General features: G+C 36.2%; 110 protein-coding genes, 1 tRNA gene, 2 pseudogenes, 1 CRISPR repeat array and 1 riboswitch (1 of these 115 running past the window's edge). Of the genes and pseudogenes, 67 read left to right on the top strand and 46 right to left on the bottom strand.

The genetic code is table 11. The features are described from left to right. From C237_RS14620 to C237_RS0109645, 17 genes and pseudogenes are all read left to right on the top strand, one after another. A pseudogene (locus C237_RS14620) lies at positions 1 to 135 on the top strand (IS1595 family transposase); the annotation flags it as partial. Between the two features lie 213 nt (positions 136 to 348). Next, complete coding sequence (locus C237_RS0109570) at positions 349 to 888, top strand: IS1096 element passenger TnpR family protein (RefSeq protein ID WP_018676270.1); 540 nt, start codon at positions 349 to 351, stop codon at positions 886 to 888. 76 nt (positions 889 to 964) lie between these two features. Beyond that, complete coding sequence (locus tag C237_RS0109575) at positions 965 to 1690, top strand: YqjF family protein (protein WP_018676271.1); 726 nt, start codon at positions 965 to 967, stop codon at positions 1688 to 1690. Positions 1691 to 1784: 94 nt separating this feature from the next. Further along, entirely contained in the window at positions 1785 to 3860 is a 2076-nt protein-coding gene (locus C237_RS0109580) for a M13 family metallopeptidase (protein WP_018676272.1), read from the top strand. A gap of 58 nt (positions 3861 to 3918) precedes the next feature. Beyond that, positions 3919 to 4815, top strand: a complete 897-nt coding sequence (locus C237_RS0109585; RefSeq protein WP_018676273.1) for an ABC transporter ATP-binding protein — start codon at positions 3919 to 3921, stop codon at positions 4813 to 4815. A 6-nt stretch (positions 4816 to 4821) separates the two neighbouring features. Then, on the top strand, positions 4822 to 7053 hold the full coding sequence (locus C237_RS0109590) for an ABC transporter permease (RefSeq protein ID WP_026315612.1): 2232 nt from the start codon (positions 4822 to 4824) through the stop codon (positions 7051 to 7053). A gap of 84 nt (positions 7054 to 7137) precedes the next feature. Further along, entirely contained in the window at positions 7138 to 8388 is a 1251-nt protein-coding gene (locus tag C237_RS0109595; protein ID WP_018676275.1) for a dicarboxylate/amino acid:cation symporter, read from the top strand. Positions 8389 to 8455: 67 nt separating this feature from the next. Beyond that, positions 8456 to 9559, top strand: coding sequence for an Mrp/NBP35 family ATP-binding protein (locus tag C237_RS0109600; RefSeq protein ID WP_018676276.1), 1104 nt, complete (start codon positions 8456 to 8458; stop codon positions 9557 to 9559). 17 nt (positions 9560 to 9576) lie between these two features. Next, the gene (locus tag C237_RS0109605) at positions 9577 to 9825 is read left to right on the top strand and encodes a NifU family protein (protein WP_018676277.1); all 249 of its coding nucleotides are present in this window, start codon (positions 9577 to 9579) and stop codon (positions 9823 to 9825) included. A 311-nt stretch (positions 9826 to 10136) separates the two neighbouring features. Further along, positions 10137 to 10437: direct repeats of the CRISPR family, unit length 32 nt; unit sequence GTTGTAATTGAACCAATTGTGTAATTGAAACA. Positions 10438 to 10662: 225 nt separating this feature from the next. Then, entirely contained in the window at positions 10663 to 13833 is a 3171-nt protein-coding gene (locus tag C237_RS0109610; protein WP_018676278.1) for a SusC/RagA family TonB-linked outer membrane protein, read from the top strand. 16 nt (positions 13834 to 13849) lie between these two features. Then, complete coding sequence (locus C237_RS0109615) at positions 13850 to 15328, top strand: RagB/SusD family nutrient uptake outer membrane protein (RefSeq protein ID WP_026315614.1); 1479 nt, start codon at positions 13850 to 13852, stop codon at positions 15326 to 15328. 9 nt (positions 15329 to 15337) lie between these two features. Then, complete coding sequence (locus C237_RS0109620) at positions 15338 to 16249, top strand: putative zinc-binding metallopeptidase (RefSeq protein WP_033398935.1); 912 nt, start codon at positions 15338 to 15340, stop codon at positions 16247 to 16249. Between the two features lie 30 nt (positions 16250 to 16279). Further along, on the top strand, positions 16280 to 17191 hold the full coding sequence (locus C237_RS0109625) for a DUF4302 domain-containing protein (RefSeq protein ID WP_018676281.1): 912 nt from the start codon (positions 16280 to 16282) through the stop codon (positions 17189 to 17191). A gap of 11 nt (positions 17192 to 17202) precedes the next feature. After that, the gene (locus C237_RS0109630; RefSeq protein ID WP_026315615.1) at positions 17203 to 17811 is read left to right on the top strand and encodes a hypothetical protein; all 609 of its coding nucleotides are present in this window, start codon (positions 17203 to 17205) and stop codon (positions 17809 to 17811) included. 22 nt (positions 17812 to 17833) lie between these two features. Further along, the gene (locus C237_RS0109635; RefSeq protein WP_018676283.1) at positions 17834 to 18997 is read left to right on the top strand and encodes a DUF4856 domain-containing protein; all 1164 of its coding nucleotides are present in this window, start codon (positions 17834 to 17836) and stop codon (positions 18995 to 18997) included. 22 nt (positions 18998 to 19019) lie between these two features. Then, a complete protein-coding gene (locus tag C237_RS0109640) occupies positions 19020 to 19784 on the top strand; it encodes a T9SS type A sorting domain-containing protein (RefSeq protein ID WP_018676284.1) in 765 nt (254 codons plus the stop codon). Positions 19785 to 19966: 182 nt separating this feature from the next. After that, positions 19967 to 21082 (top strand): leucine-rich repeat domain-containing protein, encoded by a 1116-nt coding sequence (locus C237_RS0109645; RefSeq protein ID WP_018676285.1) that lies wholly within the window; start codon positions 19967 to 19969, stop codon positions 21080 to 21082. An 83-nt stretch (positions 21083 to 21165) separates the two neighbouring features. Here the strand turns inward: C237_RS0109645 and purH are convergent, their stop codons facing one another. From purH to C237_RS0109670, 5 genes are all read right to left on the bottom strand, one after another. Then, complete coding sequence (gene purH, locus C237_RS0109650; protein WP_026315616.1) at positions 21166 to 22680, bottom strand: bifunctional phosphoribosylaminoimidazolecarboxamide formyltransferase/IMP cyclohydrolase; 1515 nt, start codon at positions 22678 to 22680, stop codon at positions 21166 to 21168. Then, positions 22681 to 23259 (bottom strand): phosphoribosylglycinamide formyltransferase, encoded by a 579-nt coding sequence (gene purN / locus C237_RS0109655; RefSeq protein ID WP_018676287.1) that lies wholly within the window; start codon positions 23257 to 23259, stop codon positions 22681 to 22683. Positions 23260 to 23315: 56 nt separating this feature from the next. After that, complete coding sequence (purM, locus tag C237_RS0109660; RefSeq protein ID WP_018676288.1) at positions 23316 to 24308, bottom strand: phosphoribosylformylglycinamidine cyclo-ligase; 993 nt, start codon at positions 24306 to 24308, stop codon at positions 23316 to 23318. A gap of 77 nt (positions 24309 to 24385) precedes the next feature. Next, positions 24386 to 25582: a C1 family peptidase gene (locus C237_RS0109665; protein WP_018676289.1), complete on the bottom strand. Its 1197-nt coding sequence runs from the start codon at positions 25580 to 25582 to the stop codon at positions 24386 to 24388. A 30-nt stretch (positions 25583 to 25612) separates the two neighbouring features. Further along, positions 25613 to 26464 (bottom strand): diacylglycerol/lipid kinase family protein, encoded by an 852-nt coding sequence (locus C237_RS0109670; RefSeq protein ID WP_018676290.1) that lies wholly within the window; start codon positions 26462 to 26464, stop codon positions 25613 to 25615. Between the two features lie 398 nt (positions 26465 to 26862). On the opposite strand from C237_RS0109670, the gene C237_RS0109675 reads away from it, so the two are divergent. The 6 genes from C237_RS0109675 to C237_RS0109700 all read left to right on the top strand — a co-directional run bounded on the left by C237_RS0109675 (position 26863) and on the right by C237_RS0109700 (position 31781). Then, on the top strand, positions 26863 to 28059 hold the full coding sequence (locus tag C237_RS0109675; protein ID WP_018676291.1) for a pyridoxal phosphate-dependent aminotransferase: 1197 nt from the start codon (positions 26863 to 26865) through the stop codon (positions 28057 to 28059). Positions 28060 to 28170: 111 nt separating this feature from the next. Continuing rightward, positions 28171 to 28803, top strand: coding sequence for a peroxiredoxin (locus C237_RS0109680; protein ID WP_018676292.1), 633 nt, complete (start codon positions 28171 to 28173; stop codon positions 28801 to 28803). A gap of 76 nt (positions 28804 to 28879) precedes the next feature. Then, positions 28880 to 29188, top strand: coding sequence for a thioredoxin family protein (locus tag C237_RS0109685; protein WP_018676293.1), 309 nt, complete (start codon positions 28880 to 28882; stop codon positions 29186 to 29188). An 18-nt stretch (positions 29189 to 29206) separates the two neighbouring features. Then, positions 29207 to 29455 carry a DUF6952 family protein gene (locus C237_RS0109690; RefSeq protein WP_018676294.1) on the top strand — a complete coding sequence of 83 codons (249 nt, stop codon included), beginning with the start codon at positions 29207 to 29209 and terminating at the stop codon, positions 29453 to 29455. A 146-nt stretch (positions 29456 to 29601) separates the two neighbouring features. Further along, the gene (gene lpdA, locus C237_RS0109695) at positions 29602 to 30987 is read left to right on the top strand and encodes a dihydrolipoyl dehydrogenase (protein WP_018676295.1); all 1386 of its coding nucleotides are present in this window, start codon (positions 29602 to 29604) and stop codon (positions 30985 to 30987) included. 101 nt (positions 30988 to 31088) lie between these two features. Next, on the top strand, positions 31089 to 31781 hold the full coding sequence (locus C237_RS0109700; RefSeq protein ID WP_018676296.1) for a ZIP family metal transporter: 693 nt from the start codon (positions 31089 to 31091) through the stop codon (positions 31779 to 31781). Between the two features lie 43 nt (positions 31782 to 31824). On the opposite strand, the gene C237_RS0109705 is transcribed toward C237_RS0109700, so the two are convergent. The 4 genes from C237_RS0109705 to C237_RS0109720 form a co-directional block, all read right to left on the bottom strand. Further along, positions 31825 to 34080 (bottom strand): TonB-dependent receptor family protein, encoded by a 2256-nt coding sequence (locus tag C237_RS0109705; protein ID WP_018676297.1) that lies wholly within the window; start codon positions 34078 to 34080, stop codon positions 31825 to 31827. Then, a complete protein-coding gene (locus C237_RS0109710) occupies positions 34013 to 35386 on the bottom strand; it encodes an HTTM domain-containing protein (RefSeq protein WP_026315619.1) in 1374 nt (457 codons plus the stop codon). The genes C237_RS0109705 and C237_RS0109710 overlap by 68 nt, the downstream gene beginning before the upstream one ends. Continuing rightward, a complete protein-coding gene (locus C237_RS0109715; protein ID WP_018676299.1) occupies positions 35376 to 36539 on the bottom strand; it encodes an imelysin family protein in 1164 nt (387 codons plus the stop codon). Before C237_RS0109715 ends, C237_RS0109710 begins: the two co-directional genes overlap by 11 nt. 73 nt (positions 36540 to 36612) lie before the next feature. After that, entirely contained in the window at positions 36613 to 37779 is a 1167-nt protein-coding gene (locus tag C237_RS0109720) for a DUF4856 domain-containing protein (protein WP_018676300.1), read from the bottom strand. Between the two features lie 232 nt (positions 37780 to 38011). Between C237_RS0109720 and C237_RS0109725 the strand changes: the two genes are divergently transcribed. The 6 genes from C237_RS0109725 to C237_RS0109750 all read left to right on the top strand — a co-directional run bounded on the left by C237_RS0109725 (position 38012) and on the right by C237_RS0109750 (position 42699). Then, positions 38012 to 38227, top strand: coding sequence for a hypothetical protein (locus tag C237_RS0109725; RefSeq protein WP_018676301.1), 216 nt, complete (start codon positions 38012 to 38014; stop codon positions 38225 to 38227). Positions 38228 to 38242: 15 nt separating this feature from the next. Continuing rightward, positions 38243 to 38659 carry a c-type cytochrome gene (locus tag C237_RS0109730; RefSeq protein ID WP_026315620.1) on the top strand — a complete coding sequence of 139 codons (417 nt, stop codon included), beginning with the start codon at positions 38243 to 38245 and terminating at the stop codon, positions 38657 to 38659. A gap of 121 nt (positions 38660 to 38780) precedes the next feature. Further along, complete coding sequence (gene lysS, locus C237_RS0109735) at positions 38781 to 40478, top strand: lysine--tRNA ligase (RefSeq protein ID WP_018676303.1); 1698 nt, start codon at positions 38781 to 38783, stop codon at positions 40476 to 40478. A 124-nt stretch (positions 40479 to 40602) separates the two neighbouring features. Continuing rightward, positions 40603 to 41694: a hypothetical protein gene (locus tag C237_RS0109740; RefSeq protein ID WP_026315621.1), complete on the top strand. Its 1092-nt coding sequence runs from the start codon at positions 40603 to 40605 to the stop codon at positions 41692 to 41694. Next, positions 41691 to 42257: a Crp/Fnr family transcriptional regulator gene (locus tag C237_RS0109745; protein ID WP_018676305.1), complete on the top strand. Its 567-nt coding sequence runs from the start codon at positions 41691 to 41693 to the stop codon at positions 42255 to 42257. Before C237_RS0109740 ends, C237_RS0109745 begins: the two co-directional genes overlap by 4 nt. 67 nt (positions 42258 to 42324) lie before the next feature. Further along, positions 42325 to 42699 (top strand): DUF4345 domain-containing protein, encoded by a 375-nt coding sequence (locus C237_RS0109750; RefSeq protein ID WP_018676306.1) that lies wholly within the window; start codon positions 42325 to 42327, stop codon positions 42697 to 42699. A gap of 18 nt (positions 42700 to 42717) precedes the next feature. On the opposite strand, the gene C237_RS0109755 is transcribed toward C237_RS0109750, so the two are convergent. The 3 genes from C237_RS0109755 to C237_RS0109765 are packed head-to-tail and all read right to left on the bottom strand — an operon-like array spanning position 42718 to position 44989. Then, positions 42718 to 43107, bottom strand: coding sequence for a hypothetical protein (locus C237_RS0109755; protein ID WP_026315623.1), 390 nt, complete (start codon positions 43105 to 43107; stop codon positions 42718 to 42720). 10 nt (positions 43108 to 43117) lie between these two features. After that, positions 43118 to 44092, bottom strand: coding sequence for a glycosyltransferase family 2 protein (locus C237_RS0109760; protein WP_018676308.1), 975 nt, complete (start codon positions 44090 to 44092; stop codon positions 43118 to 43120). A gap of 6 nt (positions 44093 to 44098) precedes the next feature. Beyond that, entirely contained in the window at positions 44099 to 44989 is an 891-nt protein-coding gene (locus tag C237_RS0109765; protein WP_026315624.1) for a lysophospholipid acyltransferase family protein, read from the bottom strand. A gap of 132 nt (positions 44990 to 45121) precedes the next feature. Here C237_RS0109765 and C237_RS0109770 point away from each other — a divergent pair, with 132 nt between their 5' ends. Continuing rightward, complete coding sequence (locus tag C237_RS0109770; RefSeq protein ID WP_018676310.1) at positions 45122 to 45676, top strand: thioredoxin family protein; 555 nt, start codon at positions 45122 to 45124, stop codon at positions 45674 to 45676. On the opposite strand, the gene C237_RS0109775 is transcribed toward C237_RS0109770, so the two are convergent. Continuing rightward, positions 45673 to 46581: a CorA family divalent cation transporter gene (locus C237_RS0109775; RefSeq protein ID WP_018676311.1), complete on the bottom strand. Its 909-nt coding sequence runs from the start codon at positions 46579 to 46581 to the stop codon at positions 45673 to 45675. The genes C237_RS0109770 and C237_RS0109775 overlap by 4 nt on opposite strands. Before the next feature lie 114 nt (positions 46582 to 46695). On the opposite strand from C237_RS0109775, the gene C237_RS0109780 reads away from it, so the two are divergent. The 8 genes from C237_RS0109780 to C237_RS0109815 all read left to right on the top strand — a co-directional run bounded on the left by C237_RS0109780 (position 46696) and on the right by C237_RS0109815 (position 52561). Further along, positions 46696 to 46923 (top strand): putative signal transducing protein, encoded by a 228-nt coding sequence (locus C237_RS0109780; RefSeq protein WP_018676312.1) that lies wholly within the window; start codon positions 46696 to 46698, stop codon positions 46921 to 46923. Positions 46924 to 46991: 68 nt separating this feature from the next. Then, a tRNA-Ala gene (locus C237_RS0109785) sits at positions 46992 to 47065 on the top strand. A 133-nt stretch (positions 47066 to 47198) separates the two neighbouring features. After that, positions 47199 to 47738, top strand: coding sequence for a C40 family peptidase (locus tag C237_RS0109790; RefSeq protein WP_018676313.1), 540 nt, complete (start codon positions 47199 to 47201; stop codon positions 47736 to 47738). 35 nt (positions 47739 to 47773) lie between these two features. After that, a complete protein-coding gene (locus C237_RS0109795) occupies positions 47774 to 48586 on the top strand; it encodes a 2,3,4,5-tetrahydropyridine-2,6-dicarboxylate N-succinyltransferase (RefSeq protein ID WP_018676314.1) in 813 nt (270 codons plus the stop codon). Positions 48587 to 48596: 10 nt separating this feature from the next. Next, on the top strand, positions 48597 to 49760 hold the full coding sequence (locus C237_RS0109800; protein ID WP_026315625.1) for a glycosyltransferase family 87 protein: 1164 nt from the start codon (positions 48597 to 48599) through the stop codon (positions 49758 to 49760). Between the two features lie 4 nt (positions 49761 to 49764). Continuing rightward, the gene (locus C237_RS0109805) at positions 49765 to 50694 is read left to right on the top strand and encodes a glycosyltransferase family 2 protein (protein WP_018676316.1); all 930 of its coding nucleotides are present in this window, start codon (positions 49765 to 49767) and stop codon (positions 50692 to 50694) included. A gap of 2 nt (positions 50695 to 50696) precedes the next feature. Next, positions 50697 to 51473: a polysaccharide deacetylase family protein gene (locus tag C237_RS0109810; protein ID WP_018676317.1), complete on the top strand. Its 777-nt coding sequence runs from the start codon at positions 50697 to 50699 to the stop codon at positions 51471 to 51473. Next, positions 51470 to 52561, top strand: a complete 1092-nt coding sequence (locus C237_RS0109815) for a glycosyltransferase family 4 protein (RefSeq protein ID WP_018676318.1) — start codon at positions 51470 to 51472, stop codon at positions 52559 to 52561. Before C237_RS0109810 ends, C237_RS0109815 begins: the two co-directional genes overlap by 4 nt. Positions 52562 to 52565: 4 nt before the next feature. Here the strand turns inward: C237_RS0109815 and C237_RS0109820 are convergent, their stop codons facing one another. The 8 genes from C237_RS0109820 to C237_RS0109855 form a co-directional block, all read right to left on the bottom strand. Continuing rightward, positions 52566 to 53108, bottom strand: a complete 543-nt coding sequence (locus C237_RS0109820) for a hypothetical protein (RefSeq protein ID WP_018676319.1) — start codon at positions 53106 to 53108, stop codon at positions 52566 to 52568. 83 nt (positions 53109 to 53191) lie between these two features. Further along, entirely contained in the window at positions 53192 to 54670 is a 1479-nt protein-coding gene (purF, locus tag C237_RS0109825) for an amidophosphoribosyltransferase (protein ID WP_018676320.1), read from the bottom strand. A 23-nt stretch (positions 54671 to 54693) separates the two neighbouring features. Next, positions 54694 to 55413, bottom strand: coding sequence for a phosphoribosylaminoimidazolesuccinocarboxamide synthase (purC, locus tag C237_RS0109830; RefSeq protein WP_018676321.1), 720 nt, complete (start codon positions 55411 to 55413; stop codon positions 54694 to 54696). 136 nt (positions 55414 to 55549) lie between these two features. Continuing rightward, on the bottom strand, positions 55550 to 59236 hold the full coding sequence (locus C237_RS0109835; RefSeq protein ID WP_018676322.1) for a phosphoribosylformylglycinamidine synthase: 3687 nt from the start codon (positions 59234 to 59236) through the stop codon (positions 55550 to 55552). Positions 59237 to 59456: 220 nt separating this feature from the next. Beyond that, positions 59457 to 60884: an adenylosuccinate lyase gene (gene purB / locus C237_RS0109840; RefSeq protein ID WP_018676323.1), complete on the bottom strand. Its 1428-nt coding sequence runs from the start codon at positions 60882 to 60884 to the stop codon at positions 59457 to 59459. Between the two features lie 141 nt (positions 60885 to 61025). After that, positions 61026 to 63029: a S9 family peptidase gene (locus tag C237_RS0109845; protein ID WP_018676324.1), complete on the bottom strand. Its 2004-nt coding sequence runs from the start codon at positions 63027 to 63029 to the stop codon at positions 61026 to 61028. A 67-nt stretch (positions 63030 to 63096) separates the two neighbouring features. Further along, positions 63097 to 63876: a zinc ribbon domain-containing protein gene (locus C237_RS0109850; protein WP_018676325.1), complete on the bottom strand. Its 780-nt coding sequence runs from the start codon at positions 63874 to 63876 to the stop codon at positions 63097 to 63099. Between the two features lie 3 nt (positions 63877 to 63879). Further along, the gene (locus C237_RS0109855) at positions 63880 to 64977 is read right to left on the bottom strand and encodes a Nif3-like dinuclear metal center hexameric protein (RefSeq protein WP_018676326.1); all 1098 of its coding nucleotides are present in this window, start codon (positions 64975 to 64977) and stop codon (positions 63880 to 63882) included. 153 nt (positions 64978 to 65130) lie between these two features. Between C237_RS0109855 and C237_RS0109860 the strand changes: the two are divergent. The 3 genes and pseudogenes from C237_RS0109860 to C237_RS0109870 form a co-directional block, all read left to right on the top strand. After that, positions 65131 to 65321 (top strand): annotated as a pseudogene (locus C237_RS0109860) (ion transporter); the annotation flags it as partial. A gap of 21 nt (positions 65322 to 65342) precedes the next feature. Then, positions 65343 to 66692, top strand: coding sequence for a DNA repair protein RadA (radA, locus tag C237_RS0109865; RefSeq protein ID WP_018676327.1), 1350 nt, complete (start codon positions 65343 to 65345; stop codon positions 66690 to 66692). Between the two features lie 65 nt (positions 66693 to 66757). Further along, positions 66758 to 67096 carry a zinc ribbon domain-containing protein YjdM gene (locus tag C237_RS0109870; protein WP_018676328.1) on the top strand — a complete coding sequence of 113 codons (339 nt, stop codon included), beginning with the start codon at positions 66758 to 66760 and terminating at the stop codon, positions 67094 to 67096. Here C237_RS0109870 and C237_RS0109875 read toward each other — a convergent pair. The 6 genes from C237_RS0109875 to alaS all read right to left on the bottom strand — a co-directional run bounded on the left by C237_RS0109875 (position 67093) and on the right by alaS (position 73105). Continuing rightward, positions 67093 to 68028, bottom strand: coding sequence for an ABC transporter ATP-binding protein (locus tag C237_RS0109875; RefSeq protein WP_018676329.1), 936 nt, complete (start codon positions 68026 to 68028; stop codon positions 67093 to 67095). The genes C237_RS0109870 and C237_RS0109875 overlap by 4 nt on opposite strands. A gap of 84 nt (positions 68029 to 68112) precedes the next feature. Continuing rightward, on the bottom strand, positions 68113 to 68508 hold the full coding sequence (locus C237_RS0109880) for a hypothetical protein (protein ID WP_018676330.1): 396 nt from the start codon (positions 68506 to 68508) through the stop codon (positions 68113 to 68115). Further along, positions 68492 to 69247 (bottom strand): methyltransferase domain-containing protein, encoded by a 756-nt coding sequence (locus C237_RS0109885; RefSeq protein ID WP_018676331.1) that lies wholly within the window; start codon positions 69245 to 69247, stop codon positions 68492 to 68494. Before C237_RS0109885 ends, C237_RS0109880 begins: the two co-directional genes overlap by 17 nt. Then, positions 69238 to 69969 carry a DUF2071 domain-containing protein gene (locus C237_RS0109890; protein ID WP_018676332.1) on the bottom strand — a complete coding sequence of 244 codons (732 nt, stop codon included), beginning with the start codon at positions 69967 to 69969 and terminating at the stop codon, positions 69238 to 69240. The genes C237_RS0109885 and C237_RS0109890 overlap by 10 nt, the downstream gene beginning before the upstream one ends. Beyond that, complete coding sequence (locus tag C237_RS0109895) at positions 69966 to 70358, bottom strand: DoxX-like family protein (protein WP_018676333.1); 393 nt, start codon at positions 70356 to 70358, stop codon at positions 69966 to 69968. Before C237_RS0109895 ends, C237_RS0109890 begins: the two co-directional genes overlap by 4 nt. 143 nt (positions 70359 to 70501) lie before the next feature. Further along, positions 70502 to 73105 carry an alanine--tRNA ligase gene (gene alaS / locus C237_RS0109900; protein WP_018676334.1) on the bottom strand — a complete coding sequence of 868 codons (2604 nt, stop codon included), beginning with the start codon at positions 73103 to 73105 and terminating at the stop codon, positions 70502 to 70504. A 114-nt stretch (positions 73106 to 73219) separates the two neighbouring features. Here alaS and C237_RS0109905 point away from each other — a divergent pair, with 114 nt between their 5' ends. Together C237_RS0109905 and C237_RS0109910 are read left to right on the top strand one after the other, a co-directional pair. Continuing rightward, positions 73220 to 73828 carry an NAD(P)H-dependent oxidoreductase gene (locus tag C237_RS0109905; protein WP_018676335.1) on the top strand — a complete coding sequence of 203 codons (609 nt, stop codon included), beginning with the start codon at positions 73220 to 73222 and terminating at the stop codon, positions 73826 to 73828. 1 nt (position 73829) lies between these two features. Beyond that, positions 73830 to 75659 carry a monovalent cation:proton antiporter-2 (CPA2) family protein gene (locus tag C237_RS0109910; protein WP_018676336.1) on the top strand — a complete coding sequence of 610 codons (1830 nt, stop codon included), beginning with the start codon at positions 73830 to 73832 and terminating at the stop codon, positions 75657 to 75659. Between the two features lie 6 nt (positions 75660 to 75665). On the opposite strand, the gene C237_RS0109915 is transcribed toward C237_RS0109910, so the two are convergent. From C237_RS0109915 to C237_RS0109935, 4 genes are all read right to left on the bottom strand, one after another. Next, positions 75666 to 76106, bottom strand: a complete 441-nt coding sequence (locus C237_RS0109915) for an RrF2 family transcriptional regulator (RefSeq protein WP_018676337.1) — start codon at positions 76104 to 76106, stop codon at positions 75666 to 75668. 7 nt (positions 76107 to 76113) lie between these two features. Further along, complete coding sequence (locus C237_RS0109920) at positions 76114 to 76491, bottom strand: hypothetical protein (RefSeq protein WP_018676338.1); 378 nt, start codon at positions 76489 to 76491, stop codon at positions 76114 to 76116. 61 nt (positions 76492 to 76552) lie between these two features. Continuing rightward, positions 76553 to 77023, bottom strand: a complete 471-nt coding sequence (locus tag C237_RS0109925) for a winged helix-turn-helix transcriptional regulator (protein WP_018676339.1) — start codon at positions 77021 to 77023, stop codon at positions 76553 to 76555. A gap of 131 nt (positions 77024 to 77154) precedes the next feature. Further along, complete coding sequence (locus C237_RS0109935; protein ID WP_083917676.1) at positions 77155 to 81765, bottom strand: translocation/assembly module TamB domain-containing protein; 4611 nt, start codon at positions 81763 to 81765, stop codon at positions 77155 to 77157. Positions 81766 to 81769: 4 nt separating this feature from the next. On the opposite strand from C237_RS0109935, the gene tsaD reads away from it, so the two are divergent. Both tsaD and C237_RS0109945 read left to right on the top strand, forming a co-directional pair. Continuing rightward, positions 81770 to 82810 (top strand): tRNA (adenosine(37)-N6)-threonylcarbamoyltransferase complex transferase subunit TsaD, encoded by a 1041-nt coding sequence (tsaD, locus tag C237_RS0109940; RefSeq protein ID WP_018676342.1) that lies wholly within the window; start codon positions 81770 to 81772, stop codon positions 82808 to 82810. Between the two features lie 4 nt (positions 82811 to 82814). After that, a complete protein-coding gene (locus tag C237_RS0109945) occupies positions 82815 to 83507 on the top strand; it encodes an RsmE family RNA methyltransferase (RefSeq protein WP_018676343.1) in 693 nt (230 codons plus the stop codon). Between the two features lie 90 nt (positions 83508 to 83597). Here C237_RS0109945 and C237_RS0109950 read toward each other — a convergent pair whose 3' ends face one another. The 4 genes from C237_RS0109950 to C237_RS0109965 form a co-directional block, all read right to left on the bottom strand. Beyond that, a complete protein-coding gene (locus C237_RS0109950) occupies positions 83598 to 84272 on the bottom strand; it encodes a TrmH family RNA methyltransferase (protein WP_026315628.1) in 675 nt (224 codons plus the stop codon). 5 nt (positions 84273 to 84277) lie between these two features. Continuing rightward, positions 84278 to 85105, bottom strand: coding sequence for an aminotransferase class IV (locus tag C237_RS0109955; protein ID WP_018676345.1), 828 nt, complete (start codon positions 85103 to 85105; stop codon positions 84278 to 84280). A gap of 82 nt (positions 85106 to 85187) precedes the next feature. After that, positions 85188 to 85574: an START-like domain-containing protein gene (locus C237_RS0109960; protein WP_018676346.1), complete on the bottom strand. Its 387-nt coding sequence runs from the start codon at positions 85572 to 85574 to the stop codon at positions 85188 to 85190. Positions 85575 to 85667: 93 nt separating this feature from the next. Further along, positions 85668 to 86552 (bottom strand): glycoside hydrolase family 25 protein, encoded by an 885-nt coding sequence (locus tag C237_RS0109965; protein WP_018676347.1) that lies wholly within the window; start codon positions 86550 to 86552, stop codon positions 85668 to 85670. A 43-nt stretch (positions 86553 to 86595) separates the two neighbouring features. On the opposite strand from C237_RS0109965, the gene C237_RS0109970 reads away from it, so the two are divergent. The 19 genes from C237_RS0109970 (at position 86596) to C237_RS0110060 (ending at position 104332) form a co-directional block, all read left to right on the top strand. Further along, entirely contained in the window at positions 86596 to 87075 is a 480-nt protein-coding gene (locus C237_RS0109970; protein ID WP_026315630.1) for a BON domain-containing protein, read from the top strand. Positions 87076 to 87091: 16 nt separating this feature from the next. After that, on the top strand, positions 87092 to 87511 hold the full coding sequence (locus C237_RS0109975) for an SH3 domain-containing protein (RefSeq protein ID WP_018676349.1): 420 nt from the start codon (positions 87092 to 87094) through the stop codon (positions 87509 to 87511). Positions 87512 to 87657: 146 nt separating this feature from the next. Then, positions 87658 to 88929, top strand: coding sequence for an aminotransferase class I/II-fold pyridoxal phosphate-dependent enzyme (locus tag C237_RS0109980; RefSeq protein WP_018676350.1), 1272 nt, complete (start codon positions 87658 to 87660; stop codon positions 88927 to 88929). A gap of 81 nt (positions 88930 to 89010) precedes the next feature. After that, positions 89011 to 89400, top strand: coding sequence for a hypothetical protein (locus C237_RS0109985; RefSeq protein ID WP_018676351.1), 390 nt, complete (start codon positions 89011 to 89013; stop codon positions 89398 to 89400). A gap of 72 nt (positions 89401 to 89472) precedes the next feature. After that, positions 89473 to 90531, top strand: a complete 1059-nt coding sequence (gene atpB / locus C237_RS0109990; RefSeq protein WP_018676352.1) for a F0F1 ATP synthase subunit A — start codon at positions 89473 to 89475, stop codon at positions 90529 to 90531. A 38-nt stretch (positions 90532 to 90569) separates the two neighbouring features. Further along, positions 90570 to 90779, top strand: coding sequence for an ATP synthase F0 subunit C (gene atpE / locus C237_RS0109995; protein WP_004919949.1), 210 nt, complete (start codon positions 90570 to 90572; stop codon positions 90777 to 90779). 103 nt (positions 90780 to 90882) lie between these two features. Further along, entirely contained in the window at positions 90883 to 91377 is a 495-nt protein-coding gene (locus C237_RS0110000) for a F0F1 ATP synthase subunit B (protein WP_018676353.1), read from the top strand. 2 nt (positions 91378 to 91379) lie between these two features. Beyond that, positions 91380 to 91919, top strand: coding sequence for an ATP synthase F1 subunit delta (gene atpH, locus C237_RS0110005; protein ID WP_018676354.1), 540 nt, complete (start codon positions 91380 to 91382; stop codon positions 91917 to 91919). Positions 91920 to 91935: 16 nt separating this feature from the next. After that, positions 91936 to 93513, top strand: coding sequence for a F0F1 ATP synthase subunit alpha (atpA, locus tag C237_RS0110010; RefSeq protein WP_018676355.1), 1578 nt, complete (start codon positions 91936 to 91938; stop codon positions 93511 to 93513). Between the two features lie 68 nt (positions 93514 to 93581). Then, a complete protein-coding gene (atpG, locus tag C237_RS0110015) occupies positions 93582 to 94454 on the top strand; it encodes an ATP synthase F1 subunit gamma (protein ID WP_018676356.1) in 873 nt (290 codons plus the stop codon). 125 nt (positions 94455 to 94579) lie between these two features. Further along, positions 94580 to 95932 (top strand): hemolysin family protein, encoded by a 1353-nt coding sequence (locus tag C237_RS0110020; RefSeq protein WP_018676357.1) that lies wholly within the window; start codon positions 94580 to 94582, stop codon positions 95930 to 95932. A gap of 11 nt (positions 95933 to 95943) precedes the next feature. Beyond that, complete coding sequence (locus C237_RS0110025) at positions 95944 to 96237, top strand: ATP-dependent Clp protease adaptor ClpS (RefSeq protein ID WP_018676358.1); 294 nt, start codon at positions 95944 to 95946, stop codon at positions 96235 to 96237. Positions 96238 to 96256: 19 nt separating this feature from the next. Beyond that, the gene (locus tag C237_RS0110030) at positions 96257 to 97291 is read left to right on the top strand and encodes an SRPBCC family protein (protein ID WP_018676359.1); all 1035 of its coding nucleotides are present in this window, start codon (positions 96257 to 96259) and stop codon (positions 97289 to 97291) included. A gap of 118 nt (positions 97292 to 97409) precedes the next feature. After that, the gene (locus C237_RS0110035) at positions 97410 to 100166 is read left to right on the top strand and encodes a 2-oxoglutarate dehydrogenase E1 component (protein ID WP_018676360.1); all 2757 of its coding nucleotides are present in this window, start codon (positions 97410 to 97412) and stop codon (positions 100164 to 100166) included. Positions 100167 to 100219: 53 nt separating this feature from the next. Beyond that, positions 100220 to 101452 (top strand): 2-oxoglutarate dehydrogenase complex dihydrolipoyllysine-residue succinyltransferase, encoded by a 1233-nt coding sequence (gene odhB / locus C237_RS0110040; RefSeq protein ID WP_026315632.1) that lies wholly within the window; start codon positions 100220 to 100222, stop codon positions 101450 to 101452. 94 nt (positions 101453 to 101546) lie between these two features. Then, positions 101547 to 101638: riboswitch (TPP riboswitch) on the top strand. Positions 101639 to 101680: 42 nt separating this feature from the next. Beyond that, positions 101681 to 102406: a class I SAM-dependent methyltransferase gene (locus tag C237_RS0110045; protein WP_018676362.1), complete on the top strand. Its 726-nt coding sequence runs from the start codon at positions 101681 to 101683 to the stop codon at positions 102404 to 102406. After that, positions 102406 to 103461, top strand: a complete 1056-nt coding sequence (locus tag C237_RS0110050; protein ID WP_018676363.1) for an AIR synthase-related protein — start codon at positions 102406 to 102408, stop codon at positions 103459 to 103461. The genes C237_RS0110045 and C237_RS0110050 overlap by 1 nt, the downstream gene beginning before the upstream one ends. Further along, positions 103458 to 104045: a thiamine phosphate synthase gene (locus C237_RS14015; protein ID WP_018676364.1), complete on the top strand. Its 588-nt coding sequence runs from the start codon at positions 103458 to 103460 to the stop codon at positions 104043 to 104045. The genes C237_RS0110050 and C237_RS14015 overlap by 4 nt, the downstream gene beginning before the upstream one ends. After that, a complete protein-coding gene (locus C237_RS0110060) occupies positions 104045 to 104332 on the top strand; it encodes a Trm112 family protein (protein ID WP_018676365.1) in 288 nt (95 codons plus the stop codon). Before C237_RS14015 ends, C237_RS0110060 begins: the two co-directional genes overlap by 1 nt. A gap of 3 nt (positions 104333 to 104335) precedes the next feature. On the opposite strand, the gene C237_RS13320 is transcribed toward C237_RS0110060, so the two are convergent. Both C237_RS13320 and C237_RS15115 read right to left on the bottom strand, forming a co-directional pair. Next, a complete protein-coding gene (locus C237_RS13320; RefSeq protein ID WP_245539723.1) occupies positions 104336 to 105283 on the bottom strand; it encodes an aldo/keto reductase in 948 nt (315 codons plus the stop codon). An 11-nt stretch (positions 105284 to 105294) separates the two neighbouring features. Then, positions 105295 to 105429: a hypothetical protein gene (locus C237_RS15115; RefSeq protein ID WP_018676367.1), complete on the bottom strand. Its 135-nt coding sequence runs from the start codon at positions 105427 to 105429 to the stop codon at positions 105295 to 105297. Between the two features lie 113 nt (positions 105430 to 105542). Between C237_RS15115 and C237_RS0110075 the strand changes: the two genes are divergently transcribed. Then, positions 105543 to 106226, top strand: a complete 684-nt coding sequence (locus tag C237_RS0110075; RefSeq protein WP_018676368.1) for a hypothetical protein — start codon at positions 105543 to 105545, stop codon at positions 106224 to 106226. 63 nt (positions 106227 to 106289) lie between these two features. Here the strand turns inward: C237_RS0110075 and C237_RS0110080 are convergent, their stop codons facing one another. The 7 genes from C237_RS0110080 to C237_RS0110110 form a co-directional block, all read right to left on the bottom strand. Then, positions 106290 to 107057, bottom strand: a complete 768-nt coding sequence (locus C237_RS0110080) for an ABC transporter permease subunit (RefSeq protein WP_018676369.1) — start codon at positions 107055 to 107057, stop codon at positions 106290 to 106292. After that, positions 107050 to 107763 (bottom strand): ABC transporter ATP-binding protein, encoded by a 714-nt coding sequence (locus C237_RS0110085; protein WP_018676370.1) that lies wholly within the window; start codon positions 107761 to 107763, stop codon positions 107050 to 107052. Before C237_RS0110085 ends, C237_RS0110080 begins: the two co-directional genes overlap by 8 nt. A gap of 12 nt (positions 107764 to 107775) precedes the next feature. Then, positions 107776 to 109020, bottom strand: coding sequence for a nitrous oxide reductase family maturation protein NosD (locus C237_RS0110090; RefSeq protein ID WP_018676371.1), 1245 nt, complete (start codon positions 109018 to 109020; stop codon positions 107776 to 107778). 44 nt (positions 109021 to 109064) lie between these two features. Beyond that, positions 109065 to 109481, bottom strand: coding sequence for a nitrous oxide reductase accessory protein NosL (locus tag C237_RS0110095; RefSeq protein WP_018676372.1), 417 nt, complete (start codon positions 109479 to 109481; stop codon positions 109065 to 109067). A 4-nt stretch (positions 109482 to 109485) separates the two neighbouring features. Next, positions 109486 to 110058 carry a hypothetical protein gene (locus C237_RS0110100; RefSeq protein ID WP_018676373.1) on the bottom strand — a complete coding sequence of 191 codons (573 nt, stop codon included), beginning with the start codon at positions 110056 to 110058 and terminating at the stop codon, positions 109486 to 109488. A gap of 73 nt (positions 110059 to 110131) precedes the next feature. Beyond that, positions 110132 to 112138, bottom strand: a complete 2007-nt coding sequence (gene nosZ, locus C237_RS0110105; RefSeq protein ID WP_018676374.1) for a Sec-dependent nitrous-oxide reductase — start codon at positions 112136 to 112138, stop codon at positions 110132 to 110134. 8 nt (positions 112139 to 112146) lie between these two features. Next, positions 112147 to 112647 carry a c-type cytochrome gene (locus tag C237_RS0110110; RefSeq protein ID WP_018676375.1) on the bottom strand — a complete coding sequence of 167 codons (501 nt, stop codon included), beginning with the start codon at positions 112645 to 112647 and terminating at the stop codon, positions 112147 to 112149. A gap of 134 nt (positions 112648 to 112781) precedes the next feature. Here C237_RS0110110 and C237_RS0110115 point away from each other — a divergent pair, with 134 nt between their 5' ends. Beyond that, positions 112782 to 113171 (top strand): c-type cytochrome, encoded by a 390-nt coding sequence (locus C237_RS0110115; protein WP_018676376.1) that lies wholly within the window; start codon positions 112782 to 112784, stop codon positions 113169 to 113171. Between the two features lie 10 nt (positions 113172 to 113181). Further along, positions 113182 to 113556, top strand: a complete 375-nt coding sequence (locus C237_RS0110120) for a hypothetical protein (RefSeq protein WP_018676377.1) — start codon at positions 113182 to 113184, stop codon at positions 113554 to 113556. On the opposite strand, the gene C237_RS0110125 is transcribed toward C237_RS0110120, so the two are convergent. Together C237_RS0110125 and C237_RS13705 are read right to left on the bottom strand one after the other, a co-directional pair. Next, positions 113557 to 114783, bottom strand: a complete 1227-nt coding sequence (locus C237_RS0110125) for a hypothetical protein (RefSeq protein WP_018676378.1) — start codon at positions 114781 to 114783, stop codon at positions 113557 to 113559. It abuts the gene before it with no gap. Positions 114784 to 114795: 12 nt separating this feature from the next. Continuing rightward, a protein-coding gene (locus C237_RS13705; RefSeq protein WP_018676379.1) for a Crp/Fnr family transcriptional regulator crosses the window boundary here: on the bottom strand, positions 114796 to 115343 show its 3' portion. It continues 46 nt past the right edge of the window; the window shows 548 of its 594 coding nt (coding positions 47–594); the start codon falls outside the window, past its right edge; it ends in the stop codon at positions 114796 to 114798.

The raw sequence follows: 115343 nt of genomic DNA on the forward strand, positions 1-115343 counted from the left end.
TTAGGTAATTACCACAAAATCAAAGGCAAATATCTTCAATTATACTTAAATGAATTTGTATACAAGCTAAATAGGCGATATTTTGGAGAACGATTATTCGATAGGGTGATTATAGCTGCTATAACAGGAAATTAGGTATAAAAACGGATATTCAATAAAGAATTTAAGGAACGCTAATCTCGAAAGAGAATTTATTTCTACTTAAACTAAACTATAATCAATCTAAACTATGCAAATTGAATCGGGACGAAATAAAAAAAAGCAAAAAAAATTTCCTTGCTATATCATTTATTATATCTTTGCCGAAAAATTTCTTGAAAACAATAAAATTAAGCAGAATTAAGGATTATGGTTTGTAAAATTAGGGTGATTTTAGACACGAAGGACAATGTTTTTAGAGACATAGAAATTAGGGGAAAGCAGACGCTTTGGAACTTACACAATGGCATTAAAAGTGCGTTCAGTTTGCAAGGGGACGAGCTATCATCGTTTTACTTTTCAGATGACGATTGGTCGGAGCTCAACGCTGTGCCTCTAGAAGATATGTCGGATGATGGCGATGGCGAAACCATGTCGGATGTTTATATTACAGAGGCATTTCCAGAAAAGGGAAGCAAAATGCTTTTCAAATATGGATTGATTGACCTTTGGGAATTTTATTGTGAATTATTAGAGGTGGTAAAAGAAAAACCTGCGGTGAATTATCCTATTACGATGTTCCGCTATGGCAATGTTCCACTAAAAGTACCAAGCAAAACAACATATAAACCTTCTAAGTCCATCATGTCAGAAGATTTTGAAGACGATTTTAATGATTTTGAAGACGACTTCGATGCAGATGAAGATTTTAATGATGGCTTTGAGGAAGGATATTATGATGAGATTTAAGTTCTAAATTCAAAAAAATACAAAGAGATTGTGCAATGGCATTGTCTCTTTTTTTATTTTTGTAAAAACTAACCGCATGACTACTAAGCAACTATTACATCAAGTGCAGCACCGTCCTTGGGCGTTGCCTAATCGCCATTGGCAATTTTATCAGGAATGGAATGATGCGTTGTTTTTACATTTTAAAGTAGACAAGGCACAACTTAGAACCTTAGTTCCAGAGTACCTACCTTTAGACCTTTACGATGGTGAGGCTTATATTTCTTTGGTGGCGTTTAAAATGGAGCGAATTCATCCTCGTGGGTTGCCATCTTTTGCTCCAATTTCTAATTTTTATGAAATTAATATCAGAACTTATGTGGAGGTGGATGGTAAGAAAGGGGTCTATTTTATTAATATAGAAGCAGAAAAATGGCTGTCGGCTTTAGTGGCTAAGACCCTTTCAGGATTGCCTTATGAATATTCTAAAATGTCTCGAAATACCAGAACTTATAAAAATGATAATACGGCTAAAGATTTTCAGATAGAGGTAGAAGCCAAGGTTGGAAAATTAGTTTCTAATAAGACGCTACTAGACCTATGGCTTACCGAAAGATACTGTTTGTATTTGGATAAGAAAGATGGCTTGTACCGCTTTGATATTCACCATTTAGAATGGACATTGTACGAGGTAGAGACGCATATCAACCAATTGAATTATCACTTTAAACCATTAAACCTATCAGAGCAAAATTTGGTCGCTCAGCATTATTCTTCTGGGGTACAAGTGGTTTCTTGGCGAGGGAAACGCTTAAATATTTGAAAAACTTTAGAGGATTTTCCATAAAAATTACTAACTTTGTAGGGTATCAACCTTTTGATACTGAGAAATTAGACAATAATTAAACTATATTTGAATGAAAAAAATAACCATCAGCCTATTGTCCCTTTCTGGATTATTGGCTTTTCAATCGTGTTCTGTACAACAGAAATCAGCTCATACTACGGAGCAACACCAAAACCACGCTGGGCATAACCACGCAGAGCATGGCATTAGCCTAGAACTAATGGATACTAATGTACGCCCACAAGATGATTTTTATAATTATGTAAACGGCGGTTGGATGAAAACAGCCGTAATTCCAGCAGACAAAGCTTCATGGGGAAGTTTTAATGAACTTCGTGAAAAGACCGATGAAGCTTCTCTATCTATCCTTAATAATATCTTAAAAGAAAACTATGGCGAAGGATCAGAGGGAAGAAAAATCCAAAAAATCTACGCGTCTTATATGGATATGGATAAGAGAAATGCAGACGGCATTAACCCAATTAAAGGCGATTTAGCAAAAATTGATGCCATCCAAAATCTTAATGATTTGCAAAACTATTTTGTAGAGCGTGTAAAGCATGGTGGCGGTAATCCATTATACGGTTGGGGTGCTGGTGCTGACCTTAAGAATTCTAAAATGAACGCTGTTTATTTAGGTGGACCTAGTTTGGGATTGGGTAAGGATTATTATCAAAAAGATAATCCAGAAAATACAAAGACTATTGCGGAATATCAAAAATATGTAGAAACACTTTTAGGTATTTTAGGCTATAATAACCCTAATGCGACGGCGAAGAATATTGTAGATTTAGAAAAATCGTTTGCTAAAAAACTATTGACGCTAGAGCAGAGCAGAGATGCTAATAATTTCTACAACCCAAAAACTATGGCGGAACTAAAAGATTTAGTAAAAAATGTTCGCTTGGTTAATTACCTTCATGAGGTTGGGGTAGATACGGATAAGGTGATTGTAGGGGAATTGAAATATTACGAAAACTTCGACCAATTCGTTAATGAAAAGAATTTACCTTTAATTAAAGACTATTTAAAATTAAGACTCTTATCTAGTAGTGCCAGCAGTTTAGACAAAAGACTGGACGACATTAAATTCAATTTTTATAGCAAATATCTACAAGGTCAGAAGGAGCAACGCGCTATGAACAAAAGAGCCTTGAGCTTAATTAATGGTGTAGTGGGTGAAGCCTTTGGTAAGTTGTATGTTAAAAAATATTTCCCTGCTGAAGCAAAAGCAGAAATGGAAACTCTAATTGATTACCTTAAAAAATCTTACCATAAACACATCAGTAATCTAGATTGGATGTCTGATGAAACTAAGGTAAAAGCTTTAGATAAATTGAATAAATTTACGGTAAAAGTAGCTTATCCAGACAAGTGGGAAGATTATTCAGCTCTTAAAATTGATGGTAATTCTCTATACGAAAACTTGAAAAAAGTAGACGAGTGGGAATATCAAAAATCACTAAGAGAAGAGGTAAACAAGCCTGTAGATAAAACCAAATGGGGTATGACGCCACAAACGGTAAACGCTTATTATAGCGCATCTAACAACGAAATCGTGTTCCCAGCAGCGATATTGCAGCCGCCATTCTTTAACTTTAAAGCAGACCCAGCAGTTAATTTCGGGGGTATTGGAGCGGTAATTGGTCACGAAATTTCTCACGGATTTGATGATGGTGGTTCTCGTTTTGATGGCGATGGAAACCTTAACAACTGGTGGACAGAGCAAGACCGTAAAAACTTTGATGTAAAAGTAAAACAATTGGCAGACCAATACAGCAAATACGAACCTGTAAAAGGAAGTTTTGTCAATGGTGTATTTACAAGTGGTGAAAATATTGCCGATCTTGGTGGAGTAGCCATTGCGTACGATGCGTTGCAAATGTACCTTAAAGATAAAGGGAACCCAGGGGACATCAGTGGTTATAACCAAAACCAAAGATTCTTTATGAGTTGGGCTACGGTTTGGAGAACTAAATCTACGGATAAATATATGATTAACCAAGTGAAAACCGACCCGCATTCGCCAGGATACTTCCGTAGTTTTGGTCCACTAGTTAATGTGGATGCTTGGTACGAAGCATTTGATGTAAAGCCAAAAGATAAACTTTATAAAGACTCTGATAAGAGGGTAAGAATTTGGTAATTACAATTTAATTAAAAATAAGGAATATTTATTCCTTATTTTTTTTATATTTACAGTTATGAATATCATTGAACTCAATCATCTTTCCTTTGCGTTTTCTAAAGGAAAGTCTATACTTAAAAATATCAATCTGAATGTTCCAAAAGGCTCTATCTATGGCTTTTTAGGGGCTAATGGAGCAGGAAAATCTACCACGATGAAACTCATGATGGGGACACTTAATGGCTATGATGGAAATATATCATTATTCAATCAGGACATTAAGAGTTTCTATCCTCAGGGCTATACGCGTATTGGTTCACTTATTGACTATCCAGCATTTTATGAGCATCTTTCGGGATTTGATAATTTGAAAGTGGTAGCGTTGATTAGAGAATTGTCTTTGGAAAATATCGACCGTGTTTTGGAAATGGTGGAATTATCAGACGCTAAACACATTAAACTCAAGAAATACTCTTTAGGAATGAAACAGCGGTTGGCTATTGCTTTAGCCTTAGTGAGCCAACCTGAATTGTTGGTGCTTGATGAGCCTGTAAATGGGCTAGACCCACAAGGGATGATTAAAATAAGACAATTGCTGATAAAACTCAATCAAGAATTAGGGATTACGATTTTTATTTCGAGCCATTTACTTCAAGAAATTGATAAGATGGTGACGCATTTGGGTATTATCTCTAATGGTGAAATGAAATTTGAAGGCAGTCGCGAAGATTTGAAACAATTGTTTACACATAAAAAAGTGAGTTTTAAACTTCATCAGCCTCAGAATTTTATAGCAAAAATTCCAACGATTTATCGTCCTAGTATTACGGCTGAGCAGGAAATAATGGTAGAGGTAGAAGAGGACAAAGCCATAGCGGAACTCAATAAAATTTTAGTAAACCACGGCGCTGAGGTCTTTGAAATTAATGCCAAAGGAGGACTGGAAGAGTGGTTTGTAGACATTACAAAATAATAAAAAATGAAACATCAAATATCGGATTTGTTAAAGGCGATAAAAGCTGAACGACTAAAAATGAAAGGTTTGGGCTTGGTTTGGCTGGGCGTTATTATTGGGCTGTTTATACCATTGGCAAGTTTTATCTTTATGCTATTTAAAGAAAGTTTAAGAAACTATGATGGGCTGCCAACATCGGCTGTGGAGCGTTATATTCTCAATTCCTATCAAGGGTATGGTACTTTTTTCTTATTGCTCTACTTAATTATTGCAACGACTAGAATATGCCAAACCGACCATAAGAATAAATCTTGGATGCTACTAGAAACCCAACCGATTAGCAAATTAGCGCTTTACTTGGGCAAGTTGGTTAATCTCATGTGGTTGTCATTAGTCAGTGTTTTAACCTTTTTCATTAGTGCTATAGTGTTGGCTTATGTTTCTAATCTATTGTTTCCTAATGAATTGCTAAGTAATCATCTAGATATGGGTTGGGTAGTAAATTCTTTTTTAAGATTGTATGTGATGACTTTTGGGGTAATAGCATTTCAACTGATGCTATCTATGATGATTTCTGGGTTTGTATGGCCTTTTATTATTGGGCTTGTTGGGATGATTTCCAATGTGTTTATGGGTGTTTTTGGTGTTCTATTTGGCAAAAGCAATGTCAATTATTTCGTCTATAATAATGTGGCAACGGCTTTGGGTATTAAAGACCCCGATACTCTCAATCATTATTTTAATTATACCGAATACTTGTCTTTATTATGGTGGGGCTTATTTACTTTGATAGGCTATTTGTGGTATCAACATAGAAGTTGGAAACAAGGTTTTATCGAAGGAACCAAAACCAAACTGAGAACGGTAGCCATAGTGTTAGTGGGTGTAGGCTTATATTGGGTGATTACACAACCTAGGCAGCCACAGCGATTGCAAGATAAAACCATGGTTTATGGGCAACTAGAGTCTAGCACCTTAGCAAAGGACATCACGATAAGGGATAAAGAATTAGGGCGAGAAATAGCCAAAGTTTCTGTGGATAAAGTGGGGCGATTTCAGTGGGAAACCTCACAGCCAATTCCATTCGGAGCCTATGTGTTGAACTTTGATAAAAAGAGTATTCCCATCACAATTTCTACTGGGGATAAGATTGAATTACATATTCAGTATGATGACAAAAATATAAAAGTGAATGAAAAAGGCACTCGCAAAGCTGATAATGAAATGCTGTCTAAGGGAGCTAACGATTTTTCTTATTTCTATGATGTTTTTTATGAGGATAAAAAAACAGAAATTAAGCCTGATGAATTTTACGAAGAAGCTCAGAAGGAGTGGACTCAGCAATGGCAGCAATTGGAAGATTATACCACCAATGAAAATATTCCTTTGTCTGATGATGCTAAGCAATACCTTAAACAACTGTATGCCGCACGAATGCTGAATACCATTCACGATTTTCAAACAATGAGAAATTTAACGGGGCTTAAATCCGAGCCACCCAAAGCATTCTATCAAGCACTTCAAAATGCTATGGTAAAACCAATGGAACGCTTGGCTACTAGTGAAATTTATCAAGACTATTTACTCAATGAAATACTTAAGCATACACCTGTAACTAAAGACACGAATTTAGATAGCCTTAAATTAGTACAACTTTCTACGATGGCACCTAGCCTTCAAAAAGACCGACTATTGACCCGCCAGTTGATTAATAGTATGAAACTAGAGTATAAAGAAGAGATGCGTAACCAATTGTTTAGTCGTTTTAGTGGTCAATTTAAAAATGCAGATTATAGAAACTATGTAGCGAATGAGTTGCACAATATCAATAGCCAACAAAGAGGAAAGCCTTTTCCAAAGCTGAAACTTGAAACAGTAGACGGTAAATTGGTGGATTTATCAATCTATAAGGATAAATATGTGGTGATAGATTTTTGGGCAACTTGGTGTGCCCCTTGCAGAACGCTACGCCCAACTTACGAATACAAAGCGAAAAAGAATAGAAGGAGTGATGTGGTATTTATTTCCATTAGTGTAGATGATAACGCCAATAAATGGAAAATGGATATTAAAGGACATCCGTCCGATATACCACAATACCGATTGCTAAATAAAGAAGCACTTTCAACCTTAGATTTTAGCTATATTCCAAGATTGATGTTGCTAAGTCCAGGTTTAAAAATTTACAATGCCAAAATGCCTACTCCTGACGAAACCAATTTTGATGATGTTCTCTACGATTTGGAACAACGGTAGCGACTTTTAATCTCGTGTAAATATGGGTTTTTGTTTTTAGTAACAAAAGGTTATATTTGCATTTTAACATTTTAAATTATTCTAATGAAAGGACAAAATAAACTGTTTATCGCCATCATTATAGGTCTAGTGCTAGGTATCGGAATTGGTGGTTTAGTACATTTTCAATATCCAGACTATGCCGAAGATTTTGCTAAAAATATCAAACTTTTAGGAACTATTTTCATTCGTTTGGTTCAGATGATTATTGCGCCATTGGTGTTTACCACACTAGTAGTAGGAATTGCAAAGATGAGCGATATTAAAATGATTGGTAGAGTAGGAACGAAAGCGATGATGTGGTTTATTACTGCTTCTTTGGTGTCATTATTTATCGGATTGGTATTTGTAAATTGGTTAGAGCCAGGGAAAGTAACGCAATTGCCCGTACAAGATGCTTCGGCAGCGGCAGAAATCGTTAATAATAGTAAAGGCTTTTCATTAGAGGATTTTGTAAAACATATTATACCCAAAAGTATATTCGAGGCTTTTTCAACCAATGAAGTATTACAAATTGTAGTATTTTCTATTATGTTTGGGGTTGCACTCTCTCAGTTGGGTGAGTCTTATTCCAAACCTGTGATTAAAGGTTTAGATATTTGTGCTCATGCCATTCTAAAAATGGTAGGTTATATTATGTGGATGGCGCCATTAGGTGTATTGGGAGCTATTGCCGCAGTAGTAGCGACCAACGGATTTGATATTTTTGTAGTTTATGCCTTGTATTTAAGAGATTTCTTCTTTGCTTTAGCAGTACTATGGTTGGTATTATGTATTGTAGGTTACTTTATTCTAGGCAACCGATTGTTTGATTTACTTAAAAGAATTAAAGAACCATTACTTATTGCATTCTCTACCACCAGTTCAGAAGCGGTATTCCCTAAATTAGTAGAAGAATTAGAAAAATTCGGAGCAAATAGCAGAATTGTGTCTTTTATCTTACCATTGGGCTATTCATTTAACTTAGATGGGAGTATGATGTATATGACTTTTGCCTCTATATTTATTGCACAGATTTATGGCGTGGATATGACTTTGGGGCAGCAGATTACCATGCTTCTAGTCCTGATGCTAACTTCTAAAGGTATTGCTGGAGTACCCAGAGCCAGTTTGGTAATTATTGTAGCCACTTGTTCTATGTTTGGAATTCCGCCAGAAGGTATCGCCTTAATTTTACCGATAGACCATTTCTGCGATATGGGAAGAAGTATGACGAATGTTTTAGGAAATGCCCTCGCTACTTCAGCGGTATCAAAATGGGAAGGACAGTTAACAGAACCTACGGATATTGTTTAGTGCTTAATAAAGATTATGTATAAAAAAATATGTAATTTTGTAGCCTAAACCAAAAGAGGTATATACCATGTTAAAAAAAGATAGAGTTTTAGAATTTCTAAAAGAAGTAGAGGTAGACGATTTAGTGAACAATGTTCAAATTATGGGGAATGATGTCTATATAGATATGACGGCACATTCACCAGCGATGCACGAAAAGAAAAAACTAGAAGCCGCGATGAAGCAGGCATTTGCATCGGAATTTGGAGAAGAAGTTGTTTTAAAATTAAAAATTGTATCCCCAGAACCTTCGGAAGTTCAGCTCAATCAGATAAAAGGAAAAGAAATCCCTGGGATTAAAAATATTATTGCCATAGCTTCAGGAAAAGGAGGTGTGGGTAAATCTACCGTAGCAGCCAATTTGGCGGTTACTTTGTCTCAAATGGGTTTTAAAGTCGGTTTGCTAGATGCCGATATCTATGGGCCATCAGTCCCGACTATGTTTGATACCGAAGGAGCAAAACCTATTTCTGTAGAGGAAAATGGAAGACATTTGATGAAACCCATAGAAAATTATGGGGTTAAAATGCTTTCTATTGGCTATTTCTCTGGTGCTAACCAAGCGGTAGTTTGGCGTGGGCCTATGGCAGCCAAAGCGTTAAACCAAATGATAAGAGATGCTGCTTGGGGAGAATTAGACTTTTTATTGGTAGACTTGCCACCAGGAACGGGAGATATCCATTTATCGATTATTCAGGAAGTGCCAGTTACGGGAGCGGTTATTGTAAGTACACCACAGCATATCGCACTGGCAGATGTTAAAAAAGGCATCGCGATGTTCCAGATGGAAAGTATTAATATTCCAGTATTAGGACTGATAGAAAATATGTCATACTTTACCCCAGAAGAATTGCCAGATCATAAATATTATATTTTCGGTAAGCAAGGGGCACAGTATTTAGCAGACGACTTAGGAATTGCTATTTTAGGCGAAATTCCATTAATCCAAAGTATAAGAGAGGCCGGGGATGTAGGTAGACCTGCGGCACTACAAGAGGGAACGAAAATTGCAGAGATTTATACCAAAACAACACAAAATATGATAGAACGCTTGGTGGAAAGAAATAAAAATTTACCACCTACCGAAGCCGTTAGAATTACCACTATGGCAGGGTGTTCTTCCAAAAAGTAATTTATACGACAAAAGATATGGAAAATCATAACAATGAAAATTTAAAAGAAAGAGTAGAAGGGGCTCTAGAAAGTATTAGACCTTTTCTTCTTAAAGACGGTGGAGATATAGAGCTTCTTAGGATAGAAGACTCTGTAGTCTATGTAAAATTATTGGGTAACTGTTCAGCTTGTCCAGTAAGTTTTTCTACCATGAAACTGGGCGTTGAAACTACAATTAAAGAAAGAGTTCCAGAAATAACACAAGTGGAAAGTGTGGAAGAGTAAAATCTCGACATCAGCCCACTACGGACTTACAAACTATTCCCGTCTATTGCTGATAATATAGACGGGAATTTTTAATTTTGAGGAGTTTCTAGAGTAGAGTTTTATCGTCGAACGCCTCCAAAGTAATCTATTTTTTGGCAGATTAAGTAATATTTTTTTTATAATTAACTCAAAATAAGTTAGTTACTATGTCGTCGATTCTAGGGAGTAATTCTATTATTGATGGTCGACGATAATTTTAACAAAAAATGTGTATATTTGTATAGTCGTTATAATTGAAAATCAAAGGATTGAATTTTTTATTTTAACGGGTTGTAATTGAACCAATTGTGTAATTGAAACATTTTTTGGGCTAATTCTAAAGTCTTAACGGCGTTTGTTGTAATTGAACCAATTGTGTAATTGAAACAAATTTTAGACAAGCAAAAAATTTAAAAAAATTTAAGTTGTAATTGAACCAATTGTGTAATTGAAACATGGATTGTATTTTGAGGGAGGTGCGTTAAGTGCCTGTTGTAATTGAACCAATTGTGTAATTGAAACTTAGATAAGGGGTAATTTTCCTCAAAAAAATCCCACTGTTGTAATTGAACCAATTGTGGAATTGAACTATCATTCAATGTTCTGTTTATCGAAACACTTCCTTATTGTAATTGAACCAGATGGAATAAAAAATCCTCAATATTTAGTGTTATTGAAAATTTTAGCCTTCATTCTAAAGTGTTGATTTATTCAGAATTTAAACTAACCCGCAGATTTTTAAACTGATAAAAATCATTATATTTATTTGGAATTATTTTATATAACTAAGTTATCTTTGCAGAAAACCAAATTATATTGAAAGCAAAGTTGACTCATTACGGAAAGGTACTTCCAATATCTGTACTATTATTTTTAAGTCAAAATGTTGAGGCTCAAAAGGATAGTGTTAAAAGTAAAGAGATAGAGGAAGTTGTGCTTACAGGTTATACTAAAGTAAAAAATAGAGTGTTTACTGGAGCAGCAACTCAAGTAAAACTTAAAGATATCCAGTTAGATGGTGTGCCAGATGTTTCTAGGATGCTAGAAGGGCGTGTGGCAGGGCTTAATATCCAAAATGTAACGGGAACTTTTGGGGCTGCACCAAGAATTAATATCCGTGGCGGGGCTTCCATTACAGGTAATGTACAACCATTGTGGGTAGTAGATGGTGCGGTATACGAAGATATTGTAAGCCTAACACTAGACCAGTTGGTATCTGGAGATGCAGTAACCTTAATCAGTTCGGCAATTGCGGGAATTAACCCATCGGATATTCAAGATATTCAAGTGCTTAAAGATGCTTCCGCCACATCTATGTATGGGGCAAGAGCTTTAAATGGTGTGATTGTCATCAGTACAAAATCTGGTCGACGCAATGCGCCTAATAAAGTGTCTTACACCTACGAACAAACTTATAGAGGCATCCCATCTTATAGCGATTACGATTTGCTGAACTCTCAGGAAACCATGTCGATTTATAGAGAAATGGAGAAAAAAGGTTATTTCTCTATGGCGAATGCCTATCATGGTAGAAGGGCAGGGGTATATTATAAAATGTACGATGCCATCAATACTTATAATCCAAATACGGGCAAATATGCTTTAGAAAATACAGAAGACGCTCGATTAAACTATTTAAGACAATACGAATACGCCAATACCGATTGGTTTAAACATTTATTCAGTATTACCCCAACACAAAACCACACGGTAAGTTTCTCTGGTGGTGGGAAGAATACAGCAAATTATGCTTCGTTAGGCTTTTTTAATGATGCGGGATGGTCGGTTACGGATCAAGTGAGACGATTTACAGCCAATCTTAAAAACACCTTTTATTTAAATGATAAATTCAAAGTAGAGCTATCGGCACAAGGAAATATAAGAAAGCAAAAAGCGCCAGGAACTTTTTCGCAAAGACAAAATACGGTGATTGGAACTTTTGAAAGAGATTTTGATATCAATCCATTTTCTTATGCTTTAAATACCAGTAGAACTTTAAGAGCTAAAGACAGCCAAGGGAATTTAGAGTTTTATAGAAATAATTGGGCGCCATTTAATATTTTAAATGAATACCAAAACAATTATATGGATGTAGATGTTTTGGATTTAAAAGTACAAGCTGATTTAGAATATAAATTAACACCAAGCCTTACAGGAAATGTTTTAGCGGTTGCTAGAAAGGCACAGACGCAGTCTAAACATTATGTAAAAGAAAATTCTAATACGATACTCGCGTTTAGATCAAATGACAATGCGATGGTTGCTGCGGAAAATATTTACCTTTTTAAAGATCCAGACCATCCTTTGGCCTACCCTCAATCAGTGTTGCCCAATGGTGGGATTTTTAATCAAACAGATACAGGATTAGAAAGTTATTTGGTTAGAGCGTCATTGGATTACAACAAGCGTTGGGGAGATCACGATTTAAAATGGTTTGGCTTTGGTGAGTTGAGGTATGCCGATAGAACGGTAACGCCATTTCAAGGTTATGGAATACAGTACGATAGAGGAAACCAGATTTATACTTCGCCACTTATTTTTCAGAAGTTAATCAACGATAATTTGGATTATTTTGGATTAATGATGAGAAAAGACCGCGGAGTGGCTTTCTCTACTAATGTTACTTATGCTTACAAAAATAAATATGTACTGAATGCTGTGGGAAGTTACGAAGGCTCTAATATTGCAGGGCGTGGGGCTAAAACCAGATGGCTGCCAACTTGGAATGTCGGAGCAAAATGGAATATCCATAAAGAAAATTTTCTGAGTAATTCGTTATGGTTAAGCACTCTAGCATTGCGTTCGAGTTATGGACTTACGGCAAAGATGAATGAAAATGCCATCAATTCATTAGCGGTATTCAAAAGTGCTATTACCGACCGCTACCATATTAAAGATAGAGAGAATGCATTAAATATACTTCACCTCGAAAATAGAGATTTAACTTGGGAAAAGATGTACGAGTTGAATATTGGTTTAGATTTAGGATTGTTCCGAAATAGGGTCAATACCACAGTAGATGTCTATTCCAGAAAATCTTTTGATTTAATAGATTTGGTAAGGACTTCGGGGATTGGCGGGCAGTATTATAAATATGCCAACTTTGGCGATATGGAAACGAAAGGGATTGAATGGACGCTTAATACCACTAATGTTAATACCGATAATTTTAAATGGAAAACCAATCTAAGTCTAAGTTATTACCAACAAAAAATTACCCGATTGCTTAACAATCCTAATACCTTTGATTTGGTAGCAGGAAAAGGGCGAGGCAATGTGGTAGGCTATGCGAGAGGTTCGATTTTTTCATTTGACTTTACAGGGTTAGATGGTCAAGGCTTACCTACTTTTAATTTTGGAGATTATCCATTCCAAGGGACTAATGCGTACAGCAATATTGCTGGGGCAGACTTTGCAGATACCAATTATTCATTGTCTTATCTAAAGTATAATGGGGCTGTGGAGCCTAACTTTACGGGTGGTTTTTCCAATAGTCTCCAATATAAAAATTTTGATTTCTCTTTCTTTATAACTTTTCAAGCAGGAAACAAAATCAGGCTACAGCCGACTTATGACCCGTCTTATGGTGATTTGAATGTCTTTTCAAAATATTATTTTGATAGATGGATTAACCCAGGTGACGAACTTAAAACTAATGTTCCAGTGATCCCGTCTAAAGATTTAATCAATTTAGTAGGAAAAGAAAATATAGAACGCGCTTATAATACTTACAATTACTCTCAACTAAGAATTGCCGATGGTAGTTTTGTAAGGATGAAAAATATTTCTGTGGGCTATAAAGTTCCAGAGCAATATAGCAAAAGATGGGGTATGTCTACATTATCATTCAGAGCTCAGGTGACTAATCCATTTTTAATTTATTCGGATAAAAATTTGAGAGGTCAAGACCCAGAATTTTATCGTGCTGGAGGGGTAGCAACGCCTATTACAAAACAATATTCATTAAGTCTAAATGTAGGCTTCTAATTAAAGCGAATCTAATATGAAACAATTAATATATTTATTTTTAGGATTAAGTCTTTTATCGTGTAACCGATATTTGGACGAGACGCCGGACTCTAAGTTGGATATTGAAATAGATTCGGAAGATAAAATTGCAGAATTGCTTACAGCGGCTTATCCTAGAGCGAGTTATTTCCCGTTTTTGGAAGCGATGTCTGATAATACGGAGCGTGTAGACAATGGTATCCATACCCGTTTGAACGATGCTATGTACCATTGGCAAGATTTTGAACAAGAGGATTTAGATACACCACTTAACTATTGGAATGATGCTTACAGAGGTATCGCACAAGCCAATCACGCATTGGAATACCTTAAAAAATTTCCTAATAAAACCAAAAGAGTTAAAGCCCTGTATGGCGAGGCACTTTTGCTAAGAGCCTACTTGCACTTTATGCTGGTTAATATTTGGGCAGAAGCGTATAGTCCCAATTCTGATGCTAAAGGCATTCCTTATGTAACCAAACCCGAGAGAAATGCAATTCCAGAATATAAACGACTAAGCGTTCAGGAGGTTTATGACCATATTGAAGAAGATTTGTTGCTTGGTATAGCAGCTTTGGACGACCAATATTATAAGGTGCCGAAATACCATTTTACCAAAAAATCTGCCTATGCTTTTGCAGCGAGATTCTACCTCTATAAAGGCGACTGGGAAAAAGTTTTGGTATATTCTAATTATGTTTTAGAAGACAATCCGAGGGTGCTCATCAGAGATTGGGCGAATAAATATGAGAAGCTCAATACCACGCCAGATTTAATTCCGCAAGTCTATTCTTCCGTAGATGAGCCTGCCAATTTGCTTATTACCACCACACAATCTCGGTGGAAACGAGATTTAGCCCGACTAAAATATGCCATGGGCGAAGGGCTTAAAAAAGACCTTTTTGCCAGCTTTGCACCTAAATATTCTGCCTCGTTTTGGTATTGGAATCTAACCCAAGGCAGCACTACAGGCAACCGCTTTATCAATAAATTTACGGAACTCCAAAACTTCCAAGAAACGGGCAGCAACCCTCGGGAGGTTTATGTTCCTAATATTTTATTCACAACAGATGAAGTATTGCTTAACCGTGCTGAAGCCTACACGATGCTCAAAAGATATGATAAAGCCGCGAATGATATTCTGATTTTTATGAGTCTTAAATCGCAGAAAACATTCATCAAAGATGAGTTACTGGTGGCCTTTCAAAATGGGCATGAGAACTATACACCGTTCTATCCGCTGACCTTTTACCAAGGTTCGTTGGTCAATACCATTGCTGAACTCAGAAGGCGAGAGTTTGTCCACGAAGGGCTCCGCTGGTTTGACATCAAACGCTTCTATCTCACCGTGAATAGAAATCAAGCTGGAGATGCCTATGACCTCAACAAAATCCTGAGAAAAGAAGATGAAAGAAAACTTTTACAAATTCCTCTACAAGCTCAAAAACTGGGCATAGAGCCTAACCCAAGATAAAACCTCATTATGAAATATACCCTATTATCCATTTTTGTTTTTTCATTATTGTTGTGTGCGTGTAACTCTCGCGAGGAACTTAGCACAGAGTCCGTCCTCATCAGTGAGATTAAGCATACCGATAGCTTAGACCAATGGCTCTACCAGACATATACTAAGCCTTATAATATTGAGGTAAAATACCGCTGGGATGCCAATGCCACAGGGCTCACACAGACCACCACGCCACCTACACGCGAGCAAGTGAAACCTGTTATGCAAGCCGTTAACCAACTTTGGATTGAGGTTTATGAAAAGTTAGTAGGAAAGGATTTTTTAAAACGCTATGCTCCAAAGGAAATCTATCTTTATGGTGGGAAAAACTTAGATACAGAAGGTTATGAGCAAATTAAAAGCACCCACGCACCCTTGCAAATGCCTTTATTTAAAATCAATGATTTCAAAGAATCAGATTCGGCTTCTGTAGCCCAAGTGATGAGAATGGTACACCATCACTTTGCCAAAGCGCTTATTCAACAAAAGCCTTTCGATAAGGAGGCATTTTCTCAACTCAATTTCTACGCTTATAAAGATAATTGGGGTAAACTTTCGCCTAACGATCTCTACCATCTTACCACCCGCGCTTCGGATTTTGGATACTATAGCCTCTTGGCAGCCAGAGGCGGTGTGGAAGAAGATTTTGCAGAAACTGTAAGCACGATGCTTTGCAATACCAAGCAAGATGTAGACTATATGATTTACGACTACGCAGGCTATATAGATCCTTATAACCCTGATGACAAAGAGCGTGCCCAAAAAGCAGTAAAAACCTTAACGAGCAAAAGGGAATTTGTCATTAAATATTTTAAAGATAATTTTGATATCAACTTTAATCGTTTACAATTTGAAAGTAATGCCCAAATCAAAACTTATCTAAAATAGCGACTATAGCTTTATTAAAACTTTGGAACAATGAAAATTTATATTTATTATATTATCGGTGCTTTTTTATTACTACAATCTTGTAGGGATAAAGAAAAAAATATCTACACAGAAACGCCTTTTCGAAGGGCTCAAAATAGAATTCTAGAATTAAGAAACGAGTTGGTAAATGCTGAAGACGGCTGGCTGATGACTTACTTTCCAGATGTAGATACACTAAAGTTTTCTGACCCGACTAAAAATATCAAAACTTGGGATAATGCAATTTATTTTCTAAGTCGTGAATTTGGAAAAGGGGGGTATCAATTTTATATGAAGTTTAATGATAAAGGGAAGGTAGAAATGCTTTCCGATTCGGATTATAATAATTCTAATGTCATTAAAACAAGTGATTTTGAAGTAAAACAAAGCACTTATACCCAATTGAGTTTTACCACGCAAAACTATATTCATCAACTATTAAAAAGTGATTTTCTGTTTTGGAAAAAAGATGAAGACGGAAGATTGATTTTTAGAACCAATAATTATGTAGAGGAGGGGAGAGAGTATATTGTATTAACAAAAGTACATTTGGAAAATCATAAGCCAGAAGAATTGATGTACGAAACTTATCGCCAAAAATTTACTTTTGAAAGACTATATAATCCGCAATTAACCATCAAAGATAGCGAAGACGGCATACAATTTAAAAGTAATTTGCAAACTAGAAAACTAAGTACAGAAGAGCGATATACTGTATTTGTTAAAAACTGGCAACCCAACTTATACAATAGTTCTTACTATTCGGGCTTAGGTTCGGGCTATATGCCTACGGAAAAGGGATTGCTTTTTTACCCAGGAATTAAGCTAAAAGATGGAGTTGTCTTTAGAGAATTTATAAAAGTAGGAAATGTGTACAAAGCCAGTGCAGGAGGTTATGCCGCAGAAATTACACCCAATTAAAAAATAAAAATATGAAAAATATATGGATATTATCCTTATTTGTAGGATTAATGTTTGCAGGATGCAATGAGAGAAGTGAAGATTTGCCAGATGAGGATTACAACGCTTTATTTCCTAATAAAGGAAAGATTGATAAACCAGATATTGATTATACCAATATGACGCCTATGGTTTGTGACCCTAAGGAAAATGAAATGAATTTCCAGTATCCAGGGGTTGATGTTAAAAAAAATGTAAGAAACTATACCGTAACGCTGAAGTATCAATTTACAGAAACTAAGGCTAATAATATGGGAGGCGATAGTCGTTCGCAGTTTGATTTGAAATATGTAACTAAAGATAAAACCTTAGTAGTGTTAAGAAGTTATAGTGAAGATGGAAAACCTGCGGATATTGAAAACGGAAAAGAATACGAGATGAAGTTTAAAGTAAAATCGGGGTATCCACTTTATCTATCTGTATATGGAGCAGGCTACGACTTATTTAAAATGAAGGCGACCATCCAAGCAAAATCTGATGATGGCATTGTGGTATCACCAGTGATTAAATATGAAACTTCTTTCTATGCTGATGGATTTACAGAAATGACGCCTTATTGCGAAAAAATAATATTACCTTAAAAAAATAATTAAATAAAATAGTATGAAAAAAAGATTAATTCTTACCTTAATGCTCTCTACGCTAGCCCTTACCTCTTGTTCTAGAGATGGAGGCGGTGGAGACAATGGTGGTGGTACCAATCCACCCGTAGTTAATGAATCTTACGATTATAAATTTTCTAGAGATGGATTTTCAACCGTAGATTTTAAAGAAGGTGAAGCCTTAATCAACTTATTTTATAAGTTGGATAATGGATTGAAGAGTGCCAGTAGATTCTCAAAAAACTATTATCAGGAGAAAGGCGTTTATGGAAAAAGTCTAGATGATATTACTGCAACATCTATTGGATATTACCTTAAGAATACGACATTGAAAACCGAAGTAAAACAAGATATAGACCATTATTTTGAGGACTTAGTACTTATCGCAAATGCGAATCAAGAGGCTAAGAAAGGAATCGCAGGTTGGATTGGCTATGATGAAGAAAGACGCTATGTGAATGGCTATGGAGAGGAGACTGGTCAAGTGCTACAAAAAGCTCTAATGGGTGTGGCATTGCTAGATAGAATCAATAATCATCACCTGAGTTCAGAAATTTTAAATGATGCAAAACTTCAAAAAGATAATTCTAATATAGTATTAGTTTCTGGTAAAAAATATACTGAATTAGAGCACCATTGGGATATGGCATTTGCCTATTTAGGAAAAGAAAATTCGTTATATAAACCATTATTTATTGCGAACTATTTAGAAAAAGAAACTAAAGACATGCTTTTTTTAAGAGGAGTGGATGAGCGCGTATATAAGGCTTACTACAAAGGAAGAAAGGCTGTAGTGAGTCAAAACTATGATGAAATGAAAAACCAAGCCGAAATCATCAATAAAGAACTAGGAACTCTATTTGCAGCAAGAGCAATTTATTATCTTAAAAAAGCTCTGCCAGACATGAAAGAAGATGCTAGAAATGCATTCCATGGCTTGTCAGAAGCTCAAGGTTTTATTTATGCACTTAATTCAATTAGAAAGGCAGATGGTACGCCTTATCTAAGCCACGCTGAAGTTCAGCAGTTGCTTACTGATCTTAGAGGGGCTGGTGGCTTTTGGGATGTAGACCGATTAGCAGCAAGTAAAAATACCAAAGGATCTTTACTGAATATTTCAGAAAGAATTGCTAATAAATTTGGCTTTAAATCAGAAGATATTTAATAAAATTATAAAATAAAATATTATGAAAAAATTATTACTAATCCCAAGTTTTTTGATGGCATTGCCACTATTTTCACAAAATATCATCACTAATCCAAGTTTAGAAGAATGGACTGAAGAGTATTACTTTGGAAAATGGGAATACTATCCCACCACATGGATGAAGACCGATGCTATACAATCATCCGACAATCCAAAAGATGGAAATTACTGTGCCGAGCTCAAAACAGGAAAATATATTAGATTTAGAAATTTATCGGGTATTGAAGCCAATGCAACATATGTCCTCACTTTCTATATTCATGATACCAACCCCAATAGAAATATTAGAAGTAGATTGACTTGGTTAAATAACAGTGGAATATCACTAAATTCTGAAGATAATGTTCACGAACAAAACCAAGCAGGTTGGATCAAAATTGAAAAAGAAATTACCGCACCTAATGATGCAGTAGGTTTTAACCTAAACATCAACACTGATGGTGATATTAATGCTGATGTTAGTAACTCTATGAAAGTAGATCTATTTAGTTTTGAGAAAAAGGAAAATATGGGTACTCACGAAATTTCTGCTAAAGAGGCTAAAATTTTTGTACAACATAAAGTATTACACATCACTACAACTCAAAAATCAACGCTGAAAATCATCAATCTTAATGGGCAGACTTTAAAAACTGAAACCGTTAATGGTAATACTGAGGTAAATGTTGGCGCTTTGCCAAAAGGGGTTTATGTAGTGGTTTTAGAAAGTGCAAAAGGGATATTTTCTAAAAAAGTGATGTTTTAATTAAGAAAATAAACCATATTACTTACACCACAACTGCTTTATCTTTGTTGGTAAAGCAGTTTTTATTTTGTAAGGTTTAACTATATGAAATCGTGATTTTTATCATGAATCAAGAGTTTTTCTTGGTCATGAAATAAGATAGTGATATTTTTACAAGGTCTAAATAAAATAAATAATAAATTATGAAGAAAATATTATTTTCTGGGCTTATCTTAGCCTACACTATGGCAACTGCACAAACAGTTAATATTCCAGATCCTGTTTTTAAGGAGATCTTAGTAAAACATAAATATCCGAAAATTGATACCAATGATGACGGAGAAATTAGCGTTGCAGAAGCAGAAGCGGTGACTACAAAGCTTGATATTTCCGACAAAAGTATAAATGATGTTACAGGTCTTGAAGCTTTTAAAAATGTAGAAGAAATTCAAATGTATTATAATGGCGGAACATTATCTTTACTAGATTTAAGTGGAAATACTGCGCTTAAGAAATTAACTGTGGAAGGCTCCAATCTTACTTCATTAAACCTAAGCCAAAATACAGCTTTAGAAAACTTAAATTGTAATGTCAATAGTTTATCTTCACTAGATTTAAGCCATAATCCTAATCTTAAAATTTTAGAGTGTGGAGAGAATCAGTTAACCAATTTAGATGTATCTAATAATACTACTTTAGAAAATATCACTTGTTATGATAATCAATTAGAAAATTTAAATTTAACAAATAACACTCAATTAACTTATCTTTCTGCTTACAATAATGAACTCAAAGATTTAGATATCAGTGCTAATACAGCATTAACTCAAATTGATTTAGAAAACAACAAGTTAGAATCTTTTAATGCAAGCCAAAATCCTAATCTTATCAAGCTAATCTTAAAGAATAATAAATTGAGTAATCTTGATATTTCATTTGGAGACTATATGAATTTCAGTGATTTGGATATCCGTGATAATACTGCATTGACATGTGTTAGGATCACTACTGGACAGTCACCAAGTAGCACATGGCAGCAAGATGCTGGCGTAACCTATAGTGATGCTTGTGGTACCATGGCAGTACAAGAGGTAAAAGCAGATCAGTTTGTAGTTTATCCAAACCCAACAAATGATGTTGTGTATGTAAAATCTTTTAAAACACCATCTGAAATTGTGGTATATGATTTAGCAGGACATGCGGTATTGAAGAAATCTAGCCAAAATAGTGTTAACTTAAAATCTTTAAATAAAGGAGTTTATTTATTACATATTGTGGTAGATGGTCAGGAAGTAGTTAAAAAAGTAGTTAAAAACTAATACTATTTTCTAAAATTACTAAACCAAAAACTCCCGTTTATTGAAAAGATAAGCGGGAGTTTTTTTAATTGATTAATATCGTTTTAATGTAAAAAATGTCTCATTCCCGTAAAGAGCATGGGAATTTGATGTTCGTCGGCGGCTTCTATGCTTTCGTTATCGCGCATACTGCCACCAGGTTGGATGATCGCTGTGATACCCTCTTTAGCACAAGTGTCTACCACATCTCGAAATGGGAAAAAGGCATCAGAAGCTAAAACCAAATCGCCTTCGAATTTTTCTTTGGCTCTTTCAATCGCTTGTTGGGTTGCCCAAATACGGTTCACTTGTCCACCACCTACGCCTAAAGCTTGTTTGCCATTGGTTACTACTATCGCATTAGATTTTACATATTTTACCACGCGCTGAGAGAATAGTAGTGCTTTGTGTTGTGCTTCTGTTGGTTGGGTTTTGGTTACCACTTGGATGTCTTCCGAAAATTGATCATCAGCATTTTGCACCAACATTCCACCATCTATTTTAACCCAAACTTGAGGGTCAGATACGGGATGCTTAATTTTAATTATTCTTAAATTTTTCTTTTTTCTAAGGATTTCTAAAGCCGCTTTATCAAAATCGGTCGCCATTACAATTTCTAGAAAAGTTTTGTTGAGTTCTTCGGCAGTCGCTTGGTCTACTTTATAATTCATCGCGACAATACCACCGAAAATAGAAATAGGATCGCACTCAAAAGCCTTTTGATAAGTTTCTAGCGCCGAATCGCCAATAGCTACGCCACAAGGTGTAGAGTGTTTTACAGCACAGCACGCCATATCGTCTTTAAATTCATTTACCACTTTCCAGCACAAATCCATATCTCTTAGATTATTGAAAGACAATTCTTTACCGCCCAATTGTTCAAAATCTTTCATAGCACCTTGTTGTACAGTAGAAACATAATATGCTGCCGATTGGTGCGGGTTTTCACCATATCTAAGGTCGGCTACTTTTTTATATGAAGCATTGAGGTATTGTGGATATTCTTCATCTAATAGCATCTGAGCAATAGCAGCATCATAGGCAGAAGTAAGGTTAAAGACTTTCCCCGCCAAAGTTTTACGCGTTTCTAATTGTGTGTCGCCAAATTCAGAAATTTCTGCTTTTACTTTATCGTAGTCTTCTACATTGGTAATGACGGTAACGGCATTAAAGTTTTTTGCTGCTGAACGCAACATAGAAGGTCCACCGATATCAATAAATTCTACCTTTTCATCTAATGAAATGTCTTTATTGGCATTTTCAAAAAAAGGATAAAGGTTCACGACTACCATATCAATTAGTCCAATCTGATGTTCTGCTATGGTTTTCATATGTTCTTCATTGGAACGAACGGCGAGCAATCCACCATGAACTTTAGGATGAAGGGTTTTTACTCTACCGTCTAGCATTTCTGGAAATTCGGTCACTTCATCGATTTGGATGGGCGATAGCCCCGCGTCTTTTAAGTGTTTAAAAGTACCACCTGTAGAGATGAGTTGGTAATTTTGTTGTTCTAAAAATGTTGCAAATTCTGTAAGTCCCGTTTTGTCGGATACGGAAATAAGTGCTCTTTTCATTATTTATTTTTTATTTTCTTTTGGATTTAAAACTTTTTGAATGGCTTTCGGGAATATCTCGTATTCCACTTGATGAATTTTTTGGGCTAAAGTTTCGGCGGTGTCGCTAGGTTCTACTTTTACTTTTCCTTGTAGGATAATCTCGCCCTCGTCTATACCTGCGGTCACAAAATGTACAGTGGCACCGCTTTCGGTTTCTTTAGCATTGATGACGGCTTGGTGCACATGGTTGCCCCACATCCCTTTACCTCCATATTTTGGCAGTAGGGAAGGGTGTAGGTTGATGATTTTACCCGCGTATTTTTCTGTAAATTCAGCATTTAAAATAGATAAAAAACCTGCGAGTACAATCAAATCAATATCAGGGGGAAGTAATTGGTCTAGGTGCTGAGAAAAATCTTTTCCTCTAGGAATCAATTGATGAGGAATATTATGGCGCTGAGCGCGTTCTAAACCATAGCAAGGTCGGTCAGCCACCACGAGTGGAATGGTAGTATTTTCAATTTCCTCTTGATTGATAGAATCTATAATTCTTTCTAAATTAGTTCCAGAACCCGAAACGAGTATTGCAATTTTTTTCATAATAAAATCTTAATACATTGTACACTAATACATTATTACATCAGTACATTTCTACATCAATATAATAACTCAATTTTCTCTTCCCCTTGTACTATGGTTCCAATCTCGTAAGCGTCTGGCAATAGGGCTAAGGTCTGCTGTGCTAAAGCGGCATCTACAATCACGACCATACCCACACCCATATTAAAGGTGCCAAACATCTCTTCGCGTTGGATATTCCCGCGTGTTTCACATTCAAGCATGATATTTGGAATTTTAATGGCAGTTGTATCAATTTTAGCACATAAACCATCTGGGATTATTCTTGGCACATTTTCTATTAATCCACCGCCTGTAATATGAGCAATTCCAGAAATGTCGACTTCATATTTAAGTTTAAAAATATCTTGATAATACAGTCGAGTTGGGACGAGTAAAGTTTTATATAATGGCTGACCTTCAAATTCCTCTTCAAAATCTGGAAATACTTTTCTCACTAAAGAAAACCCATTAGAATGAAATCCAGAACTTGGCAACGCGATGATTTTATCACCTGCTTTTATTTTAGACCCGTCAATAATTTCATCTTTTTCTACTATGCCAACACAAAACCCTGCTACATCATAATCCCCAGGTTGGTACATACCTGGCATCTCTGCCGTTTCACCACCGATTAAGGCACATTCGTTATCCTTACACGCTTCAGTAATCCCGAGTACAATTTCGGCAGCCACATCAGAATTGAGTTTGCCACACGCCAAATAATCTAAAAAGAATAAGGGTTTAGCCCCATGGCAAAGGATATCATTAGCACACATGGCAAAGCAGTCGATACCAATCGTGTCAAAAGTTTTGGTATCAATTGCGATTTTTAGTTTCGTTCCCACGCCATCTGTCCCAGAAACCAATACGGGATTTTTATAGCCAGAGATTTGGTAAAATGCCCCGAAACTGCCAATGCCATTCAGGACATTAGCATTATGAGTTTCGCTGACGGCTTTTTTTATTTTGTCTACGGTTTTGTAGCCTTCTTCTTTATCCACACCTGCGGATTTATAGGTAGAGTTCATAGTTTAATATAGATTGGAGTAAGTTTTTAAATAGAGTATAAAAAAACAGAGACTCGCTGACGAGCCTCTGCTTGATGTTATAAGCCAATATTAGTATTCACTTTTAGTTTTCTAAGGATATTTTTTGGGATACCATCTTTGTGAAGTAAGATTCCCGTAGTTTTATATTGTACATACGGCTTGGTTACATAGATATATCCTGCAAAATCGTTGGTTGCTCCCCAAGAATTTTTTACCATATAGTATTCTTTACCATTTTGGTCTTTAGCCAAACCTACAATCTGCATTCCGTGGTCGTCGGTTGTTGTTAAGTTGTTGATAGCCTCTTGACGCATATCTTCGGTAATGGTTTTGTCGGCTTTAGGACCATTGAATAATTCTTTGCGTGTAGCACTATTCATATTATCCAAATCTAAATTCGGAACATAAGCCACTCCATTAGCATAAGAAAAATAAGGTTCTGAAACATCTGTTGCCCAACCTACGGTATAGCCGTTTTTAATGGCATTATCAATAATCGTTGTCAGGTCTTCCATCGGTACATTCCAAATCGCCTCATGGCTCCAGTTGTCTGGAATAGGCACTACAAATTTTTGGTAATAGGGATAGTCTTTATAAGATGTTAATTCTACATAATCTTCTGGGACGATGCCCACTACTTCCTTAGCAAAAGTCTTTGGAGTGTATTGCTTTCCTTTATAAGTGAATGAGCTTGGGTATTTCCCTAGATAGCTATCTAAAATTGCATCTACATTGCTTAGCCAGTTGGCAGAAAGTTTTTTACCTGGGTTTTTTACATAGGCATCTAGCATGGACTTGATAACCGCTTGCATTTCTGCAAAATTATTTCTCGTTTGTCCATCTTGTAGCCCTGTATACGCTTCTTGTGGTACTGCTCCGTATTTGCGATACATATTAATCACATCATGAAGTTCGCCACCATCGCCCCAAGAAATAGCGCCACCATTAAGGACATACAATTTGGCTTTGTCATGATAAGAATTTCTAGCGGTAAAGATTTCTGCTAAATCTACGGGCTGTTTTCCCATTCTAATCATTTCCGATTCTAGGAAAGAGTTTCCAGAATAACTCCAGCAAGTTCCTGATGAGCCTTGGTCTTTTACCGAAGTTACCCCATTTTCTTTAATAGTGGTAAATTGGAAATCAGGATTTTCGGATTTGTTATTTTTTAAACTATTCACTAAGCCATCTTGTGCAAAACAAAGGCTTCCTATAGATAAACAAAGGGTTGCTAAAAATTTAGTTTGTGTCATAATTAATTAAGTTATAAACTATTATTTGATTTATATTAAAATATTCAAACTTTTGGGAAGGACTTCAATCTGGATGGGCGAAGGAATTACAGTATGTTCACCATCCAAATGCCAGTCGTTGCCTTCGGTTTCAAATGTAAGGTTTGCGGTAGAGAGGTAAGTTACAAATTGATCGGCTTTCATGGTTTTAGAGAACAATCTGGCGACAAAAATTGGTGCGTACCAAACTGGAAACTTATTTACCAGAACCATTTCTAGCTTACCATCGTCCTGCAAAGCTTGAGGTGCAATATACGCATTATTTCCAAATTGGCGGGTATTCGCACAATTGAACATGAGGTATTTTCCACTAAACGACTGATAATCTTGGTCTAAAAATTTAATAGTAATCGGTTGGTAACTAAAAAAAGTCTTGATACAGACCTTAATATAGTTTAAAAATCCTCTACTGGTTTGCTCAAAATTCTTAGCGACAAGCCCATCAAAACCGACGCCTGAAACATTAATAGAAAAGTGGTCATTCACTTTAAAGGTGTCGATGCTTTTATATTGCTGTTGTTTTATTTTATTGATGAGTTGGTGTAGGTCTTTATTAAAGTGGGTTTCTTTAGCAAATCCATTACCCGACCCTGCGGGATAGATACCCAAGATTTTATCGGTGTGGATTAGGGCTTGAGCAACGCTAGAAATGGTGCCATCGCCACCCACCGCTACAAAGATTTTAACCGTCTCAAAATGGTCTTGGATAAATTGCTGCGTATCCTCCAAAGATTTTGAGATATGATAAATGGCCTTTGGCATTAAGGCTTGGCACTGACTTAGAAAACTATGATAGTTCCCTTTTGCCGAATTTGGATTAATAATAAATGCGACTGCTTGCATAGCCACAAAAATACTAAAAATTGTTTTGATATTAGATTTTAGAGCTTAGAACTTAGAGTTTAGATGGATCAAGTATTAATGTAAAGGTGTAAAGATGTACTGATGTAAAAAGTATAAATGTACCAGTGATTTAGACCTTAGAGCTTAGAAATTAGAATTTAGACATTGAGCCATAGGCAATAAGCAGTAGGCAGAAAGCCACTCCTCCCTCATTACTCAAAATTTGCTTTAGGCGGCAAGCAGTAGGCTACAAGCAATAATCCCCTCATCACTTTTAACTCAACACTCAGCTCTTAATTTATAATCTATAATTTTTCATTTATAATTAACTTAAAACTTTTACCTCCATTTATAATTACTCAAAAATTCCCTACATTTGTCTTTAGAAAATATTGATTATGAACCGACTTTCTAAACGCGTACAGCGCCTGAGTTATTCTCAAACTTTTGTAATGTCCAACACAGCCAGAGCCATGAAGGCAGAAGGGATAGATGTGATTAGTTTAACTTTAGGAGAACCCGATTTTGATGTGCCTGAAAAAATAAAACAAGCCGCCAAACAAGCCATTGATGAAAACTATAGCCACTATTCGCCAGTAGCAGGATTTCTAGAACTGAGACAGGCGGTATGCCATAAACTAAAACGCGACAATCAGTTGCATTACGAACCTACACAAATTTGCGTATCTACGGGGGCTAAGCAATCTATTTCTAATGTTTTAGCCGCCCTTATAGACGAAGGCGATGAGGTGATTTTACCAACGCCCTACTGGGTAAGTTATGATGAAATGGTAAAAATGATGGGTGGGACTTCGGTATTTGTAGAAACCAATATCAATACCGATTTTAAACTTACCCCAGAGCAAATAGAACAAGCCATAACTCCTAATACAAGAGCAATTTTATTTAGTTCACCATGTAATCCATCAGGGAGTTTTTATTCTTATGAAGAGCTGGAAGCCTTAGCCAATGTATTGGCAAAATACCCAGAAGTCATCATTATTTCTGATGAGATTTATGAGTTTTTAAATTATGAAGGTCAGCACACTTCTATCGCTCAATTTCCTCAAGTGTTTGCTCAGACGGTAGTTGTTAATGGTGTTTCAAAAGCTTATGCAATGACGGGCTGGCGTATTGGCTATTGCGCAGCACCACAATGGTTGGCTTCGGCGTGTGATAAAATACAAGGACAAGTAACTTCTGGGGCAAATACCATAGCCCAACGCGCTTCTATAACAGCCTTAGAAATGGATCCTAAGGAACTTCAACCCATGATTGATAAATTTAAGCAAAGAAGAGATTTAGCCTATCAATTGGTATCGGAAATTCCAGGCTTTAAATGTAATCTACCGAAAGGGGCGTTCTATCTATTTCCAGATATATCTTATTATATTGGAAAAACCTTGGGCGATACTGAAATTAAAAACTCAGATGACTTTGCGATGTTTTTATTAGAACATGCTCATGTGGCTACTGTGGGAGGGGTGTCTTTTGGAGATGACCGCTGTATTCGATTCTCTTATGCCACTTCCGATGAGGTGATAAAAGAAGCGATGAAACGCATCAAAGATTGCTTAGCACCATATGCAGTTTAACATTAAATGATATCATTAAACCTAATAGTTTTTATCTATTAATAATAATTGGTTTCGCTGAGATTTGGTAGTATCTTTGCAACAGAAATTAATCAAAAAATATATATCATTATGACTTTAGTAGGAAGACAGTTCCCGAACATTACAGTAGACGCAATGTCTGAAATGGGAGACGATCTAAGAATCAATGTGCTTGAAGAAGCAACAAAAAACAACAAAAAAGTATTATTATTTTGGTATCCAAAAGACTTTACTTTTGTATGTCCAACGGAACTCCACGCGTTTCAAGAAGCGTTAGGTGAGTTTGAAAAAAGAAATACCATGGTAATCGGTGCATCTTGTGATACTAACGAAGTACACTTTGCATGGTTAAACACACCAAAAGATAACGGCGGTATAGAAGGGGTAACTTACCCAATATTGGCTGATACCCACAGACAACTAGCCAATGCTCTAGGTATTGTAGACCAAGATTTTGATTATGATGAAGAAGGAAATGAACTTCTTTCTGGTTCTAATGTTACCTACAGAGCAACTTATCTTATTGATGAGACAGGAAAGATTTTCCATGAATCTGTGAATGATATGCCATTAGGTAGAAATGTAAAAGAATTTTTAAGATTAATTGATGCTTATACGCATGTTCAGAAGCACGGCGAAGTTTGTCCTGCAAACTGGGAAGAAGGTAAAGAAGCGATGAACGCTGATAGAAATTCTACCGCTGAATATCTTGCTAAGCACTAATCATTATTTCAAAATGATCTAAATCTAAGAGGTTTGAGTTTCAGACCTCTTTTTTAACCCTTAAAAATTTTAAAACATGTATCAAGAATTAACAGAAGATAAGCTGCAGGAGATTGTAAATAGCAACGAAAAAGTAATGGTTCAGTACGGCGCTTCATGGTGTGGTAACTGTAGAATTATGAAACCTAAATTTAAAAAATTAGCTTCTGAAAATGATGCTATTCCTTTCTACTATGTAGATGCAGAAAAACTACCAGAAAGCCGTAAATTGGCTAAAGTAGATAACTTACCAACTTTCGCTGCTTTTAAAGGGGGCGCATTGGTGAACCAAGTGCAAACCAACAAGGTGGATGGTCTAAACGATTTATTCAACGAAATTAAATAATCTCAAAATTAGACTACAATGAAATTACCAGTAATTAGACAGTTCTATCAAAATAATACGCCAGAAAACCTAGCTGCTACTTTAGAAGTGTTAGAAGCCTTTACCGAATTTAGAGGGGTTTCTGATGAAGAAATGAATGTGGTAGGAGAAATGATTACCAATATTTGTGGCGCTATGGAAGTTCACCATAGTGTGGAAGAAGGTATGGCAGAAAAAGATGCACTTAATGCCTTTGCCCAGAAAGTCATGGGCTCTATTGATAGATAGAAAACACATCAAAATAAATTTTTCATTACTGCACTTTCATCCAAAGTGCAGTTTTTTGTTATCGATAGGCTGAAGCGTATTTTAAATTTTCTATTCTATATATTATAATGAAGAATTTTTTGTAAATTCGCACTAAATTTTATTCCATGAAATACGATATTATTGTTATAGGGAGTGGTCCTGGGGGCTATGTTACGGCGATTAGAGCGTCGCAATTAGGTTTCAAGACTGCCATTATAGAAAAAGAAAACTTAGGCGGTATCTGCCTGAACTGGGGGTGTATCCCTACCAAAGCCTTACTAAAATCAGCACAAGTGTTTAAATATATTAACCATGCTGAAGATTTTGGTTTAAATAAAGTAGAGGGAAGTTTTGATTTTCCTAATGTGATCCAAAGAAGCCGTGGCGTAGCCAATAAAATGAGCAAAGGGATTGAGTTTCTAATGAAGAAAAACAAAATCGATGTGATTTTTGGAACGGCTAAAGTTAAAAAAGGTAAAAGTGTAGTGGTAGAGAAAGACGGTACTACTAAAGACTATACGGCAGACCATATCATTCTGGCAACTGGGGCGCGTTCTAGAGAGTTACCTAATTTGCCTCAAGATGGTAAAAAAGTGATTGGCTATAGACAAGCGTTATCCTTACCAGAGCAACCCAAATCTATGATTGTTGTAGGTTCTGGAGCTATTGGTGTTGAGTTTGCGTATTTTTATGCAACGATGGGAACTAAAGTTACCATTGTGGAATTTATGCCAAACATTGTTCCAGTAGAGGACGAAGAAGTCTCTAAGCACCTTGAAAAATCATTGAAAAAATCAGGTATAGAGGTCATGACTAATGCGTCTGTAGAGTCCGTGGATACTTCTGGTAGTGGCGTTAAGGCTCAAGTGAAAACTGCAAAAGGTAATGTTACGCTAGAAGCGGATATCGTACTTTCAGCAGTGGGGATTACCTCTAATATTGAAAACATAGGATTGGAAGAAGTGGGTATTAAAACTGAAAAAGGAAAAGTTTTAGTGAATGAATGGTACCAAACTTCTGTACCGGGTTACTACGCGATTGGAGATATTATCCCGACCCAAGCCTTAGCCCATGTGGCATCTGCAGAAGGAATTACTTGTGTAGAAAAAATTAAAGGACTTCATACTGAAACTATTGACTATGGCAATATTCCAGGTTGTACTTATTGTGCACCAGAGATTGCCTCTGTAGGTTTGACAGAAAAGCAAGCCAAAGAAAAAGGTTATGAAGTAAAAGTAGGCAAATTTCCATTCTCAGCAAGTGGTAAAGCAACTGCTAACGGTGACACCGATGGTTTTGTAAAAGTAGTATTCGATGCGAAATATGGTGAATGGCTAGGCTGCCACATGATAGGAAATGGGGTAACGGAAATGATTGCTGAGGCTGTAGTGGCTAGAAAATTAGAAACTACGGGGCATGAGATTTTAAAATCAGTACACCCACACCCAACGCTTTCGGAAGCCGTAATGGAAGCGGTAGCTGCAGCTTATGGCGAAGTTATTCATATCTAATCTCTATTCAATATTTTTAAATAATAGGCTTAGGTCAAAACTTATAATTTTACGGTTTTGACCTCTTTTTTACACAATCAAAATTCATAGACTCTAAGCTTATGATTATAACTTTATTAATTTTAAGTGTACTGATAGGAGTGATTTTAGGAAAGTTTCTAGGAGCAAGAGAGTATTTGGCAAAAAATCTATTAATCGTAAGTGCGGGTTTTTTAATTACGATATGTATTAATGAAGTATTTCCAGAGGTCTATGCAAGTAAGCAGTACAATATAGAATTATTTGTTATTGCTGGGGTTTTGCTTCAAATGATTTTAGAAGGTTTAACCAAAGGTTTTGAGCATGGGCATATCCATCACCACAATGAGACTAAACACATTCTACCAATGGCACTGATGGTGGGTATGTTCCTACATGCTTTTATAGAAGGGATTCCTTTAGCCCACGAAACTCATTGGAATTCCCCATATTTAATGGGAATTTTGGTGCATAATCTTCCAATTTCTTTTGTGTTGGGGGCTTATTTGCTTAGTGGCAAATCCTCTAAACGCTATGCATGGACGATTATTGGGTGCTTTGCATTGGCATCACCGCTGGGTTTGGTTTTAGGTCGATATTTTGAAATGCAATGGCAACCTTACTTTTTAGCCTTAGTAGGTGGTATTTTCTTACATATTGCTTCGGTTATGATTTTTGAAAGCAATAAAAACCATCAGATGGATTGGAAAAAGTTGTCCTTAGTGGCATTAGGAATTTTATTGGCGTTATTAGGGCATTTATTTCATCATCATTAACACTAAAAAATCCCATTCTTTATACGAACGGGATTTTTTTCATTTAAAACTTCATTTCTAAAGTCATATAATATTGTCGCGGTGCCGATGGGATAATCCCTGGACCAGGATAACCGGTGGCTCTTCGGGTAAAGTAGACTTCATTTAATAAATTATTCACTCCAGACTCTACTTTAAAATGTTGATTGATGCGGTAGGATAGGGATGCGTCTAGAATTTTGTAAGTCGGTATACTTCCGCGAATTCCCCAAACATGATCCGTTTTATCTGTAGGCTCGTTGGTGGCACTGGTAAATTGTTCGGACATATAACTGTATAGCACGCTACCTAAAAAGTTTTTGTATCCAAAGTTAATCCCTGATTTTAAATTCACCTTTGGTACATATTCCACTTTATTACCTTTAATCCCTGGAATTTCGGATTTTACATATTCCGAGTGGGTTAGAGCAGTATTAAAAAATATATTCCATTTCCAATCTTCGCTATTGCCGAGAAGCATTTTATTGAGATTAAAATCAATTAAAGACTCTACACCAGCAATAAATGCCGCACCGACATTGGTTCGTACTTTGGCAACATCAGAAAATAAGCCTTCTCGCTTACGAAATACATTGTCGATACGGTTGTTGTACCATAGTCCAAAAATATTGATGTCGTAAGAAATATTGTTTTTCCAATTGCCTCTAATGCCTAAATCCCCAGTATAGCCTGTTTCATCTTTTATATTAGGGTCTATCACTTGGGAATTATTCTCTACACGAATATCACTAAAGGTAACCGAACGGTAGTTTTGGGAAAAGTTGGCATAGCATTCAAACGCTTTCAATGGTTTGTACGAAATACCTAAGCCTAATAAAAAGAAATTTCTTTGGCGTTGTTCGGCTTCTTGGAAGGTTTTATTTAAAATCACATTACCTGCATTATCTTGGATGATACGCTGATATTGACCATCTGTTCCCGTATTAATCCATTCCCATCTTATGCCAGGTACAATAGACCAACTATCGCCTAGCTTAATGATATTTTCTGAAAATAACGCTATATTCTTATTAGGGTAGCGATAATCTGACTGGAAAAAATAGTTTTTATTCTGAGAGTCATAGTTGAAATCTGGACCTTTACCAGTACTACCCGGACCTTGTGTTCCCGTATTGTTGGCTTGGTAATATTTACCACCAATGAGGAAGGTGTGATTGTTTTTGCCGTAATGTTGCAGGTATTTGGCTTCGATACCCCAGTTTTTAAAATCCCCCGTAATTAAATCTCTTACCGCACCATCATAGTCACTATCCGCAACTTTGGAAGGACGATAGCCTAGAGAATATCTGGAAGCATTAAGCCCAAAAGCATTAAGGTTAATTTTAGCACGCTTTGAAAATTCGTGGTCTAATTTTACATTCCATAAATTCCAATCGACATGAAACCAGTTTCTAGCTCTTAAACTTTGGTGTGAATCTTGGTAAAACTGAGCATCGGTCAAACCACCCGGCTGGTGAGCCAAGTAATTAAACTTGGTAAGTTCTGTAGTGATTTTGGTATTATCCGTAATGTCGTAGCCGATATGAGCATAGAAATTTCTAGCGTTATATTCAGAATTTTCTTGGAATCCATCCCCTTGTTTATAATTGAAATAGGTGTAGTAAGAAACCTTACCTACGGTACCACTTAAAGCATTAAAAGTGGTATGCGTATTAAAACTGGCGTAAGTGTTTCGGCTGGTTAGTTCAATCGGCTTATTTTTTACGGGTGATTTTAGTTTAAAATTCATCAGTCCGCCAAACTGTGTTCCATATTGTAATGATGCCGCTCCTCTTACAATTTGTATTTCGTCTATCGCTTCGGCAGGTGGCGTATAGTAGCTTTCTGGATAGCCCAAAACATCGGCGCTGATATCGTAAGTGTTTTGTCTGGTGTTAAAGTTGGCCGATCGGTTAGGGTTCAGTCCACGACCACCAATGTTGAGCTGAAGTCCGCCATCGTTACTATCAAACACATTCACGCCAGACACTTGAGAGAAAACTTGTCTAGGGTTATTTAAGGCTTTATTAACGATTTTGACATCCATTAAAATTACCTCAGTTTTTTTTGCGGCGAAAATGCTGGTGCCTTCTACCTCTCGAAGTTTTCGGGATTCAAAAGCGTCTAGTTTTTTCTTAATAAGATGGACTTCTTTTATCTCTTGTACCTTTTCTTGAGCCTGTAAGAAAAATGGAGCGATGTATAAACTTAGGCTAAAAGCCTTTAATGCTGTCGTGGAACGGCAAAATCCATGTCTTGTGTTGGAATGATTCTTTTTCATGGGTTAAATCTACATTGGGGTTGATAAAGGGTTGACTTCTGCGTCCGTTGAGGGCAACATAAACTTCTGCATAAACTTTTGCATTTTTAACACCTCTATTTTTTTCATAATAATCTTTTAAGTAGTGGGCAAATTGAAGAATGAAATCGGGCTGGAAAGACATCTGCTTTTCCTGTATTGGGGTAAGAAAATCCGAATTTTCTACAATATAATACTCATCGGTTTCAGGATTATAAATTTTAAACTGGGCATAGCCTGCTTTTTCCATCAGCATCACCCGCCAAGAAAACCGAAATCCTTCCTCCGTCCAAAATAATTCACCAGGGTAAAGTAAATATCGCCAAGGAAATAGAATTTGGATGGTAAAGAACACTACTAATACTGCAAATATAGGCTTTTTAAGATGCTTGGGCAATTGATAAATCTCATGGTTTTGATACTTTTTAGGATTTAGTTTTAAATATCGGTATAGTGAGTTCCACAATTTTTGATGCCAAGATGGGGAAAAATAAATGGTAGCACCAAACATCATCACAAATGGAAAAATACCAATAGGAAATAATACCCAAGTTAAAGTATGGAAAACTACCACACTAATGAAAGCAAGTAAGCGGGTACGCTGGTTCCATAGCAAAAAAGGAATGCTTAAATCGTACAATGCCCCAGCCCAAGAAAATACATAGGCAGTAGGCGTTTTGTCTAGCCATTCGCCAATAATAGGCAAATAAAATTTGGAAGGTAGCCATAATTTAAGCGGCATCGCATCAACTAACCAATCTGAGTTAAGTTTACAAATCCCTGCATAAAAATAAATAATGGCCACTAAAAGTTTGATAACATTAACACACCAAGCAGGAACTAATTCTTTTCTTAGTGATGGATTTTTTTCTGCATCTACGGAATAAGCCACATTCATTGGTAGAAAAATCATCAAAAAACTTAGAATACTGATAAAGTAATAGTGGTTGAGGTAGTTGGTTTTGTCCATCAATTCAATATAAGTGAAGGTGAGGAAAAAGCCTACAATAGCAAAACGATAATATCGCCCAATCATAATTAAAAAAGCGAAAATACCCGCTAATGCAAAAAATCCGTAAGTGTATTGCCCTAAAGGTTTTACCCACTCAAAACCGTAATAACTAAAGAAAAATTGAGGTTGTATATAAAGGCTATCAATCCAGCCATAAACAAAAAATCGACTGATACTGATGAGCATCAATATACCAAAAAACAGCCTATAAGTGCTCAGAACGGAGGCACTTATAGGTTGCTTTAACAATTGATATTTAAATGATTTAGTCACCATCGGTATCTGCATAAGATATGGTAATATTAAGCGATTGTGCCATATCCACTTTTAAATGTGGTACATTTTTTTGCAAGTTATAATACGCATTTTTTAGTTTATTCAAGTCTTGTGTAATTTGAACTTGGAAATTTGGATTTAAGGCTTGGATTGCCGTTTCCGCTTGCGTAAATTGGTTATTGATATCTTGGGCTAATGTTTTATGGTTACTATTTTTAGTCGCCATATACTCTATGTATTGCTGGAATGATTTTCCCGTTTTACCATCCGCTCCGATACCTTGGAAAAATTCATGCATTGCTTTAGTGCCTAATAAGGCATATTCTCTATTGTGCTGAGGGGAAAATTGAGACTCTACCAAATGAGGTTTTGGTTGGTCGTTATCCTCTAAGAACATTGGGGTTAAAATCCCTGCGGGATAACCAATTTTACCTGCTCTTAAATATTTTTCATAATATTGAACATAGGCATTAGCAACTAAACTGACACTTCCAGAAGCGTTATTCCCTGTGTTATTAATAAATGATTGGCGGTTGGCTTTTAGGTCTGCTAACATTTCTTTTGATGAAACCACCATTTCTTTGGTAACTTCATAAAGGTAATCTTTATAATGTTGTGCATTAGTATTGGTGGTATATTTTTCAAGAATAGCTTGGTCGTTATCTCCGAAACCATTTAGTAAATAATCTACCGCTGGTAAGCCTTGTGCAATACTACCCTGATTAATTTGTGATAATAATCTAAATTGATAGTTCTTTTCTACGGCATTAGATTTTATTTTATCGGTATTGGTTGGATAAGTATTTAATCGGTATTGATAGTTCATATCACTAGCATCTGCTTTTCCAAAACGATAGAATCCTATGTATTGGTAGGCTTTATAAGCCTCATGTAGTGCCGTTCTAGCTGCATTAAGGTTAGCCTCGTTTGGATTGGCATTAAAGGCTTTAGTTTTTTCTTCTAGTGCAGTAGCTGCATCAGAAAATTTTTGGTTGTAAGGAATGACAAAATCGTCTACCCAGTGGGTTAGCATGGCAGTTCTATCAAAGCCATCTCCTTTGTTTTCTGGTTCCGAAGATACAGTACTATCGCCACCACAAGAGGTTACAAAAAGTAATAATCCTAATAGTAAGCTTAAAGAGTAATATTTCATGATATTTTGTATTAGCACAATACAGTCTTGAAAACTCAAGACTGTATTGTAAAGTTATTGATTTGAATGTTGATTACGGCTTAGTATAGTCAAATCCATACTTATCACCAATCATCTTCGCATAATATTTTAATGAACCTGCTTTAGATACATCACCAGACAATCTGTCTACATCCCAAAGTCCTTTTTTACCTTTTACACCATTGAATACAGCTTTAGCTTCTGCAGGAGTTAAATATCTGCTTCCGTCTTTCTTTCTAGTAAATTGTAGTCCATAAACAAAACCTAAACCTTCAGATAATCCGTGGAAAGAGTTGGTTGGATTATTAGGATCGATTTTAGTATTCAAGTAGTGTACTGCTCTAATCCCAGCCACTAAAGACAATTTTTCGCGGATGATTCCTGCTTGCTCATTCATTACTTTGTAATCTTTAGCAGAAGCCGCTGCACGACCTGTTCTAAAGGCTAGCATAATCGCTTCTTTAATACCTTTAGTTTCTGGCATATCTGTTAATTCTTTTGAAAGGTATCCAGCCCAGAAAGATTCTACTCCTTCAGGTTTTGTAAGACCTAGTAATCCATAAGCTGTGTCCCAGTGTAGTTCTAGTTCTGTTTCATTAGTTCCAGAAACTAAAGTTTTTTTGTTATTAGCTTCTAGTATAGCACTGTTTTTTAGCACTGCATCACCAAGGTGTTGGTTGAAGATTTGGTCTAATAGTACAGCACCCATCAAACCTTTCTGTACGATTTGAGAATATTCTATTCCGTAACCGTCAACCATTCTTTTGCCACCTAGAGTACCTGCTGTGCCCTCTTTCGCTTTGTCGTTTTTATGAGCGGCAGCATCATCTGCTAGGCTTACTAGATAGTCATTAAAGAATTTTTTTGCTGCTACAGTTTCCTCATTTCCACTATTGAAGTAGTCTTGAGATGCGGCAGTTAATTCTTTTAAACTTTTTGCGTCATTACCTTTATCATTATATAAAGCTAATAAGTCTGCTTTTACAATATTTTTAAAATCTCTTGCGCTATTGTCTAGAGCTTTTAATTTAAGATAAGGCTGATGTCCTAAAGTTAGATCAACAGAAGATTTTCCATTTCTTTCAAAAGTATAATCCGAAGGTACAGTGTACGGATCTGGATTTACTGGTGTGTTAATGTCATCATTATTGTTACTGTTACAAGAAACAAAAAGTGCGGCAGAAGCCATCACAGGCAAAATTGCTTTAGTAATTTTCATATTTTAATTTTTATTAAGTTTGAATTATGCTGGCAAATATATATTTATTTTGATTTATTCCAAATAGCAAAGCGAATTTTTTAGTTAAAACTGATGAATATCAGTAAAGGATTTAGAGGAAGTGAGAAGGAAATTTTTTGTAATCTGTTATTAATGAGAGTTTTTTGTTGTGTTGGTTGTGAGGTTTTACATTCTTATAAAAAATACTATTTTTGCATTAAAATTAAATGTTATGAAAAAAGTATTTTTATTAGCCCTATTTGCAGGATTAACGACTATAGCATGTTCTAAAAAAGAAAATGCTAACACCGAAAGCAATGTGATGTTGCAAGAACCAGAAGTTACTGAGGTAGCAGTAGATTCTGCAGCAGTGGAACAACCAGCAGTATCTACCACAACGGCTGAGGCGGAACAACCAGCGGTGGCGGATTCTACGGTTACAAAATAAGAAGGTTATAAAAAAATGAAAAAACTATTGTGCGCCATAATGATTGGTGGTGCGTTGTATTCTTGTTCTAATGAAAACAAAGGCAGTCAGCCAGTTTATTCCATAACCCCAACAGAAGAGGATTTAGCCGCAAATAATGCTTCTGCTACTTTGGAAGCTGATGGTACTGATGTAAATTTGAATTACAAAGGTTATGAGCTCATCAAATCTTCGGACTGTATGAGTTGCCACACCATAGAAAATAAATTGGTAGGGCCTTCTTTCAAAGCGGTTGCTGAAAAATACTCAGAAAAAGATAGTGAGATGTTGTCTGAAAAAATCATCAATGGTGGTCAGGGAAATTGGGGAGAAGTGCCTATGTTAGCCCATCCGCAAGTATCCAAAGAAGATGCTCGTACGATGGTAGAATTTGTTTTATCCTTAAAAAAATAAACCGACTAAAAGATACAATTTCAGCGAGATACTTCTGGTGTCTCGCTTTTTTATCTTTATCATAGAGGCTTTGTGGTCTTCATTATTATTAGTAAATTTGCATCCGAAAATGACGAAAATTATGCAATTATCCGAACAAGAAATTATCCGTAGAGAAAAATTACAAAAACTGTCTGATATGGGCATCAATGCCTATCCCGCAGAAGAATATACCATCTCTGATACCACTGCCGATATCAAAAACAATTTTGAAGAAGGCAAGCAAGTTAAAGTCGCAGGGCGATTAATGTCTAGAAGAATACAAGGTAAAGCCTCTTTCGCCGAATTACAAGATTCCAAAGGGCGTATCCAAATTTATTTTAATAGAGACGAAATTTGTCCAGGCGAGGATAAATCTTGGTATAATGAAGTTTATAAACATTTATTGGACATAGGAGATATCATTGGGGTAGAGGGTGAGTTATTTAAAACTCAAGTGGGAGAAATGACAATCATGGTTAAGCAATTTACCTTATTGACCAAAACCCTACGCCCTTTACCACAAGCTAAAACCGATGAAAATGGTGTGGTACACGATGCCTTTAACGACCCAGAACTGCGTTATCGTCAGCGTTATGTAGATTTAACGGTGAATCCTCATGTAAAGGAAATTTTCGTAAAGCGTACCAAATTATTTAATGCCATGCGTCAGTTTTTTAATGATGCAGGCTATTTCGAGGTGGAAACGCCAATTCTACAAGCCATTCCAGGAGGGGCTGCGGCAAGACCATTTATTACACATCACAATGCTTTGGATATCCCATTATATATGAGGATTGCCAATGAGCTATATCTTAAAAGATTAATCGTTGGGGGATTTGATGGGGTGTATGAATTTTCTAAAAACTTTAGAAATGAAGGGATGGATAGAACGCACAATCCCGAGTTTACCGCTATGGAAATTTATGTAGCATACAAAGACTATAATTGGATGATGGACTTTACCGAAAAACTTTTGGAACATTGTGCTATTGCGGTAAATGGCACTACGGAGTCTCAGTTCGGGGAGCATAAGATTAACTGGAAAGCACCTTATCCAAGAATTTCTATGACGGAAGCCATTAAGAAGTATACGGGTTTTGATATCACAGGAAAATCGGAGGAAGAGCTAAGAACTTTTGCTAAATCTGTTGGTATTGAAGTAGATGAAACGATGGGGAAAGGGAAGCTAATTGATGAGATTTTTGGCGAAAAATGTGAAGGCAATTTTGTACAGCCAACATTCATTACGGATTATCCCATTGAGATGTCGCCATTAACTAAAAAACACCGCAGTCAAGAAGGCTTAACAGAACGATTTGAACTGATGGTTTGTGGTAAGGAAATTGCCAATGCCTACTCGGAGCTGAACGACCCTATCGACCAAAGAGAGCGTTTTGAAGAACAACTGAAACTCTCTGAAAAAGGAGATGATGAGGCGATGTTTATCGACCAAGACTTTGTAAGAGCCTTGGAATATGGAATGCCACCTACCGCAGGTCTAGGAATTGGAATGGATCGTTTGGTTATGTTTTTAACGAATAATGCCTCTATCCAAGAAGTGCTGTTTTTCCCTCAAATGAAACCAGAAAAAGCACAACCAAAGATTGAACTGAGTGAAGATGAGCAGAAAATCCTTACGCTTTTAAGCGAAAATAACGATGAAGCCCCGCTATCTGAAATTAAAGAAAAATCTGGTCTTTCAGGTAAAAAATGGGATAAGTCAACTAAGAATCTATCTAAAAATCAATTGATTAAAGTTGGAAAAATAGAAGATGAGTTGATAATAAAGAAACTTTAAATTGTAATTTTAAGACAATTTATAAAAGAAGTGGTATTAGTACTGCTTCTTTTTTTATTTTTGTACCATTAACCAAATGAATACAATGATGAATCGGTGGTTTATAAGAATTTTAAGTCTATTAATGTTAATTACAGTTAATGGCTTTTCCCAAGAGGCTAAAATAAAGCTCTCAATATCCCCAGCAATAGATACTTCTACTAAAGTAAATCAGGATATTATTGAAACATTGGCTCAGTTTTTACAAACCAAAAATCAATCCTATTCCGAAAATCAATTTTGGAGCTCAGCAGATTTTAAAAAATATCAATATCCTTATCTGGATATTTATCAATTGGAGCAAAGTCTGTTAGGTGCAAATTTTTATCAGCCTTCATTAATGGAAATTTTACCAACGGATAACCCTCAGCGTAAAATCCTCAAAATAGCCTTTGTCGGTCATAATCCTGAAACTAAAGACACTCAACTAAAAGCCATTTATAATCTTATTGCCAATGTAGCGCACAACTCAATCACGCTAAGCCGATATTTAGATGAAATTACAACCCATTGGAATACTCAGACGAATCAAAGTATCACTTATAAATTCTCACCTAATAGACAACCTAATGCAAAAGAAATACGCCAACAAGAGAATGAAATTCAAACATTGGTTAAATTTTTAGGTTGTAAGCCCGTTCCCATTACTTATTATTCTTGTAAAAATCCTAAAGAAGTTTTTGAAATCAAGGGTTTTGACTATCATCCTATGATGTATGTAGACACCCAAGGTGGTTTAGCAGATTATGGCAACCTTATTTTCTCAGGTATGGATTCTGAGGTCTATACGCATGAAATTACGCATATTTATTTGATGAAACTATTCCCAGAAATTCATGATTTTTTTAACGAAGGGTTTGCCACTTATTGGGCTGGTAGTGGTAAGTATGATTATCAATGGCATAAGCAAAAAGTTAAACTGTTTTTAAAAGAGCATCCAGACTACGACTTTTCTAAAAATATGAATGTTTTCAGCCGAATCTATTATCAAAAGGAAACTTCTATTCCTTATCTTACTGCGGCTCTTGTGGTAGAGCGAACTCTTCGCCTTTATGGAAAAGCTCTATTATTTGATTTATTCAAATTACGGGATGAAGATTTATGGAATAATTTGAGTAAAGTAGGATTAACTCCTCAGAACATCAATCGTGAATTAAGAAAAGAATTAGAACATTGAATCCATTAATCCAAAGTTTAAAATCTGAAATTAAAACACTTCCTGAAGAAGAACTTTTGGCTTTTGCTCATCTTTGGACCATTGAAAAAGAGGTGGCAAGGGGCGAATGGCTATATCCCAAGGGAACGGTGGAAACCAACATTTACTTTATAATACAAGGTGCATTTAAAATTTGTTATGAAATTGATGCTCAGGAAGTGATTGTGGGGTTTGGTTATAAAGGTGGTTTCGTTTTTGATTTGCCTTCTTTTTTCTCTGAACAGCCTTCTCATTTCTATATCGAAGCGCTTAAGAAAAGCCGTCTGATTGGATTGCCTAAAAAAGATTTTTATCACTTATTGAATCGTAATCTTACGCTTTCAAACTACTGGCGTGGAAAGACAGAAGAAATATTATTAGATTTAGTGGCTCGGGAGGTTGATATCTTAACGGCATCGCCTCAGGTTCGTTTTGAGCGATTGATGCGCCACCAGCCCGAACTGTTTCAGCATATTCCCCATAAATATATTGCGGTTTATCTCAGAATGAGTCCAGAAACACTGAGCCGACTTCAAAAATCTTGATTTCAATCAATGGTTTGGTGGTGTATCTGTTCTATTTTTGTGTCGTTAATATTAAAATTTAGATGCTATGAAATGGAAAGGAATTACTAAAGTTTTTCTAATGATAATAGGAGTTGCATTTTTAAGCGTTGCTATTCAAGCGTTTGTAAACCCGCAGTCGGTGATGGATTTTGTTGATGTTTCTCTAGATAATATCAGTGCAAAAAATTCTATAAGGGCGTACTATGGTGGGGTTAATTTAGCATTGGCTCTATTTATGATGTATGGGGCGTTCAAAATGCGTAGAGAAGCCTTATTGTTTTTAATACTTTATGGGAGTGGGTTTGTGGTTGGCAGAATTTATGGAATTTTAGTAGATGGTATGCCGAGTCATTTTATATTAACTTGGTTGATGATAGAATCTGTGGCAACTATTGTGGCGATAGGTTTGCTAAGGATATAAATTTCATCCAATTAAGTATTATTCTAAGTCCTTTAATAAACACTCAATTTCTTTATCAATCTTGTCTTTTACTAATTTTGTGCTGGCGTAATTATGGTGTTGAATGGTTTTTGCTAATTCTAAATATTGCTGAGATAAGTTGAGGGCTTTTTCAGAATACAGTTTCGCGATTCTTAGAAAAAATAATACCATATAATTTCTATGAACTTCATCAAACAATATATGCTGGTGTTGCTCAATATCTAGTTGGCTGATATCTTGGATTGTAATATCAAAATGTTGTTTTAAAAACGCATCATAATCGTGTTCTAGGTCTTCAAATTTAGCTGTTTCATCCTTCCCTACCAATTTTTTTAATAGGCTGAAGAATAATTCTACATATTTTAGAAGGAAATCTTTTCTCAGCATGGTAGAGTTTTTACTTAAATCTATCGGTAATAAAATATTTAACAACAATCCATTGGTCTTGATGATAATTTTGGGTTTGGTGTTTATCTCGCCGTTTCCAAGTTTCAGGGGCTTGAGCGTAGAATGCAAAATGGGCTCTTACCACCGCCCAGAGATGAGGAAATCCGTTTTTAATTCCAAAATAAATCCCTGCCAACCCGTCTAAGCAAAGGCGTGGAAAGATGAGCCATAGTTTGCTTTTGGGTAAGTTTTTTAGGAGCATAGAAAGGTTATTGCGAATGTTGAGGTAGGTTTTTTGTGGGTGTTGTTTGTTTAGTGTACCACCCCCTACATGATACACGCGCGAATATCCCGTATAGAATACTAGGCGTCCTTTGTTTTTCAATCGCCAACACAGGTCTATTTCTTCCTGATGGGCAAAAAAACGCTCGTCAAATCTACCGATATTGAAAAAATCTTCTCTTCTGATGAATAAACAACAGCCCGATGCCCAAAAGATTTCCTTCACATCATCGTATTGTCCTTGGTCTTTTTCTAAATCATCAAACCGTCTGCCTCGGCAATACGGGTAGCCTAAATTATCCATCATACCACCGCCAGCTCCTGCAAATTCAAAGTATTGTTCATTATTAAAATCTAAAATTTTAGGTTGAATGGCAGCGATATTCTGATTTTTTTGGAATAAATCCATCACGGGAACCAACCAATTTTCGGTAACTTCTACATCGGAATTAAGTAAGCAAAAAATATCTTCTTTTATATGCTGAAGTCCCTCATTATATCCACCTGCGAATCCTGTATTTTTTTTATTTTTGACAATGCTAATTTCAGGGAATTTTTCTTCTAATAAAGCTATGGAGTTATCCGTAGAAGCGTTATCAATAACATAAATTTTTGCTTCTTTAGAATAGCGGATAATATTAGGTAAAAACCGTTTAAGCCAATGTTTTCCGTTATAGTTGAGTATGGCAATAGCAATGGTCATAGTGGTTTAATATTTAGTGTTGTAATCAAGTTCGGATAAGGCGTGTTGGTATTTCCATCTTCGGTGGCTCCAAAGCCAGTTGTCGGGTCTTTTGTTGATGGTGTTTTCTAATAGTTGGTGGAATTTATGAACCACTTCATAAGGTTGGAATTTTTCGCCATCAGGATAGATTCTATGGTAATTTACTTGGTAATACCCGCGTTTTACTTTTTTCATTTCGCAGTAGATAAATACTAAATCCATTTTGGTTGAAAGTTTATCATAACCGATAAAAGCAGGCGTATTTTGGTTAAGGAAATTTAAACCGTAGCGAATTTCCGAAATATGAGGCGATTGGTCTGCCACGAACATATAGGCGGAGTTACCATCGTTAGGGGTTTTTAGCATATGCCGAATGACCTGGTTGGCTTCCAAAGCGGTATTGCCAAAACGCCCACGAATGAGTTTTATTTTTTCTTCCCAAAACCGACTTTGGATTTTTCTATACACGGGGTAGCAATGCTCTTGGGGAATGACGGTGGCTAAGGCATTGAACCATTCCCAATTAAAGACATGTCCAGCCAACATTATAATATTTTTGCCCTCATCTTTGGCGTCTTGAAACAGATGTTGGTTAAGGTGCTGCACCCGAACTCTAAGTTCGGTGTTGCTAATGGTAAAAGTTTTTAGAGTTTCTACAATATAATCTGAAAAATTATGATAAAATGCTTTGCAAATGGCTTGTTTTTCTTTATCGCTTTTCTCAGGAAATGCATGGTTGAGGTTGTTCATCACCACTTTTTTTCGATAGCCTGTAATATGGTAAAGCGACACGAAAATAAGGTCTGAGAACACATATAAAATCGACAATGGTAATCTTGAAAACAACAAAAGTATCGCAAACAGAAGTCTATTCAAAGTATTATATTTTCCCGCAAATTTACAAATTGAAATCCATATGGTATATTGAAAATTTGATTATATTTGTTTAAACTTAAAAAGTTATAATTTAAACTTAAAAATTACCTATTAAACTAGAAAAATAAATTTATGAAAAAATCAATCGTCATTTCTTTAGCATTAGCCCAATCTATATTATTTTCTTGCCAGAAAAGCAAAGAAGCTACATCGCAAGCGGTTCAAGATTCTGTAGCAACTACCGAGGCTAAAAAAGAATCCGCCAAACAAGAAAAAGCATCATTAGAAAAACCTTATCATCCAGAAGAAGATGCTGAGGCGAAGTTGGCAGAATTGATAAAACAAGCACAAAAAGAACATAAAAATATTATGATTCAGGCAGGGGGCAATTGGTGTATCTGGTGCCTTAGATTCAACGATTATGTTCAGAAAACCCCAGAACTAAAATCTATTATTGATGAAAACTACTTGTATTATCATCTAAATTATTCTAAGGAAAACAAGAACGAGGCTTTGTTTAATCAATTTGATAATCCGGGGGCTAAATATGGCTATCCAGTCTTTATCGTCTTAGATGAAAATGGCAAAATGATTCATACCCAAGACAGTGCTGTATTGGAAGATGGGGATGGCTATAGCTTAGAAAAAGTAAAGGAGTTCTTTAACCAATGGAAGCCTAAGCGCTAAAACTTTTTTCTTTTGAAATAGATAAATGTCGCAATGACAATCGCTGCCATCACGGCTAAAGTAATAAAGTAACCATATTTTTGATGAAGCTCTGGCATTACATCGAAGTTCATTCCATAGAGCCCTGCAATAAAGGTAATAGGCAAGAAATACACCGAGTAAATGGCTAAGAGTTTCATCACTTGGTTGGCTTTTTGGTCAGAAAGTGCGATATACATAGAAATTAAGTTGGTAATCTGTGAGTTGAGGTGGTCAAAGTCGGCAATTACATCTTTTTGTTTATCAATAAGGTCAGCAATTTCTATATCCTTCAAATCTAAAAGTTTGAAAGCATTAATCCAATCATTCGACATTTGAAGGACTCTTGTACTCAGCCCTGCTTTGCGTTTTATTTTATAGAGTTCCGTTATAGGGTTATAGTCTACATGATTTTGGAGGAATATTTCGGTTTCTATTTTATCCACTTTCAAGATCAGTTTTCTACTTTCGTCGTCAAAGGATTTGATCACTTTTAGTCCGAGGTACAGTGCTAATTTTTCTGGACTGCTACTTAGATGGTTGTTGTGTTCTTCTTGTAATTCTGCCGCTAGTTCTTCTATACTTTTATTATTCGTTCTATGAATGGTGATAAGTGTATTATTAACGATTAAAATGGCTAGCTTAGTACTGATATCATTTACTCCATTTAGATTTTTTCTATGAAGATCCAAATACTCTCGAGTAAGAAAAAACTTAATGTCGTCTACTTTCTCAAATTTTGGAAGGTGGCTCGGATCTATGGCATCTTCTAAGTGAAATTTATTGACACCATAGGTTTGATGTAAAAAGGACAAATCCTCTTTCGTGGGTTTTTGAACATCTAGCCATTCACAAAACTGATTTTTAAAAATAAGTGCTCTTGCCATAGTGCAAAAGTAATTAATTTTGCTTAAAAATTGAGTCTTCTTGAGAGGTGGTTCAAAAAAATTTGCTTTTAAATGCTAATATTCGTATATTTCGGGCTTAAAACATTTTGAATTATGGACGCAACTACAAAAGTTTCGGTGTTTGAAGCCGATAACATCTCAGAAGTACAATTGATAAAATCTAAATTGGAAGATGCAGGTATTGCTGCGGAAGTGGACAATAATTATTTATCTTTTCTTTCTACACCTACGGCAACGGGAATGTGTGTAAAGGTAAGTTTGCAGGACGAGAAAAAAGCCCTTGATTTAATTGATGCTTATCTAAAAGAGAATAATGACTAGCATATAAAATTTTGCAATAGAAAGTACGATTATTTGAAAGAATTGTTGTATTATTGCGAAACTTTTTTGGGGAATTGGCGCAGTTGGCTAGCGCGTTTGACTGGCAGTCAAAAGGTCACGGGTTCGAATCCCGTATTCTCCACAGTTTAAACTTTTATCAAACATTAAAAATCCTTTAGTCTAAAGGATTTTTTTTATAAAATAAAGTGATTAAAATTTAAAAGTTGTATTTTTGAGGATTAATACCATTTTACATCAACTCAAAACTTTTAATGATGAAGAAATTTATAGGCTTATTTTTAATAATGATGACCCTTTATAGTTGTGGAACTTCCCATAGCAGTACTTCCAGAAGTAGGGCAAAGTCTTCATCCTACCAACCTAAAACCTCAAAAACTTTGAGTTCAAGGGCTTATAACGCCTCACTATCTCGACAAGTCGTTAGAATTTTAAAAGATGCCGAGAAATATATTGGAACGCCTTATAAATACGCGGGCAACACCTCATCAGGATTCGACTGTTCGGGGCTGGTATGCAAAGTGTTTTTAGAAAATGATAAATCCTTACCACGCCGCTCTGCTGACCAAGCTTTGGAAGGGGTACAGGTTGCCGTTAGTCAAATCCGACCAGGTGATTTAGTGTTTTTTGCAACCTCTGGTGGGAGTAAGGTTTCTCATGTGGGCATTGTATACGATATCTTACCCGATGGTGAAATTACCTTTATCCATGCGTCCTCATCCAAAGGCGTTATGGTTTCATCACTTAATCAAAACTATTGGAATAAAGCCTTTCTATTTGCAAGGCGCGTACTTTAAAAGAAAAAATTAACATATAAAACAAAAATAAAACTATGTCATTACAACAAACTATTGAAAATATTTGGGATAATAGAGAACTTCTAAAAAATGAAGACAGCCAAAAAGCCATTCGCGAAGTGATTGCTAAATTAGATTTAGGGGAATTGCGCGTAGCAGAGCCTACGGAAAACGGATGGCAAGTTAATGAATGGGTAAAAAAAGCCGTTGTGATGTATTTCCCCATTCAAAAAATGGAAACGATAGAGGTAGGACCTTTTGAATTTCACGACAAAATGCCATTAAAGAAAAACTATGCAGAAAAAGGTGTGAGGGTAGTACCTCATGCAGTGGCTAGAGAAGGAGCTTATATTGCCTCTGGCGTTATTATGATGCCGTCTTATGTTAATATTGGTGCCTATGTAGATAGCGGAACTATGGTGGACACTTGGGCTACGGTGGGAAGTTGTGCTCAGATTGGTAAAAATGTGCATTTGAGTGGTGGTGTAGGTATTGGTGGCGTATTAGAACCATTACAAGCGGCCCCTGTGATTATTGAAGATGATGTCTTTGTAGGTTCAAGATGTATTGTAGTAGAAGGGGTTCATGTAGAAAAAGAAGCCGTACTTGGGGCTAATGTAGTATTGACGGGTTCTACCAAAATCATTGATGTAACGGGAAGCGAACCCGTAGAATATAAAGGCAGAGTACCAGCACGCTCAGTAGTAATTCCGGGAAGTTTAACGAAACAATTCCCAGCAGGCGAATACCAAGTACCATGTGCCTTAATTATTGGTAAAAGAAAAGAATCTACCGATAAAAAGACCTCTCTAAACGATGCGTTGAGAGAAAATAATGTAGCGGTTTAAATTTGATATTTTGAAAGCTAAATTCTTAAAATTCATTTCAAATCCCAAGTATATATTTGGGATTTATTTGCTTACTTCCATTATTACAGCACTGAGTAAAATGGGAGAGGGACAGCATAATAATTATCTGATTTTTAAGAATGTATTCTACAATACCCTGCATCGGCAGAACCTTTACGGCCTCTATCCAGAATTGTATTTTGATAGTAACCATTATGGAATTTTCTTTAGTTGGCTCATCATGCCTTTCGCATTATTACCCGATGTTTTAGGAATGCCACTTTGGAACTTAGCCAATGCAGGCTTATTAATTTATGCCTTCTCAAAATTACCATTGTCTACGCCAAAGAAATCTTTTGTGGCGTGGTTGTGTTTTCAAGAATATATTACGGCTGCAGTAAGTTTACAGTTTAATGTAGGACTTACTGCACTATTGATATTATCGGCAATATATATAAATAATAAAAAAGAAGTCCATGCCGCGGTAGCCATTCTGATCGGCTTTTTTGTAAAAATTTATGGTATTGCAGGGCTTTCAGGGTTTTTCTTTATTAAAAATAAGATGAAGTTTATCTTTTCTATAATAGGGATTTCCATTTTATTTTTTGTGATGCCTATGCTTATTTCTGATGTTCATTTTGGATGGCATTCTTATGTAGATTGGTATCAATCTTTAAGCGAAAAAAACCTTTCAAATCAAGTGCTCGGCAATCGTCAAGATTATTCATTAATGGGAATTGTTCGCAGGGTTTTAGGCGATGCAAATATTTCTAATTTAATATTTTTAATCCCAGGAATGCTCGTTTTTGCATTGCCTTATATTAGAATTTCTCAGTATCAGCATACCGCCTTTCGAATGATGATTTTAGCCTCTACCTTACTATTTATCGTGTTGTTCAGTTCAGGTTCGGAATCGCCGACTTATATTATTGCAGTGGCAGGGGTAATGATTTGGTTCATCATGCAAAAACAGCAAACACCATTGACTTTAGGGCTAATGATTTTCGTAATGGTTTTAACCTGTTTTGGATTTTCAGATTTATTTCCAAGATGGATTAAAGAAGAATATATCATTAAATATTCATTAAAAGCGTTACCTTGTTGTTTGGTATGGTTTAGAATCATTTATGAATTGATGGTAAAGGATTTTGAAAAAGACTACGCATTAAATTAAACCTATGAAAACCATTACTATCGTCATACCCGCCTATAATGAAGAGCATAATATTCGCCCTATTCATCAGCGAATAAAAGAAGTATTTACCACACTTCCTAACTATCAGTTTGAAATTATTTTTGTAAACGATGGAAGTAGGGATAATACACAGCAAGTGTTAGAGCAAGTTTCTCAAGAATTTAAAGAAATTAAATATATAGAATTTTCAAGGAATTTTGGTCATCAACCAGCAGTTAAAGCAGGAATGGATTGTGCCTATGGCAATGCCGTGATTTCTATGGATGCCGATTTGCAACACCCGCCAGAATTAATTCCAAAGATGATACAACAATGGGAAGCGGGCTATGATTTAGTCTACACTATTCGTACTTATCCTAAAGAAATTTCCTATTTTAAACGCTGGACATCTAAATGGTTTTACCGATTTTTATCTCAATTATCCGATGTCAACTTAACCAAGGGTGGCGGTTCAGATTTTAGATTAATGGACGCTTCAGTCATTGAAGTGATGCGAACCATGAAAGAAGACGATTTATTCCTTAGAGGCTTAGCCAGTTGGGTAGGCTTTAAACAAACGGGAATCGAATTTACTGCATCGGAACGCTTCTCTGGTGAGAGTAGTTATAATCTCAAAAAAATGATGAAATTTGCCTTTACGGGAATTACAGCATTTAGCGTTAAGCCATTGTATATCGCTGCTTATTTAGGATTCTTAATTTCAGCTTTAGCCGTATTGATTTATGTGCCTTATGTGGCTTATTCATTTTGGGCAAAAACAGAAATTTCGGGTTGGGCATCGTTAATTATGACGGTAGTATTTTTCGGTGGTATGCAATTTATTTTAATGGGTATCATTGGAATTTATTTGGGCAAAATTTTCAAACAATCTAAGGAGCGTCCCAACTATATCATCCGTTCCAAAAACTTTTAATTATGGTATTACTTTCATTTGACATAGAAGAATTTGATATGCCTTTGGAATATAAAGGAACAATTCCTTTCGAAGAGCAATTGGCAGTATCCCAAGGCGGTTTAACGAAGATTTTAGACTTGTTGAAAAAACATCAAGTACAAGCCACTTTTTTTTCTACAGTGGTTTTTGCCGAAAATAGCAAACCATTGATTGAACGATTACTATCTGAAGGTCATGAGCTAGCTTCCCATACTTGGTATCATTCACAATTTGATGAAGCAGATTTAAAAAAATCTCGTGAACAGTTGAATCAATTATTTAATGTTGAGGTAAAAGGTCTTAGAATGCCGAGAATGCAACCAGTGAGCAAAACGGCTGTTTCAGACGCAGGCTATGAATATAACTCTTCCATTAATCCCACTTTTTTACCGGGAAGATATAATAATTTAAAAGTTTCTAGAACTTATTTTAAGGAAAATGATGTTTGGCAAATTCCAGCTTCAGTATCTTGTTTTAGAGTGCCTTTATTTTGGTTAAGTTTTCATAACTTTCCTACTGCTTTTTATCGTTGGCTTTGTCGCTATGCAATGAAAAAAGATGGCTATTTAAATCTTTATTTTCATCCTTGGGAGTTTATGGACATTACAAAATCAGCCTATCAATTGCCTGACTTTACAACTAAAAATACGGGCGATGCGATGGTGCGTCGTTTTGATGAATTGATTACTTATTTTAAAAATAAAGGTTATGATTTTGGTACTTTTTTCACTTTTATTAAGCAAAAAATAGAGTCATGAAAATAGCCTACGACGCCAAGCGATTTTTTCATAATGCTTCTGGATTAGGAAATTATTCACGAGATTTGGTAAGGATTTTAGCCGAATATTATCCTGATAACGACTATCAATTGTGGAGCAAAAATAAATCCGAAAGAGGAGCTGAAATTCTAGCATTGCCTAATGTTAGTTTTCATCCTATATCTAATGGATTTTTGGAGCGACAATTAAAAATGGGCGTAGAGGCTCAGAATGCGGGGGCAACTATTTTTCATGGACTTTCAGGAGAGCTACCCTTAAAATGGAATGGCAAAAAAATAAAAAAAGTCGTTACCATTCACGATTTAATTTTTATGAGATTTTCTCAATTTTATTCTTTTTTTGATAGAAAAATTCATTATTGGAAATTTAAAAAAGCCGCTGAAAGTGCAGACCTTGTTATTGCAATTTCTGAACAAACTAAACGAGATATTATTGAGTTTTTAGGGATTTCTGAAGATAAAATTAGAGTGGTTTATCAAGGTTGCCATGCTGCATTTAAAACTGAAATTAGCCAAGATTTAAAACAAAAGATTACCAATAAATATGAACTTCCAGAGCGTTTTATTTTGAATGTTGGTACCATTGAACCTCGCAAAAATCTTTTAAGTGTGGTTAAAGCATTAAGAGAAACAGAGATACCTTTGGTAGTAGTTGGTAAAAAGACTTCGTATTATAAAAAAGTGGAACAAGAAATTGCTCAATACAAACAAAAAGTTAAGTTTTTATCTGGTGTCACTATGCGGGAATTGGCTGCAATATATCAAATGACAAATCTATTTATCTATCCGAGTTTATTTGAAGGGTTTGGTATTCCTGTCATTGAAGCTTTATTTTCTAAAACACCAGTCATTACGAGCAACCTTAGCTGTTTACCAGAAGCAGGCGGTGCGGATAGTATTTATATAAATCCTTATAGTGCAGAAGATATCCGTGCTAAAATATTACATCTTTGGGATAATGAAGAAGAACGAAATCGTCGCGCTGACAAGGGATTTGAATTCGTTCAAAAATTTAATGACGACACCATTGCCAAAAACTTAATGGCGGTTTATCAAGAACTGATATAGTTTTCTATTTTCCTAATTGAGTTTGAATTTCAGAACGGTTTTTCGTATGGGCTTTTAAACCTTTTACATTCATCACAGCAATGATATTTTGATGGTGCTTTCCTTGATTTAAGGTTTCTGATAGCGTTATAAAATCATTTGTTGTCACATTATTGGTTTTGAGGTTGGAAGTGTGAAATTCTTGGTTTTGTTTAAAAACTTTAACATTAAAATTTTGGTCAGAGTCAGGCAACACTTCATAGACGGCAAAATCATGAATGTTTTTTAAAGCAATACTATCATTATGAATAATTTCGTTTGAAAATATAATAATGGCTTTTGGGTTTTTAAAGTTATTTTCTGTTATCGTTTGTAATAGATTAGCAATAGAATCTTTACTGGTACTGATAGAATAAAATTGAAGGTCTTCAGGCGAACTATTTTTATAATGTTTGGCACTAAAAGTATAGCCCTCGATGGTTAATGGATTGGGATTGTAATCTGCAATTTTACACGAATTACCAGAATTTTTAGAGCCATTACAAGAGTATAAAAATACCAAAAACATAAACGCAAATTTGAATAAAATTCTGTTCACGCGTTTATGTTTTCTAATATGATGTGATGAAAATACTCCCATGTTTTACTCATTTAATCATCAATTCTAGGTACAGGATAAGTTTCGGTAAAGCATCCAAAACAATGGCGTTCTGAGCCTAAAATATCTTTTAAATTATCCATACTCAGAAACTCTAAAGAATCTACCCCAAGGTAATCTCTTAATTCCTCAATGTTCATATTAGCAGAGATTAAATCGTCTTTTGTTGGCGTGTCGATGCCTAGGTAGCATGGGGCAATAATCGGTGGCGATACACTACGGAAATGGATTTCTTTTACCCCAGCATTTTTAAGAATTTTCACCAAGCGTTTAGATGTGGTCCCTCGCACAATAGAATCATCAATAATAACGACGCGTTTGCCTTTAATTTCCGATACAATAGGATTGAGCTTTAAGTTGACGATACGCTCTCTCATTTCTTGTGTTGGAATGATAAATGACCTTCCGATATAGCGGTTTTTAATCAACACAGGTCTAAAAGGAATCCCCGAAGCCTTAGAAAAACCAATTGCCGCAGGCACGCCAGAGTCAGGTACACCAATCACCATATCTGCATCTACTGGGGCTTGTTCCCAAATTTTTTCGCCAGATTTCTCTCGTATTTCGTGTACATTGATGCGTTCCATTTCAGAATCTGGACGCGCGAAGTAAATGTATTCAAAAGAACAGATATGGCGCTGACAATCTTTTTTTACTAAATACGATTTTAGTTCGTCCTCATTTTCCCCAGTATAGACAATTTCTCCAGGTTGGATATCTCGCGTATAGGTAGCCCCTACGGCATCTAATGCACAACTTTCAGAAGCAACTACATAGCCACCATTTTCCATAGTCCCTAATACCAATGGGCGAATGCCATTAAAATCTCTAAAGGCAAAAAACTTATTTCTGGTCATCCCCACCACAGAATATGCGCCTTGGATGCGCTCCATCGTGGCTTTAATTGCCCCACGCAATCCAAGGTCTAAATTCTTCTGAATCAATCTTAAAATCACCTCCGAATCCGAAGTCGCACGAAATACAACGCCTTCCTTTTCCAGTTCTGCTTTGAGTTGCTTGGCATTGGTAAGGTTTCCATTATGGGCGATAGAAAGAATGATTTGGTCGTATTCGTTTTTAGCGAAAAAGGGCTGAAAATTATATTTCTTCTTATCCCCAGCCGTCGTGTATCGGGTATGCCCAATCACGCTATTGCCCATAAAATTTTGCGGATTTTCTATTTCTTTATATACATCTAGAACCAAACCCTCGTCTTTTAGATTGAGGATTTTTCCATCGTGGCTTACGGAAATCCCACAGGCTTCCTGACCTCTATGTTGTAAGGCAAAAAGACCAAATTGAGATAGTGAAAAGGTATCTAAATTTTCTGGTGCATATAGCCCAAAAATACCGCACTCTTCTTGTGGCGCATCTAGGGCTTCTTCTGCTTTGGTTCGGAATAGATTTCTACCGTAAGCTCTATGTTTAAACTGATTGAGATAGTCTTCTCTGTGTTGAGGGATTGTTTTCATTGATGATATCTAACTTTTATATCCTAAGCGAGTGCTTGTTTTAATCTGTTGTAAATTTCTTCGTAGGCTTCGGTTACACCACCGAGGTCTCTTCTAAAGCGGTCTTTATCAAGTTTTTTCATGGTGTCTTTATCCCAAAGTCGGCAAGTGTCTGGCGAAATTTCGTCGGCTAGGATAATTTTGCCATCTGCAGTTTTACCTAATTCAATTTTAAAGTCTACCAAAATAATATTCATTTTATCGAATAAGTCTATCAATATCTCGTTGATTTTCCCCGTCAGGGCGTACATTTCGTCCAATTCGGCTCTGGTGGCAGCACCTAAAAATATCGCATGATAATCGTTGATGAGTGGGTCACCCAATTCATCTTTTTTATAGCAAATATCATAAATCGTGATGGGTGATTTGATGCCTTCTTCTATACCGAGGCGTTTTGCCATACTCCCTGCGGAATAGTTGCGTACCACCATTTCCAAAGGGATAATGTCCACTTTTTTTACCAATTGCTCTCTATCATCCAGTTGCTTAATAAAGTGCGTTGGAATTCCTTTATCATTTAGATATTGGAAAATAAGTGTAGTGATGACATTATTCATTTGCCCTTTTTTATCCACTTGTCCTTTTTTTTGCGCATTAAAAGCTGTGGCATCGTCTTTAAAACGCACAATTACTTCATCGGCTTTGTCGGTTTCAAACACTTGTTTTGCTTTACCTTCGTATAGCATTGCTCCTTTCTGTATCATATTTTTACTTTTTATTATTAATTATAATGGAATTTAGAACTTAGATATTAGAATTTAGAATTGAAGTTAATTTTAATTTAAAAAGTCATATCAAAATTTGCTTTGTATTATTAACAAGATTAATTTCCTCTAACCTCTAACCTCTAAAATAGTCCACTCCATTTTTAAACACATTATGATAGTTGGCAGTTGGGATATTTTTAAACAAGCCTTTGGCATAGCGTTCAGGGTGTCCCATTCTACCAAAAATTTTACCACATGGGCTTGTAACACCTTCAATTCCAAATAACGAATTATTTGGATTAAATGGCATACCATGGGCAATACGCCCTTCTAAGTCTACATACTGCGTTGCAATTTGACCATGGTCATACAGCGTTTGTAGCACTTCCTTAGATGCCATAAATCTACCTTCACCATGTGAAATTGGAATCGTATAAATTTGGTCTTTCATTCCTTTCAGCCAAGGGGAATCATCGTTAATGACTTTTACATTTACCATTTGGGAAATATGTCTACCAATCGCATTATGAGATAGGGTAGGGGCATTGGCATCTAAATCCTTGATTTCACCATACGGCAACAGTCCAGACTTTACCAAGGCTTGGAAGCCATTACAAATACCGATAATCATACCATCTCTTTCCAGTAGTTTATGAACGGCATTTCGCATGGTATCATTTTTTAAAACATTTATGATGAATTTAGCTGAGCCATCGGGTTCGTCACCTGCTGAAAATCCACCTGAAAATGCTAAAATCTGAGCGTTTTCAATTTCCTTAGCCCAAGCGTCTATACTTTCTTGGAGGTATTCAGGATTGAGGTTAATCAATGGCTTCATAGCCACCTCTGCTCCTTCCTTTCTAAAGGCATTTAGGGTTTCATATTCACAGTTCGTACCAGGGAATACTGGCGTAAATACGCGTGGCTTTGCGATATGGTGCTTTTTAATGATGATATTTCGCGGTTGAGGGGTTGGTTTTTCTAGCGCTACCACTATTTTATCTTGTTCTTTTGTTGGAAATAAACCTTCAAAAGTAGACTCATAAGCCTGAACCAAATCGTTAATATTTACCTTAACATCATTGATTTGTAATGTTTTAGAATCTTCAACCTTTCCAATTAATTTTAATAGCGGATGCTGAAGTTCTATTGGACTTTCAATTACTAATCCACCAATATTTTTATCTAAAATCAAATGGTTGTCTATATTTACCTTAGCACCTAAACCATTCCCAAAACTCATTTTGGCTAATGCAATGGCAATACCACCGTCTTTAATGGTTTTAACAGAAACGATATTGTTATCTTTAATATGTTGATGAATAAAATCGTAAACTTCCGTTAAGGCTTTATAATTTGGCAGTCCATTCTCTTGGGTCTGATGATGGAAGTGGTAAATATAATGTCCAGCCTGTTTAAATTCTGGGGAAATGATATGGGATTTTTCACCATTAGCACAAGCAAAAGAAATTAAAGTAGGAGGCACATTAAGGTCTTGATAAGTCCCTGACATAGAGTCTTTGCCACCAATTGCCGCTAAGCCTAAATTCATCTGTGCATCGTACGCGCCCAATAACGAGGCAAGGGGTTTGCCCCATTTTTCAGGTTGCTGTCCCATTTTCTCAAAATATTCTTGGAAACTCAATCGGATATTTCTAAAATTACCTCCCATAGCGACAATTTTAGCCACACTTTCCACAACGGCTAAACTGGCACTGGCCATAGAGTTTTGTTCGGCAAGTTCAGCATCAAAACCCCAACTGGCTAAGGATACCGTTTCTATATCTTTAGCACCTAAAATAGGTAAAGTCTGTACACTGCCTTCCATAGGGGTCAATTGATATTTTCCGCCTAATGGCATGGCTACGGTTGTAGCCCCCACAGTAGCATCAAACATTTCTAATAAGCCTTTTTGAGAAGTGATATTTTTATCTTTTAATAAATCTATCCATAGGTCTTTATTAAAGGTTTGTTGCTTTTGCTCAATGGGTTTTAAATGTGAAACTTCCACATTTTGAGATTTCGCGCAACCATTGGTATCGAGAAAGGCACGGCTTAAATCTACGATTTTTTCACCGTTCCAAAACATTTGTATTCTACCGCTATCGGTTACTTTTGCCACCTCTACGGCTTGAATGTTTTCTTGTTCACAATAGTCGATGAATTGTGCTTTATCTTTAGCGTCTATCACCACCGCCATACGCTCTTGAGATTCCGAAATGGCTAATTCTGTTCCATTAAGTCCTTCGTATTTTAATGGTAAGGCATCTAAATTAATATTCAAACTATCAGCGATTTCACCAATCGCAACCGAAACTCCGCCTGCTCCAAAATCATTAGATTTTTTGATGAGTTGAGTTACCTCTGGGTTTCTAAACAATCTTTGGATTTTGCGTTCTTCTACAGCATTCCCTTTCTGAACTTCTGTGGAAAGAGTATGGATAGCCGTTTCATCTTGTTCCTTAGAACTCCCCGTAGCACCGCCTACGCCATCTCTACCCGTAGCGCCGCCAAGCACAATCACTAAATCGCCAAGTTTGGGTTGCTCTCTCTTTACCCAATCTACTGGAACGGCACCGACTACAAATCCCACTTCCATACGCTTAGCTTTATAGCCTTCGTGGTAGATTTCGGATACTTGTGTGGTTGCCAACCCTATTTGATTTCCATAAGAGGAATAGCCATTGGCAGCTTGTTTGGTAATGATTCTTTGGGGAAGTTTTCCTGCTAAAGTTTGCTCTACGGGTTCTAAAACATCAGCAGCACCAGACAATCGCATGGCTTGGTAGACAAATGAACGCCCAGATAATGGGTCTCTTATCGCCCCACCTAAACAAGTAGACGCGCCACCAAAAGGTTCTATTTCCGTAGGGTGGTTGTGGGTTTCATTTTTGAATAATAAATACCAAGGTTCTTTTTTACCATCAAATTCGGCTTCTATTTCTATGGTGCAAGCATTGATTTCATCGGATACCACAAGGTTGTCGAGTTGCCCAGTTTTATGGAAATATCTTGCACATACGGTGGCTAAGTCCATTAGGGAAATAGGCTTATGCTCTCGACCTAAGAATTTTCTTTTTTCTAAATAATCGTTGAAGATGGTTTCTAAAGTAGATTTAAACTCGCCTTTAAATTCGATATTGGTAAGTTCGGTTTCAAAAGTAGTATGGCGACAATGGTCACTCCAATAAGTGTCTAATACTTTAAGCTCCGTTTCCGTAGGGTTGCGTTGTTCAGATTTAAAGAAATTTTGGATGTACTCTAAATCGTCTAGCCCAAACGCAAAGCCTTGTGCTTCGTAGAATTTTTTTAATTCTTCACTATTCCAATTAATGAAACCTTCGTAAGTAATGACTTCATCAGGCGTTTCTTCTTTTGGAATTTCTAAAACAGAAAGGTCTTTTTCCTGAGATTCTACCTTATTGATTAATAGGTTTTTAATGCTCTGTAATTCGGAATACGAAACACCTTCTATTTCTATAAGTTTGCCACTGCGTACTTTGGCGTTGTTATTTCCAGTAAGCAAAGTGATACACTGCTGTGCCGAGTCGGCGCGTTGGTCGTATTGCCCTGGTAAAAACTCCGTAGCAAAAAAAGAATGGGTTGCAGGATTGTTTTCATGTAAAATATCTACCACAGGGTCTGCAAAAGTGGTGTGCAGCACTTTCTGAAATTCTGCCTCACTAAGACCAAAAATATCGTAAACGGCATAGACCTTAGCATTTTTAGCATGAGGAACGATGGTTTTGATTTCATTGAACACCTTAGGGCTTTCAACATCGAAAGTAGATTTTTTCTCTATGAATATTCTTTTGTTCATTTGTTTTTTTTCTTTTCAACACCTTACTGGTATTGTTGGGTTAAATATACGCATTTTATTTCAACGCCTTGTTGCGTGAGGGATAGAGGCGGCATCCTTTTTTGAGGGAGGGACGACCGAAAAAAAGATAAAGCCGAAAGCCCGACCCGAGCGGCTGCCCCAGCGTTGGCTAGGGGCACGCCAAAAAAAATACAGCCCAAATGATGAGCTGTAATGCTGGCTATACCTTTAGTTCTACCTCTAAACCGATTAAATCTGCGTATTTGTCTACGATAGGTTGTGCTTCATTTTTGATAAATTCCTCCGTTTGAATAGGCGCAAAGCCGATAAAATTCTTTGGCGAAAGTACCTCCGAAATTTTAGATTTGTCCATTTTTAAGGAATTATCATTCATTATTCTTTCGATTAAATCGTTTTCTTTGCCTTCCATTTTTACCTTTTTACTGGCTTCCATAGAGTGTTGGCGGATGGTTTCGTGGATTTCCTGACGGTCTCCACCTGCTTTTACCTCCTCCATGATGATATATTCGGTCGCCATAAATGGCAATTCTTCCATAATGTGCTTGTTGATACGGTTTTCGTATACCACGATACCGTCTAAAATATTGTTCCAAATGAGTAAAATGGCATCTACTGCTAAAAACGCTTGTGGAATAGTAAGGCGCTTGTTGGCAGAGTCGTCCAAAGTACGCTCAAACCACTGTGTAGCCGCTACCATAGCCGAACTGGAGGCTAACGACATTACATATTTTGCTAATGCACCGATACGCTCGGAACGCATAGGGTTTCTTTTATACGCCATCGCCGAAGAGCCAATTTGGTTTTTCTCAAACGGTTCTTCTATTTCTTTAAGGTTTTGGAGTAGCCTTAAGTCGTTAGTGAATTTGTGTGCCGATTGGGCAATATTGGATAGCAATGCTACTACTTTAGCATCGATTTTTCGGTCGTAAGTCTGCCCTGAAACGCCAAACACTTTATCAAATCCAAAACGCTTAGAAAGCTCGCGGTCTAAGGTTTTAACTTTGGAATAATCGCCATTGAATAATTCTAAAAAACTCGCCGCTGTTCCCGTAGTTCCCTTAACGCCTCTGAAACGGAGGGTGTCTAAGAAAAATTCTAATTCTTCAAAGTCCAAAATTAGAGATTGCAACCAAAGCGTTGCGCGTTTCCCAATAGTTGTAAGCTGTGCGGGTTGATAATGGGTAAAGCCTAAAGTTGGGGTATCTTTGTATTTTAAAGCAAAATCGGAAAGTCTTTTGATGACATTGACTAATTTTTTCTTTAAGATTAATAGTCCATCTCGAATTTGGATTAAATCGGTATTGTCTCCTACAAATGCAGAAGTAGCACCTAAGTGAATAATGCCTTTAGCAGAAGGGGCTACATCGCCATAAGTGTGGACATGTGCCATCACATCGTGGCGGAATTTTTTCTCGTATTCGGCGGCTTTGGTATAGTCGATATTAGTTGCATGGGCTTTGAGTTCTGCAATTTGCTTGTCACTAATGTCTAAGCCTAAATCTTTTTCAATTTCTGCTAGCGCAATCCAAAGTTTTCGCCAGTTTTGAAATTTGTTGTCATGAGAAAAGTTGAATAGCATCTCTGGGCTAGAGTAGCGCTCTTCTAATGGGTTTTTGTAGGTGTTCATTTTACTTTTTATTTTTTAGAGTCACAAAAATAAGGATTCTTAAAGAAGAATAAAAGGTTAATTTTATATTTTTTTGATAAATTTCTATGTCTTATTTTAACTAAAAACACCCCAGCGGTATAGTGCTGGGGCGTCGTATTTTTATAGGGTTTCTTTTAGCCATTCAAAAAATTCTCTTTGCCAAACAAGCCCATTCTGAGGATTTAGCACCCAGTGGTTTTCATTTGGGAAATAAAGGAATTTAGATTTCAAACCTTTAAGTCTTGCTGCTTGGAAGGCTTCTTGACCTTGCTCATAACCTACACGGTAGTCGGTACCGCCTTGGATAATCATAATGGGCTTATTCCATTGGTTAACAAAATTGCTCGGGTTAAACTCTGTATAAGATTTTGGTACTGGGTTGTCGTAAGGCGAACCGCCTAAATCCCAATTGGCAAACCATAATTCTTCTGTGGTAAGATACCAAGATTTCATGTCAAATAATCCATCGTGAGCGATAAAGGTTTTGAAACGGTTATTGTGGATACCTGCCAACATAAAGACGCTATAACCACCATAGCTCGCTCCAACTGCGGCCATTCTATCGCCGTCTACATAAGGTAATGTTTTAGCGAAATCAGCTGCGGCTAGATAATCTCTCATCGGTTGTCCACCCCAATCTTTTGAAATGTCTTGATTCCATTTTACGCCCCAGCCTGGCATTCCTCTGCGGTTGGGTGCTACTACGATATAGCCATTGGCTGCCATTAATGCAAAGTTCCATCTTGTAGAGAAAAATTGGGTTAATCCAGACTGTGGGCCTCCTTGACAATAGAGTAGGGTAGGGTATTTTTTGTTAGGGTCAAAATTTGGTGGATAGTGAAACCAAACGCCCATTTCTTTACCGTCCGAAGTTTTTACCATTTTTAGTTCTGATTTAGAAGGCGTGATATGCGCATAAGCGGATTGATTAACTTCCGTTATTTGCTTCATATCGCCATTTTTCGGCTGTACTAAAAATAAATCGGTATTGTGGTTGATATCGGTTCTTCCTACTAAAATTTGATTTTTGTATTGTGCGTAGATGTCGTTTACATTAAAGATACCTTGCGTTAATTTCTGAACCTTTTTAGATTGAAGGTCTACAGAAAATAATTGCTTAGTACCTCTATGAGAAGCGGTAAAATATAGCCCTTTAGATTGTTGATTCCAGTCAAAATCGCCATCTACAGTATCATCCCAGTTTTTGGTAATATTAGTGGTGCGCTTTGTGTTCCAATCTAAAACTTTTAAATCGTTTTTGTCGGCTTCATAACCATCGGTTGCCATACTTTGCCATGCTAAATAGCGTCCGTCTGGACTGAATTTAGGATTTACATCGTAGCCTTTATTATCTTCTGTTAAGTTGGTGATTTTACCATCGTTAAAATGATACGCAAAAATATCGGTGTTGGTAGAAATTGAGTAGTCTTTCCCACTTAGAGGCTTCATTACAAAAAGTAGGACAGAAGAATCTGGACTAAATGTAAAGTCCTCGCCACCACCAAATGGACGCTGTGGGCTATCCCACGCTTTATCTTGTTGTAAATCTTTTGGCGCTGTATTTTGCTCTAAATCGACTACAAAAATATGATTGTATTTTCCTTCATTAAAATAATCCCAATGGCGGTGATTAAGGTCGGAATAGATATGGGCAGTCGTTTTCGGTAAATCGGGATATTGGTCTTTACCTAAAACTTTTTCTACTAAAACTTTTTTGCTGTACGCCAGTTTTTTAGCATCAGGGGAAATTTTAATATGGTCTACATGCTCAGGAAGTTTATAAAATTCTTCCCAATGTTTGCCTTCGTCTTTGGAACGGTAGATGGTTTGTTCTTCTACGGCGTAGATTCCATTGCTATCCCATTGGATGATGCTTTTTTTACCAAAATTTATGAGTGAAGATTTTTGATGGTCTAATTTTAAAACAAAATTCTCACTATTGGTTTTTTCGGTTTTGATGTCGACTTGCCCCACTTTGTAGATTAATTGAGATTGGTTGGGTGCTACGGCTTGAACGCTAAGTTTCTTAAGCGTCCAAAGTTTTTCTGGCGTCATCACTTCTTGTGCATTCATAAATAAAGAGGTACCTGCGAGTAGTGCAAGCAAAGTAGGTTTCAATTTCATAAGTTTTTTTGTTTGTCCAAATATAAAAAAAATCCGCTCACAATGGAGCGGATTATTCTATACATCTCTAGAATTTGATGATGTCTTTCATTTTTTCGTTTTCTTCGTTTACCAAATCGTCGTCCACCAAGATTTTTCCAGAGTGTTCGTCGATAATAATTTTTTTGCGTTGCGCAATTTCCACTTGGGTTTGTGGCGGAATGGTAAAGTAAGACCCTTTAGGCGCTCCTCTTTCAATCCCTACTACCGCAAGTCCATTAGAAGACCCATTACGGATTCTATGGTAAGATTTTAATAATCTAGCATCTATTTTTTCTGCAAATTCTTTAGATTTTTCAGCCAAAAACTCTTCCTCTTTTTGCGTTTCTGCGATAAGGTGGTCTAGCTCATTTTTCTTATGGTTTAAGTGGCTTTGAAGTTCGTCAATTTTACCATTCAGTTCATCAAGCGCTTCTTTTTTATGGTCTTTTCTAGCACCAAATTCTTTAATTTTTTTCTCTGCCAATTGAATTTCAAGTTCCTGATATTCAATTTCTTTAGATAAAGCTTCAAATTCTTTGTTGTTTCTTACATTATCTTGCTGTGCTTTATATTTTTCCATTAACTCCTGCGCATGGCTAATGAGTTCTTTTTTGCTTTTAATTTCTGCTTCTTGGTCTTTGATATCGTTAGCAAATTTCTCTGCTCTTTTATTTAATCCTTCGATTTCGATTTCTAAGTCCTCTACTTCTACAGGAAGTTCCCCACGTGTATTTCGGATTTCATCTAAGCGAGAATCAATGAATTGTAAATCGTATAATGCTCTCAATTTCTCTTCTACAGAAGTATCGTTTACTTTTTTAGCCATAGGTTATATAAAATAATTAACTGGGTTAGTATTTTGGGTCGTCTTTGAAATTGCAAATTTAGTAAAATTTTCTGATAAAATTTCAAATAATTGTTCTACAACAAATTGCTCGGATTCAAAATGCCCAATATCGCATAATAATATCTGATTTTCAGCTTGGTAGAAATCGTGGTATTTTAAATCCGAAGTGAGGTAAGCATCACATTGATGGGCAATTGCGGCTTTAATGCCATCAGCACCGCTACCTCCAAGCATGGCGACTCGTTTAATAGGTTTTCCTAAAGTTTTAGAATGGCGGATAACGCTAAGATTAAATTTCTGTTTGATGAATGCTAAAAATTCGGTTTCTTCTTTCGGGGTTTCCCATTCCCCAAATTGACCTAAGCCTAAATAAGCATTATCATTTTCTAAGGCATAAATTTGATAAGCCACTTCTTCATAAGGATGAGCCTGCTTCATCGCTGAAATGATGCGTCCTTTTTTATAGCGTTCAAAAATGACCGATACTAAAGTTTCATTTACAAACTCTCGATTATGATGCGTGCCCAATGTTGGGTTAGAGCCTTCTAAAGGTCGGAAACTGCCTTTGCCTTCTAGTTTAAAACTGCATTGGTCGTAGAAGCCTATTTGTCCAGCACCCGCATCAAAAAGTGCATGTTCTACTTCGTGAATATTTTGCGTTGGCACATAAACGGAAAGTTGGTATAAATCTTGGGATTTTGGCATTAGCGTTTTTAGATTTTTCAACCCTAATTCTTTCCCAATTCTATGATTAACACCAAAATAATCATTATCTAACGCGGTATGGATGGCAATAATGGCAATTTTATTTTCTAAAGCTTTCATTACGCTCCGTTCCACATAATTTCTACCCGTGATGGACTTTAACCCTGAAAAAATTATCGGGTGAAAGACCACTACTACATTGGCATTGTTTGCAATGGCTTCATCAATAATAAATTCTAAGGCATCGTGGGCGATAAGGACTCCCGCTATTTCTCGTTCGGGATTACCACAGAGTAAGCCTACATTATCAAAACCTTCCGCTTGGGCAAAGGGAATTAATTGATTGAGCTGGTTGAGGAAATTTTTGATAGTCATGTTTAGAGTATAAAATTTCTACGAAAATAAACATTATTATTTAATTTCTTAATTTCGCAGTTATGAATAAGAACATAGCCACTCATAAGAGGTATGGTTTTATCCCAGAAGATAAAGGCTGGAAGCGCCGATGGTTCATCATCATTTATGGAGAAATTCCTATCGATAGTATTGATGCTTGCGGGTATAGCATTATCGCGGTACTTACGGGGATTGTATCTGCGGAGTTGAAGTCTAGCCGATTAAGAGGCGTGACCTGCCAACGCTGTGGTAACGAAGAAAATGACGACGATGCTCGATACTGTAAGACTTGTGGCGAGAAATTGGAACTTAAAAATAATTGAATTCAAATTAAATAACATATTGTGGCGAAACTAAAAACGGTATATTATTGTCAAAGTTGTGGTTCGCAACATGGCAAGTGGCATGGGCAGTGTCCCAGTTGTGGTGTGTGGAATACTTTGGTAGAAGAAGTGGCGGAAAAGTCTACTTCCAAAAACTATGCAGGCACTTATGGCAAGCAACATTTGATTAATATTGTAGAAGTGGAAACTCAAGCGGAAGCACGAATAAAAACGCCAAGTGAGGAACTGAATAGAGTCTTGGGTGGTGGTATTGTACTGGGTTCTGTCACTTTAATTGGTGGGGAACCTGGTATTGGTAAATCTACGCTATTGCTACAGTTGGCACTTAAAATGAAGAAAAAAATCCTCTATGTTTCTGGCGAGGAAAGTGCATCACAGATTAAAATGAGAGCCAATCGTTTAACGGAACTTCAAAATCCGAATTGCTTCCTCTATACCGAAACTTCGGTAGATAAAATCTTACATGAAGCCAAAAAACTGGCACCAAATTTTATGATTATCGACTCTATCCAAACACTGCATTCCCAAGCGATGGAAAGTTCACCAGGAACGGTATCGCAAATCAGAGAATGTTCTTCTGAAATCATTAAATTTGCTAAAGCGACTAATACACCTGTGTTTTTAGTGGGACATATTACCAAAGATGGACAGATTGCAGGTCCTAAAGTGTTGGAGCATATGGTGGATGTAGTTTTAAATTTTGATGGGGATAGAAACCATTTATTCCGATTGTTGAGAGCCAATAAAAACCGTTTTGGGTCTACCGCAGAAATAGGCATTTATGAAATGATTTCGGCAGGGCTAAAGGAAATAAAAAATCCATCGGAAGTATTGATTACTAAAAAGTTAGAGCCGTTTTCTGGTAATGCCGTTGCGGTCACTTTAGAAGGAAATCGTCCGATGTTATTAGAAATCCAAGCGTTGGTAAGCACAGCTGTTTATGGTACGCCTCAGCGTAGTTCTACAGGTTTTGATGCCAAGCGATTGAATATGCTGTTGGCGGTATTAGAAAAGCGTTCAGGATTCCAATTGGGTGCGAAAGATGTATTTTTAAATATTACGGGGGGGATTAAAACCGATGACCCAGCTTTGGATTTGGCGGTAGTAGCAGCCATTTTATCGTCTAATGAGGATTTAGCTGTGCCAGAACGCTATTGTTTTGCGGGGGAAATAGGCTTGAGTGGGGAAATTCGTCCAGTGCCTCAAATCGAAAAACGCATTTCGGAAGCAGAGAAGTTAGGCTACGATAAAATCTTTGTTTCCACCCAAAATAAAATTCCTAAGAAGACCTTTAAAATTGATATTGTAGAGGTGTCTAAAATTGAAGATTTTCACGAAATATTGTTTTAGCGTTTGGGTGCTGGATTGGCATATCATAGAAAAACCTTACCTTTGTCAATAAATTAAAATTAATTATGAGTGATACAGTTTTATGTCCTAAATGTAGTTCGGAATTTACCTATCCACAAGATGATTTAATGGTATGTTCGCAATGTTTTTTCGAGTGGAATCCTAATGATTTCTCGGCTAGTGGCAAAGAGAAAATATTAGATTCTAATGGTAATGAATTGGTAGACGGCGATAGTGTAGTGGTAATAAAAGATTTACCCGTAAAAGGTGCGCCAAAGCCTGTAAAAGCAGGAACTAAAGTGAAAAATATCCGTTTAAATTACGATAGCGACCACAACATCAGTTGTAAAATTGATGGTTTCGGTGCCATGGGCCTAAAATCCGAATTTGTGAAAAAGGCTTAGCCTATCGTTACATTTATACAACCTTCTAGATACCGCTCTGAATACATAATCAGAGTGGTATTTTTTATTTTTATTCTGTTCCAATAAAAGCCTCCTGAAAATAAACTTTCTACAACTTCGGCTTCCAGACCATTTTTGGCAAGTTTTATTTGATTGGGATAATAAAACGCTCGGCTGAGGTTTAATTCCTGCTGAGAAGTGGTGTCTAAAACATTCACCTCGCCAAACAATCGGGCAACATATTCGTTTTTAGGTTGATGGTATATGCGTTCTGGGGTGTCGTATTGGACAATGCTTCCTTCTTTGAGGATTAAAATTTTATCCAGCCAAGGCATCACTTCGGGAAGATTATGAGTTGAGATGAGTAAGGTTAAGCCTTCTTTTTTGGCATAAGAAAACAGCCTTTCTCTTAGCCTCATGGTTCGTGAAACATCTAAATTACTGAACGGTTCGTCTAGAAGTAATAATTTTGGCGTTACGGATAAGGCTCTGGCAATGGCAACACGCTGTTGTTGTCCGCCACTTAGGAATTTGGGTTGTGCCTTAGCAAAAGCTTCCATTCCTACAATTTCTAATAGTGATTGTACTTTTTCTTTTTTCTGCTGAAGGTTGATATTGGAAATAAATTGCCCTACATTATCATAAACTGTCCCATAAGACATTAAATCGAAGTGTTGAGCGACCAATTTCATGTCTTTTTCGCCAGGGACGATATTGGCTTTAGGTCCAAAAATCGGTTGGCCATCAAACCTAATGTTACCTTCTTGCCAATCCCAAAGTCCATAAATCAAACTTAATAAAGTGGATTTGCCGCAACCACTTTCCCCTGCAATGGCAATAATTTCGCCTTTTTCAAATTGCCAATTAAAACCTTGAAACAAAGGGCGTTCTGGCTCGTAAGAGAAAGATAGATTCTGGATTTGTAACAACATGGTGCAAAGGTAGGGAATATTTTGGTAGAGGCGCTGTTGTATGAATGTATTAATGTACTAATGTACTAATTGAGGGTAAGAGTATTATCTAAACGCTATCCAAAAGAATACGACGCTTAAATACAGCCAGAAGATAGAAAGGAAAACATGAATAGTGGTTTCCATTTTTTTCCCTTTCCATAATTGAGGAGAATAACCAAAGAATTGCACCATCAATCGTAAAAACCAGAACAACCCCAAACCAAAGGAAATCTTTTTACCAAAGTAGGTTTGCGTAAGTTCGTATGAAGAGGTTAAGCATAATAGCCCCATTAGTAAAACCATCAAAGCAATAAAAAGTGTATGAATCTTCATCATTTGCCGATTGATGAGTTGCATGGATTGGAGTTCTTCTTTCCATTTAAAATACTTCGGAAATAGACTATGAGCCAATGCTAAAACTACTAATAGAATACCGATGATTTTAGTTTGAAGAATCATTTTTTATGAGTTGAAAGGTGGTTATAAAAGGTGTTTGATTAATTGTTCTATCAACTTTTAAGTTGGATTTCTTGAAAGTTACCATCCAATTTTGTTTAGAGTAAAAATGAAAGAAGCCCAAGTTATAAACAAGAAAATTCTTCCAATCTCTAAGATGTTCAGTTACATAAATGCTACCTTTCGGCTGTAAAACACGGTACAATTCGCTAAAAAATTGTATGCGTTCCGCATGGTTTCGGATTTCGTGTGCTGCAAAAAATAAAACAATACAATCAAAACGATGATTTTCAAAGGGAAGGTAGGTAGTTTCAATTTTTAGCGTTTGTTGAGAGTTGTGGTACATCTTTCTCGCTCTTTTAATGGATATTTCAGTATGTTTCTCTTCATCATAAAAATCACAAATGGTGAGGTTTGAATTAGCAAACTTTTCTTGTAAAGTTGAAGATATTTCATCAAATCCTGCGTGTATATTCAAAATCGTTTTATTGGCTACTACTGGTAACCAAGGCAATTCATATAAGTTGGTTCGATCATAAATATACCAAGAAACCATGAGAGAAATCAATAGGCTAAAAAGAATACCTATCGCAACAAAATAAAAAAGGTAAGCATATGGAGAAGAAAAATAGGCTGATAAAAACAGTAAAAAAACAATGAATATAAGGGCAATAATATACATATGCCAATTGAAACGAATGATATTACAAACCCCTTGATATTTCGTGCGGTTTAATACCATAATTCTATTATGCCTTTTTTCCAAAAATACGGAATATTTCTTATTTCAAATGCACTTGCTAAGACAATTCCCTCTAATTGCAGTTTATTTATAAATTGAAAATGATGGTCTTCAATGACAATTGGTTTGGGTGTCCAGTTTTGCCGAATACCTTCAACAATCAATACTTCGTTGCTTTTTTCGTTGTAAGAAAAGGTGAAAGGTAGCGGACCAGCAAATCTGCGGGCTTCTTTCCAATCTTTAAATGGAGATTGCGGAGGAAGGTTTATAATAGTAGATGTTTTTGTATTGATTTTAAAGTTTCCTTTCTCCGATGTTATACTGGTTTTCCTTTGATTTTCTATCCATTCAATATCAATCCACTGATAATGATATTCTGTAAAAATAGAACCCAATAATGCCATCATTTTTTTGTTGGTTTCGGATTTTAAAATGTAAAGTCCTCTCAGCCTTTTTCCTTGATTATTTTTATATCGTACAAAAATACGATAGCCTGTTAAGATAAAGTCTTTGCCTAAAAATTTTGGGAAGCCTTTGGGGCAAATATTTTTGGTTTTCACCAGTGCAACAGCAATAAATCCCCATTGATTGTTATGGGTATCCAAAGACAAACATTTCGGTAAAAACTTTTCCAATTCCTCTTTTGGAACAGCAAAAGTAAGAACGATGGAATGTTCAAAAAAGGCTTCTACAGCAAATGGATGATTTTTTAATACACTCATTCAGAATGTTTTGCTAGTTGCGTTTTTAATACAAAAGTTTGATAATATATACATCCGACAAATAAAATTGCAAAGAAAAGATTGTATTTACCCCATAATAATAAGTTAGGTGCATTGTAAAACTCCAAAAGATTCATAACAACCACTAAACTTATCTGGAAGATTGCATTTAATTTGGTAAATTTTTGTGATACAATCCAAAGTGCCATAAGAATTTCCAATACACCTATAAATCGTGTAATGACAAGGGAGTGGTCGGTATTCAAAACTTGCTCAACGATTTGCTGATGTCTTGGTACTAACCCCAAAACCTTACAAATCAATCCATTGATAAACCAAACAAGGGCTATAAAAATAGTAAGGATTTGGTGTAGTTTTGAGTTAGTCATATTTTAATGTGCTGATTTACTAATATTTAAGTTTAATAAATTATTGATAATTTGTGCAATACATTATTCAAAACACATCATTACAACACTACTTTTTACAATAGTACATTGTACAATAATACATTTTACATAAGTACAAAACCTTACAACCCCTTTGCTTTTTCCTCTGCGTTTTTCAGTCCATCTATATTTTTGCCTCCAGCGGTGGCAAACCCTGAGTTACCGCCGCCGCCGCCTTGGATTTCTTTAGCAAGATCTTTTACAATATTCCCAGCGTGGTATTGGCTTTCTAAATCTTCGGAAACGCCGACACTTATCATAGGCTTGTCATTGGCATTTGATAAAATAACCGTAATGGATTTTGGGACTTCTCGCTTCAGTTGGAATACTATATCTTTAATAGACCCCGCATCCATAGAAGTCATTTTTACTAAAAGATGCTTGTCGCCTTTGTTGGTGTATTGGTTTTTCCAATCGGCAGTTTCGGCTTTTGCCATTACTTTTTTTAGCTGGTCTACTTCCGCTTTTAGCTTTTGATTTTCATCTAAAAGTTTCTCTACCGACTTCTGAACATCTTTAGATTTTAATAACTGCCCCAATTGTTGGATTTGAGTTTCTAAGTCTTTAAAATAAGTAGTCGCTTGGTCGCCAGAAATTGCTTCTAATCTACGAATTCCTGCGGCTGTGGAACTTTCGGATTTTATTTTAAGCCACCCGATTTCGCCAGTCGATTGGGCATGTGTTCCACCACATAATTCCTTAGAGGTATCAAATTCTATCATCCGCACTTGGTCGCCATATTTTTCGCCAAACAATGCCATTGCACCTTTATCTAAAGCCTCTTGAATTGGGATACTGCGGTATTCTTTTAAGGCGATATTGGCTTTAATTTTATCATTAACTTTCTGCTCTACCAATGCAATTTCCTCATCGGTCATTTTAGAAAAATGAGAAAAGTCAAAACGAAGATAATCAGGTCCTACAAACGACCCTTTTTGTTCTACATGGGTGCCTAAAACCTCACGAAGTGCTTCATGAAGTAAGTGGGTGGCAGAGTGATTGGCTTGCGTATTTTTTCTAAGGCTAGCATCTACCACAGCGGTCAATTCTTTTTCAGGATGCGGTGGCAACGATTTTAACATAGAAATGTTAAGGTTGTTTTCCTTTTTAGTATCTAAAACTTCAAACTCACCGTCTTCATTTTTAAGTAAACCTTTGTCGCCTACTTGTCCACCGCCCTCAGCATAGAAAGGTGTTTGGTTTAGTACGATTTGATAGAACTCACCGTCTTTATTTTCAATTTTTCTATAACGCGTAATATGCGTATTTTGTGTTAAAGTATCATAGCCTACAAAAGTTTCGGGCTCTTCTTTTAGCACTACCCAATCGTGTACTTTTTGAGCGGATGATTGTTTAGAGCGTTGTTTTTGTTTTGCCATTTCCTCATCAAAGCCTTTCTCATCTACGGTAAGGTTTTTCTCTTCGGCAATAATTCTAGATAAATCGGCAGGGAAGCCGTAAGTATCATAAAGTTCAAAAACTTCTGCTCCAGGAAGTGTTTTTTCGTTTTTCTTTAAAGTATCTTGGATGATATGTTCTAAACGCACCAAGCCATGCTCAATCGTTTTAAGGAAAGAGATTTCCTCTTCTTTAATGACTTCTGTAACTAATTTTTCTTGCTTTACAATCTCTGGGAAGAAACTGCCCATTTGCTCTTTTAAGACTGTGACTAATTGATAAAGGAAAGGTTCTTTAATATCTAAAAAACGATACGCATAAGAAATGGCTCTTCTTAGAATGCGTCTAATCACATAGCCTGCGCCGTTGTTAGACGGTAATTGTCCATCGGCAATGGCAAAGGCTACCGCACGAATATGGTCTACCACCACGCGGATGGCAATATCTTGTTCCGAATCTAAAATGCCTTTATAAGTTTTACCAGAAATGGTTTCTACTTTTTTAATTAAAGGGGTGAAAACATCAGTATCGTAATTAGAAGTTTTGCCTTGTAACGCCATACATAGACGCTCAAAGCCCATACCAGTATCCACATGCTGAGAGGGTAGTTTTTCTAGACTGCCATCGGCTTTACGGTTGAATTCCATAAATACCAAATTCCACACTTCTACCACTTGAGGGTGGTCTTGATTGACTAAATCTTTACCAGAAATTTTAGCTTTTTCACTTTCGGGCCTTAAGTCCACATGGATTTCCGAACATGGTCCACACGGTCCACTTTCGCCCATTTCCCAAAAGTTATCTTTTTTATTTCCATTGATGATTCTATCTTCGCTGATATGGGTTTTCCAAAAGTTATAGGCATCTTCGTCTCTGGCTAAATCTTCGGACGCATCGCCTTCAAAAATAGTCACATAAAGATTGTCTTTGGGAATGTTATAAACTTCGGTTAAAAGCTCCCATGCGAAAGCAATAGCCTCTTTTTTGAAATAATCGCCAAACGACCAGTTGCCCAGCATCTCGAACATGGTATGGTGGTAAGTATCTCTACCTACATCATCTAAATCATTATGTTTTCCAGAAACACGCAAACATTTTTGAGTATCGGCAATTCTCGGGGATTTGGGTTCTTTATAGCCTAAGAAATAGTCTTTGAACTGTGTCATCCCAGAATTGGAAAACATCAGCGTAGGGTCGTCTTTTAAAACGATAGGTGCTGATGGTACAATGAGGTGATTTTTACTTTTAAAAAAATCTAAAAATGCTTGTCTTATTTCTTGTGAAGTCATACGATTAAAATGATGTTTTTACAATGGCAAAAATATTGAAAATATTTCTAAAATACAGAATTATGGTTACGATATATTATGGGACGCTAAAGGCTGAGTTTAGATTTGAAAATTATGGATAGTTTAAATTTTTTAGACCTAGAAAAATCATTAGGAAGTGGTAGGTATTTTCATTATATTTCGGCAAAATTTTTAACATTGGAAAAAACGATTGTACTGTTTGCACACCCTTTTTTGGAGCATTCCGTATTCAACACGCAAGTGATAGAATTATATAAAACCAACGCGCAAGTGACATTTAGGGATTTGTATGAAGACTATCCCGATTTTCATATTGCGGCATTTCGAGAGCGTAAAAGAATTAAGGGATATTCTAAAATTATTTTTCACTTTCCTTTAATATGGCTGAATATTCCACCATTATTGAGTTTATGGATGAGCGAAGTACTAGATATGCGCTGGCTCAATCGTTTAAATGAAAGTCCTCTAAAGGATAAAAGAGCCTTAATTGTTGTCAGTACGGGAGGCTCAGATATGGCATTTAGCCCGCAGGGAGTGTATGGAAGCTCGGTGGAAGATTTTTTAAAACCATTAACTAAATCTTTGGAACTTACAGGCGTTTCCATAGAAGGAATAGTGACAACACATACTGCAAAACAACAAGGAAACGATGCTGTTAATCAAGTAAAAGCGGAAATTCAACAATTTTTAAATTCAAATTAAGATGTCCGAAAGTTTTTTTACGATTACTTTAGTGTATTTAGGAGCGGCTATTATTTTAGTGCCTATTGTTAGGAAGCTGGGCTTTAGTTCTGTGATTGGTTATATACTGGGTGGTATCATTGTCGGTCCTTTTGTACTAAAATTGACGGGTAATGCCGAAGATGTAATGCACAGCACCGAATTTGGGGTGGTGATGTTGCTTTTTATTATTGGATTAGAATTAGAGCCTAGAAAGTTTTGGGCAATGCGGAAAAGTATTTTAGGACTAGGGCTTTCTCAAATGGCGCTTACCTTTATCTTATCTTTTGTGATTTTACACTATTCAGGTTGGGACAGGGTGCCGAATATTGTAGCGTCTATTGCATTTGCCATGTCTTCTACGGCGATTGTACTACAAACTTTAAAGGAAAAAAGTCTGTTTAACACCGTATCAGGAGAGGCTTCTTTTTCTACGCTATTGTTTCAGGATATTGCAGTCATTCCTATTTTAGCTTTATTACCTACCTTATCAGAAGTAGATAAAACTAATGATAAAGCAGTTTTAATTAGTTATTTACCCGAATGGTTACAACCGTTTTCGGTATTGTTTGGAGTAGGAATTTTAATTCTTCTCGGGCGATATTTATTTGTACCTTTTTTAAGATATGTCTCGCGTTCAGGAATGAATGAGCTGCTTACAGCATCGTCATTATTTCTTATTGTTGCGGTATCGGAATTGATGATTTTAGCTGGACTTAGCCCCGCATTGGGAGCATTTTTGGCTGGGGTAATGTTGGCAAACAGCGAATTTAGACACGAGTTAGAAAGCCAGATTGACCCATTCAAGGGATTGCTACTGGCGGTATTTTTTGTAAGTGTGGGCTCTACAATCAATTTTAAAATCATCCAACAAGACCCGATGTTTATTTTCTCTATGGTGGTGATGGTAACGGTGGTAAAATTTGTGGTATTATTTGGGATAGGAAAAATATTTAAAATGAGTAATGACCAAAATTTTCTTTATTCATTTGGAATGTCTCAAGTGGGAGAATTTGCGTTTGTAATCATTACTTTTGCAACGAAACTACATTTGCTAGACTTAGAAATAAGCTCGCAGATGATTTCAATAGTGGCTATTTCTATGATGGTAACACCATTTTTACTCTTGCTGAATGAACGCATCATTGCTCCTAATTTTAATGTAAAACAGGAAGAAAAATCTACAGATGTTAGTCCCGATAGTATCAAACAAAAGAAAATCATCATTGTGGGATTTGGACATTTTGGAAGTACTGTTGGACGTTTATTAAAGGTTAGTGGAGTTAAAGCTACCATTCTAGACCACGATTCTAATCGTGTGAATATTCTTAGACAAAGAGGATTCCAGGTGTTCTATGGCGATGCCAGAAGGCTAGAGTTATTAAGAGCGGCAGGAGCAGAGCAGGCACAGATTTTAGTTTTGTGTTTAGATGACCCAGAGAGTAATAAATTTCTGGTAGAATTAGCAAAACAACACTTTCCGCATCTTAAAATTTTTGTAAGAGCTAGAAATAGGCTAGATGCTTATGATTTTATTAATGATGGTGTAGAGCATATTTACCGAGAAACCCTAGAAACAGCAGTCAATATGGGTGTGGATATTCTGAATACTGCGGGGCTAAGAAAGTATGCCGCTAGGCGATTGGCCAATCGTTTTATTACGATAGATAAAGATTCTACGATAAGATTAGCCAAACAAGATATTGATAGTGACACTACCTTTACAATAAAAGAGTCTCTAGAAAGAGAAGCCCGATTGTTAGCAGATGATAATATTTCCTTTGACGAAGACCATTGGCTAGATGAGGATTAGACCAATCTAATCTTTTAATTTTAGCCAAGCTAATCCTTGCTCGGTCTTTAGTGCTAAATCGTGTAGGGTATAGTTTTGTGTCAGGTGTTTAAGGTTATTTTTTAAAGCAGAAAACTCTTGATGAACAGGGCAGGGGTTAGTAGAAGAGCAGGTTTTAAGCCCCAAACCACATTGGGTAAATAAAGTATCGCCATCTATGGCAATAATGATATGGTAAATGCTGATTTCCTTAAGTTGGTCTAGTGGAACAGCGTAACCTCCTTGTTGTCCACGCATAGAGTCTAGGATATTGGACTTACAAAGTTGTTGCATAATTTTAGCGGTAAATGCAATTGGGGCATCCACAGATTCGGATACTTCTTTTACATTGACCCGCTGTCCGAAAAGGCTTTTCTGAGCGACATAGATACTCGCTCTTATGGCGTATTCACATGCTTTGGAAAACATAGTTTGCTTATTGGAAGTATTGCCATTTTGGGATAATCATTACCAAACCTAATCCTACAAATAGAAATAAGTTGGTAACATCCGTATACAAAAATGTAGAGAGATAATATTGGTGGAAAATAAAATGTAGCACGATAGCGAATGGAAATAAGTACACTCCTATTTTTCTAAACAGAACAATTAACAATAGACCTAATAACGCTAAGGCGTCTACCGCAAAGATTAAATAGAAATACCAAGTAGGAATTTGTATGCTTCCATGCTGGATAAATTCGTCTATATCTACGCCTAATCCCATAAGAGTGAATAATGCCAATACCGCCATGGCTACATAAAAGCTGGTTGTTTTCTTAGGTTCAGTACCGAAATAGTTTTTATTTTCCATTGGATAAAATTAAAAAAAGTCTTTGTGTATTCAAAGACTTTTGATAGGTTTCTATTAGATTCTAGATTTCTACTGCAGATATAAGGCGATTTCTATCACTCAAATATTCGTCCATAGCAATCATACTTTCTGTTCTCATCACAGAGTCTATATCATCTATTTTGTAGATTACATTTTTAGCATCTTCGGTATTTTTGGCTACCATTTTACAAAAGATATTGTATTTACCAGATACCACGCTAGTTTCTACTACATTAGGTATTTTTTCTAATTCTTTTAGTACTTTTTGTGTGTTATTAGACTTAGTAAGCAAAATTCCAATAAATGCTGTAAAGTGATAATTTAATTTTTTGTAGTCGATATTTAGAGATGAGCCGAGGATAATCCCTGCATCTTCCATCTTTTTTACTCTTACATGGATAGTACCAGCAGAAACATCTAAGTTCTTTGCTATTTCTGTAAAAGGCATTCTTGTATTTTTCACTAAATAATCAAGAATTTTTTTGTCTATTTCATCTAAACGATAGTTCATAATATGTTTTTTTATTTTATAATATTAAATAATAAGATTATTAGTTTGCAAAATTACGAAAAAAGAATTGATATTTTTAAATTAAACTTTAATAATTTTTTTCTATGGTTTTGTTAGAACAAATTAATGGCCTACTTTACTTTTACGGTATCTTTTTTCTGTTTTGTAGTGTCAGTCTTTTTCTTTCCAAAGAAACGATTAAAACTCTTACTGTACACTACACCAGCACCCCAAGTTTGATTGGCACCTGCTTGTCCCGATACATTACTAATGTTGGATGGTTTAGAATACACTCGTAGTAGGCGACTACCATTGTTTTTCTTAGACCAATCGTATTCCAAAATACCTTCACCTGATAGAAAATTGGCATCAGTATATTGGGTTTTAGAAATCGGTACACCAAGCCCAGTTTTTATACTAATTCTTGGGGATAATGCAATACTCACACCAGCATTGGCACGGTCGCCCGTATTAGATGCATTATCTCCTTTTATGTAGTTTAAGTCCACTTGAAACTGATTACTAATGGTGTTGAGCACAGAGCCTAATTGCTTGAATAAGATATTATACCCCTGCGAAGCCAACGACCCACCAATATCAAAATCTGTACCAGCAGAATTGGCTACATTGAAATTGTTTAATGCTAATATCGAACCAAACTGTAAAACCTTTTCATCAGGCTTACTCATTTTAAAGGCTAGAGCTTCTTTAATTTGTGTGGAAACCTCTGGTGCAGACACATCAAACTCAATATTAGGTTTTTGTAGTGTTTGAGTGATTTCAGTGGTCAGCATAACATTAATTGGAGGTAGTTTTCCAATGTTCAGATATTCTCCTGCATTGGTCACCGTTCTAAAATAGTTGGCTTTAATATCTAAACTTGGGTTCATTACATTACCATCCCAAGAAATACTACTACCGTTAGCAATTTGGAAGGTTCTTTCTAGTATGGCTTTAGAGATAAAGGTCCCATTATCTACCATATAGGTTCCATTCATGCTCATTTGCCCACTGCGTCTTAGCTTAAATTTAAGATTATTTGCTAATCCTCTTACGCTAATGTCGCCCACATCATCCCCTACCAATACACTTACCGTAGAGCCTTTATCGATAGAAATATCAAAATTAATATCCATATTAGCCCCAGTCTTTTTCTTCTTGGTGGCTATAATTTGTCCTTCTTTATCACGCTCTACAAATCTTAGCATTTTATATTCATCTACCGAAGAAGTAGAGTTACTATTGAGAGTAAAGGTACTGTTGTCCAAAACTTTCATCTTGGCATCTAAGTTTAATGCTGTTACAGGACCGTCTACAAAGATATCCCCACTACCATAGACACGCCCCCAAAAAGTGTCGAAATCTTTTTGCGTGGTGTTGAGTAATAATAAATTATCGGCACGCATAATGAGGTTGAGCCCCATAGAAGCGGCATCTGCAAACTGGATAGCTCCAGAGATACTTCCTTTAGAATTGTCTCGTCCATCTTTAATACCGATATTGTTTAATACTGCATAGCCTTTAGTTAAAGGAATTACGGTATCATCAAAGTTATAATCTACCCCCGAAAAATTCAGTTTTAAACCAAAATCTTTTAAGGCGATATTTCCTTGATAATCGATATCATTAACGGTACCTCCTATATTGAGCTGACCACTGGCTTTCCCCCTAAAGTTACTGAATACCGATTTTACAAATTCTTGAGCGAACGATAAATCAAACTCGTTGAGCTCTGCAACTAAGTCTAATGATGGGGATTTTGTATTATTATTAATAGTTCCCGTCAGTTTAAGTTTATCCGCACCAAGTAATTCAGAAGACACTACCCGAGCATCTACCGAGAATATATTAGGTCGGTCAGTCTTATCCGCATTGATGACTATATTTCCCATAGCATTGCCGTTCATTTTTAAGCTATCCATTTTCAAATCAACCAAAGGTTCTAAGCTATTTTGGTTCATTTTAATATTTGCAGTCCCATTAATGACACCAGAAATATTAATGTCAGATTCGCTCTTACTTAATGCCATTAATTTTGTAATATCTAGATTGGTAATTTCGGTATCAAAGTCGAAATTTTTACCATTTTTAAAAATTCCATTCACTAAAATGGCACTTTCATCGGAATAGACTTTTAAGTTGTGTATATCAATAGCCCCCGTTCTCTTTTTGTAGGTAATGGAATGGTTAAGTTCTGGCGATGTATCTACACGCCATGCAACATGGTTGAGTTTTATTTCTGTCGGTTCAAATCTTATCACATAGTCGCCATTGGCATCTGTAGTTTGGTTTAGATTTATGGCATATTCTTTTAAAGCGTTGTTATCCTCGTCATCTTTAGAGCCATGTTTAAAGGTAGTAGATAAATGAAGTACTTCACCATTTTCATTAGAGCCTTTAAAGTTTAAATCTTGAACAATATGGTTCCCATATACCACTTTATCTGCTGTGATAGACAATTGGTCGTTGACTTGTGCGGTATTAATCTTTAACGATAGATTATTCACCATCGCACTATCTTTAGCCTTTGCAGGGGGCTCAAACTGATAGTCGATATCGGACTTAGCCAAGGCTTCATTAGCGGCTTCGGCATCTTTTTTTGTCATAATGTATTTCAGGTAAGACGCATCGGCATTCAATACCAAATCGTTGGTATTACCGTTGTAATTTCCAGAAATATGCAGTTGGTCTTTAATCTTTAGGTTAGGCTGGAAAAAATTGATAAAACCTTGAGAAATATTAAAATCTAAATCGAAATACTGACCACGATAGTAGCGTTTAGATTTAGCCCCTGCGATGATGCGGTCAATACTATTTTGCACCATACCGCCAATATCTTCTAGATTGAATTTTCCAGAAATTTTCCCATCGATGGCATTGGGTGCTTGTACCGAAACGATACGCTTGCCGTCATCAAAATAGGCTCTGATGTCCGCTTGAGGGATATTAAGGTTTTGCTGAAGTGTAGCGAGATGCACTTGGCTGACTTTAGTATCCAAGCTCATATCGTTTAAGTCTTTCATGGCCAACTGTACATCAAAAATACCACTTACGGTTTGTTGTTCTTTTTTACCAGTAAAGTGGGCGACATTCAAATGTTCCACTTGGGCTAAAACATCGGCTTTTAATCTTGGCGAACTAAAATCCACAATTCCTTTTATATTGGCTTTGGCATTAGGGTCTTTTACATTAACGATACCATCAAATGTCTTTTGAACCATCGTTCCATCTACGATAAGATTTTGTATGGTTTTTCCCGTCAACTCAATGCTTGAAATATTGGATTTGGTTTTTAGTCGCATACGATTGATATCGAAATTTTCCCCTTTTACATCAATGGTTCCCGTAACCAATCCCACTTGATTGTTTTTAGTAATGGCAGCCACATTAAAGTTTTTAAGGTCTACTAAACCTTGAAACTTTTGGTTATTTGTACTATAATCTAATAGCGTTAAACGATGCACTTTGGCCTGCCCCACGCCAGAAACAATTTGTCCTCTGGTAAAGATGGCTTTAGGGTTGGCTTTTAAAGCACCATTAAATTTTATTCTACCGAACGGGTCTACGGTATTCCCCATTTTTTTAGAAATAAAACTTGGCAACAGTCCTTTCAGCCCTTCGTAAGTGAAATTGGTAGATAGACTATTGGTTTCGATATTAAAACTTTTATTAAGAATATCGGCAATTTTAATTTTTTGGGTGGCGAGTTGGGTGTTTTCTCGTCCGAATTTAAAATTTTCTAAGTAAAATTCATTCAATACACCATCCATTTTACCAGAAATATTGATGGGTTTATAATTGTCCCAGTCATTAACAAAATAACTTAAATCATAACCACTCAATTGGCTGCCATTGGCTAATATCATATCCCAAACGACTTTGTTGCCAAAATCTTCGAATTTACCATTGTTAAGGTTGAGTTTAAGATGACCTTGGAGTAAACTATGGTCGGTATTGAATAATAGATTATCTAAAAATAAATACTCTTTATTAAATGTAAAATGGGTAGAAAAATTATCCACGATATGTTTTTTGCCCCAGCGTTCTGTGATAAAACTGAACTGATTCACTTGGGCAGATACATCGGAACCTTTTACTTTGAGGTTGGGTATAAGGATATTAAGGTGAGTAGCATCTAGCCACTTTCCAGCATCGCCCTCAGAATTTTGATTGACGATGGAAAGTTTAGAATTTTGAATACTAATTCTAGAATCCAATTGAAATTCTGGCTTGTTAGGGGCTTTCTTTTTACCATTATCAAATAGATTGATAAAGCGGTTGAAGTTGGCAACGCTATCCCCTTTATAGGTAATTACTTTCATATCCAAATCTTTAGCAGTTAAAGAATGGATATTAATATGATTGGTATTGGCAATAAGAGAAAACCAATCGGAATCGGCATAGACTTCCTTAGCCTTGATGAATTCAAGACCTTTGTAGTCTTCAATGGTTAAATCGTGGATGGAAATATTACCAAACAAATTTACATCAATACTACTGAATTTGATTTGGGTTTTAAATTTTTCATTAAGGATATTTACCACTTTATGCGCTGTCCAATTTCGTGTAGAAGAGAGGCTTAGTACAATCGCTAAAACTACAAATAAACCTAAAAATGAAAGGATGGCGATTTTAAAAAACTTTAGCCATCTGTTTTTCTTTTTAGGTTGGGGAGGCGTATTGCCTTCCTTTATTTCGGGTTGCAATTTTTTATTATCGTTATTATTATCTAAATTTGCCATAATTATGAAACCACCTATTATTTTAGGCATTGAATCCTCTTGCGATGATACTTCTGCTGCCATTATTCAGGGGCGAACAATACGCTCTAATATTGCTGCTACACAAGCCATACATAATGAATACGGCGGTGTAGTTCCTGAATTGGCATCGCGTGCACATCAGCAAAATATCATCCCTGTGGTAGAGCATTCAATCCGTACCGCAAATATACAACAAAAAGACATTAGCGCCATAGGTTTTACGCGTGGCCCTGGTCTTTTAGGTTCTTTATTGGTGGGGACTTCATTTGCTAAATCTCTAGCGATGAGTTTGGATGTGCCTTTAATTGAAGTCAATCATCTGCAAGCGCATATTTTAGCCCATTTCATAGACGATGCAAACCCTGTGCCGCCAAAATTTCCGTTTTTGTGTTTAACGGTAAGTGGCGGACATACGATGATTGTTTTGGTTCGTGACTACTTTGATATGGAAATAGCAGGCAAAAGTATAGATGATGCGGCTGGGGAAGCCTTTGATAAAATCGGGAAAATACTAGGCTTAGACTATCCCGCAGGTCCTATTATCGACCGATATGCTCAGCAAGGTAACCCCGATGCTTTTCAATTTAACAAACCGAAATTAGGCGATTATAATTATTCGTTCAGTGGGATTAAAACTTCGGTACTTTACTTTATCCAGAAGGAAGTAAAGAAAAACCCAGAGTTTATCCCAACGCATTTGTACGACCTTTGTGCCTCGGTTCAGAAGCATATCATTGAAATTTTGATGACTAAGCTGGAAAAAGCGGCTCAAGATTTTAATATTAAAGAAGTGGCAATTGCAGGGGGCGTTTCGGCTAACTCTGCCTTAAGAAAGGCGATGGAACAGAATAAAGAACAATTAGGCTGGAAAGTCTATATCCCAAAATTTGAATATACCACAGATAATGCGGCGATGATTGCTCTAGTAGCACAACTAAAATACGAACGAGGCGAATTTACCGATTTAAAAACTTCAGCCTTAGCACGCTATGAACTAGATGCCAAAGACCCTTTAAAATCTTAATCTTATGAAATTATTTCACGGTCAAATCAATGGGAATCAAGCGGAGATTTTTGATGAAGAACAGCATCATATCTTAAAGGTACTAAGAATGTCCGAAGGAGAAACGATTTTTGTAACCGATGGTGAAGGAACACGTGCTGAGGGACGATTGATTATTGAGGGTAAGAAAGTCCTTTTAGATGTGGTAGATATTCAGCAAAATTTACCAGCATTTAGTCCGAGATTGCATATTGCTATTGCCCCTACTAAAAATATAGACCGTACGGATTTTTTTGTGGAAAAAGCAACGGAAATGGGCATTTCAGAAATTACCTTTCTGCATACTGAAAAGTCAGAAAGAAAACATTTGAATATCGATAAAATCCGAAAGAAAGCCATTGCAGCCTCTAAGCAAAGTTTAAGGTGTCATTTCCCTATTATTAATGATATGGTCAAGTGGTCACAATTTTTACCTACGATTCATCCAGACCATACTTTTGTAGCCCATTGCGACCGAGCGTTTCAGCGTTGTGCGATTCAAGAACTACCATTGCAAGACCAATATACCTTTTTAATAGGTCCCGAAGGCGATTTTAGTCCAAAGGAAATAGAGGCTTTACTGGAGCAAAATATTCGATCGGTTCAACTAGGTAGTCAACGCTTAAGAACTGAAACCGCTGGGGTTTATATTGCGGCGTGGAATTATTTTAGGATGTGATAATATTTTTTATTATAAAAGGATTAACTTTATATTTACTTAATTTAATAAGTTTATAGAGCTTTATAGAAATAATATAGAGAAGGTATTTTAATCTAAATTTTCTCTCACAAATTTATCCAGAAGTTGGTGTCCACTTCTGGCAGAATTAGCAGCCCACCTTACTTTTAGTTGCCATTTTTTGAGTTCCGAAAGGTGGTGATCAATTTCTGAATGAATTAATTTTTGTTTAAGTTCGTATATGCAAATAGCCGCGGCTACGGAAACATTAAAACTATTGGTAAAACCATACATCGGAATGGCTAAAGTTTCGTCCGCTATTTCTAAAAGTTGGTCGGATACGCCTTCCCATTCTGTACCAAAAACCAAAGCAATAGGCTCGGTAATTTGATAATCGGGTAGGAGGGTAGCATTGTTTTCTGGCGATACTGCTACAATTTTATAACCTTGCTGTTTTATATCTTCTAATGTGGCTTGGGTTCTCGATTTTCGTTCTACTTCTACCCAAGTATCAGCCCCTTTAGTAACGCTGAGGTTGGGTTCGAAAATATTGTCCCGCTCCATAGCCACCACTTTATGAAAGCCACAGGCTTCTACGCTTCTAATAATAGCCGCCGCGTTTCTAAATTGATAGACATCTTCTAGCACAGGCAAAATAAAATCCGAACTTTCCTCAGCATAATGATTGATTTTTTGTAATCTTTCGGAGGTTAGATAATCGGAAAGAAAATCAAATGCTTGGGTTAAATCTTGTATCGTATTCATAGGGTTTAGAAAGGTTGAGATAATAGGTGCTTGCCCCATTGGGCTACCATATCTTGGAAACGCTCATTTTTGAAAGTTTTATTTCTAATTTGTGAAACAGAAAATAGTCCTTTTTCATCGGAAATCATTAAAATTTCTTCCGCTTTTTGGCTTTCAAAGGCAATCATTTCGGCTTGTTCTATATCGGCTAATCTGTTTTTATGGAGATAGGTAACAAAATTTTCCATCAGCGGGGATATAAATGCCCCTTCGCTTTGTTTGGGGATTTTTAAAGTTTTCCCTTCCAAAAATAAAAGATTTCCAAAAATAGTTCTGGCGATACGCTTGTTTGGGTTAAGTAAAATCACATCGTCCAAATCATTATCCTGAGCATAGATTTCTGCATAGGTATTTTCTGGAGCGTGGGTATAGATATTGCTTAGCAAATGCGTATTAACGGAAACTTCTTTAATGATATCCAAGTGAATATCGCGTTGGATAAGATACCAATGAAGGTCTTCCTCTAGTGTATAGGCGAAATGAACGGGGGTTTTAGAAGTGAATTGGATATCTTTTTTTCTAAATACGATTACGGAAATACGCCCCGTTTCTAGACCTCTTTCCTGAATGGCTTGGTTAAATTGTTCTACAAAAAACTCTAGCGTAAAACTAAGGGGAATATTCATACGCATTTTTCTCATAGAAGACATTAGGTTAAAATAAATTTCCTCTGCCATTATGAGTTTTTTGTCCTTGAAGAAAAAATAAACGCGTACTGCATCGCCATATAAAAACGCTCTGTTAGCATAGTTTTTTGCTGTTTCCTCAGAGATTAATTTGCCATCTAAATACATCATGGGTTGTGTTTTTTAATAAGAAAAAATGAACGATACTACACCGCTCATCTTTATATTTTAGTCGTTTAAATAACTGCCATTATGCAGCACCTAACTTAATTTGTAAATTTTCTATTAGATTTTCCCAATACAAGCGATTTTCTTCCTCGTCGCCATCTTCGCAAAAATCTGTAATATTAAGGGATAAATCTTCGGTGATTTCATCTATTACAATCGCCATTTCAAAATAGTTTTTGGTACCCTCGTCTTCTTCCCAACGGAAGCGCACAAAAGATTCTGGCTTATAGCGAATCAGTGTTGCTTTTTCTGCGGGACTGCCCCCCCAGCTGAAATAAAAATCGTCGCCCTTTTCTTCTACATCGTCTGCAAACCACTCGCCCAAACCTTCTTCGGTAGCGAGGTATTCATACAAAATCTCTGATAAACAATGCATTGGGAACTCGTATGTCACTTTATGTTTTGCCATAATGATTTATTATTAATATAAGGGCTGCAATATAAAAATTATTTTTTTTCTAACAAGTTTTTTAAGGTTTTATTTTGAAAAATATGATTTTTGTTAGTCAATGAGCAATAGCTTAAAGTCGTCCTCGTCCCCATTAAACACATTGAGGTCTACTTTAGTGTTAATACCTTTAACGATGCCTTGTTCAGAAAACTGCCAAAATTGCCAATGATCATCAGGGCTTGGGCGCATCACGAAATTATAGTTGGCGAGCCAAAGGGGATAGTCGGCATCTAAATTATTTTTTAGATAATCTTTGTAAAAATGATAGTAAGTGTAGATAATGGGCTTTTTTCCGTAGGCTTTTTCCACAATATCTAGCCATACCTTTATGTCCTTTATATATTGTTGATGTGTTTTGCGTTTGGGGATTTTTTCTAAATCCAAAACAGGAATTAGGTCGTATTGCTCTAGTTTGGCTACCGATAGAAAATTATTGGCTTGCTGTATTGGATTCTCATCAGGTCTATAGAAATGATACGCCCCTCTTGTGTAATGATTTTGTTTTGCTTTAGTCCAAAAAGAAGAAAAATGCTTGTCTTGGGAAGCATTGCCCATGGTGGCCCTTAGCAATATAAAATGGATGGGCCTGTCGCCATTAACTATACTGAGGCTATCCCAAGAAATATCTTCTTTCCTCTGGTAATGGGAAATATCGATTCCAAATAATTTATTTTGATGCTCTGTAACAATACTATTAATACGCTTGGTTTCATATTCACTATTAACTAAGGTGCGGTGGGGTTTGCTAAATACTAGAGCGTAATAAAACGCTAGTTTTTGTTTTAAATACATACCCGTGCCTACTAATGCAATCATTAGGATAAAGAAGACAACCCACTTTCGATAATTATAGGCTTTAATGCGTTGCTGGTGTTGCTTTCGATTATTTTTATTGAAATTCTTTCTCTTTGGCATAACAATTGCAAAAATAACCATGTTTTTAACATTAAAAAATTATTCTAATCAAAAAACAAATTTTATGAAAAAAGTATTTCAAACAGCAGTTTTAGCACTTATGGTATCAGTAACAGCGGTTTCATGTAAGAAAAAGCCAAACGATGCAGAACTTAATACGCAAGCCACGGCTGTAGTACAATCTAATCCATCTGCTTCTGTGGATGTAAAAGATGGTCAAGCACACCTTTCAGGTACATTTGCAACACAAGAGGAAAAAGACCAAATGATTGCTTCTCTAAAAGCAATTCCAGGTATTACAGAAGTTCATGATATGGCCACTGTAGAACCAGTAGTGGCAGTAAATGAAAATAAAACAGTAGATGCTGAGGTAATGCAAAAAGTACAAGACGCTACTAAAGATTTTCCTAATGTAAAAGTAGAAAATGTAAATGGAGAATTAACATTAACTGGACAAGTAACTGCGAACCAAGCAAGAAAAATTAAAGAGTCTATGGACGCTTTAAATATTGGAACATATAACAATCAACTCGTTGTAAAATAATTTAAAATAAAAAATAATGTCAACATTAACAGATAAATATGCTACCGTATTATCAGCGGTACAAAATGCCGATATTGATAATCTAAATGTAGAACAAAAAGATGGTGTACTTCACATTTCTGGAACTACAAAATCTACTGAAGCAAAAGATTTAGTATGGAATGCTTTAGGTATAGTAGACCCATCATTTACTGCTACAGATATTAAAATAGATGTAAAAGTAACTGGGATTCCTGCGGGAACTAATCTTACGGTAAATACAGAACATTCTAATCTTAACATTAGAAAAGAACCTTCTACAGAAAGTGAAATTGTAGGAAAAGCTGGAAAAGGCGAAATGGTAACTTTGGTAGATTCCGCCGATGGAGAATGGTGGAAAATTAGAACTAAAGATGGTGAAGAAGGCTATGCTTATTCAAGATATTTAAAAGTATAATTTTCAATTTATAGTTATTTAAAAAGCTCGTAACCTTAGGATAGGTTGCGGGTTTTTTGTATCATAAAGGTATGATTTTAATCGTTTTTTAGTTAATATAAATTTGCCTAAATTTGTACCTTAAAATTTTAATCTAAAATAAATCAATGGATATATTTGAAAGAATAAAACAAAATCCTGGTCCTCTAGGGCAGTTTGCAGATTATGGGGAAGGCTATTTTGTATTTCCAAAGTTAGAAGGCCCTATTGGTCCTAGAATGAAATTCCAAGGTAAGGAAGTAATTTACTGGAGTGCGAATGACTATTTAGGATTGTGTAACCATCCAGAAGTGAAAGAAACGGATGCTAAAGCCGCCGCGGAATATGGTATGTTTTATCCTATGGGAGCTAGAGCGATGTCTGGAGAAACGCCTTATCACAATCAATTAGAGCAAGAATTGGCAGACTTTGTAGGAAAAGAGTCGGCGTATCTACTGAACTTCGGATACCAAGGTATGCTTTCCATTATTGATGCTTTGGTGTCCAAAAATGATGTGATTGTCTACGATGTAGACTCTCATGCTTGTATTGTAGATGGTGTTCGCCTGCATATGGGAAAACGATTTACCTATAAGCACAACGATTTAGAAAGTGTAGAGAAAAATTTACAACGCGCGACTAAAGTAGCGAATGAAACCGGTGGAGGTATTTTATTAATCACTGAAGGGGTGTTCGGAATGCGCGGTCAGCAAGGTAAATTAAAAGAAATTGCAGCGCTTAAAGAAAAATATAACTTCAGAATGTTGGTAGATGATGCCCATGGTTTCGGTACTCTAGGAGCTACGGGGGCTGGTGCTGGTGAGGAGCAAGGTTGTCAAGATGAAATAGATGTTTACTTTTCTACTTTTGCTAAGTCTATGGCTGGGTTTGGAGCTTTTGTAGCAGGTAATAAAGACATTATCCGTTATCTAAAATACAATATGCGTTCTCAGATTTTTGCTAAATCACTTACCATGCCTATGGTCATTGGCGGGCTAAAGCGTTTGGAATTGTTAAGAACTAGACCAGAGATTAAAGCCAAACTTTGGGAAAATGTAAATAAACTTCAAAATGGACTGAGGGAAAAGGGCTTCAATTTAGGAGATACTAACACTTGTGTAACCCCAGTATTTATTGAAGGAACGCCTGTAGAAGCGACACTTCTAGTAAAAGATTTGAGAGAAAACTATGGTGTATTTACCTCAGTAGTGGTATACCCTGTGATTCCTAAAGGCACAATTTTATTAAGGTTGATTCCTACGGCATCGCATACCGATAGCGAAATTAATGAAACCATCGCTGCTTTTGAAGCCATACATGATAAATTGACTAAAGGCTATTATAAAGAGCAGGAGAAAAAATTATTAGAAGAGCAAGGTTTATCTTTTAAACCAATTTAATTGAACAGATAAATATTTAAGCGGAGCAGGCGTAAGCTGTGGCTCCGTTTTTTATGACATGATTTTTCTAGACTTATTTTTATGCATCCGAACGCTCAACATTCTTATCTCATCCATTTATTAAAAATATTAGGAATCTATACCTTAGTGATAATCTTTGGAATGGTAATACAAACACAATGGTTTCCTGAAATGGCTTTAAAGATTCATTTTTTAATTGCCTTTATCCATTTTTTAGGATTGGTAAGTATAGGGTTGGGTGGATTTTTCAAAAAGGATATTATAGGGTTTCTGTATTTGGCATTTATGATTGTAAAAATGGGGGCTTTTTTAGTGCTGTTTTATCAATTTCCAGAAATGAAAACCTATTTAATCGGGTCAATCCTACTTTATTTAGTTTATCTTTTTGTAGAAACGGCTTTGGTTATCAAGATGATACATTTTGTAAATAAAAGCCAACAAAAATCATAAAAAATTAATTTTTCTAAATTTGAAAATATAAAATCTATTTCCTACTTTTGCACAAACTATAAAATGAAGAACATGCACTTCAGACGAATTATTTTATTTTTGACTATTTTTATCATGGGATGGGCGAATGCCTCCACAGAAGCTAAGCAACCAGGAGAAAAGTACAACCCTGTTCCAGATATTATGCACCACATTGCGGACTCGCATAGTTGGCACCTTTGGGGTGAGGGAGAAAGACATATTGGATTTTCTCTACCAGTGATTTTATGGGATAATGGTTTAAAGGTGTTTTCTTCATCTCATTTTGGGCAAGAGGAAGAGCAAGTAGCTCATATTGATGGTAATCACTATAAGATTTTCCATAATAAAATTTATAAGACTGATGCAGAAGGGACTCTTCATATGCATGATGGGCACCCAACTAATGATACGCCTCTAGATTTTTCGATTACAAAAATTGTAGCACAGATGTTTCTAGCAGCTATTATTTTGATTATTTTGGCTTTCTTAATGAAGTCTAGTTATACAGAAAATGGTGTACCAAAGGGTGTTGCTAAATTTTTAGAACCTTTGGTACTTTTTGTGAGAGATGATATTGCATTAGAAAATATAGGAACTAAGCATTATTTAAAATATACACCTTATTTAATTACCCTATTCTTATTTATATGGTTGGTTAACCTTTTAGGTCTTATTCCAGGGTCTGCCAATGTATCGGGTAATATTGCTTTTACAATGGTATTAGCGGTGTTAACATTTATTATTGTAACTTTCAGCGGTAAAAAAACATATTGGTCACATATATTTGACCCACTAGGCAATAATATGCCTTGGGCTGGTAAAGCATTAGTGTATGTGATTTTAGTACCCGTTGAAATTTTAGGAATGTTTACTAAGCCATTCGCCTTGATGATTCGTCTTTTTGCAAACATGACGGCAGGGCATATCGTAATCTTAAGTTTGATTTCTCTTATCTTTATTATGGAAACTTATGCTATTGCACCAGTTTCTATATTATTAACCTTATTTATCAACACGCTAGAGTTATTGGTAGCAGCTTTACAGGCTTATATCTTTACACTTCTTACGGCATTGTTTATAGGTATGGCAGTAGAGGAAGCACATCATTAAAAAAATAAATTAATTATAAACCTTTTAAATTTAAAGTTATGACAGGTAGTATCGCAGCAATCGGAGCTGGTTTAGCAGTTCTTGGTGTAGGATTAGGAATCGGAAAAATCGGTGGTCACGCAATGGATGCCATTGCAAGACAACCTGAGCAATCTGGTAAAATCCAAACTGCAATGATTATCGCTGCCGCTCTTATTGAGGGTGCAGGTCTATTCGGTATCGTAGTAGCGTTATTGGGTAACGGATAATCTAACAATTTTGAAAAGTGCGCAGACGGTTGGTCTGCCACTTTTCTTAAAAGTTTTTAATTAATTTATATCAAATCAGTTTAACATATTTTAATATATAACAATGGATTTATTAATTCCTTCAGAAGGTAACCTCGTTTGGTCACTAGTTGTGTTTTTAATTTTAGTAGGATTACTCTCTGTGTTCGCATGGAAACCTATCTTAAATACCGTAAATGATAGAGAAACTTCTATCGTAGATGCACTAAACCAAGCGAAACTAGCTAAAAAAGAAATGGAACAACTTAAAGCAGATAATGAAAGAATTATCCGCGAAGCTAAGGTGGAAAGAGATGCCATTCTAAAAGAAGCTAGAGAAATTAAAGACCGTATCGTAAACGAAGCCAAAGATGCCGCTAAGGTAGAAGGAGACAAGATGATTGCCGCTGCTAAAATATCGATAGAAGCAGAAAAATCTGCTGCTATGGCTGATATTAAACATCAAGTAGGTGCTTTATCGCTTAACATTGCGGAATCTATCCTTAAGCAAAAATTAGACAATAGCGATGCTCAAAATGCTTTGGTTGAAAATATGTTGAATCAATCTAATCTTAACTAATAATGCTGACATCAAAAGTAGCAAAACGATATGCCAAAGGTTTGTTGGAATTAACAGAAGAACGCCAACAAACTACGGAGGTATTATCCGATATGAAAGCACTGATTAAGATTCTAAACGAAAGCCAAGAACTTAATCGCTTTTTGCAGGCACCGTTTTTAGATCATAATAAAAAGATGCAAGTAGCGAAAGAGGTATTTAAATCTTTCTTACCAGTAGTCCAAAACTTGATTTTATTGGTGATCAAAAATGGAAGAGCTACCCATCTTAAAAATATAGCACAAGCTTATATCAATAAAGTAGAAGATTTACATGGCGTACAAAGGGTTACCTTAACCACTGCGGCACCGCTTTCTCAAGAGAATATTGATAAAATTATTCAATCTTCTAAAATGATTAACGCTGGTAGTAAGCCAGATTTAAAAGTCATCATAAAACCAGAATTATTAGGAGGCTATATCTTAAGAGTTGGCGACCAGCAATTAGACACTTCTGTAAGGTCTAAGTTGGCAAATATGAAAAAAGAATTTCAGTTAAACTAAGAAAAATAACCATACAATGGCAGAAATAAATCCAGCAGAAGTATCTGCAATTTTAAAACAGCAATTAGCAAATTTTGATACCCAATCTAATGTTGAAGAAGTAGGAACAGTACTTCAAATCGGGGATGGTATCGCTCGTGTTTACGGTCTTGAAAATGTTCAATATGGTGAACTCGTAAAATTTGAAGGTGGTATTGAAGGTATTGTACTTAACCTTGAAGAAGATAATGTAGGGGTAGCCCTTTTAGGAGAATCTAAAGAGGTAAAAGAAGGCGATACGGTAAGAAGAACTAACAGAATTTCTTCAATTAAAGTAGGAGAAGGGATGTTAGGTAGAGTAGTAGATACATTGGGTAACCCAATAGATGGTAAAGGTCCAATTGGAGGTGAGTTATATGAAATGCCTTTGGAAAGAAAAGCACCAGGGGTTATCTTCAGACAGCCTGTAAACGAGCCACTTCAAACGGGTATCGTAGCGGTAGACTCTATGATTCCAATTGGTAGAGGACAGAGAGAGTTAATTATTGGTGACCGCCAAACAGGTAAAACCACTGTGGCGATTGATACTATCCTTAACCAAAAAGAATTCTATGACGCTGGAGAGCCAGTATTTTGTATCTATGTTGCAGTAGGACAGAAAGGTTCTACGGTAGCACAAATTGTAAAAACATTAGAAGATAAAGGTGCGATGGCGTATACCGTAGTGGTAGCGGCTAACGCTTCTGACCCTTCCCCAATGCAGGTATATGCGCCAATGGCAGGTGCTGCTATCGGTGAGTATTTCCGTGATACAGGTCGTCCTGCATTAATCATTTATGATGATTTATCTAAACAAGCAGTAGCCTATCGTGAGTTGTCTCTATTATTAAGAAGACCACCAGGTCGTGAGGCTTATCCAGGGGATGTATTCTACCTTCACTCAAGATTATTAGAAAGAGCAGCAAAAGTGATTGCGGATGATAATATTGCGAGACAAATGAACGACTTGCCAGAATCTCTTAAACCGATGGTAAAAGGTGGCGGTTCATTAACAGCACTTCCTATTATTGAAACTCAAGCAGGGGATGTATCTGCGTATATTCCTACCAATGTGATTTCCATTACCGATGGACAGATTTTCTTAGAGTCAGATTTATTCAACTCTGGAGTTCGTCCAGCGATTAATGTGGGGATCTCTGTATCTAGGGTAGGAGGTAACGCTCAGATTAAATCTATGAAGAAGGTATCGGGTACGCTTAAATTAGACCAAGCACAATATAAAGAATTAGAAGCATTTGCTAAATTCGGTTCTGACCTAGATGCCGCAACTTTAGCTGTAATCCATAAAGGGGAGAAGAATGTGGAAATTCTTAAACAACCTGTAAATTCACCATTACCAGTAGATAGCCAAGTGGCCATGATTTATGCTGGAACCGAAAATTTATTGAGAAATGTACCAGTAAATAAGGTGAAAGAATTTATGAAGGATTATGTTGGCTTCTTAAGAACGAAACACCCTGAAACTATGGCAGCAATTAAGTCTGGTAAAATCAATGACGATATTACTAGCGTACTGAAAAGTGCTGCACATGATTTAGCATCTAAATACAATTAAAATTAAAAGTCGAGCTCTAAGGTTTAAAGTGCTTCTTTAAACCTTAGACTTCAATTGAACTCTACAATATGGCAAATTTAAAAGAAATACGAGGACGAATTGCTTCCATCTCATCTACGATGCAGATTACCAGTGCTATGAAAATGGTTTCCGCAGCGAAACTGAAAAAAGCACAAGATGCCATCACGATGTTGAGACCTTATTCTGAGAAGTTGCAAGAAATTATTGAAAATGTAAACGCTAGTTCTGAAGCCGATCAGGTATCTATTTATGCTAAAAAAAGAGAGGTGAAACGCGTGCTATATATTGCAATTACTTCCAATAGAGGTTTAGCAGGAGCGTTTAACTCTTCGGTTATTAAAGAGCTTAATCATCAAATTTCTGAAAATAGAGACAAGCATATTGAAATAATTACTTTAGGTAAAAAGGTGTTTGATGCGGTTAAAAAAAGTCGTGTACCTTACAGCAATGTGAGCCATATTTTTGATAATTTGAGTTTTGAAGCAGTAGCCAATCAGATTGTGTATGGCGTAATGAAAGATTTTCGAGAAGCTAAGTTTGATGAAGTCTATTTGATTTATAATCAATTCATTAATGCAGCCACGCAAAAGGTTCAAACCGAACAATTATTGCCTATTTCAATTCATGAAAATGAAGGGATACCTGCAAATGTAGAAACAGACTATCTTTTTGAACCAAGTAGAAGCGAAATTTTAGATGTATTGATTCCAAAATCTATCAAAACACAAGTTTATAAAGCGGTATTGGATTCTGTAGCGGCAGAGCATGGTGCGCGTATGACAGCCATGCATAAGGCAACAGATAATGCCCAAGCCCTTAAAAATGACTTGGTTATTTTCTATAACAAAGCTAGACAAGCAGCCATTACAAATGAAATTTTAGAAATCGTTTCTGGAGCCGAAGCTCTTAAAAATAGTTAATCCAAGCGGTATCACAATACCAATTAAGCACCATTTATTGGTGCTTTTTTATTTTTTTGCTTATGAATATGGTGGTTATAAAAATTTAGTTATCTTTGCATCAATCATAAATTTAATAAAATTAAATGGACCCCGACAGTTTAGTCAAGATTCTTATCGCAATATTTTTAGTGTTTCTAAATGGCTTTTTCGTAGCCGCAGAATTTTCAATAGTTAAAGTTCGTTATTCTCAAATCCAAATTAAAGCCGCAGAAGGTAATGCTATGGCAAAACAAGCCGAGAGTATTATCAAAAACTTAGATGCTTATTTATCTGCCACCCAGCTTGGGATTACTTTAGCATCTCTAGCGTTAGGTTGGGTAGGGGAAAGTGCATTGCATCATATTATAGAAAGTGCGTTTCACTATTTTAATTTTGAGGTGGCTGCTGCTACTGTAACTACAATTTCTGTGGTCTTAAGTTTTCTAATTATTACCGTAATGCATATTGTCTTTGGTGAATTAGTACCTAAGTCCATAGCCATTCGTAAGTCAGAAGCCACCACTTTGTTTATTTCTGCACCGCTTAAATTATTTTATAATATTTTCCGACCATTTATTTGGTTGATGAATTCGATATCCAACTCATTCTTGAGATTGATTAAAATTCATCCTGTTTCAGAGCACGAAATTCATTCTACGGAAGAATTACAATTATTGGTAAAGCAAAGTGCAGACAGTGGTGAAATAGAGGTAGAAAATTACGAAATTATTAAAAATGCTTTTGATTTTACAGACCATTCTGCCAAGCAGATTATGGTACCTAGACAAAATATCCAAACCATAGATATTGATGATGAAGTAGGGGATATTATAGAAACCATCATGGAAAGTGGATTTTCTAGAATCCCAGTATACGAAGGTACGGTAGATAATATTATTGGAATTTTCTATACTAAAGAAATCATTAGAGCTTATATTAAATCCAAAGGTGATTTAACCCATGATGATTTAAGAAATTTCTTAAGAGAAGCCTATTTTGTAGTTGGTAGTAAAAAGATTTCTGATTTATTAAAAAGTTTCCAGCTTAAAAAACAACATATCGCTATCGTTATTGATGAGTTTGGAGGTACCGAAGGTTTAATTACTCTAGAAGATATCCTAGAAGAATTGGTAGGAGAAATTCAAGATGAGGAAGACGAAGAGGAAAAATTAGTGGAAAAAGTAGGTGAAAACACCTATTGGGTAAAAGCCATACAGCCATTAGAAGAAATCAACGAGTTTTTACCTAACCCTATTCCAGAAGAAGGCGAGTTTAATACTTTGGCAGGATTCATTTTGCATCATTTAGAGGAAATACCAAATGAAAATCAAGAATTTAATTTTGAAAATTACCACTTTAAAATTCTAAAAATGAATAATAAAAGTGTAGAATTGGTAGAGTTGGTATATCATGAAAACGCTCCAGAAGAACCAGCCGATACAAATGAACCATCATAAATCATTAATCTATGAAGGTGTATAGCCAAAATCAACCCCAGTGGGAAGAACAAGAATCTTCGGAAGTGCTAGAAGCGTTACAAGATAACCATAAATTAGTTCTTCACAACGATGATTTTAATACTTTTGATTTTGTAATCGACTGCCTAATAGAAATCTGTAAACACACCTTGGAGCAAGCAGAACAATGCACCTATCTTATTCACTACAAAGGCAAATGTACTGTAAAAACGGGACAGCTGGAACTGATAGAGCCGATGCACAAAAAGTTGCTTTCTAGAGGCTTATCTAGCGAAATTGTATAATTCATAAGCATTAATTATCATGCGTTGGCTTAAAGTCACTCTTTTCATTGGTCTATTTATCGGGATTGCCTATGCGGTTTCTATGTTATTTGTGGATGAAAGTAAATCCTTTCGTATAGAGAGAACAATAGACTATCCGCTGGAAAAGGTCTATCCACAGTTCAGCAATTTTCAAAATATGACCCGTTGGAATACTTATTTTCTTAGGGATAAAAACTTAAAATTCGAGTATTTTATTCCCTATGAAGGACAGGGAAGTTCCATGAACTTTATTGATAAAAAGGGCAGTGTTGGTATGGTATTTATTAGATATGAAAACCCTAAAAAAACACTGAAATACGAATTTTTTGATAATGATTCCAATATTCCCCTCAAAATAGAAGTGCGTTTTGTTCCCGAAAGAGATAAGACTAAAATCGTTTGGTTGGTGACTACACCTAAGAAAACCTTGCTTAAGCGCTATGTCAATCTATTCTCAGTAAATACTTTTGAAGAGTTTGTCAATCAAAGTATGACCAATTTAAAAAACCTACTAAGTAACAAAGTAGATAAAATAGAGTTGCTATCTCAAATCAAGTACGATACGATCATGGTGGAGCAACAAGAATCTGCAATATTGGTTGGGGTAAATGCGACCTCACAAAATAAGTCTAAAGTGCAGTTGTTTCAATCGATTTTAAAAAATCATAGTAAGGTGATTAATTTTGTAACGAATGATTTGGGTAAGCAAGAAGACGAATTTGGTGCACCGATATTAATTACAACACCTAAAAGCTACGATAATAAAGAGGTAAGTTATTTCTATGGTATTCCTTTGTCTAAGAAAGTAGAATTGGAAGATAATAGCATAACTTATCGTAAGTTGGAACCATCCAAACTCTATGTGATGTACTACAAAGGGAATTATGATGGGCGTATCTCGGTGATTAATCAATTGCTGAAAAAAGCTAAAACGGATAGTCTTAGAACGGGAATGTTGCAAGAGGTGTTTATAGAAAATCCCGAAGAGCAAAAGCCTGTAATTCTCAAATTAGCACTTCCGGTAAGCCCTTGATTTTATCAAGATTTAAAAATCATAAATGTTGGCTATAAAGGTTTTATAGAATAAATTTTTTTTAATACATTTGTAGTCTTAGATATAAAAACAAATTTTAAACAGATAATCTGTAATAATGGATAAATTTTCATTTCTCAATGCTGCTCATACTCAATTAATTGATAGTATGTACCAGCAATATTTACAATACCCCGATAGTCTAGAGCCATCTTGGAAAGCATTTTTTCAAGGGTTCGATTTTGCTTTAGAAAACTTTGGTGAGGATGATTCCTTTGTGGAAGTCGTGAAAGCGAATGGTAACGCCCCTCAAGATATCCCTGAAGGGATTGACAAGGAATTTAAAGTAGTCAACCTGATTGAAGCTTATAGAATGCGTGGGCATTTGTTTACTAAAACCAATCCGGTAAGGGACAGAAGAACCTACACGCCAACTCTAGATATCGAAAACTTTGGGTTGTCCAAAGAAGATTTAAATAAAACATTTAATTCTGCGACCCAAACGGGGATGACACAACCAGCCACTTTGGCTGAAATCATCAAGCATCTAGAAACGATTTACTGCGATTCTATTGGCGTGGAATATATGCACATCAGGAATATTGAAGAAAGAGATTTCATTCGCCAATGGCTTTCTCAGCACGAAAATCATCCAAAATTATCTGCGGACGAAAAGGTTGAAATTTTATCAAAACTAAACCAAGCCGTAGCATTTGAAAATTATCTACATACCAAATTTGTTGGACAGAAGCGTTTCTCGCTAGAAGGCGGGGAATCTTTAATCCCAGCTTTAGACCAATTGATCAGTAGAGCCTCTAAACATGGAGTAGACGAGGTGGTGCTAGGGATGGCACACCGGGGAAGGTTGAATGTATTGACCAATATTTTTGGGAAATCATATAAGCAAATTTTTTCCGAATTTGAAGGGAAAGAATTTGAAGAAGATGTATTCTCTGGAGATGTTAAATACCATTTAGGATCTTCTAAAAAAATCAAAACCGCGTCTGGTGAAGAAGTGACCATTAACTTAACACCAAATCCATCGCACCTTGAAACGGTGGCATCTTTAGTTGAAGGGATTACCAGAGCTAAAGTAGACCATACTTACCAGCAAGATTTTGGTAAAGTATTACCGATAGTAATTCATGGAGATGCGGCCATTGCTGGTCAAGGTATTGTTTATGAAATTTCTCAAATGATGACGCTAGACGGCTATAAAACTGGTGGAACCGTCCATATTGTGGTGAACAACCAAGTGGGCTTTACCACCAATTATTTAGATGCGCGTTCATCTACTTACTGTACCGATATTGCTAAGGTAACAGATTCCCCAGTGATGCATGTGAATGATGATGATGTAGAAGCGGTAGTGCATGCCATCCGTTTTGCAGCAGATTTCCGAGCGGCATTTGGTAAAGATGTGTACATTGACCTTTTAGGTTATAGAAAATATGGGCATAACGAAGGGGATGAACCGCGTTTTACACAGCCTAAACTATACAGTGCTATTGCCAAGCACCCTAATCCAAGAGAGATTTATAAGGATAAATTAATAAAAGAAGGCATTGTTTCCAATGATAAAATGAAAACCATGGAAGCAGAATTCAAAGCTTTATTAGATGAAAACTTTGATGCCTCTAAAGAAATAGAAAAAAACACACTAGATATCTTTATGAAAGAGGTTTGGACTAAATATATTAATCCAACCAATAAAGATAAAGTGTTCGACAAAGTAGACACTCAATTTGATCTTAACCAACTTAAAGAATTAGCCGTTAAGATTTCTACATTGCCTGGTGATAAGTCTTTTATTAGAAAGATTGTAAGACTTTTTGAACAAAGGCTTAAATCCATAGAAGTAGATAAACTCGATTGGGCAATGGCAGAGTTATTGGCTTATGCCACACTTCTTTCGGAAGGTTATAATGTGCGTATTTCTGGGGAAGATGTGGAAAGAGGGACATTCTCTCATCGTCACGCCGTAGTGAAAACAGAAACAGCGGAAGAGGAGTATATCCCATTAAAACATGTGAATCCAGAGAGCCAATTTCATATTTATAATTCCCTGCTTTCAGAATATGCTGTATTAGGCTTTGATTATGGTTATGCTATGGCCTCCCCAGAGACTTTAACGATTTGGGAGGCACAATTTGGAGATTTTGCCAATGGAGCGCAAATTATCATCGACCAATATTTGGTAGCAGCAGAGGAAAAATGGAAAATCCAAAACGGATTGGTGATGTTATTACCACACGGTGCAGAAGGTCAGGGCGCTGAACACTCTTCTGCGAGACTAGAGCGTTTCTTAACATTATGTGCTAATAACAATATTTTTGTAGCCAATTGTACGGAACCTGCTAACTATTTCCATTTGCTAAGAAGACAGATGAAATTGCCATTTAGAAAGCCATTGATAGTGATGACGCCTAAGTCTTTATTAAGACATCCAAAAGTGATTTCTTCTATGGAAGAATTAGCGACGGGAACATTCCAACCTATCTTAGACGATGCTACGGCAGATCCTAGCAAAGTAGAGCGATTGGTAATGTGTACGGGTAAAGTTTACTACGACTTATTGGCGAAGAAAGAAGAACTTAATGATGAAAAAGTCGCCTTAGTAAGATTGGAGCAAATCTATCCTTTAGACCAAGATAAAATTAATGAACTATTTGCGAAATATAGCAATAGAAAAGATTTTGTTTGGGTTCAGGAAGAGCCAGAAAATATGGGGGCTTGGAGTTATATTTTGAGAAACTTTAGAGATCAGAATGTTCAAGTGATTTCCCCAGTGGCCAGTGGTACACCTGCGCCAGGTAGTCATAAAAAATTCGAGATTGATCAAACAAAACTTGTTAACAAAACCTTTGAGATTTAATCCTCAATTTAGGAAAGTATAAAATATAGTATTAAAATAAAAAACACCTCAATATGTCAATATTAGAAATGAAAGTTCCCTCACCGGGAGAATCCATCACAGAAGTAGAAATCGCAACTTGGCTAGTCCAAGATGGAGATTATGTAGAAAAAGACCAACCTATTGCAGAAGTAGATTCTGATAAAGCCACTTTGGAATTGCCCGCAGAAGAAAGCGGTGTGATTACGCTAAAAGCCGAAGAAGGTGATGTAGTAGAAGTAGGGCAGGTGGTATGCCTTATTGATATGAGCGCTGCTAAACCAGAAGGTGGAAGTGCTAAAGAAGAGGCACCCAAGGAAGAACCGAAAAAAGATGAAGCCAAAGCAGAAGCACCTAAGGTGGAGCAACAGTCTGCTACATACGCTACGGGAACACCATCGCCAGCCGCTAAAAAGATTTTAGATGAAAAAGGCGTTAGCCCTTCTCAAGTATCAGGTAGTGGTAGAGATGGTAGAATTACTAAAGAGGATGCCGAAAAGGCTTCTGTTCCTGCGATGGGCTCCGTAGATGCCACGAGTGGTTCTAGATCTTCTCAATCTAAAAAACTATCTTCACTTAGAAGAAAAGTAGCACAAAGATTGGTGTCAGTTAAGAACGAAACAGCGATGTTGACTACTTTTAATGAGGTAGACATGAGCGAGATTTTCAGAATCAGAAAACAATATAAAGAAGAATTTGCAGCTAAGCACGGGGTAGGTTTAGGATTTATGTCTTTCTTTACTAAAGCTGTGACTAGAGCATTACAAATGTATCCAGAAGTTAATTCTATGATTGACGGCAATCAAATGATATCTTACGATTTCTGTGATATTTCTGTTGCGGTATCAGGACCTAAAGGTTTAATGGTACCTGTACTAAGAAATGCTGAAAATATGTCATTCAGAGGTGTTGAAGCGAGCATAAAAGCATTAGCTGAAAAAGCAAGAAATGGAAAAATTACAGTTGATGAAATGACGGGTGGTACATTTACCATTACGAATGGTGGAGTATTTGGTTCTATGCTGTCTACGCCAATTATCAACCCGCCACAATCTGCGATTTTAGGTATGCACAACATCATCCAAAGACCCGTAGCAGTAGATGGACAAGTGGTAATTCGCCCGATGATGTATTTAGCACTATCTTACGACCATAGAATTATTGATGGTAAGGAATCAGTAGGATTCTTAGTGGCAGTAAAAGAAGCCATCGACAATCCAGTAGAATTCTTATTAGGTGGCGACGAAAGAAGAGGATTAGATTTGTAAAATCATCTAAAGATAATGAACAAGCCTTGCTTAAAATTTTAAGCAAGGCTTGTTGTTTTTATTGTTCATATAACTTAAAAAAATTATATTTGTACCACAAACATCGGGGTGCCAATTTATGGCTGAGAATATACCCGTTAACTTGAACCGGATAATGCCGGCGTAAGGAATGTAGTACTTTCTCTATCAAGGGACACTTTCGGTTCAGTTACTTAAAATTATAGCATTATGAGTGATGAACTGATTAAAAAAGACTCCGAGTCCTTAGTACAAACAGAAGTCCGTTCGTGGCAGGGCAGAAAAGAATGGTTTTTCAACCGAAAATATACCGATACTTACGAAGACTATTACGAAGGTCCGTACAAACGAGCTGAGCAAGAGCAGAAAAAGGTAATGAAAGATTTGATTACCAAAGATGTTCGCATTCAAGAAATATTAGAATACGGCTGTGGTACAACTCGCTTTACGCGTTGGTGGAAAGAAATTGGCATTGATGCTACGGGAACGGATATTTCTCCTTTTATGCTGTCACAAGCATTGTATTTGTTTGGTGGGAATTTGGCAATGGCGGATTCCCATTTTATGCCTTACAAAAATGATACTTTTGATGCCGTGGTATTTATGAATACTTTCGAGTATTATCAAAATCCGAAGCAGGTATTGCAAGAAGCCGCTCGTGTAGCACGCCACGGAATAGCAATGGGAATGATGAATAAAATCACTCCTAAATTCATCCGAAGACGCGTTCAGCAGACTTTTGGAAGGAATGAGTTTTATCGTACCGCTACTTTCTATACGCCCAATTCCTTAAAAAAGTTGATAAAAGAAGCCTTGCCCGATAGGAAATACAAAATATCGTGGAAGATGACAGGTTTGCCCTCTTGGTTTCCTGTAAAAGAATGGCAACAATCTTATGGTGATTTTTTCGGAATGTATATCCAATTTGAGGACTGATGAAAGACGGAAAGATAGGTGCCGAAGGCTTTAAGCGATTGTTTCAAGGTCGATTTGGTAGTGAATGCCCAGAGCAATTGGTTGCTCCAGGGTTTGGAAAAGATATCTCTTTGGTTGATTTGGGCAATTCGCAAGCCATGGCAATGGCGAGTGACCCTTTGTCATATATACCAAGTTTGGGAGCGAAAAAATCAGCAGAATTATCTGTTTATTTGGTGGCTAATGATATGGCTACTACGGGTGTGATGCCTCAATATTTTCAGATGGTGCTGAATCTCAATGAAGATTTTACAGAATCTCTTTTTGAAGAATATTGGAGCCATTTACATCAGATTTGTCAGCAACTCAATATCAGTATCACGGGTGGGCATACGGGTGTAATTCCGATGCAGAATACTACCATAATGGGAGGAGGTACGATGATAGCTGTTGCTCCTACCGACCATTTCATCCGACCCGATGGCGTACAAGAAGGCGATGTCTTATTGATGTCTAAGAAAGCTGCCATATCTTCTACGGCTATTTTAGGGTTGCATTTTAAGGAAACCGCTCATAATTTGTTAGGTGATGAAAGCAGTTCTTACTTGGAAGAATTATTTAACCAAATTTCTGTGATAAAAGAAGGTGAATTGGCAGGAAAATATCATCAGCAATCCTCAGAAAAACCCATCCACGCGATGCACGATGTTACCGAGGGAGGCATTCTGGGTGCCGTATACGAAATGGCTCAGGCAAACCAAAAGGGCGTTGTTGTACATACGGAAAAAATACCTTTGGATAGCAATCAACGATTGATTTGTGACCAGTTTCAGCTGAACCCTTTGGGAATTATCGGAGCAGGAAGTATGCTAATAGCGGTTGACCCCAAGGCGGTAGAGGATTTGATTTCGTATTATCAGTCTAACGGAATTGATTTGACAGAAATAGGAGTTTTTACCTCATCAAATATGGATTCTATTCTGAAGAATAGTAAGGGCGAACAAAAATTTACTCCCAAAGAAAAAGACCCTTATTGGGAAGCCTTTTTTACAGCATATCAAAACGGTTGGAAATGATGAAGAAGCAAATTTATTTAATAATAGATGCTGAAATTCCTTTGGAAGAATTACAACAACAATTGAATTCGGTGTTGCCATTCATATCAAAAGTGCAATTGTATCATACAAAAAAAATCGATACAGACTCCTTGAAAAATCTAATCTATTGGCTTACTTCAAACTGCAAATCTTGTTGGGTGTATGAAGACAAAGAGGCCTTGAAATGGCATCCACATTTGGGTATTCATTTGGATGAGGTGGAAGATATATCCGAGTTGGAAAAAACTTTGCAACGAGTTATTCCTAAGGGTGTTACTGTGGGAAATGATTTGGAAAAACTAAAAAAAGCTGAAGCATTGGGCTATGATTATATTTCTTTTTGTTCGGTATTCCCAACTACTTCAGCAGCAGTTTGTGAGTTGGTCAATTTTGAAAAAATATCCCAAGCGAGGTCTTTGTTTTCAAGAGAAATCTTCTTGGCAGGAGGTATCAACGAATCGACTCAACCTCAATTGGAAGGTTTGGACTATGATGGTATCGCCGTGATTTCCGCTTTGATGGATGCTAAAAATCCTTTAGAAACTTTACAAAAATTACAATAATGGAAAAAAGAATTATCGACAAAATGTGTTGTCCGTTTGACAAAAACGATTTGCATCTCACAATCTTTAGAGAAGAAAAAGATGTGGTGGTAGAAGGCATTATGCTGTGTACGAAATGTGCTCGCTATTATCCTATCATTTCGGGTATTCCTATTATGTCCCCTGATGAGTTTCGAGAGTTGGGCTATGAGCGACCTTTTTTAGAAAAATGGCAAGACCATTTACCCAAACAATTATCACAAAATGAGGTATTTCGAATCGAAATGCGAAACACCTCTAAACATTGATTATTAGATAGGTGCGTTCTGCTCAATAATCTGTTGTGATTTTAATTCATCCCAAAAAACATTAGAAATTTTATGATTTTCACAAAGGGAAAGATAGTTGCCTTCTATCTGTTGAGCATTTCTGCATCCCGTCAACACAGCCTCTACAATAGGATGCGCCATTGAAAACTGAAGGGTAGCCGTACGCATATCTACTTGATGTTTCTTGCAAATTTTTTGTAGGCGTGTTCTTTTCTGTTGCATTTCTTTTGGTGCTGGTTCGGGACTGTAATTCCAAGTTTCATTACCTGCCAGATAACCACAATTTATAGGCGAACCTACCACAACCTTTACCCCATGCTTTTCTAAAATTGGGAATGTATCGTTTAAGACTTCTTTATGGTCAAGTAGCGAGTATTGCGTAGCCATTAAGCAAATATCTGGCACCGCTACAGAAAGGCTGTCTAACACCGCTTCAGGGCTATTTACACCAAATCCCCAACCTTTGATGATGCCTTCTTCTTTCATTTTTACAAGCTCTGGAATAGCACCTTTTTGGGCTTGTTCTAAGTATTTAGCATAATCTTCTTTAAGATTACCTTTTGTCAAATCGTGGATATACACAAAATCCACTTGATGAACCCCTAATCGCAAAAGGCTATCTTCGATAGATTTTCTTGTACCCGAAGCAGAATAATCGTAATGAAATACGGCATTCATTTTATTTTTCCAAAGATGTTTGATTTGGTCTTCGGGTGGAATTCCAGGTTTTAGAATTCTTCCCACCTTTGTGGATAATAGATAAGAATCCGCAGATTTGCTATCCAAGAAAACACCCATTCTGCGTTCGCTAATACCATTCCCATAGCGTGGTGAGGTATCGTAATAGCGGATGCCCAATTCCCAAGTTTTTTCTAAAGTTGCCAAGGCATCATCCTCAGAAGTTTTTTTCCAGCAGCCTGCCAATGGCACACCGCCCAATCCTAAAGTTTTTGATTAGTATGATTTATTTCTTCTTTGTTTGTTATATGGGGTGTCTCTGCTTTCATCCAATTGCCCACGCCTGTTAAGGCTACAGAGCCGAGAGCTAGACTTTTAATAAAATCGCTTCTTTTCATTTTTCTTCTTTTTATATTACTGATGAAAATTTTATACCAAGATAAAAAATATTTAAAGGATAAAAGGAATGATTTTTGTTCTACTTAACCTATAAACCATTAAAAATTAAATTATGACATTTGATATTCAAATACAAAACATAGATGTGGTTGACGAAATTAAAAACTATTGGACAAACGACGATTATAAACAACTTTTAGAGCGTTTTGATTTTCCTGATGCGCATACCATTAAACCTGAAAATTTAAAAGAAATGCTCTTTATGGCAATTGGTGATTTTGAACCTAATGAAGCAGCTGAAGTGGTATTGACTTATAAATTGTCTGACCGACTGAACGAAGGGCAAATTGCTCAAATTTCTAACGATATGTTGATTGATAAAGTATGTGAAGAATATCCTGAAATCGATTTGCATTATCCACTTTATGCGATTAATCAATTGCTTTACAAAGCCTATAATGGAAAATTCCCTAGTGCTAAGGCTTTAGTTGTGGATTTCAGTATGATACCAAAAGACCAGTCAGAGCAAGAAGTGACCAAAGAAGTGGTCTTAAAAACATTTAATGATGGTTTAGCAGATAATAACTTGATTAAAAGATTATTTGAAGAACAGATGACCACGGATAAATCTTTTGAAAATGCAGAGTATATTCTTTGGGAACTCAACAACCAAGGCGACCATAAATATCAATTAATTACTTCGGAATATTGGATTAATAAAGAAGATATTTTAAGACCAGAATTTGAAGGGACATGTAAAATTTCTGAAGATAGAGACACTGAAGATGATGCTTAATTCATCTCATCGTTCAATATAATTTTAAAAAACCTTCGCTTATTTTTGGCGAAGGTTTTTTGATTATAAATCTTTTTTTCTAAACTTGATTAAACTAAGTAAAAATGGAATAGCAACCCAAATAATGAGGATAAAAACAGAGGCTAAAATACCATTACCCGTTCCAAAGATTTCTTTAAATATAGCGCCCGAATATCCTAGCATACTGGAAATATCAAGCTCTAGTTGAACAAAAATTCTGGTTAACCCAATAGGACTTAATGCCGATAAAACCACCATTAATTTCTCAATAGGATAGTCCGAAAACTGGAACATCATCATTAATAAAATTCCATCGTAGATAATGTTGAAAAATATCCATATAAAAATGGCAATGCCTATTCCTTTGGCTCTGTCTTTACTAGAAATGGCAGCTAACATTGCTAAGGCTACAAAATCTATGGTGAGGAGCGTACCTCCAATGAGTATGGATAAGCCATATTCTAAGGAAGAATAAATTAAAATCGGTAAACCGCAACCTACTAAGAATGCCAAAACTTGGGAACCGAAAAGTCCAATAAAAATTCCAGTCCAAATGACATTTCTATGAATGGGCTGTGTAGATAATAATTCTATAAACTGGCTACTATTATAAATGTAAATTATTGAAAATAATAGACTTAATAACGGAACTACAAATAGAATGATATTCAATAAATTCAAATTAGCTTTAGCTTGATTTGCCTCTAGTCCCAATACAGACCAAGAAATAATGAAAAGCAAAGCGGTGTATACTAAAATAACTTTATTTTTGAGAATATCGGTAAAAATAAATTGAGCAATTTTAAGCATGTTGAAGTTGTTTTAAAATACTGGTAATGGCTTGAGAGATTTTTTCTTCTTGCGTTTGAGCTTTTAGGGCTTCTACATCTTGGTGGAACATCACTTTCCCGTCTGATAGAAACACTACCTCGTTGATGATATCGTCCAACTCACTTAATAAATGAGAAGTAATGATGATGAGTTTTCCTTTTTTTCTTTCTTTTATGATTTTCTTTTTAAGAATTTCTGATGCCAACGGGTCTAGCCCTGCCGTAGGTTCATCTAGAATGATGATATTGGGATTAAACATAAAGGCAATCACGGCACTTACCTTTTGAATGGTTCCCCCAGAAAGGCTTCCCATTTTTTTCTGATACAAATCTTGGATATGGTATTGCTCGAAAAGTTCCATATCCCGCTCGCCTTTATACGCTCGATTTTTTATAATCATATCCAGCGTTTCTTGTACCGTCATATTTTCAGGATATTTTCCAAACTGAGGCATATAGCCAATATCTTCTCGGTAGAGGTAGTCTTCTGCCACATCTTTTTGGTTGACGAAAATATGCCCTGCATCGATGGTATTGAGTCCTAGAATACTTTTAATTAAAGTCGTTTTACCACAGCCATTCGGTCCGATAAAGGCAATGGATTTGCCTTGTTTGCATTCCATATTAATATCGTGCAATGCGGTAAACTTTCCAAATTTTTTTGTTAAGTGTTGTATAGCAATCATAAGTGTATCAAATTAAATCCTATTGGGTTTCATGGCAGGTTGTTCATCCACAAAAGTGTCGGGAGTAAGGGTGGGCATCAGTTTTTCGGAACGGTTGATAAGTTCCACAAAGAATGTCCCAAACAGTATCATAATCATTGGGGTTTGTTCGGCTAATACGGCATAGAGACTTAGCGGATAAAATGGAATATCGCCTATGCCATCTTTATTCAGGTCGTAGCCTTCGTATTTATCCCAATAGTTGTGTTTAAAAGTGTTGAGAAATACCGTTCCGCTGGTGCTGACATCAAAGATATTATCTATAAAATTATTATTAATCATCTTGTTTTCAATGCAATTGGCATTGATTTTAAAACCCCAACCATTATTTTTAAATTGATTATCATAGAAGTCTACTTTGGAAGAACCATCCATAAAAACTCCCGTAGAATTATTACTAAAGTCATTATGGCTTACGGTACTAAAAGTTAAATCTTTCAATAACAAACCATAGATATTGTCGCCCCAGTTGTCTAAAAATCGGTTGTATTTCATCTGTACATTGCGGCTATACATTACGGCGACTCCCGCTTCATTATTTTTAAAGACATTTCCCGTATACACATTATTATGAGAAAACATAAAGTGAAGTCCGTAGCGTTTATTTTTCTGAGATTTATTTTTGTACACAAAAGTATTATTGGCTTTTTCTAGATAGATGCCGTCTTTATGCCCTTCTATAAAGTTGTTTTTAATCCAAATATCCGAGCTAGACCATACATGGATGCCATCGCCAATCAGTTCTTGGGAAGTTCCTCGATTGGTGGTAATGCGGTTGTTTTGGATTAAACATTGGTAACCCCTCTGAATGGTAATTCCGAAATAATTATTATCAAAAATATTATTTTTAATCGTTGAAAAATGACTATCATAGAGGCGTACAGCACCGATATTCCTTATTTCATCTTTACCAGAATTAATGATTTTAAAGCCTTCTAAAGTAATGTGATTTGCTCTGAGGGAAACAATTTCGTGTTTCATTTCGCCATCTAGAATGGGGCGGTCTATTCCTATCAAAGTAATAGGCTTGTCAAGGTTAATATTGCCTTCTTTGTAATGACCACCATAGACCAAAATGGTATCGCCACTCTGAGCTTTTTTCAGAGCAGCGTGAATGGTCTTAAATGTTTTATGATGTCCTACCGAATATGTTGTTGCTGGGATATTGAGCGCCATTAAAATTCCTATTCCGCATAACCATTGTTTCAATCCAGTCATTTTTAGTTGAGTATTGTTTAAATTGATATTAAAATAGATTGGGATTAATTGATAAGTTCAGCATTAAGTTTTTTAGCCTCGTTGATGGCTTCTTCTTTGTTTTTAAAAGTAGCGATATTCCCATTCATAGGGCTCTTTACTTCCCCGCCAGTTACTTTAGTAGCTTGTTCGATAGGAAATAACTCGTGTGTCAAGAAATCAGGGACATAAAGCTGGGCTTGGTCTGCCTTGTCTTGATTTTCATCTACAAAAGATTCCATACAACTCAGGTCATCAAATTTATAGACTCTTCCTTTAGAGGTAAGGAGTTCGGTGCCATATTTAGGATTTTCAATCATCATTTTGCAATGTGAACATTGGTCTTTTCCAAAATTAATCGGCTCTACTTCTTTTTTGCCACAAGATACTAAGGCTAATGATAGGGCGCTAATGCCTAATACTTTAGAGATAAGATGTTTCATTGTTTTAATGTTTTTTAAATTCGTAAATTGATGTTATAAATAATAAAATACCGACACCAAACATAATCCATCCACCAATGTCTGGATAAGAATAGGCTCCAAAATTAAGCAATTGTTTAAATCCAATAAGTGGGGGTTGGTAGGTCATTCCAGGGACAACTATCGCCGCATTGGGATCTAGGTTGTGTCCATAATCGTATTCCCATAAGTAGAAATCTACCATAAATCCAATTCCAAATAATAAGAAAAGAATACAGAATACATAAATCCCTACTTTTTTTCTATACCACGCCACAAAAAAGGCAATGGCAGAAAACAGTCCAAGTACATAAGGCAATACTTTAAACTCCCAAAAGTCTTCTTGATGGATTTCTTTCATACCGATATAATGGTTTAGCCCATTAATAATTTTGTAATCTCCAGAAATTTTATTGGTATGAAGAAACATAGACAGCCCCTCTGGATATTGTGGTGCTTCTAAATAGATTGCCCATAAGGGTACAAAATGACACACTAATAACCCTAAGCCACAAATGACTAGGATGATGATTGATGTTTTGGATAGTGTACGGTTCATAATATAAAGTGTGATAAAAATATAACGATTCAGAATATTAAATTAATATATCTGAATCGTTATAACATAGTGATTATTTAGATGTTCCTTGTTTTACAGGACTTTGAGCATTATCTGCTTTGTTGTTTAAGCTATATACCAACGGTGTAGAGCTTCCCGCAGGTGATACTCTTACATAGCCTTGCATTTCTTGGTGTAGTGCAGAACAGAAGTCTGTACAATACATTGGCCACATTCCTGCTTTCTTAGGTACCCATTTGAAGGTGCAAGTTTCTCCAGGCATAATGAGTAATTCTGCATTTTCAGCCCCTTTAATAGCGAAGCCGTGCGGTACATCCCAGTCTTGCTCTAGGTTAGTAACATGGAAGTAAACTTCATCTCCAACTTTAATTCCTTCGATATTATCTGGAGCAAAGTGAGAGCGAATACAAGTCATATATACATGGACTTTATTACCTTCTCTTACCACTCTAGATTCAGATTCGCCTTTGGTAGCATAAGGGTGTTTATTTTTACTAATATCGTAAAACTTCACTTGTTTACCCTCTATCATACTGGCAGGTAAGGCCTGTGCATAGTGTGGCTCTCCAAAGGTTGGGAAGTCTAATAACAACTTCATTTTATCGCCACTAATATCATATAACTGTGCAGATTGCGTTAATTCTGGTCCAGTAGGTAAGAATCTATCTTTAGTGATTTTATTATAAGCTACTAGGTATTTACCAAAAGGTTTTTTAGAATCTCCCCCAGGAATCATAAGGTGTCCTACGGAATAATAAGTTGGTTGTCTATCTAAAACTTTTAGCGTTTTGATATCCCATTTTACCACTTCTGAAGACACAAAGAATGAAGTATAAGCGTGTCCTTGACCGTCAAATTCGGTGTGTAATGGACCTAAACCTGGTTTTTGAACTTCTCCGTGTAGAGTAGATTCATATTTTAAGATAGGAACGCCATCGTATTCCCCTGCAAAGTCTTTATTTTCTATTGCTTTTAGCATTTTAGTAAAACTATGCACTGGAACCAAAGCTGCTAATTTACCAGAACCTACAATATATTCTCCTGTTGGGTCTATATCACAGCCGTGTGGCGATTTTGGTGTCGGCATAAAGTAGCATAAGTCTTTTAGCTCTTTGGAAGATAGTACCGTTACCTCTTGCTCCATTTTAGAAGACCCTGTATGGGTTTCTTCATTCCATTTATTGTGGGCATATTGGGTTTTTACTTTTCTACCTTTACCTGCTTTCACATATTCCTCTGCTTTTTTCCAGTTCAGAGCCATGATAAAGTCTTTATCGTTCTGAGAAGCATTTACCTCTAAAAGTGAGTTAGCTTGTTCAGAATTATAGCAAGAAAAGAAGAACCAACCATGGGATTTACCTTTACCAGCGTGTGATAAGTCGAAATTCACCCCTGGTGCTTCTACTTGGAAGGCAAGATTCATATCTCCAGTTTTAGGGTCTACTTTAACAAAAGATATCACCCCTTTGAAGTTTTCTTTAAAAGTATTAATAGGAACATCGCCGTTGGCATCATCAGTCGGTACAGAAAAACGCGTTCCTGCCACTACATATTCCGTATTCTCTGTGATGAATGGTGAAGAGTGGTTCCCTGCAGAGTTTGGTAATTCTAAAATTTCTACTGTTTTGAAGGTATTTAAATCTACCCTTGCAATACGCGGGGTATTGTTGGCATTGGCAAAAATCCAGCGTCCATCTACCTCACCATTGGTTTGAGAAATTTCCAAGTGATGTTGGTCGTCCCAAGGAATAAAGCCATGGGAAGTTTCTAGCATCGGTTTAGTTTCTTCGCTATACCCATAGCCATTTTCTGGATTTACAGAGAAAATAGGCACTACTTTTAACAGTCTACCACTGGGTAAACCATAAACGCCCATTTGTCCGTTGAATCCACCACTTACAAAGTTGTAAAATTCATCATGTTTCCCTGGTGCTACATAAACTTTGTCGGCAGCATCTCCAGAGACCATGCTTTCTGCTCCTTTAGGCTTACAACTGTTTAAGGAATACAAACTCCCTAATAGTAAGGCAACACTTCCTAATGTTTTTATTGTTTTCATCTTTTAAATTATTTTGCTCCGTTAATTTGTCTCATGTATTCTAAAATGCTTCTCGCATCTTTATCGTCAAGACCTTGATTAGGCATTCTTACCATACATACTTCTAGCTGTTTTTGAAGTTCAGGGTCTTTATCAATCATTGGATCTGGGTTAGTAATAAAGTTCATAATCCAATACGGTGTATGTCTATCTGTAATCCCTTTCCAACCTGGACCTACTAATTTTTCATCAGTCATTTTATGGCAAGAGGTACATTTTACTTCTGCAATTTTCTGTCCTTCTGCTGCCATACTTGCATCAAATGAACTTACATCAACATTAGATTCATCAAATTTTCCTAGTCCTTTGTTAGGATCGTAAGAATCATCACTAGCAGTAGCTGTAGTTTCATTAGCCCCCGTTGAAGTTTCTGTTACCGTTACTTCATCATTACCTTGTTTTTGGTCACCACCACAAGATAAAGCAAATAAAGAAACTAAACTCACTAAAATAACTTTTAACTTTTTCATTTTAATTTATTTTTAATTGTATTTTTCTGATACAAAATTAGGCTATATACGTAGATAATATGTATGACTAGGGTCATAATAAACTTATTTTTATTTTGAGAATTTTGCATTAATAAAATGAAAAATTAAGTGTTATGAAAAAACTAATCTTATGTTGTTTAGTCGGAGCATCGTTACTATCGTGCTCTAAAAAAGAAGTAGTAGACCCTGAAAAAGAAAGTAATGTTATGCTAGAAGAACCAAAGGTTACTGAAGAAAGTGTAGGGGAGGAAAAACCAGAAGGTTTAGCCCTTATAGAAGGTGCTGATTGTTTAGGTTGTCATAAAATAGATTCTAAATTGGTAGGACCATCTTATCAAGAAATTGCGGATCGATATACGGAAGCCGACCTAGATCAGCTGGCTAAGAAAATTATAGCGGGAGGTAAAGGCTCTTGGGGCGAAGTTCCTATGACGCCCCATTCTGGAATGAGTGAGGAAACGGCGCAAAAGATGGTAAAATATATTCTCAGTCTTAAACAATAAAAAAAGATTTATGAAAAAAGTCATATGGGGCATCATAATTACTGCTGGGCTTACGTGCGTGGCTTGTAAAGAATCAAAAAGTGAAGTATCAGAAGGTAGCAGCCCTAGAGAAGCACAAGAAAGTCTCGTACAGCCAGAACGGGTCTATACCAATAGTGAAGGTGCGACAATCCATATCGTATATTTTGCTAAAGGCGATGAGGTAGCCGTAAAACTCACCCAAGGTGGTAAGACTTACGAGCTGATTGCTAAAGGCACTAATGAAAAAGGAAACCCAACTTTTACCAACGAAAATTTAATTTGGGAAATGTTGGAAGATGGACAATCTGGAAAACTATCTCAGCCCAACCAAAAACCCATTATCTATAAAGAAGAGCGAAGATAATTACTTCGCTCTTTTTTCTGTTTTTAATCCATAGGCTAATGAGGCTATGGCTCCTGCCAATCCTACCGAAACCCACCAAAGTACTACTGGAGAAGCCCTCCAATAAATTCCAAATAATGATAATATCCCGATTTGTGCTAAAACGGCTTCATTAATTAGGATTAAAATGAGATACAATATAACGCCTATTCTGAAACTTTTCCCTAGTTTGAACTGATCTAAAAGCAAAATGTTTAATATTAAAAAACTACTAACCCCTACCAATAATACAAGGTGCAAATAGGCAATCACAATGGCTCTAAAGCCAAATACCCAATGGCTAATTTGTGGAATGATAGACAGCTGCTGAAGTATTACTTTTAATGAAAATGCCAATACCGCGATTAGGAAAATACTTTTGGCAAGGGTATTCCAAGGTTTAGAATAGATTACCCAATGCTTTTTTGCGATTAGGATAAGCCCAATAACTCCTAATAGTTGCAATATATTACCAATGGCAGACAGTCCGATAATCCAGCCAGAAGTATCCATCCAAATTAGGGATAAACCATAGCATAAAATCGTAGACGAAAAAATCAACCAAAACACATGTTTTGAAGTCGTATTGTTGATAGGGACATTGCATTGCTGGAGCCAATTAAAAAATAAACCAATACAAGATAAGATAAAAAAGCCATTGTACTGGAAATGCAAATAGAAATAAGTGGATGCCAAATACCAGTTTTGGACGATTTGTCCCGTTACTTTCATATAAACCAGCCCAAAAACACCCAATGCAGATAGTCCTGCAAAAGTAAGTCCTCCTAAAAACCACAATTTCGAGGGACTATTAATTTTAGTATAATCTCTACAAAATAAAATCAGCATTGCAATTCCAGCCAACAAAGACACCGCAGAGCATATAATGGAACCCCAATAATACCCACCATATATAAAAGATGCTAACATACCGTAAGCTCCTATCAGGTTAAGAAGGATTAAAGTATAATAGGGTTGGATTTGTTTCGGCGTTAAATCTTTTTTAATGATATGAACCATTAAAACATACAATGCCGTTGTCACCCAACCATAAAATGCAAAATGCGAATGGGCCTCTTGCAAATGCTTTTGATCTAAAAATGGCAGAGAGAAAATAATTTTATACCGCATAATAGCACCAAGAATGGACACAATTAAAAAATTGAATACCGCTATTCTTAGCCCTTGTTTCAACGAAATTTTTATCATAGTTCCTTAGTTTTAATAAAACACTTTACCATTTTTAATTTTTAGCACACCTTTATGTTCCATTTTTTTTATGGTTCTGATGACGGTTTCTATTCTCAAGCCTAGCATCTGAGCCATTTCATTTCGAGTAAGGTTAATTTTCATTTCTTTAGTCTTCCCTTTTTTATAATTTTCAAACAATCCTAGAATTCTATCTTCAGGATTTTGGAACATTACATTTTTAAGTATATTACTTTTGATAATGGCTTTAGTGGCGATTCGTTTAGTAAATTCTATACACCGTTCGGGATGTTCCATTAGGAAATTGATAAAAGTATTGCGTTCTATTTTTATAACACTAGCCTTGTGGGAAGTTACCTTTACACTACCAGGGAAAGGCTTTTCTAGCAATACGGCTGGTTCTCCAAATAGAGAGGCTTCATTGACTTTGTGTTGAAGAAATTCTTTGCCTTCGTCGGTAAAATTATAGACCGCTAACTCGCCATCTTTTAGATAAAAAAAATAGTTGGATATCACCCCTTCATTCACGATGATATCCCCCTTATCATATTCTTTAATTG

Origin of the sequence: Riemerella columbina DSM 16469 (assembly GCF_000374405.1) — a bacterium.
GTDB classification, from domain to species: domain Bacteria; phylum Bacteroidota; class Bacteroidia; order Flavobacteriales; family Weeksellaceae; genus Riemerella; species Riemerella columbina.

Coding starts and splice junctions, on each gene's coding strand:
- C237_RS0109570 (WP_018676270.1), top strand. CDS start 349: ATGGTTTGTAAAATTAGGGTGATTTTAGACACGAAGGACAATGTTTTT.
- C237_RS0109575 (WP_018676271.1), top strand. CDS start 965: ATGACTACTAAGCAACTATTACATCAAGTGCAGCACCGTCCTTGGGCG.
- C237_RS0109580 (WP_018676272.1), top strand. CDS start 1,785: ATGAAAAAAATAACCATCAGCCTATTGTCCCTTTCTGGATTATTGGCT.
- C237_RS0109585 (WP_018676273.1), top strand. CDS start 3,919: ATGAATATCATTGAACTCAATCATCTTTCCTTTGCGTTTTCTAAAGGA.
- C237_RS0109590 (WP_026315612.1), top strand. CDS start 4,822: ATGAAACATCAAATATCGGATTTGTTAAAGGCGATAAAAGCTGAACGA.
- C237_RS0109595 (WP_018676275.1), top strand. CDS start 7,138: ATGAAAGGACAAAATAAACTGTTTATCGCCATCATTATAGGTCTAGTG.
- C237_RS0109600 (WP_018676276.1), top strand. CDS start 8,456: ATGTTAAAAAAAGATAGAGTTTTAGAATTTCTAAAAGAAGTAGAGGTA.
- C237_RS0109605 (WP_018676277.1), top strand. CDS start 9,577: ATGGAAAATCATAACAATGAAAATTTAAAAGAAAGAGTAGAAGGGGCT.
- C237_RS0109615 (WP_026315614.1), top strand. CDS start 13,850: ATGAAACAATTAATATATTTATTTTTAGGATTAAGTCTTTTATCGTGT.
- C237_RS0109620 (WP_033398935.1), top strand. CDS start 15,338: ATGAAATATACCCTATTATCCATTTTTGTTTTTTCATTATTGTTGTGT.
- C237_RS0109625 (WP_018676281.1), top strand. CDS start 16,280: ATGAAAATTTATATTTATTATATTATCGGTGCTTTTTTATTACTACAA.
- C237_RS0109630 (WP_026315615.1), top strand. CDS start 17,203: ATGAAAAATATATGGATATTATCCTTATTTGTAGGATTAATGTTTGCA.
- C237_RS0109635 (WP_018676283.1), top strand. CDS start 17,834: ATGAAAAAAAGATTAATTCTTACCTTAATGCTCTCTACGCTAGCCCTT.
- C237_RS0109640 (WP_018676284.1), top strand. CDS start 19,020: ATGAAAAAATTATTACTAATCCCAAGTTTTTTGATGGCATTGCCACTA.
- C237_RS0109645 (WP_018676285.1), top strand. CDS start 19,967: ATGAAGAAAATATTATTTTCTGGGCTTATCTTAGCCTACACTATGGCA.
- purN (WP_018676287.1), bottom strand. CDS start 23,259: ATGAAAAAAATTGCAATACTCGTTTCGGGTTCTGGAACTAATTTAGAA.
- purM (WP_018676288.1), bottom strand. CDS start 24,308: ATGAACTCTACCTATAAATCCGCAGGTGTGGATAAAGAAGAAGGCTAC.
- C237_RS0109665 (WP_018676289.1), bottom strand. CDS start 25,582: ATGACACAAACTAAATTTTTAGCAACCCTTTGTTTATCTATAGGAAGC.
- C237_RS0109670 (WP_018676290.1), bottom strand. CDS start 26,464: ATGCAAGCAGTCGCATTTATTATTAATCCAAATTCGGCAAAAGGGAAC.
- C237_RS0109675 (WP_018676291.1), top strand. CDS start 26,863: ATGAACCGACTTTCTAAACGCGTACAGCGCCTGAGTTATTCTCAAACT.
- C237_RS0109680 (WP_018676292.1), top strand. CDS start 28,171: ATGACTTTAGTAGGAAGACAGTTCCCGAACATTACAGTAGACGCAATG.
- C237_RS0109685 (WP_018676293.1), top strand. CDS start 28,880: ATGTATCAAGAATTAACAGAAGATAAGCTGCAGGAGATTGTAAATAGC.
- C237_RS0109690 (WP_018676294.1), top strand. CDS start 29,207: ATGAAATTACCAGTAATTAGACAGTTCTATCAAAATAATACGCCAGAA.
- lpdA (WP_018676295.1), top strand. CDS start 29,602: ATGAAATACGATATTATTGTTATAGGGAGTGGTCCTGGGGGCTATGTT.
- C237_RS0109700 (WP_018676296.1), top strand. CDS start 31,089: ATGATTATAACTTTATTAATTTTAAGTGTACTGATAGGAGTGATTTTA.
- C237_RS0109705 (WP_018676297.1), bottom strand. CDS start 34,080: ATGAAAAAGAATCATTCCAACACAAGACATGGATTTTGCCGTTCCACG.
- C237_RS0109710 (WP_026315619.1), bottom strand. CDS start 35,386: ATGGTGACTAAATCATTTAAATATCAATTGTTAAAGCAACCTATAAGT.
- C237_RS0109715 (WP_018676299.1), bottom strand. CDS start 36,539: ATGAAATATTACTCTTTAAGCTTACTATTAGGATTATTACTTTTTGTA.
- C237_RS0109720 (WP_018676300.1), bottom strand. CDS start 37,779: ATGAAAATTACTAAAGCAATTTTGCCTGTGATGGCTTCTGCCGCACTT.
- C237_RS0109725 (WP_018676301.1), top strand. CDS start 38,012: ATGAAAAAAGTATTTTTATTAGCCCTATTTGCAGGATTAACGACTATA.
- C237_RS0109730 (WP_026315620.1), top strand. CDS start 38,243: ATGAAAAAACTATTGTGCGCCATAATGATTGGTGGTGCGTTGTATTCT.
- lysS (WP_018676303.1), top strand. CDS start 38,781: ATGCAATTATCCGAACAAGAAATTATCCGTAGAGAAAAATTACAAAAA.
- C237_RS0109740 (WP_026315621.1), top strand. CDS start 40,603: ATGTTAATTACAGTTAATGGCTTTTCCCAAGAGGCTAAAATAAAGCTC.
- C237_RS0109750 (WP_018676306.1), top strand. CDS start 42,325: ATGAAATGGAAAGGAATTACTAAAGTTTTTCTAATGATAATAGGAGTT.
- C237_RS0109755 (WP_026315623.1), bottom strand. CDS start 43,107: ATGCTGAGAAAAGATTTCCTTCTAAAATATGTAGAATTATTCTTCAGC.
- C237_RS0109760 (WP_018676308.1), bottom strand. CDS start 44,092: ATGACCATTGCTATTGCCATACTCAACTATAACGGAAAACATTGGCTT.
- C237_RS0109770 (WP_018676310.1), top strand. CDS start 45,122: ATGAAAAAATCAATCGTCATTTCTTTAGCATTAGCCCAATCTATATTA.
- C237_RS0109775 (WP_018676311.1), bottom strand. CDS start 46,581: ATGGCAAGAGCACTTATTTTTAAAAATCAGTTTTGTGAATGGCTAGAT.
- C237_RS0109780 (WP_018676312.1), top strand. CDS start 46,696: ATGGACGCAACTACAAAAGTTTCGGTGTTTGAAGCCGATAACATCTCA.
- C237_RS0109790 (WP_018676313.1), top strand. CDS start 47,199: ATGAAGAAATTTATAGGCTTATTTTTAATAATGATGACCCTTTATAGT.
- C237_RS0109795 (WP_018676314.1), top strand. CDS start 47,774: ATGTCATTACAACAAACTATTGAAAATATTTGGGATAATAGAGAACTT.
- C237_RS0109805 (WP_018676316.1), top strand. CDS start 49,765: ATGAAAACCATTACTATCGTCATACCCGCCTATAATGAAGAGCATAAT.
- C237_RS0109810 (WP_018676317.1), top strand. CDS start 50,697: ATGGTATTACTTTCATTTGACATAGAAGAATTTGATATGCCTTTGGAA.
- C237_RS0109815 (WP_018676318.1), top strand. CDS start 51,470: ATGAAAATAGCCTACGACGCCAAGCGATTTTTTCATAATGCTTCTGGA.
- C237_RS0109820 (WP_018676319.1), bottom strand. CDS start 53,108: ATGTTTTTGGTATTTTTATACTCTTGTAATGGCTCTAAAAATTCTGGT.
- purF (WP_018676320.1), bottom strand. CDS start 54,670: ATGAAAACAATCCCTCAACACAGAGAAGACTATCTCAATCAGTTTAAA.
- purC (WP_018676321.1), bottom strand. CDS start 55,413: ATGATACAGAAAGGAGCAATGCTATACGAAGGTAAAGCAAAACAAGTG.
- C237_RS0109835 (WP_018676322.1), bottom strand. CDS start 59,236: ATGAACAAAAGAATATTCATAGAGAAAAAATCTACTTTCGATGTTGAA.
- purB (WP_018676323.1), bottom strand. CDS start 60,884: ATGAACACCTACAAAAACCCATTAGAAGAGCGCTACTCTAGCCCAGAG.
- C237_RS0109845 (WP_018676324.1), bottom strand. CDS start 63,029: ATGAAATTGAAACCTACTTTGCTTGCACTACTCGCAGGTACCTCTTTA.
- C237_RS0109850 (WP_018676325.1), bottom strand. CDS start 63,876: ATGGCTAAAAAAGTAAACGATACTTCTGTAGAAGAGAAATTGAGAGCA.
- C237_RS0109855 (WP_018676326.1), bottom strand. CDS start 64,977: ATGACTATCAAAAATTTCCTCAACCAGCTCAATCAATTAATTCCCTTT.
- C237_RS0109870 (WP_018676328.1), top strand. CDS start 66,758: ATGAGTGATACAGTTTTATGTCCTAAATGTAGTTCGGAATTTACCTAT.
- C237_RS0109875 (WP_018676329.1), bottom strand. CDS start 68,028: ATGTTGTTACAAATCCAGAATCTATCTTTCTCTTACGAGCCAGAACGC.
- C237_RS0109880 (WP_018676330.1), bottom strand. CDS start 68,508: ATGATTCTTCAAACTAAAATCATCGGTATTCTATTAGTAGTTTTAGCA.
- C237_RS0109885 (WP_018676331.1), bottom strand. CDS start 69,247: ATGGTATTAAACCGCACGAAATATCAAGGGGTTTGTAATATCATTCGT.
- C237_RS0109890 (WP_018676332.1), bottom strand. CDS start 69,969: ATGAGTGTATTAAAAAATCATCCATTTGCTGTAGAAGCCTTTTTTGAA.
- C237_RS0109895 (WP_018676333.1), bottom strand. CDS start 70,358: ATGACTAACTCAAAACTACACCAAATCCTTACTATTTTTATAGCCCTT.
- alaS (WP_018676334.1), bottom strand. CDS start 73,105: ATGACTTCACAAGAAATAAGACAAGCATTTTTAGATTTTTTTAAAAGT.
- C237_RS0109905 (WP_018676335.1), top strand. CDS start 73,220: ATGGATAGTTTAAATTTTTTAGACCTAGAAAAATCATTAGGAAGTGGT.
- C237_RS0109910 (WP_018676336.1), top strand. CDS start 73,830: ATGTCCGAAAGTTTTTTTACGATTACTTTAGTGTATTTAGGAGCGGCT.
- C237_RS0109915 (WP_018676337.1), bottom strand. CDS start 76,106: ATGTTTTCCAAAGCATGTGAATACGCCATAAGAGCGAGTATCTATGTC.
- C237_RS0109920 (WP_018676338.1), bottom strand. CDS start 76,491: ATGGAAAATAAAAACTATTTCGGTACTGAACCTAAGAAAACAACCAGC.
- C237_RS0109925 (WP_018676339.1), bottom strand. CDS start 77,023: ATGAACTATCGTTTAGATGAAATAGACAAAAAAATTCTTGATTATTTA.
- C237_RS0109935 (WP_083917676.1), bottom strand. CDS start 81,765: ATGGCAAATTTAGATAATAATAACGATAATAAAAAATTGCAACCCGAA.
- tsaD (WP_018676342.1), top strand. CDS start 81,770: ATGAAACCACCTATTATTTTAGGCATTGAATCCTCTTGCGATGATACT.
- C237_RS0109945 (WP_018676343.1), top strand. CDS start 82,815: ATGAAATTATTTCACGGTCAAATCAATGGGAATCAAGCGGAGATTTTT.
- C237_RS0109950 (WP_026315628.1), bottom strand. CDS start 84,272: ATGAATACGATACAAGATTTAACCCAAGCATTTGATTTTCTTTCCGAT.
- C237_RS0109955 (WP_018676345.1), bottom strand. CDS start 85,105: ATGTATTTAGATGGCAAATTAATCTCTGAGGAAACAGCAAAAAACTAT.
- C237_RS0109960 (WP_018676346.1), bottom strand. CDS start 85,574: ATGGCAAAACATAAAGTGACATACGAGTTCCCAATGCATTGTTTATCA.
- C237_RS0109965 (WP_018676347.1), bottom strand. CDS start 86,552: ATGGTTATTTTTGCAATTGTTATGCCAAAGAGAAAGAATTTCAATAAA.
- C237_RS0109970 (WP_026315630.1), top strand. CDS start 86,596: ATGAAAAAAGTATTTCAAACAGCAGTTTTAGCACTTATGGTATCAGTA.
- C237_RS0109975 (WP_018676349.1), top strand. CDS start 87,092: ATGTCAACATTAACAGATAAATATGCTACCGTATTATCAGCGGTACAA.
- C237_RS0109980 (WP_018676350.1), top strand. CDS start 87,658: ATGGATATATTTGAAAGAATAAAACAAAATCCTGGTCCTCTAGGGCAG.
- C237_RS0109985 (WP_018676351.1), top strand. CDS start 89,011: ATGCATCCGAACGCTCAACATTCTTATCTCATCCATTTATTAAAAATA.
- atpB (WP_018676352.1), top strand. CDS start 89,473: ATGCACTTCAGACGAATTATTTTATTTTTGACTATTTTTATCATGGGA.
- atpE (WP_004919949.1), top strand. CDS start 90,570: ATGACAGGTAGTATCGCAGCAATCGGAGCTGGTTTAGCAGTTCTTGGT.
- C237_RS0110000 (WP_018676353.1), top strand. CDS start 90,883: ATGGATTTATTAATTCCTTCAGAAGGTAACCTCGTTTGGTCACTAGTT.
- atpH (WP_018676354.1), top strand. CDS start 91,380: ATGCTGACATCAAAAGTAGCAAAACGATATGCCAAAGGTTTGTTGGAA.
- atpA (WP_018676355.1), top strand. CDS start 91,936: ATGGCAGAAATAAATCCAGCAGAAGTATCTGCAATTTTAAAACAGCAA.
- atpG (WP_018676356.1), top strand. CDS start 93,582: ATGGCAAATTTAAAAGAAATACGAGGACGAATTGCTTCCATCTCATCT.
- C237_RS0110020 (WP_018676357.1), top strand. CDS start 94,580: ATGGACCCCGACAGTTTAGTCAAGATTCTTATCGCAATATTTTTAGTG.
- C237_RS0110025 (WP_018676358.1), top strand. CDS start 95,944: ATGAAGGTGTATAGCCAAAATCAACCCCAGTGGGAAGAACAAGAATCT.
- C237_RS0110030 (WP_018676359.1), top strand. CDS start 96,257: ATGCGTTGGCTTAAAGTCACTCTTTTCATTGGTCTATTTATCGGGATT.
- C237_RS0110035 (WP_018676360.1), top strand. CDS start 97,410: ATGGATAAATTTTCATTTCTCAATGCTGCTCATACTCAATTAATTGAT.
- odhB (WP_026315632.1), top strand. CDS start 100,220: ATGTCAATATTAGAAATGAAAGTTCCCTCACCGGGAGAATCCATCACA.
- C237_RS0110045 (WP_018676362.1), top strand. CDS start 101,681: ATGAGTGATGAACTGATTAAAAAAGACTCCGAGTCCTTAGTACAAACA.
- C237_RS0110050 (WP_018676363.1), top strand. CDS start 102,406: ATGAAAGACGGAAAGATAGGTGCCGAAGGCTTTAAGCGATTGTTTCAA.
- C237_RS14015 (WP_018676364.1), top strand. CDS start 103,458: ATGATGAAGAAGCAAATTTATTTAATAATAGATGCTGAAATTCCTTTG.
- C237_RS0110060 (WP_018676365.1), top strand. CDS start 104,045: ATGGAAAAAAGAATTATCGACAAAATGTGTTGTCCGTTTGACAAAAAC.
- C237_RS15115 (WP_018676367.1), bottom strand. CDS start 105,429: ATGAAAAGAAGCGATTTTATTAAAAGTCTAGCTCTCGGCTCTGTAGCC.
- C237_RS0110075 (WP_018676368.1), top strand. CDS start 105,543: ATGACATTTGATATTCAAATACAAAACATAGATGTGGTTGACGAAATT.
- C237_RS0110080 (WP_018676369.1), bottom strand. CDS start 107,057: ATGCTTAAAATTGCTCAATTTATTTTTACCGATATTCTCAAAAATAAA.
- C237_RS0110085 (WP_018676370.1), bottom strand. CDS start 107,763: ATGATTGCTATACAACACTTAACAAAAAAATTTGGAAAGTTTACCGCA.
- C237_RS0110090 (WP_018676371.1), bottom strand. CDS start 109,020: ATGACTGGATTGAAACAATGGTTATGCGGAATAGGAATTTTAATGGCG.
- C237_RS0110095 (WP_018676372.1), bottom strand. CDS start 109,481: ATGAAACATCTTATCTCTAAAGTATTAGGCATTAGCGCCCTATCATTA.
- C237_RS0110100 (WP_018676373.1), bottom strand. CDS start 110,058: ATGAACCGTACACTATCCAAAACATCAATCATCATCCTAGTCATTTGT.
- nosZ (WP_018676374.1), bottom strand. CDS start 112,138: ATGAAAACAATAAAAACATTAGGAAGTGTTGCCTTACTATTAGGGAGT.
- C237_RS0110110 (WP_018676375.1), bottom strand. CDS start 112,647: ATGAAAAAGTTAAAAGTTATTTTAGTGAGTTTAGTTTCTTTATTTGCT.
- C237_RS0110115 (WP_018676376.1), top strand. CDS start 112,782: ATGAAAAAACTAATCTTATGTTGTTTAGTCGGAGCATCGTTACTATCG.
- C237_RS0110120 (WP_018676377.1), top strand. CDS start 113,182: ATGAAAAAAGTCATATGGGGCATCATAATTACTGCTGGGCTTACGTGC.
- C237_RS0110125 (WP_018676378.1), bottom strand. CDS start 114,783: ATGATAAAAATTTCGTTGAAACAAGGGCTAAGAATAGCGGTATTCAAT.